Genomic DNA, 115,343 nt, shown 5'->3' on the forward strand with positions numbered 1-115,343 from the left:
GATGGTGGGTTTTCAAATCACAGACGGGCTTTATTTGGGATACGGTTATGATCGTGAAACCACCAACCTGAACAATTACAATTCCGGATCACATGAAATATTCCTGCGTTATGAATTCTTCAAAAACCACGGTAAGATGACAACCCCTCGTTTCTTCTAAAAAAATAAAATGATTATGAAAAATTATACACTTCTCTGTCTAATGCTTCTGCCTGTTTTTTATAGCCATTCCCAACAATCAAAAGTAAACTCAGGTGATAAAAAATACGATGGTTATGCCTATATCGAGGCGATTAAAACCTATGAAAGAGTGGCTGATAAGGGATATAAATCCGAAGACTTGTTTAAAAAGCTGGGGAACTCCTATTATTTCAATTCAGATTTTAAAGATGCCGCCAAATGGTACACCGAACTATTTGCCATGAATCCCTCTCCTGAAGCAGAGTATTACTACCGCTATGCACAATCCCTGAAATCAACCGGACAAACCGATAAGGCCAATAAAATCCTGCAAGAGTTCAATGCCAAATATAAAAACGATTCCAGGGGGCAGCTTTATAAAGAAAACCTCAATTACCTGGATCAGATCAAAGCCAATTCAGGACGCTATAAAATTGAAGAAGCCGGAATTAATTCCAAATATTCAGATTACGGATCTTTTGTTTATGATAACAAAATATACTTTGCCTCTGCAAGGGATACGGGCAATTTTTCTCAGCGCAAACACAAATGGACCGGGGAATATTTTACCAATCTTTATTTTGCCGATGTCGATCCAACCACGCAAACGAGCTCTCAAGTCAATAAAATAAAATCTCAAATAAACACCAAATTTCACGAATCTACCCCGGTTTTTACCAAAGACGGAAAGACCGTTTATTTTACCAGAAACAATTATATAAACGGAAAGAAAGGAAAGAATGAAAATAAAATTACATTATTAAAACTATACAAAGCCACACTTGAAAACGGAAAATGGACTAACATTGCCGAACTTCCTTTTAACAGTGACAATTACAGCACGGCTCATCCGGCGCTTAGTGCTGATGAGAAAACCTTATATTTTGCATCTGATATGCCCGGAACGTTAGGCCAGTCGGATATTTACAAAGCAAGCATTAACACTAACGGAGAATTTGGGACACCCGAAAACTTAGGAAAAACCATTAATACCGAAGGCAAGGAAACCTTTCCGTATGTGACCAGTGAGAATGAAATCTATTTTGCCTCAGACGGTTATCCCGGACTTGGCGGACTGGATGTTTTTGTGGGTCAGCTTGAAGCCAACGGAACCGTGAGCGGTATTCAGAACCTGGGTGCTGATGTGAATTCCCCAAAAGACGATTTTGCTTACAGCATCGATCCGGTTTCCGGACGGGGTTATTTCAGCTCCAATAAAGATGGCGGACAGGGTTCTGATGATATTTATAAATTTCTGGAAACCCGCAAACTAAAGTGCGTTCAGGAATTAGAAGGAATTATTACCGATGTGCAGACAAACGCAATTTTACCAGAAACAAAAGTTACTTTATACGAGAATCAAATCATAAAAAACACTACAGTTTCAGATGCGTCCGGAGTGTATCATTTTGCTGTTGAATGTGGCAAGACTTATGCTGTCAGGGCCGAAAAACAAGATTATGCTACCAAAGAAATGAGTGTAACTATTGGAAAAGTAACCGGAAAAACCAGCCTGCCGATTGGTTTGGATAAATCAATCTGTAAAGTGACCATTGGGGATGATCTGGGAAAATGTTTTGCCATAAAAATGATCTATTTTGATCTGGATAAATCCAACATTCGAAGCGAAGCGGCCCTGGACCTTGAAAAAATACTCGATGTACTAAACAACAATCCGACGATGAAACTCGACATTCGCTCGCATACCGACAGCAGGGCAAGTCATCAGTACAACGAAGCCTTATCCGGCCGAAGAGCCCAATCAACCCTTGACTGGCTGGTTAAAAACGGAATATCCAAAAAACGATTAACCGGCAAAGGATATGGCGAAACCCGTCTGGTCAACAAATGTTCAGACGGAGTACCATGTACCGAAGAAGAACATCAAATGAACAGAAGAAGTGAGTTTATTATTTGGGGATTATAACGATTTGTAAGACTAAAAAGGGGAGTGCTTTATTTAAAAAATAAATAATCCGCTTATAAAATAAATGTCTTAAACTGTTATAATAAAAACTTTTACGGGTAGTTTTATTTAATTAGGTATGAGATCTTTGTAAAGAATATTAAGAACCCTTGTTAGAAGTAAAATTGTTAATTGTTTATTGTTTATTGTTAGTTCTTAATGTTTTTATTTTTAATATTTTGAAGATTTTTAAAAAGAGGACTTTGGTTCTCTTTTTTTTTGTCACATCCTACAATTGCATTTTAAAGAAAATCTAATACTGAAAATAAAAAAAATGTAGCATATTCTCAATAATATATACTACATTTTTTTGTTCATACTGCCATCAGTAACAGTACTATTTCATTTTGTAGATTTCAGAGCCTGCCAATAAAAAGCAGCCTAATCCATAATCTTCAAAATCAGGAGTTTTATCATACGATAAAGGCTGGCCATCTTTGGGTTCTTTTCCTGTAGATTGCAAATACCCTAAGAAACCATTCGTGTGTAAACTTTCGGTGGTAATGGCATTCCATGCTTTTTGAATGATGGGTAAATACGTCTCTTTTTTCAAAATACCACTATTGATTCCGTAAGCCATTCCGTATACAAATAAAGCCGTTCCGGAGGTTTCCTTTTCTCCAAAATGAGTTGGATCATGTAAACTAACATTCCAGAAACCATCGGTTCTTTGTATCGGGACCAAAGCTGCAGCCATAGCCTTTAAATCTTTTACATATTGGGCTCTGTGGGGTGCATTTTCCGGGATAATGGTAAGGACTTTTGCCAGTGCAGCCATTACCCAGCCATTTCCGCGGCTCCAATAACAATCTTCGCCATTAGGCTCTTTGTATGGAGGATCAAAATCAGCATCACGCCACCATAAACCATCTTTTGGGTTAAAAAGCCCATGATCACCGTGTTTATCTCTGGAATACAGGTACATCTGGTACATTTTTTCAAAATAACGATTGTCTTTTTCCAAAACCCCTAATTTGGCAAAAACCGGCATTCCCATTTGTATGGCATCAATCCAGGACCAGTCGTCTAATTGAGGCGTATTCAAAAGCATATTGATAGTGGCTTTTGTGTTTTTTAGTTTTTTAGGTTCCGGTTCTAAAATATACAAATCAATATAGGTTTGTGCTGCACAATAATTATCGGCGTTGCGGGTAGTATTCCCGCTATTAAATCCCCATTTATGGAATTCTGCCCACGAATAAGCATAATCATAATAAGCTTCTTTTGGAAAGATTTCATGCAATGCCATTAGCCCTTCATAATAAACACCACGCGTCCAGATGTTACTGGGACGTTCTTTATTAGTAATGATTGTTTTACCGGTTTCAGGCCATTTTTGCATAAAATAATCGTTAGCAAGAATCATTTGTTTCAGCACCAGTTTTTTGTCAAATGCTTGTTGCGCGTTTGTTGTGTTGGCACAGGAAAGGCATATAGCGAAAAGTAAAAGTAATTTCTTCATTTTTAATATTCGTTATTTAATAATTAGTTTTGTTGTTTTAATGGCGTAATGGTAACAGGGCCCAATAATCCCGAAGGCATAGGATTCCATTTTGTGGCATCGAATTTTTTATAATCCTTATCGACCATATTAATTTCATAGAAAATTTTCCATTCTTCCCCTTTTAATTCCTTGTCGCGAATTCTGTTAGCAGAAAGATTGGTGACCTGAATTTTTAGCCTGTTTTTTCCCGATTTTAATTGGTTCAGATTCAATTGATACGGAACTGACCATGCACTACCAATAAATTGATCGTTGAGCCATACTTTGGCGCTTTCGCGAACATCACCCAGGTTTAAAATCCAGTGTTCTGTTTTAGAATTTGGGTTATCAAAATCTAAAGTATATGTAGCAGTTCCTGAAAAAGCTTCGGCATCAGAATCTAATTTTGTCCAGGATTCCAAACTTGAAACGGTTGCGTTTTTGGGTAATTTTGGCCCGCCTTTGTCAAAAGTGATTTTCCAGTTTCCTTTTAAAGTAAGCGCATCACCAGCCGGTTCATAATAATTCCATTTTTTGTGTGAAGCTTTGTCTTCAGTCTTTAAAAAATAAGATTGTCCGGGTGCTATTTTTATTTTAACCAATGTGGTTGTAGCATTTTTAGTAACCATTGCATTACCGTAAGCGCTGGTTAAAGGATCGAGAATAACGACTTCCTTATTACCAATTTGCAACGGAATGTAAGTATCAATTGTTTTTGGGGTATGATTAACAAGATAATATATTTTTTCACCGTCAATACTTCTTCGGGTATATTTTAAACCTGTATTTACAAGACTTTCGGGGAATAGCTGCACATTTTCTAAAGCTTTAAAAACATCCAAAGCGGGTTGAATCGTCTCTTTATTTTGGGCCAGTATAGCCTGAAGTTTTTGTTCCTGATTTTTATAATCGTTAAAACCGGGAACAGATTCAGGTAATCCTTCAAATATAATAATGGCTCCGTCTTTTTTCAATTCGATTAATTTTTGCAAAGTGGCAACGGGCATTTTTTTGCAGGAAGGAACAATCAACGATTTAAAAGTGCCGCCCGGCAGCACAATATTTCCATTTATAACTTTGGCTTCCGCTATGAAATTATCCGAGATAAAATCGACCCCGTATCCTTTATTCATTAAACTTTTCGTTGTCGTATAAAAAGAGGTTTCATACAACCATTCTGATAAAGAATGAATTTTGAACTGAATAAATAAATTGCCTTTTTGATAGTGATCCCAAACATCATAAATAGGCCAGTACAACAGTATTTCGTTATCCGGTTTCCCTAATTGTAACAAAGACTGACAGTTGGTAATATAGGAAAACAGTGCGGGAGCATCTTCCCAAATACTGTTATTGGTATTGAAATTTACAGAAGCATAAAATTGCCAACCCGGCCAGGCTGCCCGCATTGGAGAATAAGTAGCACCATGAAGAAACACATGATTCACTCCGTTTAGCATTAAATCTTCAACTTCAGGTTTACACTGTGATAACGCTGTTTTAAAATGTTCTCTCAACCACGTAAACGTTTCAGAAGAAACCAGATTTTTACCTGAAATATGAGCTGCAGAAGATGAGAATTTCAGCATTACGGGATCGGCATCTCCTTCTCTAATATCTTCTTTTTCACGTCTGAAACCCGGAATATCAAATGGCATAGACCCAAAAGTCTCGCATTCCGGAATATCTGCAGAAGCGTATAAATCGATCAGGTTTCCCGGTGATCCATGGGCCTGAAGCTTGGTTTTGAAGTTTTTAGAATGTGCCCATTTTGTCCAGTTTTTATCAAATTTGTTCAATAGCAAATCCGCAATAGTTTCACGATAATCACTTCTGATTCGGTTACCCTCTTCGTTGTCAGTTTCATTCAGTAAAACAGGAAGTTGTTTTTTTAAATCATAACCTCGTCTGGCTTTGAATTCTTCAAAGAAATTGGGTGTAAAATCAGTTCCGTATACTTCAAAACTATCATTAAAAATAGCCCTTATTTTTCCTTCCCGACCTTTAAACGCAGTGTTAAACGGAACAACATAAGCATTCAGCGCTTCTTCAGAATAATGATCCAGTGTATACCCTTTTCCTCCCGGAGCAGCTCTTTTTACCTGCTGTCCGGTTTTTCCGCTAAATACGGCATATATTGTATAATCTGTTTTATTCGCTTTCCAGTTAAGTTTATTGGGTTCTGACAGGTTAGGCAATGCAACATGATTTCCTTCAATTCCTTTGTCCTGGGTGTTAATTTTATTCTTTTTTAACTGATCTGTTAAGTTTATATAAGTTCCGTCACTTCCGTAGGCTACCACATACAAAAGATCTGCGGGAGTTTTCTCTTTGCTGCTGTCAGCGATTATATTTTTACTGAAGGTTTCATTTTTTTTGATGCTGTATTTTTCTATAACCAGTTTTGTTGCAGCATAAGGCAAAGTAACATGTGAACCTCCGTAGGGCCATCCGGTTCCTAAGACCATGTCGACCTGCATGTTAAGGCTATCTGCGACATGAAGGGTATAATCTAACATTTCCATCCATTTTGGAGAAAGATAATCGATGAAATTATCTTCTTCGCCCTTTACACCATATATGGGCGTTATTTCAACACCGCCAATTCCGGCATTATGAAAATCCACCAGGCTTTTTTTCAGGTTAGGTTTGTCAACGGCACTTCCCATCCACCACCAACGGGACCAGGGCTGGCTTATGTTGCTGGATTTGGGCCACGGAGAGACTGTTTCCTGTGCAAAAGAACTAAAAATACAGCAAAAGAATAATGTAATAAAGAAGTTTAACGCGTTTCGTTTCATTATTTATTTAAAGGTTTTAGTTTGTACTGCACTACCGATTTTACAACATCACAAATGAGCCTGAGCTACTGTTTATTCTTTTGTAATAAAGTAAAAGTATGGGTAGAACATCAAAATGCTATCCTGTAGCATCCTGTTTTTTGTAATTATATTCAAAAACGAAATAATGATAAAAAACTTGTACTTGCTTATTATTTCGTATTTTTTTATGTAAATAAATATGAAATGCTAAAAAATATTTTATTAAAATTTTTAATATGATATTTATCGTTTTCTCAGTGAATTAAAGATTGTAAATCAGGCAGTTGTGAGGTTTTTGTGTTAAAATAAATATAAAATATTTTATAAGATGTTGAAATCTAGCAGGATACTACAGGATACTGTGAATGTGAGTTTTGGATAAGTTTGGAATAACTATTAAACTAACCAAAATTTAACTTTTATGAAAAACAAGCTTAATCTTTTGCTGATTATGGCCTTCTTTGCATTATTGCATGCATCGGGTTATGCGCAAGAAAAAACGGTTACAGGCACAGTTACTGATCCGTCTAAACTCTCCATTCCGGGAGTTAATGTAATTGTTAAAGGAACAAATCGGGGAGCCAGTACTGATTTTGACGGAAAATTTAGCCTGAAAGCTTCTGAAGGAGAAACATTAGTTTTTTCGTTTGTGGGATTTATAAAAAAAGAAATAAAAATAGGTGCCGCAAACACCTATAGCGTTTCTTTAGATGCAGAAAGTGCTAACTTAAATGAAGTGGTTGTAATTGGTTACGGAACTCAAAAGAAAAAATTAACCACAGGAGCAATATCAGGAATCAAAACAGAAAATTTTACCGAAAGGCCCATTTCCAGAATTGATCAGGGTTTAATTGGACAGGTAGCAGGTGTTCGTGTAAAACAAACTACCGGTTTGCCGGGACAGCCTTTTAGTATTGAAATCAGGGGAGCAGGATCTATTACTGCCGGAAACGAACCTTTGTATGTAGTAGATGGATTTCCTATTTATACAGAAGGGTCTAATAGTAATGGTGGATTTTCAAGCGGAAGCCCGTTAGATAACATGAACCCAAATGATGTTGCCTCTATTGAAGTGTTGAAAGATGCCGCAGCAGCTTCGATTTACGGATCAAGAGCATCAAATGGAGTCGTTTTGATTACCACTAAAAAAGGAAAAAAAGGAAAACCACAATTTACTTTTAATACCTACGGCGGTGTAAACAAAGAAGCCAACAGAGTAGATATGCTATCAGCACAGGGATGGATTGACAGGGCCAAAACGATGATCGATGCACAATGGGTAGGATCGGGTATTGCAGGTGCATCTGCCACTCAGAACAATGCTGAAAGAATTGCAGCTTATAATGCAAAAAATCCAACAGCACCTCTTAATACGGCTAACACCAGATACTATACGTATTTGTATGATGACCGTTGGGATATTCCGGGACATCCGGGATTAGATTATATCGACTGGCAGGATAAAGTTTTCCGTACAGGAGAATTTAACAACTACCAGTTATCTGCCTCCGGAGCAACAGATGTGGTAAATTATTATGTATCTGCCAATTATCAAAAAAATACGGGATACATCATTGGTACTGATTACACCTTGTTTTCTGCAAGGGCAAACGTTGATGTTAAGTTATCAGAAAGCTTTAAAATGGGAATTAACATAGCGCCTTCTTATTCCATCAAAAATGATCCCGGTGTAGAAGGAAAAGACAATACTTTATTTAAAGCCCTGACTGCAACACCGGTTTTTGAAAGCGCTTCTAATGCTGCCGGAGAAAAATATACCACACGATATGCCTGGGGAAGCAGTACAACTAATATGCTGAATGCTTTAGCCAGAACAGGAAAAAATTCCATGTACAGAACTTTAATTTCGACTTATGCCAGTTATCAGTTTGCTAAAGGATTTACCTGGAAGAGTACTATAAATTTTGATAACTCAGATAATACAAATGAGAGCTATACGCCAAATGATGTTCAGGCAAGCATCAGAGGAGCTTACAACACCTACAGAAGGCAGAATTTGGTCAATGAAAACACGCTGAATTACGATAAATCAATAGGCAATCATAATATTAATTTGCTTTTGGGGCAATCGTTTAGTTCTTATGAAATTATGAGATCTACACTTTCTTCGGGGGCACTTTACAACAGTTCGACTGTGGAGACGCTGCCAACAGGATCATTAGGTTCTACCAATGCTGAAAAAAGTACGCTGCTTTCTTATTTTGCCAGGTTACAATACAATTTCAAAGAAAAATATCTGATCTCAGCCAGTATCAGACGTGATGGTTCATCAAAATTTGGATCTGACAGACAGTGGGGTGTTTTTCCTTCCGTTTCATTAGGATGGAGAGTAAAACAGGAAGAGTTTATGAAAAATGCAGAATGGCTTACTGATTTAAAACTAAGAGCAAGCGGCGGTCTTAACGGAAGCAATAATATTGGAAGTTATGCTTCTTATGCCACGCTGGCCACTTACAATTATTCCATTGGCGGAGCAGCTGCAATAGGGCAGGGAGCATCCTCAATAGCAAACCCTTCATTGCACTGGGAAGAATCAAAAAGTGTTGATTTTGGATTGGATTTTGGAATTCTGAAAAACAGACTTTCAGGAACCTTTGAAGTGTACAGAAAAAATAATAGCGAGTTGCTTTTAAGAGTGCCTATCGTTGGGGCTACCGGATTTACAAGTTACCTGACCAATGTAGGGGAAGTGCAAAATCAGGGATGGGAATTTGAATTAAACTCTTTAAACGTTAAAACCCCTAGTTTCGAATGGAGAACATCGGCTAATATCAGTCATAACGAAAACAAGGTTTTGGCATTAGGTCCCGATCAGTCTAAAATTGAAATTAGTAATGCGTATGACGGAGGAGTACCTTTTATAAAATTAGAAGTAGGAAAACCAATGTATACGATCTTCGGGTTGCAACAAAACGGTGTAGTAACACAGGCTGATATTGATGCAGGAGGAACAACAATTGGAGGAAACAAACTGGTTTTAGGAGACCCGAGATACATTGACCAGAACGGAGATAAAAAAATCAATTCAGACGACCGTGTCGATTTGGGCAATCCAACACCAAAATATACCTGGGGAATCACCAATACGTTCAAATACAAAGACATCGATTTAAATATATTGGTTCAGGGACAAAACGGAGGTACAGTTTACGGACTAACCGGAAGAGCTATTGACCGTACCGGAATGGGATCAGTTGAAAATTCATTAAATGTAGATCCTGCCGTAAGAGGAAACTGGAGAACGTCTTTTGGATATCAGGCCAATTCAGATTGGTTGTATAAATCAGATTACGTTAGTGTCAGAAATATTACAATTGGATACAACCTGAGACAAGCCATTAAAGGTTTAAGCAGGATTGATAATATGAGATTGTATGTAACCGGAGAAAACTGGTTCTATTGGAACAAGTACAAAGTAGGTTTCAATCCCGAGGCAGTAAATACATCCGCAAGTTCAAACAGCGATTTTTCTGTACCGGTAGATTATGGAGGAGCTCCTTTGGCCAAATCTTTAGTGATCGGACTTAACATTAATTTTAATTAAAATAAAATGAAAAAATATATTTATTTACTAGCAGTAGTACTGGCCGTTACATCTTGTACAGATGAACTGACTCAGTTGCCATTATCTCAGGGAACAATAGAGAATTTCTATGCTACACCGGGTGATTTTGTTCAGGCGAGAAATGCAACGTATTCTGTAGCTTTTCACGGAATGGGAACCTATGGTTATGCCAACAGGGTTTTAAATTTAAGCGAAGTACGATCAGACAATTTGCTGGCTACCACACAAGCTTCAAGAGACTGGGAAGGAATCAATAGTTTTTACACGTCTATAAGTTCAAATACGTATGTAAAAGAAGCTTATATCAGTAATTATAACGCGATCAACAAAGCCAATCAGTTACTGGAAAAAATAACTGAAAAAGGAGATCAGATTTTTACCAATCCTGCTGATAAAGCCGCAATGACAGCCGAGGCCCGTTTTCTTAGGGCATTTTGTTATTTTGATTTAATCAGATGGTTTGGAAGAGTTCCTTTGATCGAAAAAACAATGACAGCAACCGAAGCCGCTAAAATAAAAAGAACCCCGGTTGCAGATGTTTACAAATTGATTATTTCAGACCTGGAATTAGCAATTCCGGACCTTCTTCCTGCGTATGATGCAGCCAATTACGGAAGGGTTACCAAATACGGGGCAAAAGCATTATTAGGTCTTGTGTACATGACACGTTCCAGCCCAACGTACGGAATCGACGGCGCTACACTTGGCCTAAACGAATGGGACAAAGCCTATCAGCAATTAAATGATATTAAAACCAGCGGATTATACAAGCTTGGAACAGATTACGATGCCATTTTCAAGATTGAAGGTAATGCAAACCTGGAAAATGTATTGACTATCCCGTACACGCAAAGCCTTCCTCTTGCTGTAGGCGGTAATTTTATGGTAGAATTGGGTTACGAGCCTTATTTTGCTTCAGTAAATTTATCAGCTCAGGGAGCTTTAGAAGCCAAACCTATTTCAACCGGTTTTCTAAACTTATTTGCTGCAACAGATAAAAGAAAGATTTTTGGCATTGCAACAAGTTATACAGTAGCTACCGGAACATATAAAGGAAGTTATACATTGCCGGTTTTCAAAAAATATATCGATCCTGCCCGATACGGAAACGGTCGTGAAGACTGGGGAGTAGATTTTATGGTAACACGTTATACCGATGTTTTAATGATGATGGCAGAATGCACGCTTCATGGCGGCGGCGGGTCTCAGGCTGATGTCGATGCCATTGTAAATCAGGTAAGAGCAAGAGCAGGCGTTCCGGAAAATGCGGCAAATATTACTCTTGATCAATTGTTTGAAGAAAGAAGAAAAGAATTCTTCTCAGAAGGAACAAGATGGTTTGACCTGATCAGATCCGGCAAAGCAGTCACCATCATGAATGCCTGGAAAGCAGCAGAAGATACAGAAGGAAAAATCAGAACAATCGAGAATAATTCATTGTTATATCCAATTCCGTTATCAGAGCTTTTAGCAGTTCCCGGACTTTACGAGCAGAATCCGGGTTATGATTAATGAAAATTGCCCCAAGTTGATTTTTGTTTTTTGAAAAGAGCTGTCTTTTTAGACAGCTTTTTTTTCATTTTCCAATCGAAAAAAAACAGGAAGGAACAGGATGCTTTTTCGGTTTAACTGCTTTAAATTTAAAGTTTTAGTGTCTAAAAATAATCTCTATGATTTACTTAAAAAAACATCTTTTATTTTTATTTGTTCTGAGTGTAGCCTGCTCTGTATCTGCACAGGTAAAACTACCGGCTTTAGTAGGCGATAATATGGTCTTGCAGCAAAATGCAAAAGTGAATTTATGGGGATGGGCAGCCCCAAACGAAAAAATAGCAATTCGTTTAGGATGGACAAGCATTCCGGTTGATATCATGGCAGATGCCAATGGAAATTGGAAAACAGCAGTAGAGACACCAAAGGGAAGTGAGAAAGCCTATGACATTACAATTGCTGCTTCTAATACAATCAGCCTGAAAAATATTCTAATAGGCGAAGTCTGGCTTTGTTCCGGTCAGTCGAATATGTTTTTTCCTGTGGGAAGAGAAGATAAAACCTGGAAAACCGGCGTTAAGAATTACGAAGAAGAAGTAAAAAATGCTGCTTACCCCAATATCAGATTGTTTACAGTTGCCCTAAATGCCTCGCCAACACCACTTGAAGATGTTACAGGAAGCTGGAAAATATGTACGCCTGAAAGTATACAGACATTTTCTGCAGTAGCTTATTTCTTTGGCAGGGATTTATACCAAAAACTAAACGTGCCGGTAGGTTTAATTTCAACTTCATGGGGAGGAACCAAAGCGGAAGCATGGACGGCTCAGAATATTCTGGAAGAAGAGGTTGCTTTTTTGCCCATTCTTCAGGAAGATGCAAAAAATGAAAAGTTGTATCAGGAAAAACTCGAAGCGTATTATTTGAACCTGACTAACGAACGAATTGCAAGCGCTGAAAATGCTCCAAAAGGCCAATTGAAAAAGCCTAAAAAAGAACCCAACAAAACGTCGTATGTATTGTATAATGCCATGCTTCATCCAATAGTAAATTATACCATAAAAGGTGTGATTTGGTATCAGGGCGAAAGCAATTCCGGAAAAGCTTATTTATACCGGAGTTTATTTCCGGCCATGGTCAAAAGCTGGAGAACAGAATGGAAACAGGGTGATTTCCCTTTTTATTATGTTCAGATAACACCCCATAAAGGACAAAATGCCGAAATACGGGAGGCGCAACTAATGGCTTTAAAAACAATCCCAAACAGCGGAATGGCGGTAACGACAGATGTTGGTGATGCGCAAAACATTCATCCAATAGACAAACAAACCGTTGGTTACAGATTAGCCTTAATTGCCCGTGCCAAAACTTATGGAGAAAGTAAACTGGTCTATTCAGGTCCCATTTTTAATCACATGAAAATTAAAAAACAAAAAGCACAGTTGTTTTTTGATTATGCTGAATCTGGTTTGAAAAAGAACGGAGAAGAACTGAAAGAATTTGAAATAGCAGGAAACGATCAGATTTTTTATCCGGCCGATGCTAAAATTGAAGGAAAAACAATTGTTGTTTCTGCTGCAAAAGTAAAAGAACCTGTAGCCGTTCGTTTTGCCTGGAAAGCCGTTCCGGAGCCTAATTTATTCAATAATGATAATTTGCCCGCTTCTCCTTTCAGAACAGATGATTGGGAAATTAAAACAGAGAAAAAATAAGTTGCTTTTTTTCTTAAACACATAGAAACATTCAGATTAAAATGAATAGAAGACAATTTATTATCGGAAATTCGCTGGCTGTTGTTGGCTTGTGTCTTCCGTTTTCGGTACAAGCCGGAAATTTTATCGATGATCCGAAGCTTTCTGATTTCGAAAAGAGACTTCGACCAGTTGGACGCGCCTTAGAATTTGAAGATTATTACGTTTGGTGCAACAGTCCAATTGAAGGCCCGGATGGCAAAATTCACGTATTTTTCTCCAGATGGCCCAAAGCAAAAGGAATGAGCGGCTGGATCAACAGTTCTGAAATAGCACATGCCGTTGCCCACCATCCCGAAGGGCCTTATGAATATATCAGTACTATTTTGGCGCCACGTGGTGAAGGATTCTGGGATGCAACAACCTGTCATAACCCGGCTATTCATTTTGTGGATGGTAAATATGCGCTCTTTTTTATGGGAAATTCGAACGGAAAGATGAATACCAAACGTATTGGTTTAGCGACTTCAGATTCTCTTTTTGGGCCATGGGAAAGACCGGCTAAACCTTTATTACTGCCTGGAAAAGAAGGCTCATGGGATGATCTTTTAACTACAAATCCTTCTTTTTTAAAACACCCAAACGGTGAATATTGGCTGTATTACAAATCATTGAATACAGAGAATTATGAACATCCGGAGTTTGCGGTAAAAGGCAACAGAAAATATGGCCTGGCTATATCTAAATCGCTTCAGGGACCTTATGAAAAATATAAACATAATCCGCTAATTGATTTCTCGAAATTAGGAGACAATAAACAATGCGAAGATGCTTTTGTCTGGTACGAAAATAAGAAATTCAAAATGCTGGCAAGGGATATGGGCGTTTTTGGGATAGATTACGGATTGTATATGGATTCTGATGATGGAAAACACTGGAGTGCTCCTCAAATTGCCTATCAGCCTTTAAATAAATACATCAAACAGCCCGAAGCCCCTAAACACCTGAACCGTTATGGTCGTGCAGAACGGCCGCAGTTATTGTTCCAAAACGGAAAAGCGACGTATTTATTTACTGCTTCGCAAGGAGGGAAATATGAAACAGCTTCAGCGTTTATTTTTAAAATAACATGACAACTATATTAAAGGATAAAGTAATTGATATCATTAAAAGATGGAAAATAATGCCACAGTTAGAAATGCTTTTACAATGAAATTAAAACCTGGTTTTGAAACGGAATATAAAGTACGTCACGATAAAATCTGGCCGGAGTTGCAAAAATTACTTTCAGATAGTGGTGTACAGGATTATTCTATTTTTTTAGATAAAGAAACAGGAACTCTTTTTGCGGTTCAGAAATTAAGCAAAGATTTTGACCCTTCCTGTTTACCCAATCATCCCATTGTGAAAAAGTGGTGGCATTATATGGCAGATATTATGGAGACAAATCCTGATCATTCGCCACTGATAAATCCCCTGAAAGAAGTTTTTCACCTGGATTAAATGATGGAATTGTTTTGAAATACTAAAAAAGGAACGTCGTTTTTCCGCGGAATGAGACCCGCGTGATAACCAACAGATGAGGTACATCATGACAGAAGCCTGGCATAGATTGGTGATTCTCTGTATGGAATTTCTATTCCAAAAAATAAAAAAAAAACTAATACCAGACCAAATGAAAAAGATCTTAAAAATCATAGTTTGCATTATTACTTTCACGCAAATTTCATTTTCACAGCAGTACACAAATGATGCATTTCCCGATGGAACAGAAATCACCAATTGGTTTAAGGATTATTCTAAAATCCAACTAAAAGATCTGGGCAAAAAATATACTATTACAGATTTTGGGGTAGGAAAGGACAGTACTAAAATTCAGACCGCTGCTATTCAAAAAGTGATTGATAAAGCTGCGGCAAACGGAGGAGGAGTTATTATAGTCCCAAAAGGGGTTTTCCTGAGTGGTGCTTTATTTTTTAAGCCTAAAACGGCTTTATATATTGCCGAAGGCGGAGTATTGAAAGGTTCTGATACTATTGCCGATTTCCCGATAATGCCATCCAGAATGGAAGGCCAGAACCTGGAGTATTTCCCTGCTTTGGTCAATGCGTACGGAGTCGATCATTTCTCGATCTCAGGAAAAGGAACCATTAACGGAAACGGGAAGAAATATTGGGAAGCCTTTTGGGAACGTCGCGAGGAAAATCCAAAATGTACCAATCTAGAAGTATCAAGACCAAGATTAGTCTTTGTATGGAACTCGAATGACGTTCAGATCCAGGATGTAAAACTGATCAATTCAGGATTTTGGACGAATCATTTTTATAAATGTAATAATGTAAAATTACTTGACCTTTATATTTTTTCACCACATGTTGGCGTGAAAGCACCAAGTACAGATGCTATTGATATCGATATTTGTACTAACTTTTTAGTAAAAGGCTGTTATATGTCCGTCAATGATGATGCTATTGCTTTAAAAGGCGGAAAAGGCCCTTATGCGGATCAGGATAAAAACAATGGACCCAATGCCAATATTATTATCGAAGATTGCACTTTTGGATTCTGTCATTCGGCATTAACAAACGGAAGCGAATCCATTCATAACAAAAATGTGATCATGAGAAATTGTAAAATCGATGGGGCTTCGAGATTGTTATGGCTCAAAATGAGACCCGATACACCACAACGATATGAATATATAAGAGTTGAAGACATCAAAGGAGAAGCCAAAACAGGTTTAGCCGTTTTTGCCTGGAAACAATTTTTTGATTTAAAAGGACGTCCGGATGTTCCCTTATCTTATGGAGACCATATTACCTTAAAAAATATTGAGCTCAAATGTGATACTTTTTATGGAGTAGAGAATGATCCTAATGTTCGTTTATCGAATTTTACTTTTGAGAATTTAAAGATTGAAGCCATTAAAACCAATATTGATAAAAGCTTAATAAAGGGAGTAAATTTTAAAAATGTTTACGTAAATAAGCAATTAGTGGAGTAATTTTTCCCCAAATTCTCAATTTATTTTTGACTTTTTCAGGTTCAAAAGTTAAATTTTAAGACTATTGGTCCTTTTTTTTAAAGAAAATCAGATTTATTTTAGAGAGCTCCTTAATCGCTGTAAAGGTGTTTTTGCGGCTTGATTCCTGAATAAGTAATTGATCTGTAGTTGATTGTGTTTTCTGGGTTCGTTGAGAAATAGCGAAGTAAATTTAATGTTAATTTAAAGTCTAAAAAACAGTGATAATTTTAACGTGAAATATGTTGTAACTATCATTCAAACTTTTATTTTTGCGCCTTAATTTAATACTTATAAGCATGAAAGATCTATTAGGAAAAATCCACGCCGAAATTGAAACATTTAAAACAGAAGCTGAATCTTTAACAGAAAAAGGTGTTAAAGCTGCTGGAGCAAGAGCTCGTAAATCTACTTTAGAAATTGAAAAACTTTTAAAAGAGTTTAGAAAAGTTTCTATCGAAGAATCAAAAAAATAATATTTTTATTCAAAATAAAACCTCGTTTAATTACTTAAACGAGGTTTTTTTATGGGATAAAAATTGAGGGTTAAAAGGTACATGTTAGAAATGAAAAGAGATAATACCTAATCGGCAACTTGCCATTCACGCTTTACAGCTTATAAATAATCCTTAAGGCTACAATTTTTTAATTTCTTAATACTTTCTGAAACCGTTAAAGCATTAAAATTCGCCCCTTTTAAACCGGTATGCGTGTGATCTTTTGGGAAAAATGCCTTTACTTTTTCTTTTCCCAGCGCGTCATATTGAAGCGCTACGATTTCATTTAAATCAATATAAAAGACATTTTCTTTATCTGCAACTTCTTTAGACCATTTACCATACGTATCATTTCTGCGTTCTGCCTTATTATCTGGCCATTCGTTTCTTGGTGTTTGGCTTAAAACAATGGGTATGGCACCTTTTTCTTTGGCTTCCCGAATGAATTTCGTCATATACCACCCAAAAGTATGTACAATTTCTTTGGAACCATCAGGTAAGGTTACTTCCTGAGTTTCGTCACCATTTCCTTTTAAGGAACCTCTGAATTTTTCTTTATCAATTGCTCCTGCATCGTTATGCCCAAACTGAATTAGTATAAAATTTCCGGGTTGCAGTTGGTTTTTTACTTCATCCCAAAGGCCTTCATGATCAAAAGTTCTGGTACTTCTTCCGCCTCTTGCTTTATTGATTACGTCAATACTTGTCGTATCGCAGTAGGCAGGAAATACAACTCCCCAGCCCACAGCATTTGTGTCATTATTATTTGCCATAGTAGAATCTCCAATTAAAAAGACTTTTTTCTTCGGCGGAAGAATGATTTTAGGATCTTTTAAAATATAATTCTTCAGGGAATTTTTACTTTCTTTCAATTGATCGATAATTACCGAAGCCGAGAGCACAGCACCTTTTGCTGAGGTATGCGTATGGTCTTTTTTATAAAAATAAGTTCCCGTTACTTTTTGTTCGCCCAGTTTTTCCATTTCAAGGGCCATTTTATCATTCAGATCGATAAAAGTTACTTTTTCCTTATCGGCAATTTGTTTTGCCCATAATCCGTAAGAAGTGTTGTTACGAGGTACTTTTCCGTCTTTCCAGTCATTTCTGGGAATTGGAGAACAAACAATCGGAATCGCTCCTTTTGATTTGGCTTCACGGACTATTTTTTCAATATACCAGCCGTAACTATGAACCGTTTCGTGTTTTTTAGTCAGGATATTATCAATTTCTTCCGTTTCATTTCCAATGCCTCTTATGGTTCCGCGTGCACGAAGGCTATCGTTTATTGGCCCATCATCATTATGCCCGAACTGAATCAGCACATAATCGCCTTTTTTGAGTTTGTTTAAAACAGCATTCCATAAACCTTTATCCTGAAAAGTACGGCTGCTTGTGCCGCCTAAAGCGTGATTTTCGATCGTAACTTTTGTAGTATCCAAAAACTGCCCTATATAATCTCCCCAACCCCAAAGTCCGCCAGAACCATCACCTTTACCATTTTTTACGGTAGAGTCGCCTACAATGAATACAGTTGGCTTATAGTCTTCTTTTAATGTAAAGTTGAAAAATAGTAAAGCCAGAAATAAGAAAGTGAGTATTCTAATTGATTTCATAATTGAATTGTGAATTTTAAATTGTGAAATGTGAAATGTGAAAACAGAATATCGAGATTTGTCAAAGTTGAAAACTTTGACAAACCTGAAACCTGAAACCTGAAACCTGAAACCTGAAACTAAAAATCCCCCCTAAAATCAAACCACAAATTCATCATAATCCCATCATCACCGCTTTTAATCCTGATATTGGAAGGCTGACTTTGTGGTCCTTGTTGTTCTAAGGGTTTGAAATCTCTCATCGCCGGAATTTCATACATAAAAGAGATATCCCCCTCAGGAAATGCCGGTTGAGGATAACTTCCCGGAAAGGCATTTTTAGGTAAATCGGGTGTGAATAATCTCAAAAATAAGTTATCAGATTCACTAAAAACCTTAAACGATGCAGTTCCGGCTTTTAGATTCGCTCCTAACAAATTGGCATGATATCCTTTAAATTCAGGATAAATAAGATTCTCAAAACTTTCGCCCGTTATGGTGTTATTATAATCCTTCTCCCAAATCCCGTAAGTAGTTCCCTTAATTCGGTTTTTCCAAACATGATATGGGCCTCTTCCAAACCATTTAATACCGATAACTTCTTTTTCAGGAAAACTGAATGTAATTCCGAAAGCGTTGATTTTATCTTCAAAAAAAGCGCCGTCAAAACCTTCTCCGCCAGAAGCATTTTTTAAGGCAAGTAATTCCATTTTAAACCGTCCGTCTGGTTCCATAATCCATTTAATGGCAGATAATCCTCCCGAATAGTGTACTGTCAAAACTGCTTTATCTGCTTCTTGCGAAATTTCAATGTCTTTTAGTTTGGTTTTCATTCCAATAGGACGAGGACCGTTGGTTAACGGAATAATTGAGGTTCCGTTTTTAATTGATGTAATTTCTCCATTTGAAGTGTCAAAAGTTACTGAAACATTATTTCCTTTTAACGTAATTTCATTTCCGGCTTTTACAGCTGAGGCTTTTGCTTTTGTAGTTTGAACGGCTAAGAATTTTTCAGCATAAAATCTGGCTTTATGAATAGGCCAGGTCCAGGTATAAATTTCTATATTGAACTGATCATAAGCTGAAATAGTCAAAATATCACCTTCAGAAAAATTACCCGGCACATCAAATTTAATTTGACGTGTTTCACCCGGATCAATAGCCGGAATTTCAATTTTACCTGCACTTATTTCTTTTAACAGGCCATTTGTATAAAGAACGTTTTTCTCTCCTTTAAGAACTTTAAAATCCATTTTACAGGACTTTAGATTAGTAAAAAGATAATCATTAGAGATTAAAAACGATCCGTCAAAACCTTCGGTAACTTGTTTGGGTTGAAACTGAATTGGCGCCCAAACTTCCTTTACGGTATAATAACTTCCTTCTCTTTCGCGATGAGGTCCCAAAATTCCATCTGCGGCAAGCGAACCTTTTGAATCAAATTTAACATCGCCCGCCCAGTCAGAGCGTTTTACGGCCTCGTCGAGCATTGCCCACATAAATCCACCGGCAAACAAGGGACTTTCTTTATAGCGGTTCCAGAAATCTTCCAGAGCCGCTCCGTGACCGTTATCGTAAGTCCCGTGCATAAATTCAGTGGGGAAAAATACATTTTCACCCGCATTAAAACGATGCATTCCCGTTAAATAAGTCGGATAATGATGCGTGTCCCAACCATTAAAATCGGCCCACGGATGAATTACAATTCTTTTTTGCGGATCATTTTCGGCAAAAACTTTATCGACATTATAATTCCAGCCGCCTTCATTACCATTATCCCAAATAATTACGGAGGGATGATTGACATCGCGCGTTATCATTTCTTTAACCAGTTTAGTTCCGGTTTCAGTATCATATGGGTTTTGCCAGCCTGCCAGTTCATTGAGAACAAAAAGGCCCAATGAATCACAAACTTCTAAAAAGTGATCATCAGGAGGATAATGCCCGCGAACCGCATTCATATTCATGCCTTTGATTAGTTGGACATCCATTTCGCTAATGCGCTTGCTTGTGCTTCGTCCGCCTTCAGGCCAGAACGAATGACGGTTGATTCCCTTCATGATAATTTTGATACCATTGACATAAATTCCGTCCTGTTTTTTAAACTCCAGCGTTCTGAAGCCTATTCGTTTGTTATAGTGATGCAGTACAGTTCCGTTTTGTTTTAAAACCAATTTCAATTCGTATAAATTCGGGGATTCAGGATTCCATGGTTTTATATTTTTCCATTGTGCCGCAATCGTTTCTTTGGTACTTTTGGCTTTAATTGGAAAAATAAAAGTTTCAAATTTTTCGCCCTCTAAACCTTTAAGCGAAGCTTCTAAAATGGCATTTTTAGGAATGTTTTTAAGAGTCAGATCAACCGTAACCGAACCATCCATTTTCGGGTTTACAGCAATATTTTCAATATGTGTTTTAGGGGAAACTTCTAACCAGACCGGACGATAAATACCACCAAACAACCACCAGTCGGCGCGACGTTCTGCTGCATTTACCGATTTATTGGCAGAATGTTTCCAGACATGAACTTCTAAAATATTTTTAGAACCCCAGTTTAATAAAGAAGAAATATCATATTTAAATTCATAAAAACCACCCTGATGGATCGCTCCCGCTAATTTTCCGTTTATTTTCACCTCGGTATCGGTCATCGCACCTCCAAAAGCAATCAACACTTCTTTATTTTTATAAGCTAAAGGAACCTCAAATTCATATTTGTACAAACCTTCTTCCTTGCTGGGTTCTTTTTGGTTGAGTTCTTTGTACCATCTTCCATACGTATATTCACCAAAACCTTCTAATTCCCATTGTGAGGGAACATTTATTTTGGACCATATTTTACTGTTATTTCCATCAGTACAATAAAAATCCCATTGTACAGGATGCTCAAAATCTTTTCCGGAAAGATAAATTTTATCCGTTTGTTGCGCACTGCTTTTACAAATAAATAAAAACAGTAGAACGGCACTATAAATCTGAATTCTTTTTTTTGATTGCATAGTTAATTTGATGTTATTTCAAAACTAGGAGTTCTGTATTTATATAGTATCCTGTACTATGATGTTAAAATGTTGAAAAATTATAAATTACGATTTTATCAAAATCAGGTAGGTACAGGATACTATACCACTAAAAAACAAAGAAATTGCATCTGCATTACGGAATTAATAAAATTAGAACAGAATAATTTTGTTATTCGAATTTATGAATTATTCATTTTTATAGCTTTATGAAAATTAGACAGTACTTTATTCAAACTCTTATCGGCTTATTTTTAGGTTCAATTGTAACGTTTGGACAGGAGAATAAAGCACTGCGTAAAATACATTATGCACCGGAAGGAAATAGTTTTGTTCTAAAAAATGGTACCCGAAAATTCAACAGGGCATTATATGGTTCTAATACAGGATTTAGGGTTGAGGCTGGCGATTTGCCCGAATTTGCTATGTACATGCCGGGAATGGGAGGGAACTTTAAGCTCGGTTTAATAAACGGAACAGAGAGTAAATGGATTACCGAAGCTGCAAAAATAGATACCCGTTACGTTTTAGGCACGATGCAATATACAATTGAAGATCCTGTTTTAGGAACCGGAAAATTGTTTATAGATGTTGTAGCCTTAAAAGAAGACGAAGGGTTTATTGTAAAAGTACACGGTAAAAACGTAGCCAAAAAGACGGGTCTGATATGGGCTTTTGGTGGTGCAACCGGAAAAAAGTTCAGTCGTGACGGAGATATTGGTGCAGATCCCGAATCGGTTTTTTATCTGCAGCCCGAGTACTGCATCAATAATAAATACATCATAAAAAAGCAGTCTTTTCTCTTAGATTATGGCTCCGAAAGTAATAAACAGAAAACCGGAAATACTAAAAAACTGACCGGATTTTTTCCCGAATCAATTACGCATCTCGCTAATGCTAAAATGCAAGATAAGCCACTGGAGCTTTTTGATTCAAATCCCGAAGCCCTGACTCTTATTACGGGAAAAATAAAATCGATTTCAGAAAAAGGAGATTACTGGTTGTTTGTGACGGAGGATTCCAAAACGAATTACAATCTAAAAAGCATTGCAGAACTTTATGAAAAATCAGTTAAGCAAACACAGCTTTTGGCCAACAGAGTAAAAGTTTCTACTCCCGATCCCTACATAAATACTTTAGGATCTGCACTCTCGATAGCAGCTGACGGAATTTGGGAAAGCCCGGCTTATCTTCATGGGGCTATTGCCTGGAGAATGTATTTAAATGCCTGGCGAGGTGCTTATACAGCTGATCCTTTGGGCTGGCACGATCGGGCCAAAACACATTTTACCAGTTACAGCAATTCACAAGTGACAAGTCCTGAGAGTGGCCCGATCGTATTAGATGAAGAAAGAAATTTAGCGCGCCAGAAAGAAGAAATGGGAACTTCCATGTTCAGCAGCGGATATATTAGCAGAAGTCCGAATAAAAATAATGTGGCACATCATTATGATATGAATTTGGTTTTTATAGACCAAATGCTCCGACATTTTAAATGGACAGGCGATACCACATTCATAAAAGAAATGTGGCCCACAATCCAGCGACATTTAAACTGGGAAAAAAGAAATTTCGATCCTGATGGCGACGGATTGTACGATGCATACGCGTCAATCTGGGAGAGTGATGCTTTGCAATACAGTGGTGGCGGGGTCATTCATTCTTCGGCGTATAATTATTATGCCAACAAAACCGTTGCTCAAATTGCAAAGAAAATTCAGCAGGATCAAAACCCGTTTGAAAAAGAAGCTGATAAAATCCTAAAAGCCACAAACAACCAGCTTTGGATTGCCAATAAAGGAATTTTTGCCGAATATAAGGATGCACTAGGGAATAGATTACTGCACGATTCTCCCGGAATCTGGAGCATTTATCACACAATAGATTCAGAATTGTCGAACCCTTTCGAGAGTTATCAAATGTTAGACTATGTTAACAATCAAATTCCCCACATACCGATTTCGGCAAAGGGTTTGGATAAAAAGGATCTTTATGTCATTAGTACGACCAATTGGCAGCCTTATACATGGTCGACAAATAATGTGGCTTTGGCTGAACAATTGCATACGGCATTGGCTTTCTGGCAAGGCGGACAATCGGAAAAAGCTTTTACCATGTGGGAAAGTGCCCTCATAGAAAGCATCTATTTAGGCGCTTCGCCAGGCGGATTTGAGCAGTTGTTGTATCAGGATGCCATGCGTGGCGAATTGTATCGTGATTTTGCCGACCCAATTGGTATGGCGTCCCGGACTTTGGTCGAAGGACTTTTTGGGATCCAGCCCGATGCATTGGCGGGAATCTTAACGATCAAACCGGGTTTCCCTGAAAAATGGGATCAGGCTTCTCTGGAAATACCGGATGTTTCCATTGATTTTAAAAGAGAAAATAAAGAAGAAAAATATGGGATCAAAAATAAGCTTTCAGCTAAAATGAATTTAAAGCTCATTTTGAATTCACCTTATGAAGCTGTAGAAAGTATTTTTGTTAATGGAAATTCCGTTTCATGGAAAACGGTTTCAGAAAACATCGGAAATCCAAAAATAAGTATTGAAGTACCCTATAATGCGGTTTATGATATTACAATTAAATGGAAAGGAGAGGTTCCGGAAGATGTTAAATGGAAAGGAGATTATAGTTTGAATGAAGTTCTGGACCTGAAAACGTCTGAGGCTAAAATTATTTCAATTTATGATCCGCAATCAGTTTTAAGTGAAATTTCAAAAACAGAACATTCGCTTAGGGCAAAAGTAAATTCGGTTGGTGATAAACTCTTTTTTATGGAATTGAAGCAAGGTGAATTATCATGGTGGAAACCTGTTCAGGTAAAGATAAAAGCCGAAAGCCAGTCGGATAAAATAGTTACAAACCGGGATCTTCCGTTGCATACATCAAAAAAGGCAGAAACCATTTCGCTAACATCATTTTTTAATGCAAAAGTGACAGATATTTTCAATTACGAATATCTGTCGCCAAGACCGCAAACAGTGACTTTACAGCTTCCAAAACAAGGTATTGGAAATTGGTGTTACCCGAACATTTCCGTAAAAATAGACGATAAAGGCTTACGTGAAAAAGCAAAAGCCAATGGACAGATTACCATGCCAAACGGAATTCCGTTGCAGACGCCTTCTGATGAGAATCTAAAAAATATTATCTTCACATCCATGTGGGATAACTTTCCAGAAAGCATTACTATTCCTTTAAACGGAAAAGCTTCGCACGCTTATTTTATGCTTGCCGGAACAACAAACCCAATGCAAAGCCGAATCGTAAACGGTCAAATAACAGTTAATTACACTGATGGGACCTGCGAAACTTTACAGCTGAAAAATCCCGAAAACTGGTGGCCAATCGAACAGGATTATTTTATTGATGGTCTGGCATTTACAACAGATGCCCCAAAACCACCAAGGGTTTATTTTAAAACAGGGGAAATTTCAAGAGATTTTGCAGCTTTCAAAACCATAAAAGGATTTACCAGTTACGGGGTGGATGGCGGTGCAGGAACAATTTTAGATTTGCCATTAGATGAAAATAAAACATTAAAAAACCTGACTTTAAGAACCATTGCCAATGATGTTGTGATTGGTTTGATGAGTTTGACTTTAGCGAGGTGATTATAAAACGTAAACATATATTCAAATGAAAAAATATTTATTAATTATTATACAACTATTTTCTGTTTCGCTTTCGGCACAGCAAAGAATAGACAGAAAAGCATTGGTTACAAGGCATAATGTTTCAATTACAGCTATGGATACTTTGGCTTCACTGACTGTCGGAAACGGTGCGTTTGCTTTTACCGTCGATGCTACCGGATTGCAGACATTTCCTAAAAAATACGAAAACGGAATTCCGTTAGGAACACAATCGGAGTGGGGTTGGGACAGTTATAAAAACACGAATAATTATAAATTTTCAGAAACGCTAAGGGATTACAAACAGTATGGAAGAGCGATTTCATATACGGTTCAGATCAAAGAACCAGCTAGAAAAGTTGAAGCCGTAAACTGGTTTCGCCAGAATCCGCATTTGTTGCAATTGGGGAATTTAGGTTTTGAAATTACCAAAAAAGACGGAAGTATTGCAAAACCGGAAGACATTAAAGCGATTGCCCAAAAATTAAATCTCTGGACAGGAGAAATCGAAAGTTATTTTGAAGTTGAAGGAGTTCCGGTTACCGTTTTGACGGTTTCACATCAGGAAAAAGATGCGATTGGAGTAAAAGTCAAATCGGATTTATTACAGCAAAAACGTTTAAAAATCAGTTTAAGAATTCCGTTTCCTACAGGCGATTGGGCAGACATGGGAACAAAATGGGAAGGTAAACAGGATTACAAAAGCACATTGGCAGAAAAATCAAAAACAGATGCTGTCGTAACGCATGTCATGGACAGTATATCATACAATGTCAATTTAAACTGGAAAGGAAATGCACAGATTAAAAAGACTTCAGATCACTATTTTGTGGTCGAAGCGTCCGATACAAATACATTAGAATTGAGTTGTCTTTTTACTTTAACCGATAAAAAAACACCCAATTCTTCTTTCACAGCTATTCAAAACAGCAGTATAAAAGGGTGGGAGGAATTTTGGAAAAGTGGTGCAGCAGTAGATTTTTCCGGAAGTACAGATCCTCGCGCCAAAGAACTGGAACGAAGAGTGATTCTTTCGCAATATTTAACCAAAGTACAATGTACAGGAAAAGTTCCGCCACAAGAAACAGGTTTAACCTATAATAGCTGGTATGGAAAACCGCATTTGGAAATGCACTGGTGGCATGGCGTTCATTTTGCACTTTGGAACCGACCGGAGCTATTAGAAAAAAGCCTTCCGTGGTATCAGAAAGTTTTTGATAAAGCCAAGAATATTGCCAAAAGACAAGGTTTCGAAGGAGCAAGATGGCAAAAAATGACTGATCCGGATGGAAATGAAAGCCCGTCATCTGTAGGATCGTTTTTGCTTTGGCAACAGCCACATTTTATTACCTATGCTGAGTTGATGTATCGCGCCAAACCAACTACAGGCACTTTAAATTTATACAGTGAGCGGGTTTTTGAAACGGCTAATTTTATGGCTTCTTTTGCGGATTACGATGCAAAAAATGACCGTTATGTTTTAGGACCGGGAGTTATTCCGGCACAGGAACGTTTTAAAGCGATGGAAACGTTTAATCCTACCTATGAATTAGCGTACTGGAACTGGGCTTTGAAAACGGCAATTATGTGGAAGAAAAAACTAAACCGGAAAGTACCTGAAAAATGGGAAACGGTTTTAGCGAAACTATCTCCATTGCCAGTAGCAGATCAGGTCTATCTGGCAACAGAAAGCGCAACCGATTCGTATACCAATCCCGAATTCAAAACAGATCATCCATCTGTATTAGGAACTTTCGGAATGCTTCCGGAAACGTCACTTTTAGATAAAAAAATCATGAAAAATACGTTTGACCTGGTTTGGAAAACATGGTCCTGGGATAAAACCTGGGGTTGGGATTTTCCAATGACAGCGATGGCTGCAGCTCGCTTGCAAATGCCTGACAAAGCAATTGATGCCTTGTTTATGAATGTAACCACGAATACGTATTTAAAAAACGGACACAATTATCAGGCAGAAAGATTAACGCTTTATCTTCCCGGAAATGGAGGATTACTAACCGCTGTTGCCATGATGTGTGCGGGTTGGGACGGTAGTACGGAACAAAATCCCGGTTTCCCAAAAGACGGAACCTGGAAAGTACAAAGCGAAGGGTTTAAGAAGATGTTTTGATTTTATGGCGCACGGATACCAGCCAAAACCCGTGTCATCTGTGCCCCATATTTAACCTATAAAAAACACCAATTATGAAGAATAAAATTTTACTATTATTTCTTTTGTCAACGGTGCTTTCATTCGCTCAAAGGCAAATGGAAAACCTGGATCGGGGTGTAATTGCCGTAAAAGATAAAGGACAGTTTTTTATTGGATGGCGGGTTTTAGGCACAGATCCTGATGATCTGTCTTTTAATTTATACCGAAAAAGCGGTACTAAAAAAGCCGTCAGATTAAACAATAATCCTATTACCGGAGCAACTAATTTCGTTGATACCAAAGCCAATAACCAGGAAGAAAATACCTGGTTTGTAAAAACAGTCTTAAAAGGAAAAGAAACGGATACAAAAGGAAGTTTTACCATTCCCGCCCAAAGCCCGGATAAACAGTACCTGTCAATTAAACTAAAACCGGTTGTGGGATATATCCCGAATGATCTTTCGGTGGGGGATTTAGATGGAGACGGAAGATATGACCTGATTGTTCACATGACAGGAAAAAGCCTGGATAATTCTTTTAAAGGAATTACGGATCCTCCAATATTTCAGGCATATACGTTGAACGGAACATTTTTGTGGCAGATCAGTCTCGGGAAAAACATCCGCGAAGGCGCACACTATACCCAATTTATGGTGTATGACTTAGATGGTGACGGAATTTCGGAGTTTGTTTGTAAAACCGCCGACGGTACAACCGATAGTCAGGATAATGTGGTTGGAGATCCTGCGAAAGATTGGGTCGACAGGGACGAAAAATCTCCCACCTATGGTAAAATTTTAAAAGGACCTGAATACCTTTCGGTTTTTGACGGAAGTACCGGCAAACTCATTACAACTACTGAATATATTCCGGAACGAGGTGATCTGGCAGGCTGGGGCGGAAGAGGCGGGAGCGGAGGAAATGATACAAAAGGAAATCGAATCGATCGTTTTACAGCTTGTATTGCATACTTGGACGGCATCCATCCCAGTGTGGTCATGTGTCGCGGTTATTACGGAAGAACGGTTTTGGCTGCCTGGGATTTTAAAAATAATCAACTGACTTCGAGATGGGTCTTTGATAGTAAAGATGCCGAAAACCCCTACTCCGGAATGGGAAATCACGGACTCACGGTTGCAGATGTTGATAATGACGGAAAAGACGAAATTATCTACGGATCGATGTGTGTGGATGATGATGGAAAAGGATTGTATACCACAGGATTCAGGCACGGAGACGCTTTGCATGTTTCCGATTTAGACCTTGATGTTCCGGGCTTGGAAGTTTTTGGAATTCATGAAATAGAAAACGGAACAACTGGCCCGGGCGTAACGCTATTTTCTGCAGCTGACGGAAAAGTTTTATTTACCGGTTCCCTAAATCAGGATGTGGGACGCGGCGTTGCGGATAATATCGACCCAACCAGAAAAGGAGCACAATGCTGGTGGTCAGGATCTCCGTATTTGCATGATATGAAAGGAAATGAAATAGGCAAGGTGCCCACTTCGACTAATTTTTTAATTTATTGGGATGGTGATTCTTCCAGAGAGCTTCTGAATTCTAATTATATCGATAAATACAATGCAGGCCGGTTGTTTACGGCAATAGGTGCAGCATCTAATAACGGTACCAAATCAACGCCGGCACTTTCGGCAGATATTCTGGGAGACTGGCGGGAAGAATTAATCCTGAGATCTGAGGATAATACGGAATTAAGAATGTATTCGACCACAATTCCAACCGAAATCAGGCAATATACTTTAATGCACGATCCGCAATACAGATTGAGTGTGGCCTGGCAGAATGTGGGTTATAATCAACCGCCTCATACGAGTTTTTATATGGGAAAAGACATGAAACCGGCCCCAAAACCAAAGATTGTTTTGGTAAAGGTTCAAAAGCAAAAAGATAAATAGGTCTTCTTGTAAGAAACGCAGTGAGGGAGATTTATATAATTACGAGTTTAAACTTCGTTGTGTTCAGGAAGTTCTAAAAAATAATTATTCAATTCGCTCGGTTGCAAGAGAGAATAATTTTACTGAGAGTAATTTCAGAAAGTGGGTTAACCTTTATACCCCTGGCAGGCCACGTTCGAATAAGACATAAAAAAGGTTAATTCCTAAAATTAAAAAGAGACTTCAGAGTCTCTTTTTGTGTATTAATAGGTCTTATAAATGATTATTTCGGAATTATTTATTGATTATTTTTTCGAGCCTTGCCATCATCTCATCTTTCTCCTTTAACATTCTTTCATACAAGGCAATCTTTTCTTCATGAAGTTTTAATAGTTGGTCAATTGGATGAAAGGTGCAATTATCATTTCTTTGATAACCATACAATACTGAACCATTATCAAACGTATTCGAAATGATATTCACCGCCTGCTCCTCATCAAAATTCTGAAAAGCTTCAACAGGAATTTTCAATGAATTTGAGATTTGCTTAAGTATGACATCTTCAATTATATCTTTTTGCTCGAGCATAGAAATTTTCTTTTGATTCCAGTCATTTCCCAGATCAAAAGCCAATGCTTCTTGTTTAATGCCAAGCATTTCTCTAAAGCGTTTTACATTTCTTCCCTGATGTATTTTCTGTTCCATAATGTGTGTCAAATTTCTGAAGGCTCAAAGATAAAGCCATTCGATTATAAATTCTGATTTTCAAAGATAAAAATTATCCAGTCAAATATTCATTTTATCAGATATTATCTACGTTTTCCGAACTGTTTATTTTTTTTAAAAGATAGAAACTCAGCCTAAAGACTTCTAATAAAATGCAGTCACATTAATATCGCCTTATGACTGGACAGGTAGTGCAGCAAAATCGCAAAGTAAAGTCTTTATATTAATACGGTACAACTTTGCTTTTATATAAAAAAGAAAGAAAACTTTGCGCCTTAGCGTCTTTGTGGCAAAAAAAACTCCTAAATCGAATTCCGGTCAATAAAATTAAACGGCACTTTAACCTGTCCTTTTTCTTTATTCAGAATCATTCGGGCAGCAGTTTCTCCCATTACATTAAAGTCAGTAGACATTACCGTTATGCCTAATAGTTCTTTCAAAGGGGTATCGTTATACGAGATAACACCAATATCTTTGCCTAAAACATATTCTTCATCGCGAATTTGTTTCATTAAATTCACCAGATCCGATTCTTCGATTGTAATAAATAAATCTCCTTTTTTAAGGATCATATCATCGTAGACTTCGCTCAGAATTTCAAAATTAATTTCATGTTCAACACAAAACTTTTTAAAACCATGTAAAATACGTCGCGGATAAGGATAAACTGCCTTTTCCGGATACACCAGAATTAGTTTTTTATACTTGGCTATTTTTGCAAGACCTTCTTTTAAAGCATTGTAAATGTCATTTTCAAAATCCTGATAAATCTTGATGATTTCGCCTTCCATTCCCAATTTAATATTATCCATTAAAACCAGCTTTTCGTCCGGGATTCTCTGGATTGCTTTTGCCACTTCATCTGTAAAACTTAGATGCTTTAATTCATCTGTTTTAAAGTGTGTTGTGATTACATAATAATCATAAGCGCCTTCAAATTTGTCCAGTAAGTTCAAAAACAAAGTTTCATCGCAATGGTAAATATGCAGGTCGGTATGTGCATTGGCTCCAAGGGTGTTAATAAAAGAACTGTATGTTTTCATTTTATAAGCGCTCAGTTTATTAAACAAAAACAAAATATTTACTTTAGATTCAAGTTTTGTGCGGGTAATATAATAGCCTTTTCCTCTGATTGAGGATATTATTTTTCGTTCTTTTAGAATATTATAAGCCTTTTCTACCGTGTCTCTCGACATATAGAATTCTTCGCTAAAGCTATTTATTGAGGGTATTTTTTGATTTATTTTTAAATTTCCGTTGGCGATATTCTGCAAGATAGAGTCTACAATTTGTTTGTATTTAGGAACTCTTGAATCTTCATCTATTTTAATCAGTTTAATCATTTTTGGTAGCTTATAAATTATATGACAACTTGCTGTAAAATCATTTTGACTTATAATTAATACAAAAGTTTAATCCGGAAACGCATGAATTATTTCATTTACCACTTTTCTCACAAAAGGATTGAAATAAAATAAGGCTTATTGTATGTTTCTGTTGATTTGTTTATTCAGGGCAAATTGAGGATATAATAATTACGAAATCGATTGCTAAAATAGAAATTTTAAATTTATATTTCCAATAAAATTGGGTAGTTCTTCTTGATAATCTTCAGTTTTAACATAAATAACAAAAGTATAAAGGATAGTACAGGACAGTTTTCTTTTTTACATTCTATTATTTTACAAAACCAAACTAACTATCGCATTAACCAAAAACAAAATTATTAATGGAATCATTATTAGGAATCATTTTTCACGCTATCGGAGGGTTTTCTTCGGGTAGTTTTTATATGCCTTTTAAGAAAGTAAAAAATTGGGCCTGGGAAAGCTACTGGATCGTTGGAGGTTTTTTTTCCTGGTTAATAGTTCCGCCCATTGCCGCTTATTTAACCATTCCAAATTTTGTTGATATTATCACAACTGCTTCCCCTTCAATAAAAGCTTTCACCTTTACAATGGGATTGATTTGGGGAATTGGAGGATTAACATACGGTCTGGGTGTTCGTTACTTAGGAATGTCACTGGGAAATTCTATCGTACTTGGATTTTGTTCTGCCTTTGGAGCTTTGGTTCCTTCTGTATATTACGATTTATACCCAACAGCCGGAAAAATTTCATTTAGCGATATGCTGGCCAGTTCAGGCGGACGCCTGGTTTTATTAGGTGTAGCCGTTTGTCTTGTAGGTATTGCCATATCAGGAAAAGCCGGAATGCTCAAAGAAAAAGATTTTGCAACAGGTCATGAAAACAAAGACAAGGATTTTAGTCTGGTAAAAGGTTTGATAATAGCCGTTATTTCGGGCGTTTTGAGTTCCTTTTTTAATTACGGAATCGAAGCCGGAAAACCAATGGCAGAAACAGCAGTCGCCTATGGCTGTAACCCCTTATTTCAAAATAATGTTACCTATATCGTTTTGATGTGGGGAGGTCTGACTACTAATTTTATCTGGTGTATGTACCTTAACTTCAGGAATAAAACTTTCTCGGATTATACGAATACAAAATCACCAATTGCCAAAAACGTACTCTTTTCGGCTATTGCAGGAACCATGTGGTTTTTACAATTTTTCTTCTACGGAATGGGGGAAAGCAAATTAGGAAATGGTGCAAGTTCATGGATTTTACACATGGCGACCATCATTCTGACGGCAAATTTATGGGGATTCTATTTAAAAGAATGGTCAGGAGTTTCTAAAAAAACAATAAGAACTTTTGGTTTTGGAATTGGATTAATTATGCTTTCGATTGTTTTAGTCGGAATTGGAAACTCATTATAAATACAGAAAATAAACAGTAAAACAAATATGTCCAATACAACAATGTCGAATATAAACACAAAAAATATGAATTTTAAGCATGTAAGCTATCTATGGGACGAGACTAAGGCAGCAGCATTAGCAGGAGATGAAGTGGCGCTTTTCATTTATCGTTCTAACTTACTGGGAGCTGATTTAAGACTAACAAATTACGGTGGAGGTAACACTTCGGTAAAAATTACAGATAAAGATCCGTTAACAGGAGAAAGCTCTGAAGTAATGTGGATTAAAGGTTCTGGCGGTGATATTGGTACATTGACAAAATCCGGTTGTGCTGCACTTTATTTAGACAGGCTTCGTAATCTGGAAAATGTATACCGCGGAATCGAATTTGAAGATGAAATGGTAGAATTGTTCAATCACTGTATTTTTGATTTGGCTTCAAAAGCACCTTCTATAGATACACCTTTGCATGGTTTTTTACCCTTTAAGCATATTGATCATTTACATCCTGATGCCGCAATTGCCATCGCTGCCGCAAAAGACGGAGCTAAAATTACCGAAGAATTATTCAACGGTGAAATTGGATGGGTGGGATGGCAACGTCCTGGTTTTGACTTAGGACTTCAATTAAGAAGCTGTCTGGAAGAAGCAGCCCAAAAAGGCAAAAAACTACGCGGTATTATGTTAGGTTCTCACGGTTTATTTACCTGGGGAGACACTGCATACGAAAGTTATATCAATACACTTGAAATAATTGAAAAATGCGCCGAGTATTTAGAAAACAACTACGGAAAAAAACGTGCTGTTTTTGGAGGTAAAAAAATCGAAAGTCTTCCGGAAGCTGACCGTAAACTAAAGGCGGCAAAAGTAGCTCCGGTTTTAAGAGGGTTTTGCTCATCAGAACGTCAAATGATTGGACATTATACAGATGATGCAAGAGTTCTGGAATTCATTAATTCTAATGATTTGTCAAAATTAGCACCATTAGGAACGTCTTGTCCGGACCACTTTTTAAGAACAAAAATAAGTCCTTTGGTTTTAACCTTAGATCCAAACGAAGATTTATCTGATATCAATGCCGTTAAAGCAAAATTAGCACCTGCTTTTGAAGCTTACAGAGCCTTATACAAAGATTATTACAATGCTTGCAAAAAATCAAATTCGCCGGCAATGCGTGATCCAAATCCGGTAGTGATTTTATATCCCGGAGTGGGTATGTTTACGTTTGCCAAAGATAAAACGATGGCACGTTTAGCATCAGAATATTATATCAATGCCGTAAATGTAATGAAAGGGGCAGAGGCAGTTTCAGAATATACTTCCTTACCACATCAGGAAGCTTTTGATATTGAATACTGGTTGCTGGAAGAAGCAAAATTACAACGTATGCCAAAACCAAAAGCCTTATCCGGAAGAGTTGCTGTTATTACAGGTTCTGCCGGAGGAATTGGTAAGGCAATTGCGAAAAAATTTGCTCAGGAAGGGGCTTGTGTAGTGATTAATGACATCAATGAAGAGCGTTTAGAACAAGCGACCGCAGAGTTTATTAAATTATTTGGTAAAGATGCTGTTTCAAGCACTTTATTGAATGTAACGGATGAAAAAAGTACAGAAAAAGCATTAGACGAAGCTTGTTTAGCTTTTGGTGGTGCTGATATTATAGTGAATAATGCCGGAATTAGTATTTCTAAATCTATTGCAGAACACACTCTTGAAGAATGGGACAGGCTATATGACATTCTGGTAAAAGGGCAGTTTATTGTGTCTAAAGCCGGAATCGAAGTAATGCGCAAACAAGGATTTGGCGGAGACATCGTAAACATTGTTTCTAAAAATGCTGTCGTAGCAGGTCCAAATAATCCGGGTTACGGTTCGGCAAAAGCAGCTCAGGCACATTTAACACGTTTAATGGCTGCTGAACTTGGAGCAGATAAAATTCGTGTAAATACAGTAAATCCTGATGCAGTAATCTCAGACTCCAATATTTGGTCCGGAGGCTGGGCAGAAGGTCGTGCAAAAGCCTATGGTATCACGGTAGAAGAACTGCCGGCTTACTATGCAAAACGCACGTTATTGAATGAAATTATATTGCCCGATGATATTGCAAACGCTTGTTACGCTTTTGTGGGTGGTTTACTGGGTAAATCAACAGGAAATGCGCTAAACGTAGATGGCGGAGTATCAATGGGCTTTTACAGATAAGTTGTTTAAGTTTTTATAAGTTTGTTTAAAACAAAAGTGGTTTTTTGTGATCTAACGTTCGATAACATTTGAACGTTAGATTTTTTTTAAATATAAAAACACTGAGAAAACCAACAAAATAGCATAAAATAGTAACGTTAAACCAGAGTTCAATTTATATAATTAAGCTGAAAAAGTTATTGAGCACATAGAACATAGATTAGAATTAAGTTAAAGGTATTTGTTGAAAGCCATAATATTGACTCCAGTCAAACGCCTTTTATAAACCAGGAAACCTATATTTCTATGTGGTAAAAAAAAACATATTAAAGCTTTAATTATATATATTGTAATCTCTATTAAAAGATAAAATAATATGTTAATCGAATCAGGCAATATTGAATCTCATAACGAGGATTTATTAAAAAAACATCAGAATAAATTTGCTTTCACCATATCAGAAATTGGTGAAACAGAATCAATTATTAAAAAACTAATCGATTTTCAAATTGCAATTCCATCGTGGGCACTAGGAACCGGAGGAACAAGATTTGGTCGTTTTGCAGGAGGCGGAGAACCACGTTCGATAGAAGAAAAAATTGAAGATGTAGGTTTGCTTCATGCTTTAAACAATGCTTCCGGTGCTATTTCATTACATATTCCGTGGGATATTCCACAGGATTACAAAGCCATAAAAAACCTGGCAGCACAGCACAATTTAAGATTTGATGCCATGAATTCGAATACGTTTCAGGATCAGGCAAATCAGGAACATTCGTATAAATTCGGATCATTACAAAACGTAAACAAAGCAGTTCGTAAACAAGCGATCGCACATAATATCGAAGTCATTAAACACGGAATCGAATTGGGATCAGAATCACTAACAATTTGGTTAGCCGATGGATCCTCTTTTCCGGGACAGTTAAACTTTAGAAAAGCCTACCAGAATACCTTAGAAAGTTTAGAAGAAATCTACGATGCATTGCCTTCAAACTGGAAATTGTTTTTAGAATACAAATGTGCTGAGCCTAACTTTTATTCTACGACTGTAGCAGATTGGGGGCAATCTTATTCGTATGTAAAAAAACTAGGCGATAAAGCACAGACTTTAGTCGATTTAGGACATCATTTGCCCAATGCTAATATCGAACAAATCGTTTCTTTATTATTAATGGACAATAAATTAGGAGGGTTTCATTTTAATGATTCAAAATATGGAGATGACGATTTAACAGCCGGAGCATTAAAACCCTACCAATTGTTCTTGATCTTTAATGAATTAGTTGAAGGAATGGACGCCAGAGGAATGAACCATGCCAAAGATTTAGGCTGGATGATTGATGCTTCTCACAACATAAAAGATCCTTTAGAAGATTTATTACAATCTGTTGAAGCCATTATGATTGCTTATGCGCAGGCACTTTTAGTAGACAGAAAAGCTTTAGAAATTGCTCAGGAAGAAAATGATGTAGTAAAAGCACAGGAAATTTTGCAAAATGCTTTCCGTACAGATGTTCGTGCCCTGGTTGCCGAAGCCCGTTTACGTTCAGGAGCAGCATTAAATCCGGTTGAATTGTACCGCAGTCTTGCCGTAAGAAAAAATCTGGTAGGAGAAAGAGGTTTAAAAACGATGGCTACAGGCTTATAAAAAACAGCATAATGAATGTAGTTGCAATTTTTGATATTGGTAAAACAAACAAAAAGGTATTTTTATTTGATGAAAACTATAAAATTGTTTGGGAAAAATCAGTTAATCTTGACGAAACGGTTGATGAAGACGGTTTTCCCTGCGAAGACATAGAAGTACTCAAAAACTGGATATTCGAAAGATTAGCAGAAATAAAAAACCTATCGGATTATATTCTAAAAGCCATCAATTTTAGTACTTATGGCGCTAGTTTTGTCTACATTGATAAAGAAGGAAATGTTTTAACTCCTCTGTATAACTATTTAAAAGAGTATCCGGAGGAGTTAAAAAACGACTTTTATAAAAAATACAAAGGAAAAGAAGTTTTTGCAGTAAAAACAGCTTCTCCCGTGTTAGGAAGCCTGAATTCAGGAATGCAAATTTACAGACTGAAAGAAGAAAAGCCGGAATTATTCAAGCAGGTAAAGTACTGTTTACATTTACCACAATATTTGAGTTTTCTATTGACCCATGAAGCTTATGCTGACATTACAAGCATTGGATGCCATACCAATCTTTGGAATTTTAAGAAAATGAAGTATCATAAATGGCTCAAAAACGAAAATATTTCGGCTAAAATTCCGCCAATTCATCACGGAAAAGACATCATCAAAAAAGAAAACGGATTAGCTATTGGTGTTGGATTACACGACAGTTCATCAGCCATTATTCCCTATACCATAAACTTTACCGAGCCTTTTGTCTTATTATCAACCGGAACCTGGAGTATTTCACTAAACCCGTTTAATAATAAACGATTAACTTTTGAGGAATTACAAAACGATTGCTTGTGCTACATGCAATATACAGACAAACCGGTAAAAGCTGCCCGTCTTTTCTCAGGCAATGAACACGAAGTGCAAACCAAAAAACTGGCAGAACATTTTAAAGTTCCTGTAGATTCTTATAAAGATATTTACTTTGATAAAAATGTGGTGGCAAATTTAAGAGCTTTGAATTTTCAAATCCTTTATCCTAAAAAATACGATTTTGATATTCTAAAAGAATGTCCGTTTCAAAAAAGAGACTTTTCTTCTTTTAAAAGTTACGAAATTGCGTATCATCAATTGATGTTGGATTTGGTTGAACAACAGGTTTTTTCGACTAATTTAGTGGTGCATAATAGTCCTGTAAAGAAAATTTTTGTAGATGGAGGATTCAGCAAAAATTCAATTTTTATGAATTTACTGGCAGAAGCCTTTCCGGATGTAGAAGTATACGCTGCTTCTATGGCGCAGGCAAGTGCTTTGGGTGCCGCGTTAGCGATTCATCAAAACTGGAATCCTAAACCCATTCAGAACGATTTAATTGATTTGAAATTTTACAAGCACTAGAGAGAGCTTCAATTAAAAATTGAGAATTAAAAATTAAAAATTTCTTTATTTGCGATATTTGTGCAAATAAAAGGGATGGGATAAAATTAATCTCGCAAAGGCGCAAAGTTTTTTACAAAAGTTCCGGAGGAACGACCTATTTTGTAGCAACGGATTTTAATCCGATGCGGTTGAATAGTTAAAAAATGAAAATCTGCAGAAAAATATTTTAATACATAGAAATATAGATTTTAGGTATAAAAAACGTTCTAAAAAGAAATACATTTCTATCACATAGTGCTATGAGTTTTATTTAAAGTGAAACGTTTTTTTACTTTTTCTACAACGATGTTCCTATGTGTTTAAAAATAATAATACATTAATATGAAAATCGGATTATTTATACCGTGCTATGTCGATCAGTTTTACCCGAAAGTAGCTATTGCCACGTATGAGCTTTTGCAAAAATTAGGTTGCGAAGTTCATTTTCCGATGGGACAAACCTGTTGCGGGCAACCGATGGCAAATAGCGGATACCAATATTTAACCAAAGGCTGCGATGCTAATTTTATCGCTAATTTTACGGGATTCGATTATATAGTTTGCCCTTCCGGAAGTTGTGTTTTACATGTTAAAGAGCATTTACATGACGAGAAACAAGAAGAAGTCGCAGCAGAAATGCGAAAGAAAGTATTCGAATTAACCGAGTTTATTACTGATATTTTAAAAGTGGATTCGATAGACGGAAATTTCCCGTACCGAGTAGGAATGCACGTAAGCTGTCATGGTCAGCGCGGATTAAAACTTTCGCAAATGACAGAGCTTAATGCGCCATTTTTCTCAAAACCCGAGCAATTATTACATAATATAAAAGGGTTGGACCTGGTTTCTTTGTCCAGAAAAGATGAATGTTGTGGTTTTGGAGGAACATTTTGTGTGACCGAAGAAGCGGTGTCGGTAAAAATGGGACAAGACCGAATCAAAGATCATGAAAATCATCAGGTTGATTATATTACCGGTGGCGATATGTCGTGTTTAATGCATTTAGAAGGCATTCTGAAAAGACAAAAAAGCCCGATAAAAACCATTCATATTGCCGAAATATTAAATTCACTGGAAAATTAAAAGTAAACGTTGGCTATAATTTTAACCGCAAAGTGCGCTAAGAAAAATACGCAAGGTTCGCTAAGATAAAAAAGTAGCTTTGCGAACCTTGCGTAAAACCTTGCAAACTTTGCGGTTAGATAATAACCATCATAAATATTTTAAAATTGACTTTCAAATAATAAAGATGTCATCAGAAAAAGTTATACCACACAGCGAAGCAGCAACACGTTTTAACAAAGATACAGAACGCGTCAACTGGCACGATGAAACACTTTGGTTTGTTCGCGAAAAACGTGATAAATCAGCACATCAAATCGCTGATTGGGAATTGCTTCGCGAAACCGCTTCACAAATTAAAAATAATGTACTTTCTAATATTCATGATTATTTGATTGAGTTTGAAGCAAACGCCCAGAAAAACGGCATTATTGTACATTGGGCAGCCGATGCCAAAGAACATAACGAAATCGTGCATTCGATCATGGCAAAACATGAGGTGAAGCAAATGGTGAAATCAAAATCAATGCTTACCGAAGAATGTCATTTGAATGATTATCTGGCAGAAAAAGGCATCGAAGTCATCGATTCGGATTTAGGAGAATATATTGTGCAGCTTCGTAAAGAACCTCCAAGTCATATTGTTTTACCTGCCATTCACCTTAAAAAAGAAGATGTAAGCGAAACTTTTCATGAACATTTAGGTACAGAAAAAGGAAACATAGATCCTCAGTATTTAACTGAATCGGCTCGTTTGAGTTTAAGGAATACCTTCTTAACCCGCAAAGTCGCTTTAACCGGAGTAAACTTCGCTATTGCAGAAACGGGCGAAATTGTGGTGTGTACCAACGAAGGAAATGCAGATATGGGAGCTCATCTTGCTGATGTTCATATTGCCTGCATGGGATTCGAAAAACTGATTCCGCAACGCAAACATTTAGGCGTTTTCCTGAGATTATTGGCCAGAAGTGCCACAGGACAGCCTATCACTACTTTTTCAAGTCACTTTAAAAAACCAAGAGAGGGAAAAGAACTTCATATTGTGATTGTCGATAACGGCAGAAGCACACAATTAGGAAGAGAAGATTTTAGAAACTCCCTAAAATGCATTCGCTGTGGTGCGTGTATGAATACATGTCCCGTTTACAGACGCAGTGGCGGACACAGTTATCACAATGCCGTTGCAGGACCAATTGGTTCTATACTGGCACCCAATTTAGACATGAGCAAAAATGCCGACTTACCATTTGCCAGTACACTTTGTGGTTCTTGCACCAATGTTTGTCCGGTAAAAATTGATATACACGACCAATTGTACAAATGGCGTCAGGTTTTGGTAAAAGAAGGACATACGCCAACATCGAAAACCATTGCGATGAAAACGATGGCAACCGTTCTGGCAAATCCGGCTATTTTTAATATTGCCGGAAAATCCGGTCGTTTTGTAATGAAAAATATTCCCGGACTCGTCAATAATAAGATGAATAAATGGTACGATCAGCGCGAGATGCCTGATGTTCCCGAAGAATCTTTTAGAGAATGGTACAAGAAAAATTCAAGAGAAGCAAAAGCAAAAGAAAATGAGTAGCAAAGCGGAAATTTTAAATAAAATAAAGCAAAACCAACCGGCTTTTATTACAGACTTGCCTGATCTGAATCTTTTAAATTCAGACAATCCTGATGTGCTTGCAACGTATAAAACCGTACTGAAAAATATTGGTGGCGATCCTGTAGAAGTTGCCGATTATGCTGAAATCATTCAGTACATAAAAGCAAATTATGCGATCGAAAAACGTATCATAACGACAATTCCGGAACTTTCAGAAATTGCAGTTTTAGACTGGACCCATGATGATCCGCATTCGCTTCAGGACGTAGAATTAAATGTTATAAAAGCTCATTTTGGCGTAGCCGAAAATAGTGCGCTATGGGTTACAGACGATTTATTAGGACAACGTGTTTCGCCTTTTATTGCACAATATCTGGCTATTATAGTACATAAAAAAGATATTCTTGCCACCATGCATCAGGCTTACGAAAGAATCGGTAATCAGGAATATGGTTTCGGGACTTTTATCGCCGGACCGTCTAAAACAGCCGATATCGAACAATCATTGGTTTTAGGAGCCCACGGGGCAAGAGGATTAATCGTTTTTATGTTGGATTAAAAAATCGTTGGGTATAATTTTTCATGCACATAAGGTAGCTTTTATGTGGTAAAAGTAATTATATCCAATGAGTTCATTATAAAAACGACTCAAATTTATTTGGAGTCTACTAAAGCCAGGTATTTTATCTTCTTTAGCCATTTTAATCTGTCACTTTTATTTAATTCATTAAGAGGTCCAATAAAATTACTTGTAATGGGAGCTATCCCGCAGTAACCTAAAATTCCTTCTTTTAATTGTACAAGCCCGCTTGACTTATAGATTTCTTCATACATAGTTAGGGATAAATCGCCTGCCGTTGTAATAATTCGTCCTGTCTTTCCTTTTAATAATCCTTCGGTAACACCTTTTTCATCCTTCTTGAAGGTAATACCTGGAAGAAATGCCCTGTCGAAAAAACCTTTCATAATTGCCGGAATACCCAGCCACCACATAGGATGTATCCATACCGTATGTTCACTCCATTGAATGTCTTCTAAGGCTTTTACCAAGTCAGGTTCCAATTCCATTCTTTGAGAATAACCGAACTGTAAATTAGGATTGAAATCCAGCGCTCCGATAGCGATATAGCGAACTTCTGAACCGGCTTCCCTAGCAGAATTAATATAAGAATCTACAATAGCACTGTTTAAGTTTTCTTTGCCAGGATGCCCATTTATAATTACTATTTTTTTCATTTTTGCGGATCTAAAATTTTATTGTATAATTTAACTTGTTGGGTATAAAAAGTATCGGATAATGAACACGGGAAAAAATCAAAGGCATGTACAGCTCCTCGTATTTCCAATAAATCAACCACAATACCGGCTTGCTGTAATTTTATGGTATATTTTTTCCCTTCGTCTTTCAGTGGGTCCAATTCGCATACTATGATCGTTGCATTTGGTAAATCTTTGAAATTTTCTTCCAATAGTGGGACTGCATATTTTGGTGGCTGGATTATTAGCTGCGGTAAGTAATGTTTCCACATCCATTCTGTTGCTTTTTTGGTTTGCATAGGAGCATTTGCTAAGTCTTGCATTGATTGGGTTTTCAGGCGATGATCCATTGGTGGATAAAGTAAATACTGGTGCTGGATTTCTACTTGCTTTTTATCTCTTGCCAGATGGGTAACAGAAGCTGCAATAGTCGCTCCGGCACTGCTTCCGCCTATCAGAATATTGTTTTTATCCCCTCCGATATTTCCGGCATATTTAGACAACCACAACAGTGTATCATATCCATCTTCCATAGCAGCAGGAAAAGGATGTTCAGGCGCCAATCTGTAATCGACAGACACAATTACTGCATTAATATCAATTGCTAGTCTGAAAAATAAAAAATCATATTGCTCTGGAGTTCCGTAGATAAAAGCTCCTCCATGAAAATAAAGCAATACGGGTAAAATACCTTTATCGGAGGGTTTGTATGTTCTTAATGGTATAGTACGTTTATTTTGGGAAGAAGGAATCTGAATGTTTTCGACATGTAACTGATCGGGCATTTCAAGAGATTGTTCCTTTAATGATAAGGTAAGTTCCTCGGCTCTAATTTGCGCAGGATTACTTTCCAGCAAACTTTCATAATCTATCTGCATATAGTCACTTTTGGTAATGGCTTGCCAAAGGTTGCTGTCTATATTCTTCAAATTGGTATTTTTCATATTCAGTGATTTTTATAATCCCACACAATCTTAATTTATAATGTTTAATTGTGTCTGGCAAAAATAGACTGGTAAAGCGTCTTCTAACAGGTATATTTCAAGTGTATTTGGGTATCTTTGCCACATGGCAAGAGAAAACATTTACCAATCGCTCGAAGTATTTTATGAAAAAATAGATGTATGTCCATTACGTGACAGACAGTTTAACTTCTTTGAAATGGTTTATGTCATATCCGGTAATGGAAGCTATTCTACAAATGGAAATAAAGTCGATTACACATTAGGAGACTTATTTTTGACTACGCCCAATGATTGCCATGAATTTGACCTGTACAGTATTTCTGAGTTTATAGTCGTTCGTTTTGGCGAAAATTATATTAAAGAATATCAATGGAAAAGTATTGACCATATCGAATGCCTCTTGTATTATGCTTCTCATTTGTCAGGTTCAGTTTTGGCGAGCCATCACGATAAGCAAATGGTTCATATCCTTACGCAACAGCTACAACATACTATTGAACATAACAATATTTATAACCAGGACTTGATTCGTCATTTAGTAAATGCGATTATTGTGATAGCTGCAAGGAACATATCAGCGGTAAAACCAAAAAATATTTCTCCCAATGCAGATGTGCGTATTCTGCAAATACTGGATTATATTCAAGAGCATATACGTACTCCGGAACGCTTGAAAATAGCTGTAATGGCAGAAGTATTTGGTTTATCGCCAACTTATCTGGGCAGCTATTTTCGTAAACAATGTGGAGAAACCATTCAGTATTATATTTCTTCTTACAGAATCCGCCTGATAGAGCACAGACTAAAATTTAGCGATAAAAGAGTTCATGAGATAGCAGATGAATTTGGGTTTGCAGATGAAAGTCATGTCAATAAATTTTTTAAAAGACACAAAGGAATGAGCCTTAAAAGTTTTAGAATGAATGGAATAAAAAAAAGCTCTGCAGGTTAGTTAAGGATGCAGAAAGATTGTACTTCTTGTTCGTAGAACAAAGCACATCATTAGCAGTTTACAGTGTTTTTTGAGGATCACTGTTTTTGATTAAGATATTTCAGTCCTAAGTTGCAAACATCAAATAAAAGTTTAATTTTACCCTATTATATTCCCTTCCCGCTTGTCAGTGCAAAATAATCCTTCCTAATTATTTTGACAGGTTGTTGGTCTAAGAAGGTATTTTTTTTGAAAATTCATTTTCATTTACATAAACTTATAATTCATGTATTCACCTGTAAAATATATTTTGCTGCTTTTTTTAGCATCATTAAGTTTAGTTTCCTGTAGTCAAAAACAGGGAGATAAAATAAAGGTAGGTTTCTCGCAAGCCATGACCACAGACGATTGGCGCAAACAAATGACCAGTTCGATAAAAATTGAAGCGTCGTTGAGGCCTGAAGTCGATTTAAAAATTAGCGATGCCAATAATAATATTAGCAAACAAATCGAAGATATAGAACGATTTATAGCCAATAAGGTAGATGTTATTATTGTATCTCCAATCCAGTCGAAACCCTTAACTGCCGTTGTTGAGAAGTCCATTAAAGCCGGAATTCCCGTTCTTGTGGTAGACCGTAAAATAGATGGGGAAAATTACACCGCTTATCTTGGGGCCGATAATATTGAAATTGGAAGAATTGCCGCCCGATATATCATTTCTCACAGTAAAGGTTCAGGCAAAATCGTTGAAATTACAGGGGCAAACGGTTCTTCGCCGGCGTATGAACGCAGCCTTGGATTTGATCAGATCATTAAAGGCAATAAACGTTTTAGTGTTGTGAATACTATTCACGGCAATTGGGAAAAAGAGTCTGTAAATGCACCGTTAAAAAATATTCTTTTACAAAATCCTGATATTGAATACATTTTCGCCCATAACGATCGTATGGCATTAAGCGCATGGGAAACTGCCAAAACGGTTGGATTAGAGAATAAAATCAAATTTTTGGGTGTTGATGGATTAAATTCTGTGAATGGCGGGATCGAATTGGTAAAAAGTGGTGTTCTCAACGGAACTATTTTATATCCAACAGGAGGAAATGAAGCATTGAAACTGGCTCTGAAAATGTATCATAAAGAGCCCATTTCTAAAAATAATATCCTTAATACCATTGTTATCGACCATAACAATGCTGAAATTATCGAAAACCAAATGGACAAGGTAGATCAGCAGCAAGCCGTTATAGAGTCACAGCAAGGGGCAATCAAGGTTCAGGAAAGAGAATATGCTTCGCAAAATAATCTGGTGCGGTTGCTGAGTTTTTTCCTCGTGATTATTTTGAGTCTGACCGTTTACAGTATTTATTCGACCATTTCTATCTCGAAAAAGAAAAAACAGCTGGAAAGCATCAATCAAACCGTAATCAATCAAAATAATGAGATTCAGGAAATGGCAAAGATTGCAGCAAAAAGCAACGAAGCAAAACTGAATTTCTTTACCGGACTTTCGCATGAATTTAAAACACCCATAACTTTGATTATGAGTTATGTGGAGTCCCTGATCGAAAATGAAAAAATCAAAGGAACCGCACTTATTGACGAGGTAAAACTCATTCATAAAAATTCAAACCGATTACTCAGATTAATAAATCAATTGCTGGATTTTAGAAAAATAGAGGAGCAAAAATTTACTTTAAGAGCCTCAAGTACCAATATGTACAATTTTACTAACGAAGTAATGACCAATTTTAAAGGAGAAGCTGCGCGTAGAAATATTGATTTTCAGCTGACTATCAAAAATAAAAATCTGGAGTTATTTATCGATAGGGGATTAATGGACAAAGTGTATTTCAATTTGCTTTCTAACGCTTTTAAATTTACGCCTGATAACGGAAAAATAAACATTTCAATTATCGAAAATCAGGACAATACAGTAAAAATTAGTTTTAAAGATTCCGGAATTGGAATCCCTGAAAATGAATGGTCTAACGTATTTAGTCCGTTTTTTAAAGCTTCAAACAATAATAAAAACAGTTCTGGAATTGGGCTTCACTTATCCAAAGAATTTGTGCTCTTGCATCACGGAACAATTGAGCTTAAATCGAAACAGGGAAGCGAGTTTGTCATTACTTTATTAAAAGGAAGCAGTCATTTGCAGCCTTCAGAAATGGTAAATCAAGCCGAAAACCTAAACATCACTCCAAATTTAATAACAGACAATCTTGATATAGAACCTGATTTTAAAGAAGTACATGCAATTGCTGAATCAGAGAAATATTCGCTTTTGATCATAGAAGATAACATTGATCTGGTTACATTCTTAAAAGCAAAATTATCCGTTGAATATATGGTGTATTCTTCTGACGGAAGCGATGCTATCGAAAAAACAATGGAAATTGTCCCGGATATCATCATTTGCGATATCAATCTGGTTGAGAAAGACGGTTATGAAATCAGTAAAGAATTAAAGAAGGATTTACGCTCTTCACATATTCCAATTATCATTCTGACAGCACAAAGCAATAAAGAATCTGTATTGAAAGGCTTGCAGAGTGGAGTAGATCAATATCTGACCAAACCTTTTAGCCTTTCGATTTTAAAACAATCTATTTCGAGTTTGCTTTTCAACAGAGAAAAACTGCGTTATTATTATACCAATAATATTTATCGTATTGAGCCTGAATCTAAATTTGGAAATCAGGAACAAACTTTTATTACTAAAATGAATGATATTATTAAACTCAATGTTGAAAATCCTAAATTTTCTGTAGAAGATTTAGCAGATAAGTTAAGTGTTTCAAGAGTTCAATTGTACCGCAAGGTAAAAGCAATTATCGGAATCAATATTAGCGATCATATCAATAATGTTAAATTAGAGAAAGCCGCAGAGCTTTTGAAGTCAAATCAGATGAATATTTCTGAGATTGCATACTCTCTTGGGTTCTCTTCTCCAAACTATTTTTCTACTGCTTTTAAGAATAAATTTGGAGTTTCTCCTAAAGAATATAAAAACGATAATTATTAATGCGTTTTTGGTATTGTTTTTTTTGAGTAGAAAGTTCATCTCAATTGTTTTATTGTAAGCTTTTTTTTTAGCCGTATGTGCCCAATAATCAATACAGAGAATACCTAACAGGTTTTTGAAACCTGTTAGGATAACAACAGAAATTTGAAGTTTTTAAAAAATTTGTGACTTTGGAGATTTGCTCGCCATAATAAATAGGATAGCAATATCTGAATTGCCTCCAACTTCAGCTCAATGTCATTAAGTTAAGGAAAAAACAATAAATGATTTAATATTTTTGATTAACGATTTTTGATTTCAGATGTGTGAAACAGCATAAAATCGACAATCCTGTTATTTATACCCATAAAGATTTGAAAGCCTACAATTTGTGTCGTTAGGCACTAAATATAGGTAGTAATAAGGAATCGGAATAAATCTAGCGTGCCGTAGGTACGCAATAGTTATGATTTTGTGGCGTACCTGCGGCACGCCAACGTATTTCTAATCTTTAATAACTGCCAATATTTAGTGCCTGGCGGCACATTTCAACTCTTAGTTCGCATTATTCACAATTATCAAAATAGCTTAACTTAATGACATTGAGCTTCAAATGGAGGTTAGAGAATTGATATTAAATAGGCTTTAGCCAAAATGTTCCGCTATATGGGCTAGATTCATTCTTGCTTTTATTTTATAACTTCAGCTTAAACCGGAACCGATTCAAAATGTAAAATTTATAATAAAATGTAAATTTTTTTGTACTTATAGTTTTTAACAACTTAGAACCTCAGAACCTTTGTTACTTTATGCCTTTTTTTAAATAATTTCATGTATCAATTTTGTACAAGATGTAACAAAATCGAAACTACACGGTTTTCGTAAATAAAATTTAATATATGTAAAGGCTTGTAAATAAATGTCTTGAGTTAAATATGTCAAACTATCAATAATTATAGAATTAAATTGTAACATCATTAAAAACAAGTTGTTTTTTTTGCGGATATCTTAGCAATAAGTTTTTAATACATCTACAATGAATAAGATATTGATTTGGTCTGTTACTGCTGCACTGGCAGGTTTTCTATTCGGTTTTGATACCGTAGTTATTTCTGGAGCTGATAAACAATTACAGCTTTTATGGCATTCATCTGATGCTTTTCACGGTTCTGTTGTTATGGCAATGGCACTTTGGGGAACTGTTATAGGAGCCATTTTTGGCGGAATTCCAACCAATAAAATAGGTCGTAAAAAAACATTGTTCTGGATCGGAATTTTGTATTTCATTTCAGCCATTGGCGCTGCTTTTGCAAACGATCCTTATGTATTTGCCGCTTTCAGGTTTATAGGCGGTTTAGGAGTTGGTGCTTCAACCATTGCCGCTCCGGCTTATGTGTCAGAAATCGCTCCGGCAGACAAACGCGGACGATTGGTAGCGCTGTATCAGTTCAATATTGTGTTAGGTATTTTAATTGCCTTTATATCCAATTACTTTTTAAAAGATATTGGAGAAAATGCATGGCGCTGGATGGTGGGAGTTCAGGCGATTCCATCTCTTATTTATATTCTTTTCATCCTTACAATTCCGGAAAGTCCAAGATGGTTATTGTCTAAAAACCGTGATGAGGAAGCCCGTAAAGTTTTGTTTCAAATTGATCCCACTGCAGATCTTGCCGCTATTATGGATGATTCCCGAGAAAACGGAGTTACCAAACATGAAAATATCTTCATGAAAAAATACCGTTTTCCGTTAATGCTGGCTTTTTTAATTGCCTTTTTCAATCAGTTTTCAGGAATCAATGCCTTTTTATATTATGCCCCAAGAATTTTTGAAGAAGCAGGTTTAGGACAAAATACCGCTTTACTAAGCAGCATCGGAATAGGGATTACGAATCTTATATTTACCTTAATCGGAGTAGCATTAATTGACAAATTAGGAAGAAAGTTGTTAATGTACATTGGCTCTGTGGGATATATTATTTCCCTTGGATTAGTCTCTGCTTCGTTTTACTACAATTGGGGGGGATTATCAGTACCTGTTTTCCTTTTCTTATTTATCGCTTCGCATGCCATTGGTCAGGGAGCTGTGATATGGGTTTTTATTTCAGAAATTTTTCCAAACCATATTCGTGCCTCAGGACAAGCTTTCGGGAGTTCTGTACACTGGGTTTTGGCGGCCATTATTCCATCTTTAATTCCGATGCTTTTTTCAGAAATCGGACCTGAAGTCGTATTCTTAATTTTTACGCTCATGATGGTGCTGCAATTAGTGTTTGTAGCGTTTATGATGCCGGAAACTAAAGGAATCTCCTTAGAAGTATTAAGTGAAAATCTAACCAGAAAAAATATCAAAAAACATGACATCAAAGAAACATCTGCCGCTGGCATTTTATAGTGCTGTATTATTATCGATAGGAGGCTGTAAACCGTATACGGCTGTTGCACAAACCACTGCTGTTTCAACAAGCAATGCTACAGAAGAAAAAATGTACCGTCCTAATTTTCATTTTACTCCAAAAAAAGGCTGGATGAATGATCCTAACGGAATGTTTTATGCCGATGGATATTATCATTTGTATTACCAGCATTATCCGGAGAAAAGTGTTTGGGGCCCGATGCATTGGGGACATGCGATTAGTAAGGATTTAATTAAATGGGAGGAACAGCCCATTGCTATTTATCCGGACAAAGACAAATATATCTTTTCAGGTAGCGCTGTTGTAGATATCCATAATACATCAGGTTTAGGTACCGGAAAAAAGGCTCCAATTGTAGCGATTTATACGCTGCACGATATGACCAAAGAAAAAGAAGAAAAGATTGATGTTGAACAGCAGGATATTGCATATTCGAATGACAATGGTTTTACATGGCAGAAATTTGAGGAAGGAAATCCTGTCATTAAAAACCCCGGAATTCGTGATTTTCGTGATCCAAAAGTAAATTGGGATGAGACCCATCAACAATGGATCATGGCTTTGGCAGCACAAGACCGTACACAGTTTTATGCCTCTAAAGATCTTAAAAACTGGAAGTATTTATCTGAGTTTGGAAAAAATATTGGAGCGCACGGAGGGGTTTGGGAATGTCCTGATTTCTTTGAGATCAAAGTAGAAGGCACTAATGAAACCAAATGGGTTTTAATTCAGAATCTGAATCCGGGAGGAGCAAACGGCGGTTCAGGAACGCAATACTTTATTGGTGATTTTGACGGAACAACTTTCACATTAGAATCTAATTTTGCTAAAAAAGTACAACAGGAAAAAACGGTCTGGCTCGATTACGGAAAAGATAATTATGCGGGAGTTACCTGGAATAATGTTCCTGCTGCAGACGGTCGCCGCTTATTTATCGGCTGGATGTCAAATTGGGATTATGCACAACAAGTTCCAACACAATCCTGGAGAAGCAGTACAACAATTGCGCGTGAACTTCAGATAATAAAAAAAGGAAACGATTATACTTTGATTAATAATCCTGTAAAAGAAATCAACAAATACATTGCTAAAACAATCACAGTAAAAAGCCTGAAAGGAAAAGGAAAATTAGCTGTTACCGAAGCAGGAAAAATTGATTTAACTAAGGCAATAATTAATTTCAGTATAAAAAATCTAAAACAGGATACATACACTTTTACACTTTCAAATGCAAGCGGAGAAGCGGTGACTTTTGGAATCAATACTACAGATCACTATTTATTCGTGGATCGTTCGAAATCAGGAAAAATTGATTTCTCAGAAAAATTTGCTTCAACAATTACCAAAGCAGCCTTAGACGGAAATCAAAAAGAAGGTGTTTTTAAAATCATTCTGGATAAAACGTCTATGGAGCTATTTTACAATAATGGAGAAAAAGTAATCACCGAAATCTTTTTCCCAAACCAGCCTTATACATCACTTTCTGTTTCTTCAAAGAGTGGGGTCGAGCTGAGCAACTTAGAAATTAACCAATTAAATATAAACTAACCTTAAAACCAAAACCACTAACTATGAAAACCAAACTCATTTATTTTCTATTCTTCTTTTTTCCCGTGCTGGTAATGACTGCACAGGAAACAGGAATAAAAGGAACCGTAATTTCGTCAGATGACGGAATGCCGCTTCCGGGAGCGACAGTACTTATTTCCGGAACCAATACAAGTACAGTAACAGATTTTGATGGAAATTTCTCTTTTCAGAATGTAGCCTCAGAGGCAAAGATTGTTGTTTCTTTTATCGGATACAGCCCGCAATCGATAGAAGTTAAGGGACAAAAAACATTCAATATCACTTTAAAAGTAGACAACAATCAGCTTAATGAAGTTGTTGTAACGGGATATTCCAAACAAAAGAAAACCGATATTACAGGAGCCGTTGCCGTTGTAAACATGAAAGAAGTGATGAAACAACCGGAACCGAACCCCATTAAAGCGCTGCAAGGAAGGGTGGCGGGGGTAAAAGTATCGTCTGATGGTTCTCCGAGTGGGGCCAATACAAAAGTAGTGATTCGTGGAGTAGGAACACTAAACAATACAGATCCTCTTTACGTAATTGACGGAATGCCAACAAAATCCGGAATGCACGAATTAAATCCAAATGACATTGAAACTATTCAGGTTTTAAAAGATGCTTCTTCGGCAAGTATTTATGGTTCCCGCGCGTCAAACGGAGTGATTATCATCACGACCAAAAAAGGAAAAGAAGGAAAAATGAGAATCAATTTTAGTACTTATAGTTCTTTTTCTAATTATTCAAAAAAGCTGGACGTACTCAATGCCAACCAATTTGGGCAGGCTTTGTGGCAGGCGAATATCAACGACGGATTAAATCCAAACAATAATAATTTACGGTATCAATTTGACTGGTCGGTAAATAACAACAAACCACAATTGAACCAGGTTTTGATTCCTGAATATCTGGATGCTGCTAAAACACTAAAATCTTCAGATACCAATTGGTACGATGCAGTTTCGCAAACGGGAGTAGCAAATTCGTATGATTTATCCGTTTCAAATGCATCAGATAAAGGAAATTACGTTTTTTCGTTGGGTTATTATGGAAATGATGGGGTTGTAAAAACGACTGACTTTGAAAGAATTTCTGCCAGAATGAACGGTTCTTATAAATATTTTGAAGGAAAATTGGTGATTGGAGAAAATTTCTCGATGACCCGTACCAGCGAAGTCACAGATCCGGGAGTTTTAGATCCTGCGCTTCGTGCTTTGCCAATAATTCCGGTACATACCGTTGACGGAAAAGGCTGGGGAGGACCAGTTGGCGGAATGAACGACAGGCAAAATCCGGTTAGGCTTCTGGAATATAACAAAGACAATAAATACGACTATTTGCGCCTTTTTGGAAATATGTATGCTGATCTAGAGATTATCAAAAACCTGCACATCAAAAGTAGTTTTGGTATCGATTACGGATCTTATAAAAAAAGAACCCTTCAAAGAAGTTACCAATCCGGTTATTTGCAAAACGATCAGTCATCCGTTACAATTGACCAGTCGGTAAGCGATAAATGGACCTGGACGAATACGGCTATTTACAGCTTGAATTTCGGAAAAAGTAATCTGAATATAATGGCAGGAACAGAGATGTATAAAGATGTCTATGATACCACAACCTTACGTAAAAATGACTTTTTAATTGAAACTCCTGATTATATGTATCCGGATGCAGGAACAGGGGAGTCTTTTACAAGCGGAACCTCGACAGTATATTCATTGCTTTCGTACTTTGGAAAAGTAGATTATGAATTTGATAATCGTTATTTACTTTCGGCTACCATTCGTCGTGACGGTTCGTCCCGTTTTGGTAAAAACAATCAATTCGGAACTTTTCCTGCAATTTCGGCAGGATGGAGAATCAGCAATGAAAACTTCATTAAAAATAATGCCCCTGTTTTCTCTGATTTAAAATTAAGAGCAGGATGGGGACAAACCGGAAATCAGGAAATCAGTAATACAGCTGTTTACAGTTTGTATCTGGCCAGTTATGCAGGCGGAAGCCCAACATGGGCCACTTCGTACGGTACGGCTTATGATCTTGCAGGAAATGGTAATGGGTTGCTTCCGTCCGGATTTATTGCCACGCAGTCCGGAAATGATGATTTGAAATGGGAAACCACTACACAAACCAACATAGGTTTGGATTTTGGATTATTCAAACAAAAATTAAGTGGTTCTGTAGATTATTATATCAAGAAAACAGATGATATTCTGGTTTTACCAGCTTATTTAGGTGTAATTGGCGAAGGTGGAAATCGCTGGGTAAATGGTGCTTCGATGCAAAACGAAGGATGGGAAGTTAGTTTAGGCTACCACGATGAAACCTCATTTGGACTAAAGTATGATATCTCGGCAAATGTTTCAGCCAACAAAAACAAGATTACAAAATTACCGGATGAAGTACGTAACAATTACGGAGGAGACGGATTAAACGACAATATTTTGGGTCGACCAATTAATTCTATGTATGGCTATGTTGCTGACGGATTGTTTCAAAACCAGAACGAAGTCGATAACTCGGCCATTCAGGAAGGAAAAGGCCCTGGAAGAATTCGCTACAAAGATTTAAACGGTGACGGAGTGATTACAGACAAAGACCGTACCTGGATCGGAAATCCAAATCCGGGATTGACTTATGGGTTTAATTTAGGATTAGGGTATAAAAACTGGGATTTCACCACTTTCTGGGAAGGAGCAAGTGATGTTGATGTCATTAATAATACCAAATACCAAACGGATTTCTGGAGTGTAGATGATGTAGGTTCCAATAAAGGGACACGTTTATTAAATGCGTGGTCTGTCGATAATCCTAATTCGACTATTCCGGCTCTTACGACTGTAGACAGAAATGCAGAATCCCGATTTTCGACTTATTATGTAGAAAACGGAAACTATCTTAAACTTCGTGTTTTGCAGGTAGGATACAGTTTGCCAAAAGAGGTATTGAAAAAAATGAATTTCGACAGCTTTAGATTGTACATCAGCGGTCAAAATTTACTGATCATTGATGCCAAAAGTTTCACTGGTGTAGATCCTGAAAATGCAGGATTTGGTTATCCGCAGCCAACGACTTTTACGGCTGGTCTTAATTTTACATTATAATAAAAGTTTAAATCGAAAAAAAATGAAAAAAATACTATATATAACAGCTTTTTTAGTGGTTGGGATGTTAGGTTCCTGTTCTGATTTTCTGGAAAATAATCCTCGTGGCGTCCTCTCAGAAGAAGATATTGTGACACCGCAATCAGTAGAAGGATTTATGAATGCGGCCTATGCACAATTAGGGAACGATCATTATGATTCACCTTACAGTTTATGGCCTTTTGGAAATGTGCGTTCTGATGATGCTTACAAGGGCGGAAGCGGAACTAATGACATTCAGGATTTCCATTTCTTCGAAGTTTCTAATAATATCCGATCTGATTTTGGCGAATTAGACAATTTCTGGTACATCAGTTATGTGGGGGTTTCGAGAGCGAATAAAGCCTTAAAAGCCTTAGAGCAAATTTCTGAAGCTGATTTTCCGTTGAAAAAAACGCGTATCGCTGAAATGCGTTTTTTAAGAGGTCATTTTTACTTTATGCTAAAAATTATGTTCAGAAATGTCCCTTATATCACAGAAGATATTCCGGTTGAGAATTACAAAACGATTTCAAACAAAGCTCTTTCAAACGAAGAACTCTGGAACAAAATTGCAGAAGATTTTCAGGCTGCAGCCGATGCTTTACCGGAAACACAGCCGCAAGTGGGGCGTGCAACCCAAAAAGCAGCTTATGCTTATTTGGCCAAAACACGCTTGTACCAGGCTTATACGCAAGATGAAACCTATAAGGTTACCGGAATCAACCAGCAGCATTTGCAGGAAGTAATTGCCGCTACGGATAAAGTAATTGGGAAAGCAAGTCTGGAACCTGATTTTGCCAATAACTTTTTGCCCGGTAATTTTGAAAATGGAGCAGAATCGATCTTCTCAATTCAGTTTTCAGACAACGACGGAACGTTATACGGAAGATTAAATTTCTCTGATGTACTTTCGACTCCGCAAGGCTTAGGATGTTGTGATTTTCATAAACCAAGTCAAAATTTAGTAAATGCTTTTAAAACAGGTGCAAATGGTTTACCGGAATTTGATACGTATAACAATCAGGATTTTGATTATAAAAATATAAATGCGACTACGGTCGATCCAAGATTGTATCATACCGTTGCAATGCCAGGCTTGCCTTACAAATATGATCCTGAATTTCTGTATGTAGAGGCATGGGTACGATCTCCGGGAACATACGGTTATTTTGCTTCATTAAAAGAAAATGTAGCACCAAGTTGCAGTTGCGTAGTCAATATTGACCCCTTTTACGGAAACTCAAAAAACAGAATCCAGATTCGTTATGCCGATGTGATTTTGATGCGTGCCGAAGCCCTGATTGAATTAGGAAGACAATCAGAAGCTTTGCCATTAATCAATCAGATAAGGGAACGTGCGGCGCAAAGTACAGGAAGATTAACGTATGTGAAAAACTTTAAAATCAATACGTATGTAGACGGAAGCAATTGCAACTGGACACAGGATTTTGCCCGTAAAGCACTGCGTTGGGAACGTCGTTTAGAATTGGCTATGGAAGGAAATCGTTTCTTCGATTTAGTGCGTTGGGGGGTTACTGATGAAGTACTGAATAAATTTTATAATGAAGAAAAAACAAAGCGTACCTATTATCAGGATGCTTTTTTTGATGCCCATAAAGAAGAGTATTGTCCAATTCCGTTAAAGCAAATTAATTTCAGCCAGGGAGTGTACAAACAAAATCCGGGTTATTAATTTTTTGTGAAACAATAAAGACGATGAAAAGTATTGTTGTATCTTACCGTAACGTAAAAATGAATTTACGAAATCCTATTTGCGAAAGAGACAAAAATAAAGGGTAGTGAACAGAAGGTGAAGGTTTTGCTGTCTTTAACCTTCTGATTAGACAACCGGAATAACATTAATATAAAAATAATTTTTAGCATGAATAACGGAAAAAACCTAAAAGCTGTAGCGTACGGAGAAGTACTTTGGGATGTTTTTGCCAATGAAAAAAAAATTGGTGGTGCACCATTAAATGTAGCTTTACGCATGAAAACACTAGGTTGCGACGTAGCGATGATTAGCTGTGTAGGAAATGACGACGACGGAAAGGCTATTATCAGTCAGGTAAAAAGTATGGGACTTGAAACAAATGCCATTATGCAATCAGAAAATTTCCCAACCGGATTGGTAAATGTTACCTTAAATGAGCGTGGTTCGGCTACTTACGAAATTACGTATCCGTCAGCCTGGGATAAAATAGTACTGAATGATTTGGCTAAAAAATTAGTAGCCGATGCCGATGTTTTGATCTACGGCAGTTTAGTTTGCAGAGACGAGATATCAAGAAAATCGCTGGAAGAATTGTTGCAAACCAAAGTTTATAAGGTTTTTGATGTCAATTTAAGAAAGCCACATTACTCTTATGAAATCCTGGAGCAACTCCTGCATTCCGCTAATTTTATCAAGTTTAATGACGAAGAATTGTTAGAAATTGCAGCAGCAATGCAGTCTCCTTTCACAGACTTAGAAGAGAATATGCATTTTATCGCAGAAAAAACAAAAGCAACTGCTATGTGTGTAACCAAAGGCAAACACGGCGCTTCGCTAATGTGGAAAGGACAACTCTATCATAACGATGGTTATCCTGTCGAAGTAGCCGATACAGTAGGAGCAGGGGACTCTTTTTTGGCAGCGCTAATCACTTCATTGCTAACCGGAAAAGACCCACAAACTGCAATTGATTTTGCTTGCGCGGTCGGTGCTTTGGTGGCTCAATCTCCAGGAGCAAATCCGATAATTTCAGCAGCTAAAATTGAAGAATTAATGCTAAAAGTCTAATTAAAATAATCCTGTTAAACAGTAGACCAAATAATGCCTGTAAATATTGATTACAGGCATTATTTTTATCAGGAAGAAATTAAATCACAATGCTTTTTACCGCTAGGGCTGTTAAAAATCTTAGTTTTTTACCGTTTTTGTGGTCTGGTTTTTAGTAAAAAAAAGGTTCGTAAGAATTGGTTTATTAAAAACAGATCATAACGATAAAATCCTATAAACATTGGGCTAAAGTAATTTTTGTCAGGGTAGTTTTGCTGAAAATCTATAAAATTAGTTTATAATTGTGCAACTTACCAAAAATCAAAAACACATTTACTTTGAAAGCTTTTGTTTTACATCTTATTCTACTATTTGGTTTTTCTACATTAAGTTTTTCACAAGATAACCCCGTGAAATTTCTTGATATTTCTGACGGTTTGTCTAACAATTCCGTTACGACAATTTTTCAGGACAGTGAGGGCTATATGTGGTTTGGAACCTACGATGGATTAAACCGATATGATGGCTATAATTTTAAAGTATTCCGAAACCGAATCAACGACAAAAAATCATTGCCTTTCAATACGATTTACAATATTGAGGGAGATTCCAAAAAAAACATTTGGGTGGGAGGTTCAAACGGAGTCTGTGTTTACAATAAAATAAATGGCACATTTCTTCCGGTAGAATATGCTTTTTCAAATGAAACCCCAAAACCCTTAAAAGATATTATCCATCAGATGCGCTCTGTTTCTGATAATCTCCTGTTAATTGCTTCTCAAAATCTAGGTTTAATCATTTTTGAAAATGGCTCTTTTACCGGAAAGCATATTCCGCTCAAAGTACCGGGAAACAGAATCACGGTTAATAATTATGACGCTATCGCCATTCAGGATAATAAAAAAAAGGGCAATTGCTGGGTTTTTGTTCGAAATGCCGGAATTTGCAGTTATAATTATAAAGCAAAAAGCCTAAAAGTTGTTTTCCCGCTTTTTCAGGAAGTAAAAGCGATGAAACTGGATCCTGACGGCAATCTTTTACTGGGAACAGATGAAGGGCTTTTTCTTTTTAATACCAAATCAGCTGCGCTATCCGAAAATTATTTTTCAACTAAATTAAGTGTTACCGACCTTCTTTTAGACAAGAAAAACGAAATCTGGATCACAACAGATGGCTCCGGAATCTATAAAGTCAGCGGTGTAAGCAAAAAAGCGATTCCGGCTAATGCGATACAGGACAATCAGCTTGCCAAAAGTAATTCGGTTTGGAGTTTGTACGAAGACAGATCCGGAAACAAATGGTTTGGTTCTTTGCGTGGCGGAATAAGCATGCTGAGCAACACGCCTAAATATTTTAAAAGCATAAAATACAATTCAAAAGATCTTGTCGAAAATTTTATTTTATCTTTTTGTGAAGATGAAAAAAACAATGTCTGGGTGGGTACAGACGGTGCGGGTTTAAAATATTGGGATAGAAAAAATAATACCTATACCAGTTACAACAACAAACTTTCGAGTAAATTTATTACCGGAATTGTACGGGATGATCATAACGAAATCTGGCTTTCGACCTGGGCTGGCGGTGTAAATAGAATCAATCCAAAAAATAATGTAGTAACGCAATATTCCTGTTACAATCCTTTTACGAAACAAATCGAGAAAAACATCTGGTTTGTGTACAAAGATTCAAAAGCAAATATCTGGGCAAGTGCTACAAACGAAGGGTCTTTGTATCTTTTTGATCGCCCGAAAAATAACTTTACCCTTTTTGACCGATCTATCAATAACTTACAATGTCTTACAGAAACCAGTGATGGAAAACTTTGGGGAGGAAATTACACGTCATTATTTTCTATTGAAAAGGCAACCAAAAAAAGCACAAAAACAAACATCGGAAATCCTGTTCGTTGCATTCATGAAGACAAGGATAAAAACCTTTGGTTAGGAACTCAGGAAGGTGGTTTGTTGTTGTTTGACCGAAAAACAAATACTTTCAAAAGACTTACAACAGACGATGGTTTGCCTTCGAATACCATTTTACGATTACTGGAAGACAAAGAAGGAAATCTCTGGATGAGTACTTACAACGGTATTTGCAGATACGATAAAAAGAGAAAAACATTCCGTAATTTCTCTGTAAATGATGGTTTGCAAAGCAATCAGTTTAGCTTTAATGCCGGATTGAAATTGTCTTCGGGGGCATTTTTGTTTGGAGGAATAAATGGTTTTAATGCCTTTTTTCCAGAAGCCATAAAGGGATTCAATCAGAAAAATAATGTATTGTTATCTGATTTTTACGTCAACAACCAGCCGATTGAAGAAAGCAAAACCGACTTAGAATGGGAGTCAGGGACAATTAAAGAAGTAAACCTGCCTTATGATCAAACTACTTTATCGCTCGAGTTTGTGGCTTTGGATTATAATAATGCCGACAAAATCAATTATGCCTATTATCTGGAAGGCTGGGACGAACAATGGAATTATGTGGGTCAGGCACGAAAAGCCAATTATGCCCGACTAACAGAAGGGAAATATGTTTTTAAGGTCAAAACTACCAATTTTAAAGGAGGCTGGAACAAAGAAGTAAGTCTTATTTCGATAGAAGTTTTACCGCCATGGTACAGAACATGGTGGGCGTATGCCTTGTATTTGTTAGCAGGTATTGGAGCTATTTTTGCCTATCTGGAATACCATAAAAACAAAGAAAAATTAAAATATAAAGTCAAGATTGCCGAATTAGAAAGTAAGAAGGAAAAGGAAATTGCCGAAAAACAATCGTCGATGTTTACCTATATTTCGCATGAGTTTAGAACACCGCTTTCGCTAATTATAAATCCCTTAAAAAAAGCGGTTCAGAAAGAAAGTGTTCAAAACGGATCTTCGGGCAGTGATCTCGCCATTGCACATCGAAATGCCCGACGATTGTTGAGTCTGGTGGATCAGTTATTACTTTTTAGAAAAGCAGAAAATGATGCCGATTCATTGCGACTGTCTCCTATAAACGTCAATACACTTTGCAATGAAGTCTATCAGTGTTTTGTCAATCAGGCAAAAGATAAAAATATTCAGTACAATTTTGAGATTCCGGACCATGAAATTGTGATCATTGGCGATTATGAGAAAATTGAAATCTCCCTGTTTAATTTAATGTCAAATGCCTTTAAATATACGCCAATTGGAGGAATAATTAATCTTAAACTAGCAGAAAATGATCATGAAGTCCAATTAGAAATTTCAGATAGTGGTGACGGGATTGATAAAAAAGATATTGAGGTAATTTTTGAAAAATTCAGGCAGGTAAAATCAAAAGTATCCATTGGGACCGGTTTCGGAATCGGCCTTTACATTGTGAAGTATTTTGTGGATAAACACAAAGGAAGCGTAACCTGTACAAGTGAAATTGGCAAGGGAAGTACTTTTAAACTGACTTTCCTTAAAGGAAACAGTCATTTTGATCCTGTTGAAATTTTAAATGAAATCCCGCAAAGAAGTCAGTTGTTTGATGAATTGATTATAGATGATTCCGAAGAAAATAATCCGGTTTCCAATCCTTCCATTTCTGAAAATGATTTCCAGAAAATCATGCTTACAGATAAACGAACAGTTTTAATAATTGATGATAATGTAGAAATAAGAGCCTATCTGATCAAACTATTCTCCGACAATTATATAGTGTATAGCGCAGAAAATGGTCAGGAAGGTTTGAAACTGACTAAAAAACACATGCCGGATCTGGTCATTAGTGACATTACCATGGAAGAAATGGATGGCTTGGAATTGTGCCGAAAAATAAAAGAAAACAACGCCTTATCTCACATTCCGGTTATACTATTAACAGCATCTAAGAATCCCGAAACCCATCTTCAGGGAATCAATGACGGAGCTGATGACTATATCACCAAACCTTTTGATGATGATATATTGGTCGCACGTGTAGATTCATTGCTAAGAAACCGCAATAATTTACGTACTTATTTTCTGGATAGTATTACACTTAAAGAGAATACCCAAAAAGTACCTCAGGAATATCAGGAAATCTTAAAGAAATGCATTGATATTGTCGAAGCCAATATTCACAAAAGAGATTTTACGATTAAAAACTTTGCCCTCGAAATGGGGATGAGCCACAGAACGTTGTATACCAAAATTAAAATCATTTCCGGGCAGACCTTAAATGCTTTTATACGTTCAGTAAGAATCAGAAGAGCCGCGATGCTCATGCTTACTGAAGATATCAATATCGCACAGGCCAGTGCCGAAGTTGGTTTTGAAGATCCTAAATATTTCAGACAACAGTTTGTAAAACTTTTCGGGATGACGCCTTCAGAATACATCAAAAAGTACAAGAGTTCTTTCAACTCAGATTTGAATATCATCAAATAACCACTACTGTATCCTAACAGGTTTCTAAAACCTGTTAGGTATAAATTCAAATCTAATGAAGTAGTTGAAACTATTCAAAAGGTATCTGCCCCCAAAAAGCTCTTCTAACTCAGACCTAAATGTTATTGAAATAAGGACAATTAATTTTTTATTCCCAAAAGCGCAAGTGTTTAAATCCTGAAAATTTGTTTAAAATAATAATTGCGTATAATATAAAAATAAGCCGTTATTTTTTCGTACTCTTTAATTTTAAGTCTAAAATAATAGTTAATTACAATTTTGACCTCCTTTTTTTTCCATTTTACCCCTCCTTAAACTTTTAAACTAGACATTACTTTGCACTTATAGTAATACGTTGGTTGTATGACAATCCTGTTAGTAATGTGTATTTTATGATAAGTTTTTATCTGATTAAAAGAATTGAGCCTTCTTTTAAATGAAGAACATAAGAGTTGGTTTTATGTACTGCTTATCAAACCCGCAGCAATAAAAACTGCGGGTTTAAATACAATACAAGAGAATGTTTCAACAATCAAATAGGGCAATTTTGAAATGATTCAATTAGATAATTATTTCAGCTGCTCAATTAGCAAATTGACACATTATTTCATTACCAGAGTATAGCCGGCAAGAAGTAGATAAAAAAAGAAAAAAATAACTAACTATTAACCAAACCCAATAATATGAAAACGATCAGATAATCCATTTTTGTTTTTCTGTTTTTCCCCTCAAAAGCAGCAATAACAAAACCTCAAAAGTTAACCTACGGCATTTATTTCAACTATCATTTTTAGAATAACCTAACTAACCTAACCTTAAAATCAAAAAAATGAAAAAAAATATATTTTTATTTTTTCTAACTCTTTTTGTTGTCCTTTTTACGGGATGTCAAAATAACGAATCTGGTTTTCCAGGTTCTGATAACCCTACGGTTGTTGTATCCACAAAGGAAATTTACGGAGCACCAAACAGAAAATTTGAAATCAAAGCCGCCCTGGCTGATGATCTGGGATTAAAGAGTGTACGAATTCAAATTCCAGAATTGTCTCTCGATAAAGTCATCGCATTTACTACAGACCCTTTACTAAAAACGTATGATTTAAGCTATTTCTTCGAAGTTCCGGCTAGCAGAGGAACCTCTGAAACTTTCAAAATAAAACTAACGATTACAGACGTTTCGGGCAATGCAATTGACGAAGATATTAATTTACGTCTGGACGGAGAATTTGCTGCGCCGGCGATCACTATGATTACGCCAAAAGAAGGTGCTGTTATTTTATTGTCAACCAGCAATCAAATGCCTGTGAATTTTGTTGTAAATGACGATTCAGGAATTGATTATATTCAGATTCAGTGTGCCGCACTTGGTATTGACGAAAAAATTCAACTTACTGATGCACCTCAATCGTACACTTTTAATAAAACTTACACATTACCGGTAACGGCTGATAATTATGTATTGACCATTACGGCGAAAGACAAATTTGCGATTCCCAATACAGGAACTTTAAACGTAAATGTTGTCGCTACAAATGAATATCCGGCAATTTATCTGTGCGATCAGCCCAAAGGTGCCAACCTAACAACCGATGCGGTTGGAGTTCCTATGTATTTCCACAATAAAACCGGACAGGATTTCGAATTTAAATATTATGCAGACAAAGACAATAAAGAAGTTTATTTCTTAGGTCAGGAATCCGATTTTGCCCCGCATTGTTTTGGATTAAATGCTTCCGGAGAATTGGTTGACGATGTTGCTTCGACGCCTGTCATTTTGCCTTCTAAAGGATATTACGTGATCAAAGTAAATCCGAATACCTTAAAATATACTGCAACCAAATACACACCATCAAGTAAAGTCTGGGCTGATGTAGCCAACGGATTATGGCATGATGAAGAAGCCAAAAGAAAACCTTTTGTAAGTGTTTGCGGCAGCGGCATTCAGGGTGCTGACTGGGATACCTGGACAGCATGGGTTCAAACCGGTTTACACCTGGCAAATAACCCAAATAATCCTTATCAGTTAGTAGGAGAATATACGTTGACAGGACAAATGGAAGCGACTTTTACAGGTCAATGGTGGAGTCCGTCCTGGAGATTAATCAAAAACGGTATTGCTACAATGTCACCGGGAGAAAACGGAAATGCTAAATATCCGGCAGCTCCGGGAGTGTACAAAGTAGTTCTGGATACCGAATTGGAAAGAGTTTTTATCACTAAAAAATAGTTGTTATAACCTCATTTATAACATTAAATTAAAAAAAGCTTACTATGAAATATAGATTTATATGGTTATGTATGGTCCTGTTGTGTAGTGCCGCAACATTTGGACAGATAACAGTAAAAGGTACTGTTAAGGACAAAGGCAATGTACCAATTCCCGGAGTAAATTTACTTGTAAAAGGAACGACAACAACAGGCGCTACCGATTTTGATGGAAATTTTACGATTTCAGTTCCCAATAAAAATGCCCAGATCGAATTTTCGTTCATTGGCTTTGCCAATAAAACAGTTCCGGTTGGAGATAAGACCGTTTTTGATATTACTATGCAAGAATCCAGTCAGGTATTAGACGAGATAGTGGTAGTAGGTTACGCCGCTGTAAAAAAGAGCGACGTAACAAGTTCGATTTCTTCTATAAAAGGAAAAGAACTGCAAACCATGACCGTTGGTAACGTTGCTGAATCTTTGCAGGGTAAAGTTGCCGGAGTTCAGGTTACAGGACAAGGAGGCCCGGGGGCTCAGCCCAGAGTACTGATTCGGGGTATTTCGACTGTAAACCTAACTACAGACCCGCTTTATGTGATTGATGGAATCCCAATGGGAACCAGTATTAACTTTTTAAGCAATAACGAAATAGAATCTATGGAGGTTTTAAAAGATGCCTCTGCGAGTGCTATTTATGGTTCTCGTGCTTCTAACGGAGTTATTTTGATTACGACTAAAAAAGGTAAAGCAGGAAAAACCAGATTCAATTTTGATATGAGTTCCGGTATCCAAATGATGAATAACCCTTATAATATGGCCAATGCCGAAAGCTACGCTACAATTATGAACAAGGCGTATAACAATTCAGGTTATGCTGATTATTTGCCAAACCCGTCTCAGTACAACGGAAAAACAACAGATTGGTGGAAAGCAGGAATAAAGTCCGGTGCCCCTGTAACCAATGCTTCTCTTGGAGTTAGCGGAGGTTCTGACACACATACGTATTCGATAAGTTTAAACTACTATAACTCAGAATCTATTTATGAAGTTGGCGGATGGGAAAGAATCACCATGAGAATCAATAATGATTTTAAATTCTCAGATAAATTCTCTGCCGGAATTACCTTAAATCCTCGTTATGAGACTTGGGGTACTCCTAACAACTGGGCTGATTTTGATAAAATAGATCCAATTACGCCAATTTATAAACCGGCAGATCAATTGACAGGATTAGAAAATGAATATAGTATTTATGCACGTTCTCCGTCTTATGTGTGGAATCCGGTTGCAGCTGTAAAACGTTATGATGATTTTACAGATCAGTACAACCTAAACACAAATGGATATTTGCAATATCAGCCCATCAAAGGATTGGTAATTCGTACGCAAGCTTCTATTGAAGTGGGGGATAAAACACAAAGTATTTTCAGACCTGATTTTATAATTGATGCAGCGCATGAAAAAGCGGAAATTAATAGTGTCGAAAGAACAAACACTACAAATGTAGATTGGACATGGCAAAATACAGCCACTTATACCAGAACATTTGCAAAGAAGCACAATGTCTCTTTGATGATTGGTAATACCATGGAAGAGTACAATGGTAATGATGTTTGGGGATACGGAGAAGGTGTTCCTAATAATTCAGATGAGATGCGAGAAGTAAACGCTGCTACCAAAAATCGCAATAGTAAAGGTAATAGCTGGTCCAATTCATTGATGTCTTATATTTCTCGTTTTTCTTATAATTACGACAATAAATATTATTTCACCGGGACTTTCAGACGTGATGGTTCTTCAAAATTCATGACCAATAACAAATGGGCAAATTTCCCTTCGGCTTCTGTTTCCTGGAGAATTTTAAACGAAGGATTTATGGAGCCTGCAAAAGAGGTACTAAGCGATTTAAGATTTAGAGCAGGTTGGGGGAAAGTAGGGAATCAAAATTTACCAGCGGCAGTTTACCAGTCAAATATTGGACAAAATTTTTATCCAATAGGAGGTGTTATTGTAGATACAGCGTATCCGGATACTATGGCAAACAAAGACATTAAATGGGAAACTGTTGAAGATATCAGTTTTGGAATTGATTTTGGATTATGGAAAAATAAACTTTCAGGATCTTTAGAATACTATCAAAAGAAAACAAATGATATGTTGTTCAAAAAACAATTTCCAACATACAGTGGTTTTCCCGGTTATTCGACAATCTGGACAAACGTAGGTTCAATGCAATCCAGTGGTATTGATTTGTTGGTTTCATACAAAGACAAAAAAGGAGATTTCACTTATGGAGTAGATGTAACTTTTACTACCGTAAATGTAGAAATGCTGTCATTGTCCTCTGAAGGAGAAAGACTTTACGGAGCAGGAAACAGAACACTAACCGTAAAAGGGGAAGAGCCCGGATATTTTTACGGATATGTAGCGGACGGATTATTTCAAAATCAAACACAATTGAATGCGCATACAGACGAGCACGGAACAAAATTACAGCCGTATGCTCAGGTTGGCGATATTCGTTTTAAAGATGTAAACGGAGATGGAAAAATAGACGATAAAGACCGTGCAAAAATTGGTTCTCCATGGGCAGATTATAATGTTGGTTTGAACTTGACTTTTGCTTACAGACAATTTGATTTGGTGGCGAATTTCTATTCAAGCATTGGAAATGATATCGTAAACGAAAACATTAAAGATTTATACAACGGAGCAAGCCTAACAAACAAAGTAAGCGGATTAGAGCAAATGGCATGGCATGGCGAAGGAACTTCTAATTATGTGCCGCGTTTGTCTAAAGATGATAATAATGAAAATTTTACAAAATTCTCTTCTTTTTATGTTGAAGATGGATCTTTCGTTCGCATGAAAAACCTTCAGGTTGGATTTTCATTCTACAATAAATTTGGCTTGGATAAATTGAGAATCTCATTGTCCGGACAAAATTTATGGACCTGGACAAAGTATACAGGAGTTGATCCGGAAGTTGCAGGTGGTGATGAGAAAAAAGATGACAGGGTGAAAGGATCAGGTTTTGGAGGATGGAATTATCCGGTTCAGCCAACCATTTTGATGGGACTTAATGTAGCATTTTAATAAAAAACAACATGAAAAAAACGATATTATCAATACTAGCTTTTTCTCTAATTGCAGTTTCATGCAGTGATTTTATTGAAAAAGACCAAAGAGGAACTCAAACTTTAGAGAACTACTTTAAGACGGCACAGGAATGTGAGAATTATGCCAATGAATTAACACAAAGATTATTACTGGCAAAGGATTGGTATGCTTTGGTTGCACCAAGAGTCACCAACGAAATGTCTACTGATGATGCCTGGATGGGAAACACAGGGCAGGATAACAGTGCGCACAGACCAGCTTCGCAATACTTGATTACACCTGATAATATGGGTGATATGAACAGTATTTATACGGCACATTACTACACGATTCAATCGGCAAATATTGGTTTAGAGAAAATGGCGGTTTCACCAATTTCTGATGCTCAGAAAAATCAATATATGGGGGAATCCCTATTTGTTCGTGCCTATTGTTATTATGAATTGGTAAACCTTTTTGGAGCGATTCCGTTGTATACAAAATCACTTGGGACAGCGGATCTAAAACTCCAACGCAGTCCTGCTGTAGAAGTTTATGCTCAAATTGAAGCAGATCTTAAAGAATCTGCTGCAAAATTAGAAAATACTCCTGTAGCAAAAAACGGAAGAATCAACAAATGGGCGGCTTATGCTTTATTGGCACGTGTATCCTTGTTTCAGGAAAAATGGGCCGAAGCTAAATTGTATTCTAATAAGGTAATTACAGAAGGACCTTTTGCTTTAGAAACAGATTTCCTGAACATCTGGAATGTGAACAATCATAACGGTGTTGAATCTATTTTGGAAGCCCAGTCTTCATCTGTACAAGACAAAGATTTGGGAGCTGCTTTACCAACTTTGGCAGGAGCCAGAGGAGAAGACAAGAAAAATTTTCCAAGTAATGATACCAAGGATGTACTTGACGGCTGGGGATGGTGTATGCCAACCAGCGATCTGGAAAATGCCTACCTTTCTGAAAATGATGTAATTCGTCGCAGAAGTACCATTACAAAATGGGGAGAAGCCGCTTACGGAGATGAGGTTTTAAATCCAACTCATAAATTCAGTTTAAACGATAATAAATCAGGACGTATTTGCCGTAAATATTATATTCCGGTAGCAACACGTCGTGCATTAGACAAAAAAGACGGACACTTACCATTAAATATTCCGTTGATTCGTCTGGCTGAAATGTATTTAACCAGAGCAGAAGCCAACTATCATACTGGCGGAGATGCTTTAGGAGATATCAACATCATCAGGGCACGTGTAAAATTAGACCCTAAAACAGGCTTATCAGGGCCTACGCTTTTAAGACAAATCTACAAGGAACGTCGTTTAGAACTGGCTTTCGAAGGATTGCGTTTGTTTGATATTCGTCGTGAAAAAGATCCTAATACAGGAAGACCGGTTATCGAATCGTTAATGGGACCAAACGGAACTTTTGTGCAATACAACCTGAACTCTGCAGATCCGTACGAAACGACCAATTTGAGAGAACCTCAGGATAAAGGAATCAATTTTAATCCTGCTAAACACTTATTGTGGCCAATACCTCAAATCGAAATTGATTTAAGTGGCGGATTAATCACTCAAAATCCTAATTACTAAAATGAGATTGATAAATAACAACAAAGTAAGTCTGCTGTGTGCAGGCTTACTTTTGGCGAACTCATTTTTAGTAAGCTGCGATTCTGAAAACAATGGAAATTCAGATGCCGGGAATACCACAGCTGAATTGAGTATTAATCTGGATGCCAATCTTCAAACGATGGAAAGCTTTGGAGCTTCTGATGCCTGGCAATGTAATTTTATAGGCAGAAATTGGCCCTCGGATAAAAAAAATAAAATAGCCGATTTACTTTTCAGTAAAGAAGTCGATACAGACGGAAATCCAAAAGGAATCGGATTATCATTATGGCGTTTCAACCTTGGCGCAGGAAGTACAGAACAAGGAGATGCCAGTGATATCACTGATGAATGGCGACGTACCGAATGTTTTACTAACGATGGAGTTACCTATAACATGAACAAACAAGCGGGTCAGGTCTGGTTTATGAAAGCAGCCAGAGAACGTGGTTTAGAAAAATTACTGGCGTTTGCAAACAGTGCTCCGGTGTATTTGACCCAAAACGGAAAAGCACATGCATCAATCAAAGAATTTTATAATCTAAAAGACGGAAAATGGTCAGAACTGGCTGACTTCTGGGCAACCTCTTTAGATAAACTAAAAACAGAACAAGGTCTGACAATCGATTATGTTTCTCCGTTTAACGAACCACAATACGAGTGGGACGGTTCAGGACAAGAAGGTTCTCCCGCAACCAATGCTAATATTTACAGTTTTGTAAATATCCTTTCTCCAAAACTACTATCAAAAGCACCTAATGCTAAAATTATAATAGGAGAAGGCGGATCTTACGAACCTTTGTACAAAACCATTTCAGGTAAAGAAAGCAGATCCAATCAGGTTGATTATTTCTTTGGAGTGAATTCAGCTAAAAATATTGCAGGATTAAGTAATGTAAAGAAAACCATTTCAGCTCACAGCTACTGGCAGGCATGGCCATTGACAGAGTTGGTATATTCCAGACAATCTGCGGCCGCACGAACGCAATCAGTAGCGGGACTAAGCCTCTGGTCATCGGAATATTGTGTTTTAGAAAGTCCGGGAACAGCCGAATTACCGGGTGGGGCAGGTGCAGGAAGAGATTTAGGGATTCAGCTGGCACTTTGGACAGCCCGTATTATCAGTACTGATATTGCCGTTGGAGGTGTTTCGTCCTGGCAGTGGTGGACTGCCATTAGCCGTGGAGATTACAAAGACGGATTGATTCATGTAGACGATGGTTCAGGCAACGGAGCAGGAAATGCTGATTATTGCAAAAACGATGGTTATATTAGGGATTCCAAAACGCTTTGGGCTTTAGGAAACTTCTCTTTTTTCGTAAAACCGGGTATGGTAAGAGTTCAGATTCCGGGTGTAGATAATGCCACTTCCGTGAATGATGTCATGGTAACGGCATACAAAGATGCTACAGCAAAAAAGTTAGTAGTCGTTGCAGTTAACATCAGTAAAGCTGCGAAAGCCTACAAACTGAATCTTTCAGGAGGCGCTTTAACAGACAATAAATTAACGCCATACACAACTTCTGAAACTTTAAGTCTGAAAAAAGGAACCGTTGTTGAAGCTTCCGGTTTTGAAATTCCGGCAAAGTCTATTGTGACTTATGTGGGAACATATAAATAAGAGTAAAAAAATTAACCGCAAGGCACACAAAGAAAGACCGCAAAAGTTCGCAAAGCTGATAGTAAACTTTGCGAGCCTTGCAAAAACTTAGCGCCCTTGTGGTTGAAAAATAAAAAGAATAAATGAAAAAAGTATACATCTCGTTTTTATTGGTCATGAGTTCGCTGTCATTTGCACAGCGAACCGTAACCATTAGCACAGATCATGTAGTACAAACGATGGACGGTTTTGGGGGCTCTGATGCCTGGAGATGCCAGTTTGTGGGTAAAAATTGGCCGGAACAAAAAAAGAATGCGATTGCTGATTTGCTGTTTAGTAAAGAAATCGATGCGCAGGGAAACCCGAAAGGAATCGGGCTTTCGATCTGGAGGTTTAATCTGGGTGCAGGAAGTATGGAACAAGGCGAAAAAAGTAAAGTTTCGGACGAATGGAGAAGAAGCGAATCCTTTTTGAACCAAGACGGAACTTATGATTTTTCCAAACAGGAAGGGCAAAGATGGTTCCTGCAGGCAGCGAAAAAACGCGGTGTCGAAAAATTCCTGATCTTCACCAATAGTCCGCCGGTTTACATGACCAAAAACGGATTATCCTTTGCATCTGAAAAGAATAAACTGAATCTAAGAGAGGGTGCAATTCCAAAATTTGCCGATTTTCTAGTTCAAAGTATTCAGGGGTTACAGAAACAAGAAGGAATAAAATTCGATTATGTAAGCCCGATAAATGAACCACAATGGGAATGGATGCCAAAACACGGTGACACCAACAGTCAGGAAGGAACTCCGGCAACCAATCAGGAAATTTATGATTTGACCAAATCACTTTCGGAAAAGCTCAAGGCAAATAAAATGAGCACGGAAATTGTAATTGCCGAAGCCGCTCAAATTGATTATTTATACGAAAACGTAAATAATGAAAATCGGGATAAACAAATTGATTACTTCTTTGGAAAAACAAAAACAAACGTTTCAAAATTCCCAAATGTAAAAAACGTAATTTTAGGACACAGTTATTTTACCACCTGGCCAATTGAACGACAAGTTTTAAGCCGAAAATTAATCGCAGCCAGCATCAGACAAAACCCGGGATTGAAATACTGGCAATCGGAATATTGTATTTTAGAAAATCCGGGAGAAGCAGAGATTCCGGGTGGTTCAGGCGGAGGAAGGGATTTAGGTATCCAGACTGCTTTATTCGTGGCACGTTTGATTCACAATGATATTGCCGTTGCCAATGCCGCTTCATGGCAATGGTGGACCTCAATTACGCGGGTAGATTACAAAGATGGTCTTATTTACCTCGATGACGGAAAAAGCACCGGAGGAACAGCACCAGATTATGTGAAGAATGATGGTGAATTTCACGATTCAAAATTGCTTTGGGCTTTAGGAAACTATTCTTTGTTTGTACGACCGGGAATGCTGAGAGTCGATGTTCTCAACCAAAATGATCTGGAAGCAGCAAACGATGTGATGTTAACCGCTTACAAAGATGCCGAAAACAAAAAATTAATTATAGTTGCCGTAAATTGCGGAAAATCAGCCCAAAAATATAAATTTGATTTATCGAAAGGAACCATAAAAAACAATGATTTCATACCTTACATAACTTCAGATTCTTCAAATTTAAAAAGAGAAAATAGTCAGAAAATCGACAATCTCGAAATCCCTGCAAAATCAATAGTGACGTTTGTGGGAGAATTACAGTTTTAAAAGTTTCAGGTTTTCAGTCGCAGCCCAAACCTGAAACCCGAAACAACAAACTCAGAGACTTAGAATCTTAGCAACTTACAACCTAAAAAAAAATGTTTACAAAAAAGATCGTACTACCCGTATTACTCTTCTCGTGTTTATCTGCATTCAGTCAGATATCATTTGGAGATTCAAAAAGAATCAATGACAACTGGAAATTCAATCTTCAGGATACTCCGGAAGCTCAAAAAACAACTTACGACGATAGCAAATGGCAATCTGTAAATGTCCCACACGACTGGAGCGTAAAAGGACAATTGAGCCCAACATTAGCAAGTTGTACCGGATTCCTGCCGGGCGGAATTGGCTGGTATCGTAAATCAGTTATCATTCCGCAAAATAAAACAGGCGAAAAAGTCTATTTGTATTTTGAAGGCGTGTACAACAGAAGCGAAGTTTTTATCAACGGGCATTCCTTAGGGAAACGCCCAAATGGTTATATTTCTTTTGCTTATGATGCCACGCCCTATGTAAAATATGGTGGCGAAAATACCATTTCGGTTCGTGTAGACCACAGTCAGAGTGCCGATTCAAGATGGTACACCGGATCGGGAATTTACAGAGATGTCTGGTTGGTATATGCCAATCCGGTTCATATCGCCCAATGGGGTGTTTATGCCAATCCGGAAGTAAAAAAAGGAACAGGAACGCTAAATGTTGAGGTTGAGGTTGAAAATGGCTCTTCAGTAAAATCAAACCTTACCGTTGTAAATGAACTGATCTCAAAAGACGGAAAATCTGTTGGAAAATCCTCGATTAAGGTTGAAGTTGCAGCCAACAAAAGCGGCAAAATCACCACTAAAATAAACGTGAAAAATCCTCAATTATGGGATTTGGACAATCCGAATTTGTATCAGCTTAAAACAACTGTTTTCAAAGACAGTGCACCAGTTGATGAAACAGTAACCAAAACGGGTTTCAGAAATTTCACATTTGATCCTAATAATGGTTTCGCCCTGAATGGAAAATGGATGAAAGTAAAAGGCGTTTGTCTGCATCATGATGCGGGAGTTTTGGGTTCTGCAGTACCAAGAGAAGTTTGGGAAACCAGATTAAAAACATTAAAAGAAATAGGTGTAAATGCTATTCGTACCAGTCATAATCCACAGGCTCCTGTTTTTTACGAACTTTGTGATGAGTTAGGATTATTGGTTCTAAACGAAGCGTATGACGAATGGGAATTTCCAAAGCGTAAATGGCTGGAAGGCTGGAATTACGGAACTCCGGGATTCGAAGGTACGTTTGATATTTTTGCAGATTATGCCGAGAAAGATTTAGAAGATTTTGTACGACGTGACCGTAATCACCTTTCCGTTTTTGCGTGGAGTATTGGTAACGAAGTAGATTATCCAAATGATCCGTATTCTCACCCGGTGCTGGATAAAGGAAAAGATGGTTTCGGACAAGCTGCTTATGGTGGTTATAAGAAAGATGCACCAGATGCCATGCGTCTTGGAGCCATTGCAAAACGTTTGGTGGCAGCCGTAAAAAAGTACGACAAATCACGTCCAACAACCGCTGGTTTGGCAGGAGTTGCCATGTCTAACGAAACCGAATATCCAGGGGCTTTAGACATTACAGGATACAACTATACCGAAAGCAAATACCAGTCAGATCACGAGAAATACCCAAACAGAGTTATTTTTGGCAGTGAAAATGTTCATGACATGGAACCCTGGTTAGCGGTAAAAAACAACAAACATATTTTCGGGCAATTCTTATGGACCGGAATTGATTATTTAGGAGAATCAGGAAGATGGCCATCAAGAGGTTTTTATTCCGGATTGGTTGATTTTGCGGGAGTAATCAAACCAAGAGGCTATTTCCGTCAGTCATTGTGGTCAGATAAACCCATGACTTATATGGGAACTTATCCGTTGAAAAATGAAAAAGACGTTTCTAAAGATGCATGGGCAATCTGGAATTACACTCAGGCTGAAAAAATTCGCGTAGTAGTGTATACCAATGCGACAAAAGCGCGTTTAGAATTAAACGGAAAAGTAGTAGGCGAAACAAAAGCATACGACGAAAAAACCGGAATTATCTATTGGGATATCCCGTTTACTGCAGGAAAACTGGAAGCTATTGGTTTAAGCAAAGACGACAAAGAAGTAAGCAGATATAGTATTACAACTACAGGACAACCTGTCGAACTGACAATTGCAGACAAAGATATTACCATTACAAAAGACAAAGGTGTTGCCAAAATCATGGTTCAGGTTAAAGATCAAAATGGTTTACCGGTTATGCTTTCAGACAATGAAGTAACCTGTACCATTAGCGGTCCCGGAATTTTATTAGGATTAGAAGCCGGAAACAACAGCGACATGACGGATTATACAGACAATGTTCAAAGAGTTTATCACGGTCACATTGCGGCGTACATTCAGGCAGCAGGTGAAGCAAAACCCATAAAGGTTACGTTTACAAGTCAGTGGTTAAAACCGGTAGAAGTAACGATTACTGTAAAATAATATAAGATATAAAAAATCGTCAGCAGGGACCTGACAGGTTTTAAAAACCTGTCAGGTCCAATAAAGGTGATGTTATAAATAATTGACCTGTTGGCCTTTTTGTGAAGCGGACAGGTTAATTGTATATAGCATTCAAAAGTTTATTATATTTAAAATGTAGTATTCACATTTATTCAGGATTGAAATGAAAATAAAAAATAAAATTGCTTTGGCAATAGTCGCTGTTTTGGCAGCGGTTTCTTCGAATGCTCAAAGCACAACCTTCAAAAAAGAAGCATTCAAACAATGGGCACAAACCCCGCCAATGGGCTGGAACAGCTGGGATTGTTATGGTTCTACAGTTGAAGAACACGAAGTAAAGGCCAATGCCGATTATATGGTTAAAAACCTGAAAAAATTGGGTTGGGAATATATTGTGGTCGATATCAGATGGTTTGTCGAAAATGACAAAGCAGGAGGCTACAACCAGAAAGATCCACGTTATGTAATCGATCAATATGGACGATATTTGCCGGCCCTAAACCGTTTTCCATCGGCGAAAGACGGACAAGGGTTTAAACCTCTGGCAGATTATATCCATAAAAAAGGATTGAAATTCGGAATCCATATCATGCGCGGAATTCCTAAAAAAGCGGTGGAAGACAAATTGCCCATTAAAGGAACAAACGGAATCACAGCCGATCAAATTTACACCACAGCATTGCAATGCGAATGGTTAAAAGACAATTATACGATTGTTGCTGATAAACCCGGAGCTCAGGAATACTACAATTCTATATTTGAACTGTATGCACAATGGGGCGTGGATTTTATCAAAATTGATGATTTATCAAGACCGTATCATGAGGGCGAAATCAACTTAATCAGAAACGCAATCGACAAATGCGGACGTAAAATTGTATTGAGTACTTCGCCGGGAGAAACGCCTATAGACGCAGCGCCGCACGTAAGCACTCATGCCAATATGTGGCGTATGGTAGATGACGTCTGGGATACGTGGCCGCACATCACCCATTTGATGAATGTCGCTCAAAAATGGTATCCGTATATTGCACCGGGAACCTGGCCGGACTGTGATATGATTCCGTTAGGACGTATTTCGTTAAGAGGAGAACGTGGAGAAGACAGAATGTCCCGCCTGACAAAAGACGAGCAATATACCCTGATTACGTTCTTTAATATTTTTAAATCACCGTTGTTTTTTGGTGGAGATTTACCAAGTAACGATGCTTTCACCTTATCATTATTAACAAATAAAGAAGTGGTAAAAATGCATAATGAAAGTACCGATGTAAAACAGCTTTTCCAGAAAGAAGGTAAAATTGCCGTAACCTCAAAAAATTCAAAAGACGGAAGTGTTTATTTGGCGTTATTTAATATTTCAGATCATGAAACAGAAAAAATTTCAGTAAATGGATCTGATCTTGGACTTACGGGAAATATTGATGTATTAAACATGTGGACAGCTGAAAAATCTAAAATTACATCTCCGGAAATTTCAGCAGAATTAAAACCGCATAGTTCCGTTTTGTATCAGTTAAAAAGTAAAAAATAATGAGAAAAAAATATTTTAGCCTGGTATTCTTTTTGGTTTTTTTTAATTTTTCAAAGGCCCAGAATACTCCAAAAGGAACTCCGCCTGTTATTGCTGATAAAGACTTAACAGCTTATTTGTTTGTATACTTTACAGGAAATAAAGTAGAACAGGAAGCTGTGCATTACGCCATAAGTGCCGATGGGTATCACTATTATCATCTTAATAACAATAAACCTGTATTGGATAGCAAAACGATCAGTTCAACAGGAGGAGTTCGTGATCCGCATATTTTGCGTGGCGATGATGGCAAAACATTTTATATGGTTTTGACCGATATGACTTCCTCAAAAGGCTGGGACAGTAATCGCGCTATGGTTTTACTGAAAAGTACTGATCTGGTAAAGTGGGAGAGCAGCGTTGTAAACATTCAGACCACTTTTCCGGGCAATGAAAACTTAAAACGTGTTTGGGCACCGCAGACCATTTACGATGCAAAAGCAGGAAAATATCTGATTTACTTTAGCTTGCAGCATACAGGAGGCCCTGATAAAATTTATTACGCTTATGCGAATAAAGATTTCACGGCTCTGGAAAGTGCTCCAAAACTATTGTTTGTACCAAAATCAGAGCGGGCCTGTATCGACGGGGATATTATTGAGAAAGATGGCGTGTATCATCTTTTCTACAAAACCGAAACAGAAAAGGCAGGTATAAAAGTGGCTACTACCACAGATTTAACTTCAGGAAAATGGACTGAAAACGATCATTACCTGCAACAAACCCAGGATGGGGTGGAAGGCTCAGGGGTTTTCAAATTAAACAATTCGGATGACTATATTTTAATGTACGATGTGTACACCAAAGGAAGATATCAGTTTACGAAAACCAAAGATCTGGAAAATTTCACAGTAATTGATAACGATATTTCCATGGATTTTAATCCGCGTCACGGAACTGTTTTACCCATAACCAGATCCGAATTAAAACGGCTTATTGCCAAATGGGGAATGCCGGAGAAATTCCCGAAAATAAATAACAATCCGGTTTTGGAAGGGTATTATGCTGATCCTGAAATTTTATATTCTAATAAAACAAAGAAATATTATATTTATCCAACAAGTGACGGATTCGACGGCTGGTCAGGAAACTATTTTAAAACGTTTTCATCAGATAATTTGACTGACTGGAAAGACGAAGGAATTATTGTAGATCTTAGAAAAGAGGTAAGCTGGGCGAATCGAAATGCATGGGCACCTTGTATTGTCGAGAAAAAGATCAAAGGAAAATACCAGTATTTTTATTATTTCACGGCAGCACAAAAAATAGGCGTTGCGGTTTCTGATAATCCTGCAGGACCTTTTAAAGATAGCGGAAAAGCTCTGGTAGACAAGAAACCCGAAGGCATAAAAGGAGGTCAGGAAATCGATCCGGATGTTTTTACAGATCCTAAAACAGGAAAAAGCTATTTGTACTGGGGCAATATGTATATGGCAGTAGCCGAATTGAATCCCGATATGGTTTCGATTAAAAAAGGCACAGTAAAAGTCCTTAAAGTTGATGATACCTTTCGTGAAGGAACGTATGTAATGTACAGAAATGGACAATATTATTTTTTATGGAGTGAAGATGATACCAGAAGCCCAAATTACAAAGTAAGGTACGGAATTTCTAAATCGCCTTTGGGGCCAATCGAAATTCCTAAAAACAATATTGTCATCCAGGGAATCCCGGATCAGGGAATTTATGCGACAGGACATAATTCAGTATTGCAAATTCCCAATAAGGACGAGTGGTATATTGTTTATCACCGATTTTCGTATCCAACCGGAATAAAAATGGGCGATGCCGCGGGTTTTCATCGTGAAGTTTGCATAGACAAATTAGAGTTTAATAAGGATGGTACTATTAAACAGGTTATGCCAACCCATGTTGGCATCAATGCCGTTAAATAATTTATTAAATTAGCTTTCATCAGTAAGGACTGTTTCTTTTAAAAAGGGGCAGTCCTTATTTTTTTTTATCCATCTAAAAAACAGCTTTCCTCAGGGAAAAAGTCATAAGTAAAATCGTTAGGCATAAATGTTAAAAATAAGTAAAAATTGACGTTTTAGATTTAATTACAACTTTTAGTTATATTCTATAAGGGGGTTTGCAGAAAGAAAAAAGCAGATTATGCGTAATATTGTGGGCATAGAAATATTGTTTTTTAGCAATTATCTGAGATAGTCTCTCTCTGTTTTATTTGATTCTGATCACAATAAATTCAAGTTTTTTTTAAATAACCCCCAATTATTATGTTTTTTACCCTTACTCATGAACAGATCCGTTTTCAGTATGGATCAAATCGATGGCAATACAATTTTAATGAGATTGCTGAACTTGGTTTACTCAAAAAAAAGAAGACCTACCTTCTTGAAAATTCCGTTTTTATTTCGGTAACAGCTTTGGCCTATTATTGTATGGTCTTTTCAAATTTATCCGAGTTGTATTACATAGGGCCTACCCTGTTAGCCTATACAGTTCTTATTATTTTGAGATTTCATAACGATATAGAATTTGAATATTATGTCATTGTGAGAGACATTTATAAAAAAGAAACCAAAGTTAAAATTAATAGCCAGGATCGTCCCGTAATAGGAAAACAGATTGATCAGTACCTGAACCTCAATTTTGACCGGCTTTTGCAACAAACAAACCATAACCTATAAAATTAAGACATGCTATTATTCGGAATTTCCGTTTATGATTTAGTTTTAATGGCAGTAGCTATTTTATATGGTTTTGTTATTACTACTAAAAAAAAATGAACGCATACTATATCATTAACCTACCATTGAAATAGTATGATAAACACACTAAACGTATAGCTTAAATACTAAAAGTTTACTAGCGGTCAGTTTTTAGCTATACAAAATACCCCCAAAATTATGACTTCTTCAATAAAAAATAAAATAAAAAGCATCAGAGAATTGAAAAATTACACGCAGGAATATATGGCAGATCAATTAGGAGTTACACAAGCAGGATATAGTAAGATTGAAAAAGGAAAAACAATTCTTTCTTATGTTAAATTGGTCGAAATTGCCCGCATTTTAGAAGTTAGCGTAGAAGACGTTATCAGTTTTGACAGTCAACGATATTTCAATAGTTTCAATAAAGTGAGAGGAAACAACAACGGAAGTATCCAGATTAACTCTGATAATAGTGCTACTCTAAAGGTTTTGTATGAAGACAAAATTATTCTTTTAGAAAAACTATTAAAAAAAACAGAAGAAGAATTATGCCGTTACAAAGACAAATTTGGACAGATTTAAAATGTCTTAAAAAAAGTCGGGACTTTTAAGATCCCGACTTTTTTATGCTTAAAGTTTGACTCTTTCACTTCTGTTTTAGTAATATTAGCCAATACTTCCTTGACAAGATTTCGTATATTATGGATTCATCCATAGAATAATATTCCAAAGCGCATTCATTGTGGATTTGTTATACAACCAAACGGGACTTTCTTTGTCTTTTATAGCTATAAATTCAAAGATTCCTTCTTTACCTTTTTTTAATGCATTATGGTGTAAAATATCAGAAAAGTCATTTAATGGTATTTCTCCAATCGTGCCTAAAACAGTAGAATAATAAACATCTTTCCTGCCAATGATGGTGTAAATTCCATCTTCTTTTTGTATTCCAAATAATGCGCACTTGCCTTCTGCATTCAAAGAATTAATAATTTGCGAGGTATCATCTCTAAAATAAGCACCTGCATATTCTTCTAAATTATTACGCTTAATTTTTGATTTTAAAATACTTGTTTTCATTTAATATTGCAATAGCTTTCTCCGGGTTAAATTTTTTACCGTCGTAACCAGGATTATTTTTAAAAGTGTAAAGGTCATTTTTTGCCATAATAATTTTTGTATTTTAATCGAAAGTTGATTCAGGCTAAACAGGCTTTATAGGAGTAATATTATTTTAATAAGGAGGCATAAAAAAATCGGAACTTTTTAAAATCCCGATTTTTAATATTATAATTTTACTTAAACGGTCTGATCATCAACAGTAGCATCGGGAGCATTTTTCTTTACTGATTCGATTCCGTTTTCTCTTGCTGATACACTTTCGTACATTTCGCTTGAGCCAATAATCTGACCATTAGTGGCTTTTAAATTAAAATACGGTTTTCCGTTGCTGGATTCTTTTCTGTCAAAACGGTTATCATCCTGTGAATTTGTCTTTACAGATTCGATTCCGTTAGTGCAGGCTGCTTTTGTGGTATATCCTTCACTCGTTAGAATGGTCTGACCGTTACCTGCTTTTAAATTAAATTGGAATTCACCATTGGTTCTTTTAGTAATTACAAATTTTCCCATGTAGTTTTATTTAAATTAGATATAAATTTATTTTGCTACAGATAAAAATACAAAATTGCATCCTATAAATCATACAAATGCAAAAAATAATAATTGATGATCAGAAAGAACAAGAAAAGGATCAGAAAGCATAAAATAAATCAATATAGTTCTTTATTTTATGATGATGCGTTTTTAATTTTTTAAGAAAAATATTTAAACTAAAAATATTATTAAAAGAATATTCTTATATTTATAGAATTAAAACTATAATGTCATGAAAAAGTTAGTATTATTATTTATTGTTATTTTTCAGTTGTTATCTTGTAATTCTAATAAAAAAGGAGAAACTGTTCAAGCGCCCTTAGAAACATTAGACAATGAAAATACAGAAAGTATTTTGGGAAAAGTAACGGTGTACGAAGGTGTATTGCCATGCGCAGATTGTGAAGGAAGTGAAACGGTATTAAAAATTTATCAGGGTGATGGCACAATAGAGAGTCATAAATTTGAACTTACGAGTATCTATAAAGGCAAAAAACCTGAGAAAAAGTTCGTAGAGAAAGGAAATTATAATCTGGAAAGAGGATTAGAAAAAGATCCGGATGGAACAATCTATGTGCTGAATTATGATAAATCCCAAGCCGGTCAGATTTATTATGGCTACACAGCCAAAACTCCTGATAAGATATTTCTACTGGACAATAACCGCGAAAAGATCAAATCTAAATTGAATTATTTTTTAACACTGAAGGAATAAGAAAATAGTATTTCTATAGCATATAATAGAGTTAAAGGTTTAGCATATACCTTTAACTCTTTTTTTTTCTAATTTCCCATTCGAAAATCGGTAACACTATGCTGATCCAGGCTAATTTCCTCAAAAATACTTTGAGTGCCTTTGTCTACAGGACATTGTGTACTAATTCCCATCCAGATTGTTTTAGGATAATTGTTTTGATACAAACGAACCATTTGCCAGTTCTTTTTATCTAAAGAATAATAACTCGCCACTGTTCGGGTATCAGAGGATATTTTCATATAAATCGCCGGGCTTTTTACTACATCGTGATTATTATCGTCAGAGGTACCAATAGTACGTACCGTTACCACACGATGATTACCGCGTTCGTCCTGTTCAAAGCAAAATTTCTGATAAAAGTTATCATTCACATAGATATATAAAACACCTGCATTATACAACCCTTTTGGGGTAAATTGGGGTGTTACTTTTGAAATCAGTGTAAAAGGTTTTGTGTTATCTACTTTTGATAAAAGAATAGGAGCAGTATTGTTGGATAATTCGCCATTTGGGTCAGCAAAATAATCTTTCTTTTTTCCTGCACGAAAAATTACTTTACCGTTCTCACCGGCTTTCGCCAAAGTATCGGCACCGTTAACCGATTTTGTAAAATGAATTCCTGAGATTTTAAGATCGCAAGGGGTGCCGTTTACAAAGGCTGAATCGGCAGTGGTTTTACTTTTTGAAGTTTCCAATGGTGTTTCTTTCTGATTATTGTTTCCACAGGCTGATAATAAGGCTATTCCCGATAAAATCCCGAAAACATAAATTTTTGATTTCATAAAATGCTTTTTTTTAATAGAAAAATGATATTTTAGTTTATCAAAAATACCGCTGCTTTCCAGAAGCCACAATACTTAAAATTAACCATTTTTAATCCTGTTTATGTCAAATGTCTCCGTCGGGAACCAATTATCGGCCACTTTATTAGAACAAACATTTTCGATTGGCGAATGCCATGACATAGAAACCTTCAAACAATGGGTTGCCGGTTATGTGAGCCTTGATCAGTGTGTCGCTGTGTTATCTGATTTTCAGGCCGATTGCAGTTATATTTTTGCAGGTAATTTCGGAAAGGTATTTGGCTTGCCTTCTGAAAACTCCGTGATCGATTCGGCTTTCGAAGAATGTATTTTTACCAAAATTCATCCCGATGATCTAATCGAGCGCCATATATTAGAATTGAATTATTTTCAGTATCTCAAAAGTTTGCCCTGTCAGGAATACCATAAATATAGTACTTCCAGTAGAATTCGCACTCAAAATACCATTGAAGATTGTGCTTACATTCATCACCGGACGATTTACCTGAAAAGTTTTAGCAACGGAAGCGTCTGGCTGGCATTATGCCTTTATGCGCCTTCGGCAGATACGCAGCCACGTTTGGGAATTGATGGAAAAATAGTAAATATTGAAACCGGTGAAGTTATTGCGGTCGAAAAATACAAACATTACGAACAAACATTACTTTCCAAACGGGAACTCGAAATCCTTACTCTTGTTGCAAAGGGAAGTAATAGTTCACAAATTGCGGTACAACTCCATATTTCCGTATACACCGTTCGTCGTCACAGGCAAAATATTATTGAGAAAATGAAAGTCGCCAATACAACAGAAGCCGTAAAAACCGCTATGGTAATGGGAATCATTTCGATTTGAAAGAAGTTAATTCAAAAAAAGGCATAAAAAAAAGACACTAATTTTATTTTAGTGTCTTTTTTATTTCGTTTTAATGGTAAACCTTATTTAATTGTAATAGGCAATTCAACGGTTGTTTTGTCCCATCCAATGACCAAATTTGCTACAGCACCTTGTGCGGTAAAAGCAATTGATAAAGCTTCGATTGGAGTAGAAACCGGTTTAGCAGGCACTGAAACTCTTACGATGTCTTTGCTTTCGTCGTAAGCATAATTCCCCCACATATCAAGTTCTTTATTGATAATGATCGTCCATTTGTCTTTTTCAGGAATAGCAAATAAACTGTAAGTACCAGCCGGAATATTTTTACCGTCGATGGTTACCGGTTTGTAGAATTTGATTTCTGTATTTTCGTTAGCACCAACTCTCCAAACTTCTCCAAACTTAATTAACTCTCCAAAAATGTTACGCCCTTTAGCCGAAGGTCTTGAATAAATGACCTTAATGGATGGTGAAGGGTTGTCTGTTTTTTTGAATTTTACTGCTTTATTTGGAAAATAAGCAATATCAACCGGACTTGCATCAAGCGGAGCAAATTTTACTACATCTTGTGCCTGAACTGTAAAGGCAGCAAATAAAGTAACTGCCAGTAAACTTAATTTTTTCATAGGATTACAATTTTTAGAATAACTACAAAGTAAGTTAATAATGAAGAAAAATCATATAATTACAGTTTGTTTTTTGTTAATGAATTGATAACAGTTTTGCATTTAATTTAGAAAGGCACAGAAAGCTTTCCTTTTTTCTTATTTTATAGCACAATACTTTTGATTATTCTTTTTTCTTTTTGGCATACCAATCCTGCATGATATAAAAGGCTTTCTTTTTATTACCATCGTTTGAGATCAGTCCTTTACGGTTGTATTCGTCCTGAATTTCCGGCAAAAGCCTTCTTGGTGATCTGAAATCTACCAGAATCCAGGGGCTTAAGCCACTAAGATGAGGTATTTTTTCGATCATCTTTAAATTCTGAATGTATAAATATTCCTGGAATTCTTCTGTCCAGCGTTCATTTTTTGCGCCGTGCAAACCTTGTTTCGCATCTCCGCCAAATTCAGAAACGATTACAGGTTTGTTGTATTTGGTTTTCCAGAAGATTTTTTCAGCATTTTCAAGATTTCCGCCATACCAGCCTAAATATTGATTGAATGAAATAATATCCAAATATTCGCCAATAGCGTCATTAATGGTACCAAATCCGGCGCTGTCGCTTTGCGTCAATAACGCCGCACTGATTAATCGGGTATTGTCTAAAGATTTGGTATGATCGACTAAATTTTTGATGAAAGCATTTCTGGCATCAGATACAGGAGTTTCATTTGCCATCGACCAGATAATAATACAAGCTCTGTTTTTATCTCTGGTAATAGCGGCTGTCAATTGATCTTCAGCATTTTTATAGGTATTTTTATTGGTAAATTCCACTGTCCAGTATACCGGAATTTCTTCCCAAACCATTAATCCCATTTTGTCCGCCGTTCTGATAATGTTTTCGTTATGCGGATAATGAGCCAGACGAACATAGTTACAACCCAGTTCTTTGGCCCAGTTTAGCAAGCGCAAAGCATCTTCTTCAGAGTTGGCACGTCCGCCTTTTGCATTTTCTTCATGAATAGAAATACCACGTAAAAAGATTTCTTTTCCGTTTAAAAGAATTTTATCTTCTTTTGTTTCGATCGTTCTGAAACCAATATTGTCTTTTAGTTTTTCTCCGTTGAAATCAATTGTGACGTCGTACAATTTTGGGTTTTCAGGTGACCAGTACGAGATTTTTTTTGCCGGAATTTCAAAATTTACCATTCCATCAGCGCTAATTTTTCCTTTGTAATTTATTTTTAATTCCGGAATAGAAATGGTTACATCGTTTTGTGCCGAATTGAAGTTGTTGATTTTTACAAAACCGGAGATCAAAGCGGCATTGCCCTTTTTAAGCTGAATGTTGTAATCTTCCACAAACGATTCATTCTCTTCGATTAAAGTCACGTCGCGCGTGATTCCGCCATAATTCCACCAATCTGTATTAATCGTTGGTACATCTTCTTTATGACGGGTATTGTCTGCTTTAACCACCAAATAGTTGTCTTTTGGTTTTACTATTGAAGTTATTTCATAATTAAAAGGCGTAAAACCACCTTCATGTCTTCCTAGTTTTTTCCCGTTCAGATAAACATCTGCCTTGTAATTAATGGCTCCGAAATACACAAAAAGGCGTTTTTTATCCTTTACATCATAATCGAAAGATTTCTTAAACCATACGTTTCCTTCGTAATATTTAAGTTCCGGAACCTGCGAAGTCCAATCGCCCGGAATGTTTATTTTGGGCGATTTATCAAAATCGTATTCTACTAATTCCTGTTTGTTGACGGCATGATAATTATTGAAAAAAGCAGCATTTGAAGGTTTTTCCTGTGTGTCGTATTCGTCGTGATGAAAACTGTAATAGCCAGTTTCGTAAGGATCAACGATGTAATTCCAAACGCCGTTTAAAGAAGTTGTATTTCTATTGGCAACATTTGAAATCAGGTTTTGCGCCTGCCCGATAAAGGCCGAAGTAAAAAGTAGAAGGGTAATTAATTTTTTCATGGGTAAAATTTATTTTTTAATCATTTTGATGCCTTTCGACAAGGTGTTTTCTTTTCTGAATTTAACAATATAAAGTCCCGATTTTAAAGACGATACATTCACACTTTCAGAAATGGTATCGTGAGCAATAAGCTGTTTTCCGTTATTGTCATAGATTCTTATTCCTGTGTATTGATTCAAAATAGCTTCAGAAAGCTGGAGTTTATCTGTAACAGGATTTAGAAATTGTATATCAGCCTTAGCGGCCGAATGTCCTTTTGCAGATAAAGATGTTAATTCATCGATACTAAAATCCGAAAAGCGCATGTCTTCATCTCTCATATTGGCTATATCAGCCAAACTGCGATAAATTCCCCATTTAGGGCGAATAAAAGAATTTGCAGCATAAACAACACCAGTAGGCGAGGTATAGGCAGGACGAATCGTTTGAATATTGGGGTTATTATAATCCATTAACACCGTTCCGTCACTTACCTTTTTTATCGTAATTGCGTATGTTCCCTGTAAGCCTACTTTAATGGTTTCTGTAGCTTCAACCCAAACATCTTCAAACAAAGCCAGGTTTGGGGTTTGGTATTTTACGGTTGCGGCGGCTGCATCTTTATCGTAAATTAGTTCTAATCGGGTTCCGCCATTGGATAATTTCCTCAATGTCAAAGTAAAAAGCGGATCATCGTCGTCGCCATCAACGGCTTTAACCTGATGAATGTGCGTAAAACTGGTCGTAGGTTTAAATCCGGCAGGGACTTTAAAACGCCATTTGTATTGTACCGTTTCGCCAATAATCCCTTTTAAATTATCGGGAGAAGGGGCATACGATTTTATTTCAACACGCTGTCGGTCTGTTTTTCCCGCGACAGGTTCATTATCCGGAGGTGTGTTGCTCACGTGCGAATGAAATTCAAAAACATATTTGTTTAGCTCTGTATCAAAAATTTCTGTGATATGCGGACCAAAACCGGGATGAATTGCATCTGGTGCTTCGACAGCTCCGTTTGCAGTGCCGGGTGCCAATACGTTTGTAATTAATTCATAAGTTCCAACTCCGGCAGGGCCGTCTGCATTTAGGGTTACTTGTGCGTGGGTTGCAAAACCTGAGAGTACTAAAGCAATTCCGTAAAAAATTATATTTTTCATAATTGAGTTTTTAGTTTATACACAATTTTTTGATCTTATGGTAGGTAGGATCGTATAAAAAGCTCCGCACTGCAATTCACCAATCTTTGTCGGGTTACGTGTGATCCTTCTTTTCTCAGGATGACATTCGCTCTCGGAAATTCTTTGTGGGGTTACGTGTGTGATCCTTCGTTCCTCAGGATGACATTTGCTATCGGAAAATCTTTGTCGACTTACGTGTGTGATCTTTGGTTCCTCAGGATGACATTCGTTATCGGAAATTCTTTGTCGGGTTACGTGTGTGATCCTTCGTTCCTCAGAATGACATTCGTTATCGGAAAATCTTTGTCGGGTTACGTGTGTGATCCTTCGTTCCTCAGGATGACATTTGCTATCGGAAAATCTTTATCGACTTACGTGTGTGATCCTTCGTTCCTCAGGATGACATTCGCTCTCGGAAAATCTTTGTCCGGCTACGGGTGTGATCTTTGGTTCCTGAGGAACTGTTGTAAAAAAACTTTGCTTTTTTACTACTTTGACAGCGTAACTCCAGCCAGCTAAATCCAGGTTGCAATCAATTCGTAATCTTCAAATATTCGCCTTTAAAACTCTGGTTCAATGCCGTCATTTCAATCGGAATTCCTGAACCATCGGGAACAACTTCGATTGATGCTTTTCCGTTTGCCATTTTTATGGATTCACTTCCGGTTGGAGTTCCCTGGCTTTTCATTGTTTTTCCACCTTTCAGACATTGAAAATAAACACTTTCTTCATAATCTAAACAACGTAAATTATTGTTATCAATTGCAATAGCTGTCACTAAATAATGGCCATTTTTTAATTTTTCTGCTGACAATTGTAAAGATGTTGCCGTGTCGTTTTTATTGAAACGGTAATTGACTTTGATCGTATCGGAAACTTTTTTTCCGTCTTTTGCTTCTCCAATAGCAATCAGGATGTTTTCACCTTTAAGGAAATTAACATCCCAAGTTAAGCCATTTGCGGGATAAAGCGAAAGGTTTCTTTGTTTTTGTCCCAATGATTTTCCCTGATGAAATAAAGTAACTTTCTGGCAATTGCTAAAAACGCTCAAAGTTCTGGGTGTATTTTCAGGGCCCTGTCGTTCTGTCCAGGTATGCGATTCGATGTAGGTAAAAGGCTCGTCGCTCCAGTAACTTTTAAAAACATAATACGCATCTTTTGGATTTCCGTTGCGGTCAACCAGTCCTTTTTGATTCATGTACGGGATATCATCTTCCGGACGTAACGGCGTTGCAAAATCCTTAAATGCCCATTGAACATTACCCACAAACGTTGGGTCATTCTCGGATATATGCAAGTGCCAGTCAAATAAATCGACAATATAATTCTCACTCCAATCGCCAATTTGTGCAATATTGGCCACTTTGGTTTGCACAATAGCTTCTTCCCATCCTTCGGCTTTGATGATGTTTTCGCCGGTAATTGGATTTTCGCTATGACGCCCCACATGACTGTCTCCGCCATATTCAGCGTGAATAAAATGCTTGTATTCTTTTTTGTAAACTTCAATTGCTTTTTGGTAGCTTTTGTAGCTTCCCGAATACCAGCCGGACCAGATCGAAGGGGAGAAGACATCGACAATTTGAGAACCTTCATAATACTTTCTAATCGCCGTTTTTCGGGTTGGATCAAGTTTGTGGGCGATGTCGTTCAATTCGGTTAAAAAGATATTCGTTCTTTCAGTATTATCTCCGTCAGGAAAATCAGGCAGCCAATTCATTTCATTACCCAAAGACCAGATAATAATACTGGGATGATTGTAATTTTGACTTATGATTTCTTCGAGCATGTTTTTGGTATTGGTCTGCCACAGTTTATCGCCAATCCCGCCACGACACCAGGGCAATTCATCCCAAACCAATAATCCGAGTTCATCGCAGGCTTTATAAATTTCAGGATCTTGCGGATAATGTGCAAGACGAACAAAATTAGCGCCCATTTTTTTGATCGATTCCATATCGGCACGATGTTGTGCATTACTCATCGCAGCGCCAACCCCCGCTTGTTCTTCATGACGATGTGTGCCACGAATCAATAATCGTTTTCCGTTTAAATAAAACGGACCGTGATCTTTAAATTCAAACCATCTAAAACCTACTTTTTCGTTTACGCTGTCCCTGATTTGGTTTTTCTCTGATAAAAAGGCGGTAACTTGATATAAATTTGGTTTTTGGGTATCCCATAATTCAGGATTTTTCAGGTTTTCAAATGTAATGGTCGTTGTTTTATCCAAAACCGGAATTGTTTTACGGGCAATCTTTTTCCCTTTTGGATCTTTAAGAATTACCGTTAACGATAAGGCTGCCGTATTTTCAGGATTAACAGTTGACGCCACAATATTTAAAGAAGCTTTTTTAGCCGAAACTTCAGGAGTTGTAATTTTTAGATTGTCGATATGATTTTTGTATTTAGACAAGAACCAGACATCGCGGGTTATGCCGCCATAAATAAAGAAATCGCTTTTTTGGGACGGAATAACGTCAATATCATAACTATTATCCACCCGAACAAAAATTTCGTTGTTTCCTTCTTTAATAAAATGGGTAATATCAATAGTAAAACCAATGTATCCCCCAATATGTCCTCCGGCTTCTTTACCGTTTACATATACTTTTGTGGTTACATTCGATCCTTCGAAATACAAGTAATAGCGTTGGTTTTGGTCAATTTTGGCAATGTTCAGCTTTTTTTGATACCAGCTTGCATCACGTCTGTAACCCGGATTTAGATCGGTTGCATCTTCGGCATTCCAGGTATGGGGTAAATTTAAGGAAATCCAATTGGTCGCTTTTTGTGCTTCGCTAAGATTGGGAGTATGATTTTCCAGATATTGCCAATTGTCATTGATATTCATTTTTGTCTGGGCAAAACAGCTGCCCGGACCAATCTGAAAAAAAACAAAAAGGGCAAAAATAAAAAATGTATTATAGTGGTACAGTCGGTTCTTCATAAATTATAAATGAGGTTCAAAGGGGCAAAGGTTCAGGGGCTCAAAGGTTCAGAGGTACAAAGGCTCAAAGGTTCATTCAAAGGCTAAAAACCTTTGTCGCTTTGTACCTCTGAACCTCTGTACCTTATTAATTACTTTCTTCTTAACAATGCTTCCAGAAAATAATAGTCGGCATAGATAATAGGTTCGTCGATTTCGTCATGTTTTGGCCAGTTTCCGGTACTGTGGCCGAATATAAAAGGTGCATTTATTTTTGGATCTAAAATGTATTTATCAGATTCTAAAGTTGCGATTACCTTATCGGCGAAAGCCAGATACGTTTTATTTTTAGTATAACCATATAATTCATATAAAGCAGAAGCCATAACGGTTGCAGCAGAAACATCACGTGCCGAATTTGGAATAGCAGGATCCCTAAAATCCCAATACGGAATTCCGTCTTCGGGCAGGTTTTTATCGGTCATGAAAAATTGTGCTGTTGCTTCGGCTTGTTTTAAATAGGCAGGATCTTTGGTATACCGGTACGACATGGTAAATCCATACACCGCCCAGCCTTGTCCGCGTGCCCAAACGGAATCGTCATTATACCCCTGAAGTGTCGTTTTTTTTCTAACAGCCCCCGAAGCCGGATTATAATCAATAACATGATAACAACTATTGTCTGCCCTAAATTGATTTTTTAAAGTGGTATTGGCATGTTGAACCGCAATATCCTGATACTTTTTATTACCGGATAATTTGGTGGCTTCAAAAAGCAATTCGAGATTCATCATGTTGTCGATAATCACAGGATAATCCCAAATTTCCTTGTTGAAGTCCCAAGAGCGGATGGCGCCCACTTTTGGATCAAAACGGGTGCATAAAGTTTCGGCACCTTTTATAATTACATCCTTGTATTCTTGTTTGTTTTCGGCTTTTAAAGCTTCGCCATAAGGGCAATACACTTTAAATCCAACATCGTGAGAGCCTCGGTTTACACTTTCTTTTTTGCTGAAAGGCGTCCATTTTTCGGCTTGTTTCTTATATTCCGCATTGCCTGTCAGTTGGTATAATTGCCAAAGATTTCCGGCAAAGAATCCGCTTGTCCAGTCTCTTGAAGGAACTTTTTTGATTTGATTGGTTTTGAGGGTCATACTTCTGGGCATTGACATCGAATCAACAGGATAATCGAGCAACATTTTGTATCGCGTTTCCAGAAGTTTTTCTGCTGTTACAGAAGTATTTTTTGTTGTAGAATTAATCCCGGATTTGCACGCTGTTACCAGCAATGCAACCCCAAGGACTAAAGCAAAATTACTAACTTTATTCATACTTATTATTGTTTTTAACGGAATCTAAATTTCGCAGGGCATAATTTTAAACACAGAGAAACATAGTTTTCAGGAGTATTTAAAAAGGCGTTTCACTTGCACAAACACACATAGCTCTGTGTGAGAAAGTAGTTTCTTTTTATTCTCTTTTTTTAATTTCTAAATATGAAATCTATGTTTCTATGTGTTTAAATTTTTTCACGGTGATTGAGCAGATTTTTGAGTCTAATAATCCAACAATCTAAAAATCTATTTTAATACCCGGGATTGTTCGGTTTTAAGTTAGGATTGATTGCTAACTCTGTTCCTGGTAACGGAAATAAATAATCCTTATTTGGATCAAAATTGGCGTGTGGCTCCAGACCATTCGGACCAAATACCTCCGGACCATTTTTCAGCCTTTTGATGTCGTACCATCTTACATATTCAAAAGCCAGTTCTAATCTTCTTTCGTCAATAACCATTTTTCTAAAATCAGCTTTCGATAATCCAGGCGTAACATTCGCAGGAAAAGAAACGAGTTTTCCGGCTTTATTTCTGGCTCTGGCACGAACCCTGTTAACATATCCGTCAGCTTCTGTAGTTCCCGGAGTAATTTCGTTTAAGGCTTCGGCGGCTGTTAGCAATACTTCGGCAAAACGCATGGTGATATAATTGTGCTGAGATGTTCTTCCGTTAGCACCTGCTTTTCCCGGAAAACGGAAATATTTAGCAATATGCGGACGTGGGGCTTTTTCATTATCGCTCGAAGGAAAAATTTGTAAAGCACCGCCCGGACCTGTCTTCTTTCTGATAATCGTATCAAAACTTACTGCTCTTCTGTAATCTCTCTGATCCCAGGTATTGAACACTTTTAATGACGGAACCGCCACTGAGAATCCTTGCCCGTAACTGTAACTGTCATCTTTTAAAGATCCTGTAAAAAATGCGGTATAATCCTGACCGTAATTTCCTGAAACCAGGTTGTTAAAATCGATAGTAAACAAAGGTTCTTTTAAGGCAGCCGTTTTGGTAGCGTTAAACAAATCCTGAAAATCAGCATCTAAGCCTAAACCAAATTTGGCTTCGTTTGTAATGACATATTTTGATTCGTCATACGCTTTTTGGTAATTTCCTAAAGTCAGATAAACCGATGCCAGATACCCCGCTGCTGTACCTTTTCCGGGAACTGCTTTTACTTTTGGTTTATCTTCTAGCCATTGTTTTGCAAATTCTAAGTCGGCAATGATTTTTGGGTATACATCAGCTTCTTTCATTCTGCTTAAAGAATTGACTTGTGAAACATCGTTTACCACAAAATCAACATACGGAATATCTCCAAATATCCGAACCAAATGGTAGTAAGCAAAAGCTCTTGCAAAGTAGGCCTGAGCTACGATAGCGTTTATTTTGGCAGGATCTCCCGGTGTTTTTTTTGCTCCGGCAATGGCCTGATTGGCTGCTGTAATGATGATATACGATTGTGGCCAGAAGTTCGCAACAAGTGCATTGGTATCGTTCATACTCATGTCATTCACATCGATACGGGCTGCCTGAGTGGTCCGGTCACCAATATCGGCCATATCATCGCGTAACATAAGTGCGATTGTAAATTCTCTTCCCCAATAATTATTATGGGCAATGTTGGCAAAAGCTCCATTTACAGCGGCCTGCAGGTCATCTGTATTGTTGAAGAAGTTTTCAGGGCGAATAACGCCTACCGGATGTTCTTCTAAATCGGAACATCCAAAAGCAAATATTCCCAGGAACAGAAAAGCTATATATTTTTTCATGTGTAGTTACTATTTAATTTTTATTAGAACATGGAATCGCCATTTTTAATTCTGTTTTAAATCTGGAATCCTGGCGGTTTCATAACTTTATTTTTTTTAAACTAGAATTTTAAATTGAAACCAAAAGTAAAAGTTCTCACATTGGGGTAACTTCCGTAATCCAAACCTAAATTGGTATTACTTCTGGCATTGGTATCGTTTAAGTAATTTACCTCAGGATCAGATCCCGGATAGTGGGTAATGGTCCATAAGTTTTGTGCACTGATGTAGAAACGAACCTTGCTCAATCCCATTTTTGAAACCACTTTATCGTCTAAACTATACCCGATAGCCACGTTTTTTAAACGAATGTAACTCGCATCATAAACAAACCTTGACGTCACTCTTTTTGTTCTTGCTGCATTTACAGGCACATTGGTATCTGTATGAGTTGGTGTCCAGGCATCCAGAACTTCTGTTGTGGCATTGTTGTTTCCTGAAGCCAGTTCCATTAAAGTATAATTTAAGATCTGATTGCCTTCTGAACCCTGAAAGAAGATATTGAAATCCAGATTTTTATAAGTGAAATCATTGTTTAATCCGAAGATGAAATCGGGATTCGGGTTTCCGATGATTGTTTTGTCATTCGAATCTAATTTCCCGTCACCGTTGACATCTTTGAATTTTTCTCCACCTGCAATCGTTTCAAAATTTCCTGGCAAAACGGCTTCTCCCTGCTGAATTACACCATCGTAAACAAACCCGAAGAAAGAACCCACCGGCTGACCCACTCTTAAAATCTGAGAATCTGTGGCAAGGAAATGGCCAGGCGTAGAGTTAATTAAGAGATCTTTGTTGTCAGCCAGTTTCAACACCTTGTTCTTGTTTGAAGAAATATTAAAACTTGTTGACCAGGTAAAATCTGAACCACTAAAGTTTTTCGAATTAATACCCAATTCCCAGCCTTTATTTTCTAATTCCCCAACATTTTGAAGCTGTGAAGCAATTCCGGAAACTCCCGGTAGAGGCCTGTTGAACAACAGATCTTTGGTAATGGTTTTGTAATAATCTGCCGTAAGACTGATTCTGTTATCAAACAAACCTAAATCAATTCCATAGTCCTGTTGGTATGAGGTTTCCCATTTTAAATTGGGATTATCCAATGAAGTCAACTGAACCGCATTTACAATTACATCCCCACTGACGTCATAAACTTCGGAAAATCGGGATAAAGTAGAGTAGGCATCAATTGATGGGTTTCCGGTTGCTCCATAACTGGCCCTTAATTTAAGATTAGAAATGGTTTTGTTCTCTTTTAAGAAGTTTTCTTTACTGATATTCCATCCAACTGCACCGGAAGGGAAAGTTCCGTATTTGTAGTTTTTACTAAAGCTTGACGAACCGTCGCGACGTGCTGTAAACGTAAATAAATATTTATCATCGTAATCAAAATTTAACCTTCCGAAAGCAGAAATTAATTCAGTTTCTGATAAGCTCGATTCTGGTTTTAGGTAAACGGTTCCGGCACCCAGATTATGAAACGAATTGGTATTGGTCAAAAAGCCTCTTGAAGCGGCATAAGCACGTTCGTTTCTGTTTTTTTGATAGGAGTACCCTCCCAAAACGGTTAAAATTCCCTTTTCGATAATCTCACGTTTAAAAGTCAAATAATTCTCTGAAAGGATAGAAGAAAATCGGGTATTGGTTACAGAAGCTTCTCCTTTAATATTTTTTCCTGCAATTAAAGTAGACGGGATATACCTTCCGGTTTGGGAATTATTTTCAGTTAACCCTAAAGTTGTTTTAAAGTTTAGATCTTTAGTGAATTGATAGGAGGCAAAGAAATTGCTTCGGTTTACGATTGAAATTGTTTCCAGAATGTTTTCCATCGCTGTTGCATAGGGATTATCGATATCGTCTCCAATTGGAGCGGTTGTCGTATAAGATCCGTCGGCATTGTAAATTCCTTTATCCGGCATAAAACGGTACGCAGCTGCAATTACACCTGCAGCACCAGTTCCTCCGGCGCCAGTCTGGCTGATAATTCCCTGTTTGTTTTGTTTGCTTTGAAATAAATTCAGCCCCACTTTAAACTTGTCTGATAGATCAGCTTCAAGGTTGCTTACAATAGTGTATTTGTCTATTCCCGAATTGATTACCACTCCGTTTTGATTGAAATAGTTTCCCGATACATAATATCTGATTTTATCAGAACCTCCTGAAAAGGATAATTGTGAATTCGAAATCATTCCTTCACGATAAATTACATCCTGCCAGTCTGTGTTAGCTCCGCCCGAAGTATGCGTAGTAAAACTTTTTCGGTAGGCGACAAACTGATCCCCGTCTAATAAATCCAGTTTGTTGTTTACGGATTGTACAGAGGTTGAGTTACTGAATTCAATCACCGGCTTTCCTGGTTTTCCTTTTTTGGTGGTTACCATAATAACCCCGTTTGAACCTCTTGAACCATAGATAGCTGTTGCCGAAGCATCTTTTAAAACTTCGATAGAAGCAATATCCTGAGGTGCCGGCATGGAGGCCCCTGCAAAACCATCGACTACAATAAGCGCATCTCCGCTGGCGTTGATTGAGGTTCCTCCACGAACTCTGATTTTTACGGGGGCACCCGGTTCACCACCATTGTTGGATTGTACCGAAACCCCTGCTGCACGACCTTGTAAAGCCTGTTCTGCACTTAAGGTAGGATAAGCGGTTAATTCTTTTGCGGTTACAGATGATACTGATCCTGTGATGTCGCTCTTTTTGCGGGTTCCGTAACCTACCACAATTACTTCGTCCAGGTTTTTGGTATCCGGTTTCAGGCTCACATTTACGACAGTTTTATTTCCTAACGGAATTTCGACAGTTTGATAGCCTACATAATTGAAAACCAAGACAGCATTTTTTTCTGAAACGATTACACTATAGTTTCCATCCATGTCTGCAGATCCTCCAACCGAAGAGCCCTTGATATAAACATTGGCACCGGGGAGCCCCATTAAGTCTTCGCTGGAAGTGACCCTTCCGGTGACTTTTCTCTCCTGTGCATTTACAACAATATTTACCAGTAAAAAGGTTATCAGCAAACACCATTTAAGCGATTTAAAATTTTGGTTTGTAAACATTCATTTTGGTTTTAGGTTAATGTTAGATAAAATAAAAAAGCAATAAACTCATTCCTATTATGAGCAGCATGAATAGAATTTGCAGTAGTATGAATTTTGTTTTCTTGCTTTTCATAATGACAAATGTATGCGGGACGAAGGATATAGAAATACAAAAAAGGGTATCTAAAAATACAGATACCCTTTTTTTAAGCGTTTAAAATCACGAATTCCTTAAAATGCAACAGAAGATTTAAAAAATTTATCTGCAAACTGCGTGGGCGTTTCCCCGTATTTTTTTTGGAAGCATTTGCTAAAGTATTTCGGATTATTGAAACCTACTTTATAACTGATTTCGGAAACGTTTAATTTGTTTTGTTCTAATAATTGAGCGGCACGTTTTAATCGTATTTCATGAATGAATTCGTTTGGCGTATAATTCGTCCATGCTTTTATTTTTAAAAATAACATGGTACGGCTGACACCCAATTCAGTACAGAAAAACGGAATATCAAATTGTTCGTTTGAAATATTTTCTTCTACAATTTTGAAGGCTTTTTTTAATAGTTCTTCGTCTAAAGAAGATACTGTTATTTCTGATGGATTGAAACTGTCTTCACTTGAAAATTTGTTTTTTAAACGTTCAGTTGAATTCAGCAGGTTTTTAACCCGGAGTTTAAATTCGATTAAATTAAAAGGTTTGCTGATATAATCATCGGCACCACTTTCCAGCCCTTCGAATTTATACACTAACGAACTTCTGGAGGTTAACAGGATAACCGGAATATGACTTGTTTTTAAATTTTCTTTAATTTTAGAACAAAGTTCTGTTCCTACCATTTCCGGCATGATTACGTCGCTGATAATCAGATTTGGCATGTGCTGCAATGCTTTTTCAAAAGCTACTTTTCCGTTTTCAGCTTCAATAATATTGTAATCTTCCCTGAGAAGGTTTTTCATGAATGATCGCAGTACTTTGTGATCTTCGACGATCAGAATGGTTTGTTTTTCTTCGTTTACTACAAAATCACCAATATCGTCCGGTTCTGTTATTTCGGCTGTTTCCAGTTGAGCTGTGTACTGGCCGATATCGTCACTAATTTTAAAATCAGTAATAATTTCATGGTCCAGAAGATGGGCTCTGCCTAACGGAAGCGTCACTTTAAAAACAACGCCCTGAGTTTCTTTATTGGTTACCTCAATGTTTCCTTTGTGGAGTTTTACAATATTTTTTACAATCGAAAGCCCAATTCCGGTTCCTTTATTATAGTTTTTCTGAACGTTGTTGTGCATTGGGACTTCAAAAAACAAATCGAAAATTTTGTCAATATGCTCAGGGGCAATTCCAACACCTGAATCTTCCACTGCTATAAAAAGATTCTCGTTGTCATGCGATATTTTAAGATGGATGTTTCCTCCTTTTGGGGTGTATCGAAATGCATTTGAAATTAAATTATAAAATACACGCTCTAATTTATAACGATCAAAATATACCGGAATTTCTTCTTCAGTAGATTCAAAAGTATAATTGTAACCGCCGTCTTTGGCATATTCGATAAAAGATAAAAAGATCTCTCTGGTAAATTTCACGATGTTTCCTTCGGCAGATTCCAGCGTAACCTGATGATTTTCGAGTTTTCTGAAATCCATTAAACGGTTAATCAGGCTCAAAAGATGATTGGCACTTCCTTCTATTACCAATAACTTTTTGTACATTTCGTTTGTTCCGTTATAATTGGCTAATATTTGTTGCAAAGGCCCTAAAATCAAGGTTAAAGGTGTTCTGAATTCGTGCGAAATATTGGTAAAGAAATCCAGTTTGGCCAGATTGTTTTCTTCAATTCGTTTAGATTCCAGATATTCCAGTTCCAGTTTTTGTTTCAGTCTCGCTTTCGATTTCATGATCCAGATCAAACCATATACTCCCAGACCAATTACGATTCCGTACAATAAAAATGCCCAGATACTGCGCCACGGAGCAGGTTTTACGATAACAATAAGCGTAGTGGGAACTTTATTCCAGATACCGTCATTATTCGACCCTTTTACTTCAAAGGTGTAGGTTCCCGGATTTTGGATGGCAAAAATAGCTTCGGTACTTTTGGTTGTTGTCCAGTTGTTTTCCAGCCCGACCAGACGGTAACTGTATTCATTGTTTTTAGATCTAATATAATTTGGGATTGCAAAATCTATAGAGAAATTGGCTTTGTCATAATCCAGTGTAATGGTTTTGGTATAACCGATACCTTTTTCTAAAATGCCAATAGAATCATTAGGATGAATGGTTTCATTTTTGATTTTTAAGTTGGTAATTAAAACTTGCGGGGCATATCGGTTTAAAGAGATTTTCTTCGCATCGAAGAAAGTAACTCCGGACGGACTTCCGAAATAGAATTTATTGGAATCCAGTTTCAAAGCCGAATTATCATTGAATTCATTACTCGTTAAACCGTCTTTTTGATCGTAAATAACAACGGTTTGTAATGTGGTACTGTATTTTATAATACCCTGATTGGTGCTAATCCATAAATTCTTGTTATCATCTTCTAAAATAGAATGTATCGAAGTGATCACCGTGTTTCCTGTTTTTAACTTGATTTTATTGAATTTTTTTCCATCAAAATAATGCAAACCCTTTGCTTTTGTGCCTACCCAGATTTTATGCTCACTGTCCTGGAACAAAGTCAGAATATCATCTCCTGATACTGATGCTGAATCAAAAAAGTAGTGTTTTATAGAATAATTATGAGGTGTAAAATGGTATAACGGAATATAATTCAGTCCGTTTTGAGTACCTACCCAAACGCCTTTTTTTTGATCGACTAAAATTGTTCTGACTATATTATTAGTGAGATAATTGGGTTTGTCGATGTTATTTCCGATCACTTCAAAAGTTTTGGAAATGGTATTGTATCGTATTAAACCTTTACCAAAAGTACCAATCCATAAAATATCATTTCCTTCTGCTTTGATCGAATACACACCGGATTCTTTTAGTAGTGTGTTTAATTCGGCTGATATTCTATCATCTTCAATCTTTTTCGAATTGATATTGTAAGCCGATAATCCTTTGGAGAAAGTTCCAATCCATAAAATAGTATTGGAAAGGCACATCGATTTAATATCGTTTTTGACAGTCTGTCCGTTTTTACTGTTGATGTAGCTTGTTGTCCCTGTATTTTTATTGTAAGTCGTAATTCCGCCGCCTTCAGTTCCAAAATAGATAGTATTGTTTTTATCAGCAATAATCGAACTTACGACATCAAAACTCATCGGAATTTTTTTAGAATTCTGATTGTAATTGGAGAAATTCACATTTGAAATATCCCAAATATTAACGCCTTTATAATAACAGCCAATCCAGACAGAGCCTTTTCGATCCATAAAAACCGACTTTACTTTGTCGATTCCGTTGCTGTTGTTGTTATTATTTATTTTCTGAATGCTTTTATCTTTTCCTAAAATGTAAATTCCATCATAAGCCCCGATCCATAAAGAACCCTGTTTGTCAATGGCCAGAGAACGAATATCAGTATTGATTTCGCGGTAGCTGGCATCAGGTAAAAAAGAAACGAAGGCATTTGATGTTTTATCGAATTTCAAAAGTCCTTTGTTTTTTGTTCCCACCCATAAATTGCCCAAATCATCTTCGGTAATGACCTGAACATTTAACTGATCAACAGGATTTAACAGGTAATTTTTAAAGGTATATTTCCCGTTTTTTCGGCTCGTAAGCAGGCACAAGCCTTTTGTCGTTCCTATCCAGATTTCTCCTTTTCTGGTTTTTAAAATAGTAATAATATTATTGCTCGGCACCGTTGTTGGATCAGTATCCGAATGAAAAAACGATGTAAATTGACCTGTTTTTTTATTGTAAACCGTCAATCCTTTTGATGTTCCAAACCACATTTCCGGGCCAATTTCTTTAATTGACCAAATGGCATTGCTGCTTATCGTATGATTGGTTTTGGTATGCAAATATCGGGTAAAAGTGTTTTTTACCGGATCATAACAATTAAGTCCGTTGTACGTTCCAACCCAGATTTTACCTGTATTATCTTCTTCAATCGATAAAATGTCATTGTTGCTAATCGAATGTTTGTTGGTAACGTCATTTCTGAAAATCGTGAATTTACTTCCGTCATATTTGTTAAGTCCGTCGCGCGTACCAAACCACATCTGCCCAAACTTATCCTGATGAATGGCAATGACAGAACTCTGTGAAAGCCCGTCTGTAGTCGAGATATTTTTTAGGCGGTATTTATTTTGGGAAAATATATTTCCGGAAATAAACAATAAAATGAAAAGAGCTATTTTGTATTTCATAGCGGTTTTTTTTAAGGGGCAAAGTGACAAAGGTTCAAAGGAACAAAGTTTATTTTAGCCACGGATTCACGAATTTTTTCTAATATATGGAGCGCAATCATTCGTGAAATTGTGGCTTTTTTTGACACATAGAAACATAGATTTTTCTTTGTTACGTTCCAAAAAGCTATGTTGCGAGGTGTTTAAATAGTATTTCTTCAAGTGCTTTAATCCGTTGGAAAATGATTTCGACAAAAGAGCAGACATAAAGATTGCAACTTAAAAAAATTACGACTTCGCGCCTTTACGAGATTATTTCTTCAAACGTTTCTTTAATTGATAATCATAAAGCGATGGCACTTTGTCCATTGGTGTATTTAAGAATTCAATATAAGCATCAGGTTCGTACTTTACTTCGAATTTGGTATTACCGTTTACACCAATAATCCTGGCAAAAGGCCCGTCTTTCATGCCGAATAATAAAACCGGTTTAGCATCCGGATTCTCAACCTGAACATTCAGATTCCAAAACGTACTGAATGGTCCGTGTGACGGTTTCCAATACTCAGCGCCGCCACCGCCAAATAACAAATAATTGTTGTTTTTATCCGGAGATATATGAACCGTAATACGATCAAATAAATTTTGATGATTGGCTCCTGAATGCTGGTCTAAAAGAGGATCTGCAAAAATTTCACAATCCTGATATACATTTTTAGTCGCAAAGGTGTTGAAACTTAAAGGATGCACTGTTTTGTTGTAGATTTTAAGGTTCTTAACCAATACGTTATGTACGCCGCCCAAAGTCACCGTGTAATGTGCCATGTGTGTGCCATCGGTTACGATGTCCTGAACGGTTACATTAGAAATTTCTTCGGCTAAAATGCCGCTATCAGCATTGGTGATTTTGACATCTTTGACCCAACTATTAAAAAGACGTGTTAAAAAAATGCCATTATTGCCGGGTTCAACGTGATGTGCAACTCTTGGAATATCCGGAAATGTAAAACGTAAATGTTCGATTCCAACTTCATCTAAATGTTTCCATTCGACCAATTGTGCCTGATAACCAGGTTTGATCGAAATAGTCAAAGGTGTTTTGATTGTTATTTTAGAGCCTGAAATTTTAGTGATTTCAACTTGTTGTCGTACGATAGGAAGTTTTGGGAATTTCCAGTGATGCGAACCCGGTCTTACATTCGCGCCTTTATATAAGTCTTTAATGATTTCGCCATTTTCACCGTCTTTATTGAACAACTCCAATTCGACAATATCACCTGCTTTTAATCCTTTTACCTCTGAAACCGTTAAGATATGTTCGCCCATGTTTCCGAAACTCACTTTGGCCAAAGGATTTGGACTAGGTTCGTATTTGTCCAGATAGGACTTTACCCGTTCATTAGGAACTTGCGTCCAGATAAACCCGCCGGACCACGCATATTGCGAAAAAGGTAAATCGATGTTGTTTTCGGGTTCGCGTTGTCTTTTATCAAACGTGGTTAAATATTCCCTGAGCTCTGCCAAAGATTCAGGATCTTTGAGGTACATCATGGGCCTTGGAAAATAAATTTCGGTACCATTTTCATCGGTACCTGTACCACGAAGTACAAAATTGCTTCTTTCGATGTATACAATTTCACTTAGAATTACACGTCCGGCAGGCAATTGTAAAATGACATTTCCTTCAACTGCATTTGCTGCTTTTACTGCTTTTAATAGTGCTTTAGAATCGTCTACACCATCATTGGCTTTTACGCCGTAATCTGTTGCGTTAATAATTTTTCCCTGAACTTCCGGAATATTGGTTTCTCCAAAGTGATACCCGGCATAACTAAAATCAGGCAGATAATTTGCTCTTGAGTCCGTGAGTATTTTAGGTGTTTGCTGCCCCATAACAATACTACTTGCAAAAAGGCTGCAACAAATCAGGATGGTTTGGGTATTCATAGCTGTGGTTATTTGGTTCGTTAGTTTTGGTTTGCCGCAAAGGCGCAAAAGCGTGAAGTTTTTGTTTCACGCATTTTTTTATTTTCATTTCTGTCATCCTGACGAAGGAAGGATCACACAAGAATCTCCGCAAAGAATCTTGTTAGTCTTTTCGTCGGGATGACAAAATTGTGTTTCAATCTTTTTGTTTCTGCTATCTCGCGGGAGCCAAACAGAATAAAAAAACTTTGCACCTCGCAACTTTGCGGGAGTATCTTATAAAGATTTTTTTATTCCCATTTCAAGCCCTCTTAATTCAGCCAAGCCTCTTAAACGCCCAATGGCTGAATATCCGGGATTGGTCTTTTTATTCAGATCGTCCAGCATTTGGTGCCCATGGTCCGGGCGCATTGGCAATTCACTGTTATTTCTTTTTTCGACTTCGATAATCGCTTTTACCACTTCGTACATATCAACATCACCTTCGAGATGATTGGCTTCGTAAAAACTTCCTTCTTCGTCTCTTTGCGTACTTCTTAAGTGAATAAAATTCATTTTGTCTCCATGGCGTCTTACGATTCCGGCCAGATCATTATCGGCTCTCACGCCGTATGAACCGGTACACATCGTGAATCCGTTTGATTTGGATTCGGCTGCCGCCATTAATTCCACTAAATCTTCCTCAGTGCTGACCACTCGGGGCAATCCTAAAATAGGGTAGGGCGGATCGTCAGGATGAATCGCCATCAAAACCCCTTTACTTTCCGCAACGGGAATAATTTCCTTTAAAAAGAAGAACAAATTTTGTTTTAATGCCGTTCTGTCAATGTGGTTGTAACCGCTTAAAGTAACCATAAAATCTTCTACAGAATAGGCTTCTTCAGCTCCCGGAAGCCCTGCCAGAATATTTTGCTGTAGTTTGACCTTATCAGCGTCTGTCATGGCTTCAAAGTATGTTTTTGCTTTCTGAATTTGTGCTGCTGAATATTCATTTTCTGCTCCCGGTCTTTTTAAGATATACAATTCAAAAGCCGCAAAAGCATTGATATCAAAGCGTAAGGCTTTAGAGCCGTCAGTTACTTCATACGATAAATCAGTTCTGGACCAGTCTAAAACCGGCATGAAATTATAGCAAATGCATTTGATGCCGCATAAGGCTAAATTTCGAATACTTTCTTTATAATTTTCAATGTACTGAAGATAATTTCCGGTTTGTTTTTTAATGTCTTCATGAACCGGAATACTTTCAACTACGGACCATGTTAAACCGGAAGCCCCTTTTTTAGGATCGCCGTCTTCGTGTTCAATTTCAACTTTTCGTTTGATAATCTCTTCAATTTCCCATACTTGCCCGTTTGGGATATGGTGTAATGCTGTAACAATTCCGGTAGCGCCGGTTTGTTTGATATTTTGTAAAGAAACCGGATCATTTGGTCCGAACCATCTTAACGTTTGTTCCATTTTTGATTTATTTTATTGATGATGATTGTTTTAGATACTTGTTGCGGCAAATCCTCCGTCTACCTTTAAAATGGTGCCTGTAACAAATTTTGACATGTCGCTGCATAAAAATAAAAGGGCTCCGTCAATATCTTCAGGTTTTCCAAATCTTCCCATGGGGGTGTGTTCGATGATTTTTTCACCTCTTGGGGTTAATTTTCCTTCCGGAGTCAGCAATAGTGCTTTATTTTGTTCTCCGATAAAAAATCCGGGGGAAATAGCATTGACACGAATTCCTTCGCCATATTTTGAAGCGAGTTCAACTGACATCCATTTTGTGAAATTATCGATTGCTGCTTTTGAAGCCGAATACCCCACAACTCTTGTTAAAGGCCTTTGTGCAGATGCGGATGAGATATTGATGATGTTTCCTTGTTTTTGTTTGGCAAAAAGTGCCGAAAATACTTGTGTAGGCAACATCGTACCAATGATATTAAGATCGACTACTTTTTGTAAATCGTCTACTTTCATATCATAAATGGCCTGATCGGGCTGAATCGTTGCACCCGGCATGTTTCCGCCCGCTGCATTGATTAGGATATCAAGGCGACCGTATTTTTCTACGATAAAATCCTTCGCTTTTTCGAGTTCTTCCTGGTTTAAAACATTCGCCTGAATGGCAAAAGCCTGTCCGCCATTGCTTTTTATAGTTTCTACTGTTTTATTGGCTTTTTCAATCGATTGAGAAACGATTCCCGTGATAACGCCTTGTTTCGCCAAAACGTTTGCAAAGTTACTTCCCAATACACCGGCACCACCCGTAATTAAAGCAATTTTTCCTTTTAGGTTAAATATTGAATCCATATAAAATTTTATGATTTTTATGATTTGTTTCGAATACACAGAAAAGTGTTTTAAAGAATCAGGGAATACTTTGCTGTGTATCTGAAAGAATGTTGAGGCAGAATTTAGGGCCTTCTTAAAGTTTCTATTATTTCCAGCGTTTTTCTGGTTTCATTTTCTATTACGTCATAATCTTGTTCATCCATGCGTTTTTTGCTAATCAGTTTGCTTCCCAGTCCAACGGCAGAAGCGCCGGCAGAAAACCAGCTTTGAATACTGGCATGTGTCGCTTCAACACCCCCGGTTGTCATGAAAACCAATGCAGGAAAAATATCTTTGATGCTGCTTAAAAATTCCGTACCTAATATGTTTCCCGGAAAAAGTTTTACCAGTTTGATTCCCGCATTTTCAGCTGCTATAATTTCGGTTGGAGTCATGCAGCCCGGTGCATACAGGACATCTTTGCTTTTTAAGAACGCAGCTACTTCAGGAACAAAACCCGGACTGATCATAAAATCGGCACCGGCAATTTGAAAATCTTTTGCCTGTTCTAAGTTTTTAATAGTTCCGATACCTAACAGCATTTCAGGTAATTCTGTATTTCGAACCGCAACCATTTTAGAAAAGTTTGACAAGGCTTCCGGACCTCTGTTAGTGTATTCTACTGCTCTGATCCCTGCTTTGTACAATGCTCTCAGAACATCTAAACTAACCGTTTCTTCTGATGCGAAATACAGCGGAAGGATTCCTTGTTCTGAAATAACCTCAATGGTGTTTTGAATCGTACTCCTTTGTTGAATTGTGCTCATGTTTTAAATCTTTACTTTAATAACAATTTTTTTAAGTGTTCCTTCGCCAATCATTGCCGCGTGAACATCTTCGGGAAACAAAATCGCAAATTGTTTTTCCTGTAATTCAAAAAACATATCTGGTTTGTCGTAATAGAAACGAACATCTCTTTCGTCGCTATATTCTCCATTTGGGCTAATGCATTTTTCTCTGGGTTTCCACGCAAAAGTTTCCGGCCCTTTTATCGAAACTTGTATGTCAATGTTTTTATCATGACATTCAAAACCCTTAATACTTTCTTCCCTTGTTGCACCTTCGCCAATAATTACAATTACTTTTAGTCCTTCGGCAATTTCAAATGCCCCTTCTTCCAGAGTACTAATGTCATTTTGACTGACATAGTCAAATGCTTTTTTAAAATTGGGATGAAGGCTGAAGTATTTTGCAGCGTTATGTAATGAATCTACAATCATTTGATTTGGTTTTATATTTTGTCTTTATTTCTTTTCAATTTTAGTTTTTAAAACTCATGGACATGTTTGTATAAAGTTTATCTTATGTCATGTTTTTAAGGAGTCAAAAGTTAAGTGTTACTTCATATCTTATAGTGTAACTAACTGGTGTTTAATTTGTTTGTGTTGTTTGGTAATTATGGTGTCAGTTATATTAAAAATCTTTTTTTATCTCTTCAAAATAAAAACAGCAGTTCTTTTGTGCGATGTAAATTGTTCTCATTTCTTTTATATACTAAAGCAAATGATTTGAAGAACAATTTTTCAGAAACTACTTTTTTATCTCTTTTTTCGGGTTCCGAATTCATGGCTTAATGGATTAGAAGCTAAAATCGTAATCTTTTTTTTACTTCAAATTATGTTTGTATGCAACACATGTGTATATTTGCGTGTACGCACACGGGCTTTTACAAATGTATATAAAAAGTTAAGTATAACAACTTAAATTTAATAAAAAAAGAATAATTATTCGTGTGTTTTGGAAATCTTTTAACTTAAAAATCATCAATATCATAACAATTAAAAAAATTGCCGAATTAGCCAATGTTTCTCCGGGAACTGTGGACAGAATTATCCATAATCGTGGGCAGGTTGCTCAGGAAAATGTAGATAAGGTAAATGCTATTATAGAGGAATATGGTTATAAGCGAAATATTCTGGCCAGTAATCTTGCGTTGAATAAGAAATTTCATTTGGCCGTATTTTTACCTCAGTATGAAAATCTGGAGTATTGGAAAAGCCAGATCGCAGGAATCGAAAAAGCAGCGGTAGAATTCAGCAAATTCGGAATTGTACTGGATTACTTTTTTTATGATTTTAATGTCATTTCCTTTAAAGAAGCAGTCAGAAAGGTATTGAAATTTGATTGCGACGGATTGTTGTTTGCGCCTATTTTTTACGAAGAATCTGTTCGTTTTTTAAGTGAATATGAAAAGAAAAATATTCCTGTTGTTATGATTGATTCTAATATTTCAACTCATGAAGAACATGCTTATGTGGGACAGGATGCTTTTCAGAGCGGCTATCTCGCCGGAAGACTAATTAGTTTTGCGGTAAAGAACGAAAGACAAATCCTTATTTTTAAAATTACGAGAGAAATAGAAAGTACATCGGTTTATTTACAGCGTATTGACGGCTTTTATTCATTCTTTAAAGATCATGAAGAACTCCAAAATTTTAAATTCTCAGAAGTTACCATAAAAGATTCCGGAATTGATCAGCTGAATCTGGAGATGTTCTCCGGAATCAACAGTGTTTTCGTACCTAATTCCAGAGCCTATATAGTCGCGCGGTTTTTAGAACAAAACCATATAAAAGGCGTCCGGATTATTGGTTACGATTTATTGACAGAGAATATCGAATACCTCAATAAAGGGGTAATCGATTTTTTGATCAATCAAAGACCGGAAGAACAGGGATATATGGGGATCAATCATTTGTATAAAAAATTGGTCTTACAGGAAGCCGTTACCAACACACATTATATTCCGCTGGAAATTATTTTAAAAGAGAATTATTTCCCTGCCCGTAAGTGATTTTTCATGCAGCGTTATTTAATTAATCTCGTAAAGGCGCTAAGTTGCCAGGTTTTTATTGTGATCAAATTAGAATCGTAGCAACTTAGTGTCTTTGCGGGAAGCTATTTCTTGACCTTAACAACCAATGGATTATTGATCTTTTTAGCAAAAGAACTCAAATACGTTTCCCAATCTTGTTTGGTTTGAAACGGACTTCCTTTTTTCCATCCAAAACCAACATAATAAATCGCTTTATTGTTTTTTACTTCGATATTGCCATAGAGATTGCTTAAGTCTTTATCGTTGGTTATATGGTTGTCAAAACTGGCTAAAGTGTTTTTTGGCGCCACAATTCCGGTTCCAATTTCAGAATCGTCAATGGGTTCCCAATGGCTTAACCAGCCTTCTTTTACGTTCGTTCCAATAGTTCCTTTTTTGTCATGAAGCGTTAATCCGGCAGCAATTGATTTTGTTCCCGTAATGGCGATTTCAAAACGCGAAAGATAGCTTCCGTAATCCAGGCTAATCAATTTTGACTCTGTTATTGTATTGCCTTTTGCATCCCAATTAGCATACGTCAGGATAAAACTCGTTCTGATAGGACCTGTGGTAATGGTTTTCCAGCTGGTAAAATTTTTCGAGAAATAATACGTGTCTTCGACTTTAACGGCAATTCCGCCTACACCGCGGCTGTCACCCACATGAAAATTATCCAACCCTTCGCCTGTATCTTTATGATACGTTCCGGTTCCGTTAGTGGCTTTTTCGTACCATTTATTGATTATAGGATACTCGACTTTTTTGAGCCAGGCATCGATTCCGCTGGTTAAGGTTCCGCCTTCAATTTTGTCTTCTGCCATTTTTTGCGCTACAGGACCGTATGTTCTAAAGGCGACTTTATTATTTTCCCAGGCATAATCATCAGTTCGTTCGGGAACAAATCTCGAATAGCAACTAATCGTTTTGGATCCCGATGGATTTTCGGCAACTAAAACTTCAAAATCCTGATGCGATGATGCTTTTATTTTGGGTTGAAACAATAAAACATCTATAGTTCCGTCTCCATCATTATCGACAGCCTGGCTTTCTAAAAACGTATTGGTGCCCGCTTCTTTTACAGCATAGGTTTCGAGTTTAACCGAAGTGGGTAATCCGAGCGATTTTTTGCTTAACTCAATAGTTTCAAATTCACGGTTTATGGGTAGAGAATTGCTTACCGTAATGATTTTGTTTTGAGAATGAACAGCAAAACTACCAGCCAGAATTGCGGTGAATAAAATATGTTTTTTCAAAGCTTTACAGGTATTAATTGATCTAAAATTGGATTGTTTTTTTTTGAATCATAAAGATACAAATCAAATCTAACTTTTGAATCCGGAATTGGGGTAAAAAAGTACAAAGAGTTATTTTTGAATATGTTAACTCTTTTTTTTTAATAAAAAAGTGGCGTTAAAAACCTTTTTTTGAGAGATAAAGGAGTATCTTTTTTATATGATTTAATTAGTATTCAGGTACTTATACGTGGTTTTAATCAATAATTTATTTGTTGCTTTGTCAGTATTATTAACCCCTAAAAACAATTAAAATGGAATCAGAAAGCAAACAAGTTACAGGTACAAAGAAAGAAACCATAGATATCCAGTCCGGTACTGGAAGAGGTGTGGATCTGGGAACCAACACACCTTCTTTGGAAATTAAAATTATGAATGAAGGACCTTCTAACAATGTCATAGTTTCCGGAAGCCATTACGAATTAAGAACTGGTCAGCAAGGTACCTTTAGATTGGGTGATTTGACAAGTGGAAGTGTTATAACGCTTCAAAATAATGGGTTTGAACATGCGCGAGTTCAAATTTCCTGGTAAACGTATTCCTTCAGAAAGAAATCCATGCTCTGTTTTGTATGGATTTCTTTAAAATTTTATATCACCTTAATGGTTGGTCTTTCAATCCATATTCCTTTTTTCATTTCCATCAATAGCATCGGGCTTTTGCGTTGTAAATACTTCACAGTTTTCGAAGCCAATATTTTCAGGTACTTGTTTTCTTAGATAAGCACACAGGTTTAAAAAGCATTATTTTGATGATGTTGTAGCTTCTTATTTTATTTTTTGTAATTTACATAATGGGTAACTTCTATCAGGTTATGGTATAATTAAATGTAAATCAACAGTATGATTAAATGTATTATTTTCGATTGTGATGGTGTGCTTGTCGATACAGAAAAAATTGGTAACGGAATTATGCTTTCAATGGCTGCCGAATATGGTTTTAAGATGAAACTGGAAGAGGCTTACCGCGATTTTAACGGACGTAATTTAAAAGAATGTTTTCTGCATATTGAAAATGCTATTGGAAAAAAGCTTCCGGATAATTTTGAATCTGAGTACCGCAAAAAAAGCTTTGAAGCCTTCAGGACACAGGTTAAACCTATGGAAGGCATAGTTGAATTTCTTAATAAATTAAAAATTCCGTATGGAGTAGCGTCCAGTGGGCCTGTTGATAAGATCAGACTGAATCTTGAAGTGTCTGGTTTACTCGATAAATTCGAAAATAAAATATTCAGTTCGTACCAGATTAAGAGTTGGAAACCCGATCCCGGCATTTTTCTGCACGCCGCAAAAGAAATGGGATTTGAAGTAAAAGACTGCATTGTTATAGAAGACAGTAAAGCCGGAGTAATCGCCGGAATCCAGGGCGGGTTTAAAGTCTATGGTTTTGCGAATGGTTTCAATAATGATGATTTAGAAAAAGAAGGAGCGATCCTTTTTCATTCTTATGAAGAGTTGAGTGTTTTGCTTCAGGTTTAAAAAGTTTCAGGTTAGTTGCGAAAAAAATAAACCATTCCTGTAAAATCTTGTAAAATCGTTCCGTAGGAAGAAACCATATTGTAAGGGATGGGTTTTAATCCGTCCTTTGTTAGCCATGACAGCAGTGAAGCTAAATTTTAAAAATATGGACTGTTCAGGTTCGCTCATTATCTCACTATTCCGGATCTAATTTTCTCATTATCAAAATGTCTAATTTAAATGTAATTTGTTACATTAAAATAAATTTTTATATATTTGATTATAAAGATTCGTTTTTTTTAGTGCTTCAAATTATCAAATTGTAAATTTAGAGCAGGAGTTAAACCGTTTCTTTTTGCTTAAAAAAAACTTTTCCCAAAGAGGTAATTTTTAAGATTGTAGTGCTCAAAAGCTACAAACTAACCTACAGACAGAAACAAATGACGAAATTAACCACTAGAATTTTAGTTCTTTTATTCTCCTTTTTGTGTCCAATTGTAAATGCCCAAATTAAGAAAATTGGAATTCCGTTTATTACCAACTACAACCCGAAAACGTATAAAGCAGCTTCTGAGAACTGGGATGTCTTACAGGATTCTAAAGGCATGATGTTTTTTGCCAATCATTTTGGAATCATGCAGTTTGATGGCGTAAGATGGAGCATTGTTACGCAGCCGGAAAACAAAAGCATGGTTCGTTCGCTGGCGATTGACAAAAAGGACAAAATATATGTGGGTGCCCAGGGCGAATTCGGATATACCGTTCAGTTGCCGAACGGCCAATATCAATATACTTCTTTAGTGCAATTGATTCCTGCTGCGGTCAGAAATTTTGGCGATGTTTTGCATACGGTAATTCGTAATAATGAAGTAATTTTTTTCTCGAATGAAGGAATCTTTATTTATAAGAATAATAAAATCAAAGTAATACGGTCCCAATCGAATTTTGATGATTTTTTTGAAGTCAAGAACGAAATCTATGTATTAGATAATGGCAAAGGTTTGCTGAAGCTTAAAGATGGTGCTTTATTCGAAATTCCGGATAGTAAACAATTTGTTGGAATGAAAATTCGAAAAATCTTCGCAACTAGAAACGGTTTGACAATACTCACACAAAAGAACGGACTTTTTAATTATAAAAACAATCAGTTACAGCCTTTTGTGACCAAAGTTGATTATCTGCTGATGCAAAATCAAATCTCAACGGGAATTTTACTTTCAGATGGATATTTCGGAATTGGAACACGGCAAACAGGGTTGATAGTTATTGATGGTGAAGGAAATTTGATTCAGCATATCAATAAACAAATGGGGTTGCAAAACGAGTACGTAACAAATCTTAAAGTAGATGCGACAGGTAATTTATGGGTAACTTTAAAAGAAGGTATTTCGCTCATTCAGATCTCGTCTCCATTATCAAAAATATTAGATGTTTCGAATGCTGAAACCAAAATATATTGCAGTCAGATTTATCAAAACAAACTATACATCGCTACAGATAATGGTGTTTTCTGGCTGGATTGGGAAGGCTATAAAAACGGTCAGCATGAAAAGGATCACTTTCAGCATATATCGGGAATGTCTGAGAATGTATGGAATATTGGTATTTTTGGAAATTCACTTTTGGCTTTTGAAAAAAACGGAATCTTTGAGATAAAAGGCAATTCGGCTCAATTACTGGCTAAAACCGATGGAGCCTGGAAAGGCATAATAATCCCTAATCATCCTGATTTATTACTGGTTGGCGGTTATACGGGATTGTATCTAGTGAAAAAAATCAATAACTCATGGGTATATCAGCATAAAATAAAAGGTTTTGAAGAAAGTAGCCGCGTAATTGAAACGGATGCAGCCGGAAATATCTGGATTGCCCACGGATACAAAGGCATCTTCAAAATTAAACTGAATAAAACATTCGATACCGTTTCTGATCTTCAGTTTTACAATCAGAAGAATGGCTTTCCTTCAAGCTTGTTTTTGAATACTTTTAAGATCAGCAATCAGATTCTTTTTGGAACAACCAAGGGCGTTTACAAACAGGATTTGCATTCAGATAAAATGATTCCCGATGGTACATTTCGGAAATACCTCGGAATGGGCAGTCACATTCGTCTGCTTAAAGAAGATCCCCAAAACAATATCTGGTACATTTCGGGAGAAAATACCGGAAAAATGAGTCAAAATGCGGATGGTAAATTTGGTATAGAAGAATTGTCTTTTAGAAAGCTAAGGTATTTGTATGTTCCGGGTTTTGAAAACATTCAAACCACTGCAAACGGAGATGTGTTTTTTGGTACTCAGGATGGCTTGATTCATTATAATACGACTAAAACCAAAAAGTATCAATCTCAATATAAGGCAATTATTTCAGAAGTAAAATGCATTTTTCCAAAGGACAGTTTATTGTTTTCAAGCCGATATGACGTGCTGCCAACTACTACGGCATCAGCCCAAAATAAAGTCGCTCCGGTTCTGTCTTATTCGAATAACGCTTTACATTTTTCGTTTGCCTCCCTTTTTTATGATGAAGCCGATGCTACTAAATACGAATATTGGCTAGAGGGATTTGAACCCAAATGGTCAGAATACAGTCTGCAAACGGAAAAAGAATATACCAATTTGCCTGAAAATGAATATGTTTTTCATGTAAGGGCAAAAAATATTTATGATGTAGTAAGTGCAGAGGCCGTTTTTAAATTTGAAGTTTTACCGCCCTGGTACAGGACAACCTGGGCTTATATCTTGTATTGCATGCTTTTTGGTGTTTTAATTTATTCGATTATCAAATACCAAAAAAATCTGGCAGAACGTGATCGCGAACAATTGATATTGAATCAGGAAAAGGAATTGCTGCGAAATCGTGCCGAATTAAACGAGCAGAAATTAGTATTAGAACAACAAAACATGGCTATAATGAAGGAGAACCTGGAAACTACAATTAATCTCAAAAATGCCAAAGTAGCTTCAAGTACTGTAAATCTTATTCATTTAAATGAAATTTTACTTTCTATAAAGGAACTAATTGGTCAGATAGACAAGAAGAATGATTTTAATACCAACTTTGGTTTACTGACTAAAATTAACCGGATTATTGATCACGAATTGCAGGGCGATCAGCATTGGAATGAATTTGAAGAAATTTTTAATCAGCTTCATGATAATTTTATGCAACGCTTAAAAACGAGTTTTCCGGAATTAACACCCCGTGATATGCGTTTGTGTGCTTACTTGCGAATGAATTTCAATACCAAAGAGATTGCACCACTTTTAGGAATTTCTGTTCGTGGTGTTGAAGACACGAGATATCGCATTCGTAAAAAATTACAACTTCCATCAGATGCGAATATTACGGAGTTTATTCTTAATTTTTAAAAGTCTTTACTATTTCGAACAGCTTTCCCTTAGTTTTTTCATCCTGACGAAGGAAGGATCACACTACTAGCTCCGTATCGAAATTGGTCTTCGGTCTGTTGAAAGCCGCTTCTAATCGAATCTTTTATAATCAGTAAAATCCCAGGTAGTTTTACGGGTTTTGACTTCTAATTACTACATTTTTTTATGAACACCGTAGTCAAACCGTAGCCCAAAATATAAGTCTTGCCTGATTTATTTGTTAATATTGTTCCATTATTACTAGAATAATAATCTATTTTTTACAAAGTACATTTTTTATTGCAGTAATAGCTTTACTAACAAAAAACTAAAAAAATGAATCAAAAAGACTCTTTTTTCGGCCGACCACCGAAAGACAATTACAATGTATTAAAAAGGTGTTTACTGTTATTTATTCTGGCATTATCCCCACTTTTAAAAGTCCACTCACAATGCAACACCTTAATTTGGTCCGATGAGTTTAACGGGACCACCGTAGACGCGGCCAAGTGGCAAAGTATTTCAGGAAACGGCTGTCCGTCGCTTTGCGGATTTGGAAATGCCGAAGCACAACGTTATGATCCTGCTCAGGCAACAATCGTTAAAGAAGGAACAAACAGTTATTTGAACATCGAGGCAAAATATCAGCCGAATGCATCGTTTCCGCAACAACCGTACGCTTCTGCAAAACTGACAACTGAAGGCAAATATGCTATTAAATACGGAAGAATCGAAGCCCGTATGAAACTGTCTAACGGAATGGGAGCGTGGCCTGCCTTCTGGATGTTACCCGCAGGTACTTCAAACTGGCCTTTTACGGGAGAAATAGACATCATGGAAGCCAAACACAGAAATCCAAAATCAATAGACGGAACCATTCATTACGATGGCGGTGGCTATCATTATACGGGTAGAAGTTATAGCTCTCCAACAGATTTATCGACAGAATTTCACGTGTATGCGGTAGAATGGGGACCTAATAGTATTAAATGGTTTATTGACGGCAATTTATTTCACACCGCAACGCCTAATACGACTGTAAATGGCGGATGGCCTTTTAACGATCAACAGTTTTATATTATTCTAAATCTGGCGGTTGGTAGTCTGGGAACGCCATATACAAGTGTAAACGGGGCAGGTGTAGAACCAATTCCGGCTGACTTTCCTGCAAAATTGCAGGTGGATTATGTTCGTGTTTACAGCGGTAGTTTTACGTATGGTGTTTTGGGAGATGCAAAAGTGTATCACAATGAAACGGGTAAAACGTATTCTATAAACGCCATTGCGGGAGCTACTTACAACTGGACAGTTCCTGCGGGAGCCACCATTACTTCAGGACAAGGAACAAACACCATTACGGTAAACTGGGCAACTACAGGAGGAGATGTTGCTGTAGCTACTACAGTTTCAGGCTGTGCTGCCAATACCTACAAACTGGCTGTAACGACCGAAGTACCTTTACCGGTAGAAAGAATCTATGAGGATTTTCAAGCTAATCGAAATGTGGTGTACGGGCTTAAAACAGGAGTTTTGACAGAAGCCGTTGCAAATCCGTCGGCTACAGGAATTAATACCTCAGCTTTGGTGGGGAAATATGTTCGTAATGCTTCTGAATTATACGATGTTCTGAATATTAAAAATGTAGTCATTAGCAATGCCAATGATTATGTGTACGGAAGAAAAAAGCTTTCTTTTGATATTTATACCTCGGCACCGGTTGGAACGAAAATTTCGATGCAACTCGAAAACAGTCTGGTTACCACAGCAACGAATTTCCCATCAGGAAGGCATAGCGGTTACAAAGCCACTACAACAGTTCAGAACAAATGGGAAACGATTGAGTTCGAATTTGAAAAAGTCATCGATCCCAATACAAGTGCTTTAACGATTAACAATGTAGTATTCCTTTTTGAATCCAATTCGAATGCGGGAACGACTTACTATTTTGATAATCTGTTGACAAAAGCAGCACCCGAAAAGCCAATTATTGCTACCGATGTGTTACAAAACTATGACGGCATCAATAAAATCATCAAAGGAACAACAACCGGAGTATATTCTGTGGTGGCAAACCCGGGGGCAAATTCAGTGAACTCGTCTGCAAATGTGGCAAAGTATGTTCGAAATGTAACCGAGCAGTATGATGTTCTTTTCTTTAATACACAAGACAATATCGAAGATGCGGGTTTACTAAAAAATCAGACCAAAAAGATCCTGATCGATGTTTATACCTCAGCACCTATAGGAACGGTTGTAAGTCTGAATTTAGAAAATAGTGCCACATCGCTACCGGCTAATTTTCCAATAGGAAGAAATAGTAATTATGTGGCGATCACTACCAAACAAAATCAGTGGGAGACCCTGACTTTCTATTACAATTCAAGTCCGGACGAGGGAACTTCGAATCTGGCCGTAAACCAAATGGTAATATTAGCCAATTCAGGTTCTTATACAAACGACACCTATTATTTTGATAATATCAGAATTGGTTCGACCAAATTACCGGATACATTCACGCCGGGCGTAGTGTATGAAGATTATCAAACCGTTCATAACATTACTTTTAGGGATGCGATTGGAACATATACGCCTAACACGCCAAATCCCAGTGCAGGCGGCATCAATACGTCTTCAAACGTTGGGAAGTATGTTAGAAAATCGACAGAGTTGTATGATAATTTTTCATTCAGTACAACTTTGACCAACATTGGAGATTTCAAAGGAGGTACTAAAAAGTTTGCAATGGATGTGTATACTTCGGCACCGGTGGGATCTGTAATTTCATGGCAGGCCGAGAGCAGTGCTTCAGTTCCGTCCAATTATCCTGTTGGAAGACACAGTATTTATCAGGCTGTCGTAAAACAAACGAATACCTGGCACACACTGGTATTTACGTATGCAAGTGCACCGGATGCCTCAACATTAGACAGCGAAGTCAATCGTTTTGTTTTCTTGTTAGAACCGGGAACGAGTTCCGGAAATACGTATTATTTTGATAATAT

General features: G+C 36.9%; 70 protein-coding genes (1 of these 70 running past the window's edge). 45 read left to right on the plus strand and 25 right to left on the minus strand.

Annotated features, from left to right (window positions below; all coding sequences use genetic code 11):
* Both ACHRWY_RS15110 and ACHRWY_RS15115 read left to right on the plus strand, forming a co-directional pair.
* Positions 1 to 160 (plus strand): type IX secretion system membrane protein PorP/SprF (locus tag ACHRWY_RS15110; RefSeq protein WP_395355995.1); only part of this gene is annotated, 160 nt, incomplete at its 5' end.
* Between the two features lie 15 nt (positions 161 to 175).
* Entirely contained in the window at positions 176 to 2,107 is a 1,932-nt protein-coding gene (locus ACHRWY_RS15115; protein WP_395355755.1) for an OmpA family protein, read from the plus strand.
* Positions 2,108 to 2,483: 376 nt separating this feature from the next.
* On the opposite strand, the gene ACHRWY_RS15120 is transcribed toward ACHRWY_RS15115, so the two are convergent.
* Together ACHRWY_RS15120 and ACHRWY_RS15125 are read right to left on the minus strand one after the other, a co-directional pair.
* The gene (locus ACHRWY_RS15120; protein ID WP_395355756.1) at positions 2,484 to 3,608 is read right to left on the minus strand and encodes a glycoside hydrolase family 88 protein; all 1,125 of its coding nucleotides are present in this window, start codon (positions 3,606 to 3,608) and stop codon (positions 2,484 to 2,486) included.
* Positions 3,609 to 3,631: 23 nt separating this feature from the next.
* The gene (locus tag ACHRWY_RS15125; RefSeq protein ID WP_395355757.1) at positions 3,632 to 6,430 is read right to left on the minus strand and encodes a glycosyl hydrolase; all 2,799 of its coding nucleotides are present in this window, start codon (positions 6,428 to 6,430) and stop codon (positions 3,632 to 3,634) included.
* A 442-nt stretch (positions 6,431 to 6,872) separates the two neighbouring features.
* Here ACHRWY_RS15125 and ACHRWY_RS15130 point away from each other — a divergent pair, with 442 nt between their 5' ends.
* The 7 genes from ACHRWY_RS15130 to ACHRWY_RS15160 all read left to right on the plus strand — a co-directional run bounded on the left by ACHRWY_RS15130 (position 6,873) and on the right by ACHRWY_RS15160 (position 16,717).
* Positions 6,873 to 10,016 (plus strand): SusC/RagA family TonB-linked outer membrane protein, encoded by a 3,144-nt coding sequence (locus tag ACHRWY_RS15130; RefSeq protein ID WP_395355758.1) that lies wholly within the window; start codon positions 6,873 to 6,875, stop codon positions 10,014 to 10,016.
* Positions 10,017 to 10,022: 6 nt separating this feature from the next.
* A complete protein-coding gene (locus ACHRWY_RS15135; protein WP_395355759.1) occupies positions 10,023 to 11,549 on the plus strand; it encodes a RagB/SusD family nutrient uptake outer membrane protein in 1,527 nt (508 codons plus the stop codon).
* Between the two features lie 158 nt (positions 11,550 to 11,707).
* On the plus strand, positions 11,708 to 13,240 hold the full coding sequence (locus ACHRWY_RS15140) for a sialate O-acetylesterase (RefSeq protein ID WP_395355760.1): 1,533 nt from the start codon (positions 11,708 to 11,710) through the stop codon (positions 13,238 to 13,240).
* Positions 13,241 to 13,281: 41 nt separating this feature from the next.
* Positions 13,282 to 14,352 carry a glycoside hydrolase family protein gene (locus ACHRWY_RS15145; RefSeq protein WP_395355761.1) on the plus strand — a complete coding sequence of 357 codons (1,071 nt, stop codon included), beginning with the start codon at positions 13,282 to 13,284 and terminating at the stop codon, positions 14,350 to 14,352.
* 40 nt (positions 14,353 to 14,392) lie between these two features.
* The gene (gene rhaM, locus ACHRWY_RS15150; RefSeq protein WP_395355763.1) at positions 14,393 to 14,722 is read left to right on the plus strand and encodes an L-rhamnose mutarotase; all 330 of its coding nucleotides are present in this window, start codon (positions 14,393 to 14,395) and stop codon (positions 14,720 to 14,722) included.
* A gap of 172 nt (positions 14,723 to 14,894) precedes the next feature.
* The gene (locus tag ACHRWY_RS15155) at positions 14,895 to 16,223 is read left to right on the plus strand and encodes a glycoside hydrolase family 28 protein (RefSeq protein WP_395355765.1); all 1,329 of its coding nucleotides are present in this window, start codon (positions 14,895 to 14,897) and stop codon (positions 16,221 to 16,223) included.
* Positions 16,224 to 16,540: 317 nt separating this feature from the next.
* Positions 16,541 to 16,717, plus strand: coding sequence for a histone H1 (locus ACHRWY_RS15160; RefSeq protein ID WP_072962226.1), 177 nt, complete (start codon positions 16,541 to 16,543; stop codon positions 16,715 to 16,717).
* A gap of 140 nt (positions 16,718 to 16,857) precedes the next feature.
* On the opposite strand, the gene ACHRWY_RS15165 is transcribed toward ACHRWY_RS15160, so the two are convergent.
* On the minus strand, positions 16,858 to 18,351 hold the full coding sequence (locus ACHRWY_RS15165; protein WP_395355766.1) for a rhamnogalacturonan acetylesterase: 1,494 nt from the start codon (positions 18,349 to 18,351) through the stop codon (positions 16,858 to 16,860).
* Between the two features lie 119 nt (positions 18,352 to 18,470).
* Positions 18,471 to 21,329: a glycoside hydrolase family 2 TIM barrel-domain containing protein gene (locus tag ACHRWY_RS15170; protein WP_395355768.1), complete on the minus strand. Its 2,859-nt coding sequence runs from the start codon at positions 21,327 to 21,329 to the stop codon at positions 18,471 to 18,473.
* A gap of 230 nt (positions 21,330 to 21,559) precedes the next feature.
* Here ACHRWY_RS15170 and ACHRWY_RS15175 point away from each other — a divergent pair, with 230 nt between their 5' ends.
* The 4 genes from ACHRWY_RS15175 (at position 21,560) to ACHRWY_RS15190 (ending at position 29,246) form a co-directional block, all read left to right on the plus strand.
* Positions 21,560 to 24,967 carry a DUF4450 domain-containing protein gene (locus ACHRWY_RS15175; RefSeq protein ID WP_395355769.1) on the plus strand — a complete coding sequence of 1,136 codons (3,408 nt, stop codon included), beginning with the start codon at positions 21,560 to 21,562 and terminating at the stop codon, positions 24,965 to 24,967.
* A 25-nt stretch (positions 24,968 to 24,992) separates the two neighbouring features.
* Positions 24,993 to 27,119: a hypothetical protein gene (locus ACHRWY_RS15180; RefSeq protein ID WP_395355771.1), complete on the plus strand. Its 2,127-nt coding sequence runs from the start codon at positions 24,993 to 24,995 to the stop codon at positions 27,117 to 27,119.
* A 74-nt stretch (positions 27,120 to 27,193) separates the two neighbouring features.
* Positions 27,194 to 29,056 carry a rhamnogalacturonan lyase gene (locus ACHRWY_RS15185; protein ID WP_395355773.1) on the plus strand — a complete coding sequence of 621 codons (1,863 nt, stop codon included), beginning with the start codon at positions 27,194 to 27,196 and terminating at the stop codon, positions 29,054 to 29,056.
* On the plus strand, positions 29,049 to 29,246 hold the full coding sequence (locus tag ACHRWY_RS15190; protein ID WP_395355997.1) for a transposase: 198 nt from the start codon (positions 29,049 to 29,051) through the stop codon (positions 29,244 to 29,246). Before ACHRWY_RS15185 ends, ACHRWY_RS15190 begins: the two co-directional genes overlap by 8 nt.
* Positions 29,247 to 29,329: 83 nt before the next feature.
* Here ACHRWY_RS15190 and ACHRWY_RS15195 read toward each other — a convergent pair whose 3' ends face one another.
* Together ACHRWY_RS15195 and ACHRWY_RS15200 are read right to left on the minus strand one after the other, a co-directional pair.
* Positions 29,330 to 29,740 (minus strand): XRE family transcriptional regulator, encoded by a 411-nt coding sequence (locus ACHRWY_RS15195; protein ID WP_395355774.1) that lies wholly within the window; start codon positions 29,738 to 29,740, stop codon positions 29,330 to 29,332.
* 323 nt (positions 29,741 to 30,063) lie between these two features.
* Complete coding sequence (locus ACHRWY_RS15200) at positions 30,064 to 31,104, minus strand: GntR family transcriptional regulator (protein WP_395355775.1); 1,041 nt, start codon at positions 31,102 to 31,104, stop codon at positions 30,064 to 30,066.
* Positions 31,105 to 31,490: 386 nt separating this feature from the next.
* Between ACHRWY_RS15200 and rhaT the strand changes: the two genes are divergently transcribed.
* The 7 genes from rhaT to ACHRWY_RS15235 all read left to right on the plus strand — a co-directional run bounded on the left by rhaT (position 31,491) and on the right by ACHRWY_RS15235 (position 40,978).
* The gene (rhaT, locus tag ACHRWY_RS15205; protein WP_395355777.1) at positions 31,491 to 32,540 is read left to right on the plus strand and encodes an L-rhamnose/proton symporter RhaT; all 1,050 of its coding nucleotides are present in this window, start codon (positions 31,491 to 31,493) and stop codon (positions 32,538 to 32,540) included.
* A gap of 42 nt (positions 32,541 to 32,582) precedes the next feature.
* Positions 32,583 to 34,724 carry a bifunctional aldolase/short-chain dehydrogenase gene (locus ACHRWY_RS15210; RefSeq protein ID WP_395355999.1) on the plus strand — a complete coding sequence of 714 codons (2,142 nt, stop codon included), beginning with the start codon at positions 32,583 to 32,585 and terminating at the stop codon, positions 34,722 to 34,724.
* A 355-nt stretch (positions 34,725 to 35,079) separates the two neighbouring features.
* Complete coding sequence (locus ACHRWY_RS15215) at positions 35,080 to 36,354, plus strand: TIM barrel protein (protein WP_395355779.1); 1,275 nt, start codon at positions 35,080 to 35,082, stop codon at positions 36,352 to 36,354.
* An 11-nt stretch (positions 36,355 to 36,365) separates the two neighbouring features.
* Positions 36,366 to 37,727 (plus strand): FGGY-family carbohydrate kinase, encoded by a 1,362-nt coding sequence (locus ACHRWY_RS15220; RefSeq protein WP_395355781.1) that lies wholly within the window; start codon positions 36,366 to 36,368, stop codon positions 37,725 to 37,727.
* A gap of 363 nt (positions 37,728 to 38,090) precedes the next feature.
* Positions 38,091 to 38,831, plus strand: a complete 741-nt coding sequence (locus tag ACHRWY_RS15225) for a (Fe-S)-binding protein (RefSeq protein WP_395355782.1) — start codon at positions 38,091 to 38,093, stop codon at positions 38,829 to 38,831.
* A 166-nt stretch (positions 38,832 to 38,997) separates the two neighbouring features.
* Complete coding sequence (locus tag ACHRWY_RS15230) at positions 38,998 to 40,398, plus strand: lactate utilization protein B (RefSeq protein ID WP_395355783.1); 1,401 nt, start codon at positions 38,998 to 39,000, stop codon at positions 40,396 to 40,398.
* Positions 40,391 to 40,978 (plus strand): lactate utilization protein C, encoded by a 588-nt coding sequence (locus tag ACHRWY_RS15235; RefSeq protein ID WP_395355784.1) that lies wholly within the window; start codon positions 40,391 to 40,393, stop codon positions 40,976 to 40,978. Before ACHRWY_RS15230 ends, ACHRWY_RS15235 begins: the two co-directional genes overlap by 8 nt.
* Before the next feature lie 95 nt (positions 40,979 to 41,073).
* On the opposite strand, the gene ACHRWY_RS15240 is transcribed toward ACHRWY_RS15235, so the two are convergent.
* Entirely contained in the window at positions 41,074 to 41,655 is a 582-nt protein-coding gene (locus tag ACHRWY_RS15240) for an NAD(P)H-dependent oxidoreductase (RefSeq protein WP_395355785.1), read from the minus strand.
* Positions 41,652 to 42,620 (minus strand): alpha/beta hydrolase, encoded by a 969-nt coding sequence (locus ACHRWY_RS15245; protein WP_395355787.1) that lies wholly within the window; start codon positions 42,618 to 42,620, stop codon positions 41,652 to 41,654. Before ACHRWY_RS15245 ends, ACHRWY_RS15240 begins: the two co-directional genes overlap by 4 nt.
* A gap of 124 nt (positions 42,621 to 42,744) precedes the next feature.
* On the opposite strand from ACHRWY_RS15245, the gene ACHRWY_RS15250 reads away from it, so the two are divergent.
* The 18 genes from ACHRWY_RS15250 (at position 42,745) to ACHRWY_RS15335 (ending at position 78,465) form a co-directional block, all read left to right on the plus strand.
* Positions 42,745 to 43,593 carry an AraC family transcriptional regulator gene (locus tag ACHRWY_RS15250; protein ID WP_395355788.1) on the plus strand — a complete coding sequence of 283 codons (849 nt, stop codon included), beginning with the start codon at positions 42,745 to 42,747 and terminating at the stop codon, positions 43,591 to 43,593.
* Between the two features lie 265 nt (positions 43,594 to 43,858).
* On the plus strand, positions 43,859 to 46,600 hold the full coding sequence (locus ACHRWY_RS15255; protein ID WP_395355790.1) for a substrate-binding domain-containing protein: 2,742 nt from the start codon (positions 43,859 to 43,861) through the stop codon (positions 46,598 to 46,600).
* A gap of 1,015 nt (positions 46,601 to 47,615) precedes the next feature.
* Positions 47,616 to 48,974, plus strand: a complete 1,359-nt coding sequence (locus tag ACHRWY_RS15260) for a sugar porter family MFS transporter (RefSeq protein ID WP_395355791.1) — start codon at positions 47,616 to 47,618, stop codon at positions 48,972 to 48,974.
* Positions 48,937 to 50,544 carry a glycoside hydrolase family 32 protein gene (locus ACHRWY_RS15265; RefSeq protein WP_395355792.1) on the plus strand — a complete coding sequence of 536 codons (1,608 nt, stop codon included), beginning with the start codon at positions 48,937 to 48,939 and terminating at the stop codon, positions 50,542 to 50,544. The genes ACHRWY_RS15260 and ACHRWY_RS15265 overlap by 38 nt, the downstream gene beginning before the upstream one ends.
* A gap of 23 nt (positions 50,545 to 50,567) precedes the next feature.
* Positions 50,568 to 53,672 (plus strand): SusC/RagA family TonB-linked outer membrane protein, encoded by a 3,105-nt coding sequence (locus ACHRWY_RS15270; protein WP_395355793.1) that lies wholly within the window; start codon positions 50,568 to 50,570, stop codon positions 53,670 to 53,672.
* A 22-nt stretch (positions 53,673 to 53,694) separates the two neighbouring features.
* Positions 53,695 to 55,386 carry a RagB/SusD family nutrient uptake outer membrane protein gene (locus ACHRWY_RS15275; protein WP_395355794.1) on the plus strand — a complete coding sequence of 564 codons (1,692 nt, stop codon included), beginning with the start codon at positions 53,695 to 53,697 and terminating at the stop codon, positions 55,384 to 55,386.
* Positions 55,387 to 55,575: 189 nt separating this feature from the next.
* A complete protein-coding gene (locus ACHRWY_RS15280; protein WP_395355795.1) occupies positions 55,576 to 56,475 on the plus strand; it encodes a carbohydrate kinase family protein in 900 nt (299 codons plus the stop codon).
* Between the two features lie 389 nt (positions 56,476 to 56,864).
* The gene (locus ACHRWY_RS15285) at positions 56,865 to 60,836 is read left to right on the plus strand and encodes a two-component regulator propeller domain-containing protein (protein WP_395355796.1); all 3,972 of its coding nucleotides are present in this window, start codon (positions 56,865 to 56,867) and stop codon (positions 60,834 to 60,836) included.
* Positions 60,837 to 61,665: 829 nt separating this feature from the next.
* Positions 61,666 to 63,063, plus strand: a complete 1,398-nt coding sequence (locus ACHRWY_RS15290; RefSeq protein ID WP_395355797.1) for a hypothetical protein — start codon at positions 61,666 to 61,668, stop codon at positions 63,061 to 63,063.
* 44 nt (positions 63,064 to 63,107) lie between these two features.
* Positions 63,108 to 66,140, plus strand: a complete 3,033-nt coding sequence (locus ACHRWY_RS15295) for a SusC/RagA family TonB-linked outer membrane protein (protein WP_395355798.1) — start codon at positions 63,108 to 63,110, stop codon at positions 66,138 to 66,140.
* A gap of 11 nt (positions 66,141 to 66,151) precedes the next feature.
* The gene (locus ACHRWY_RS15300) at positions 66,152 to 67,753 is read left to right on the plus strand and encodes a RagB/SusD family nutrient uptake outer membrane protein (RefSeq protein ID WP_395355799.1); all 1,602 of its coding nucleotides are present in this window, start codon (positions 66,152 to 66,154) and stop codon (positions 67,751 to 67,753) included.
* 1 nt (position 67,754) lies between these two features.
* Entirely contained in the window at positions 67,755 to 69,392 is a 1,638-nt protein-coding gene (locus ACHRWY_RS15305) for a glycoside hydrolase (RefSeq protein ID WP_395355801.1), read from the plus strand.
* A 122-nt stretch (positions 69,393 to 69,514) separates the two neighbouring features.
* Complete coding sequence (locus ACHRWY_RS15310) at positions 69,515 to 71,101, plus strand: glycoside hydrolase (RefSeq protein ID WP_395355803.1); 1,587 nt, start codon at positions 69,515 to 69,517, stop codon at positions 71,099 to 71,101.
* Between the two features lie 92 nt (positions 71,102 to 71,193).
* Positions 71,194 to 73,614 (plus strand): sugar-binding domain-containing protein, encoded by a 2,421-nt coding sequence (locus tag ACHRWY_RS15315; protein WP_395355805.1) that lies wholly within the window; start codon positions 71,194 to 71,196, stop codon positions 73,612 to 73,614.
* 184 nt (positions 73,615 to 73,798) lie between these two features.
* Positions 73,799 to 75,169, plus strand: a complete 1,371-nt coding sequence (locus ACHRWY_RS15320; RefSeq protein WP_395355807.1) for a glycoside hydrolase family 27 protein — start codon at positions 73,799 to 73,801, stop codon at positions 75,167 to 75,169.
* Positions 75,169 to 77,103, plus strand: coding sequence for a family 43 glycosylhydrolase (locus ACHRWY_RS15325; protein WP_395355809.1), 1,935 nt, complete (start codon positions 75,169 to 75,171; stop codon positions 77,101 to 77,103). The genes ACHRWY_RS15320 and ACHRWY_RS15325 overlap by 1 nt, the downstream gene beginning before the upstream one ends.
* Positions 77,104 to 77,445: 342 nt before the next feature.
* The gene (locus ACHRWY_RS15330; protein WP_395355811.1) at positions 77,446 to 77,859 is read left to right on the plus strand and encodes a hypothetical protein; all 414 of its coding nucleotides are present in this window, start codon (positions 77,446 to 77,448) and stop codon (positions 77,857 to 77,859) included.
* Positions 77,860 to 78,078: 219 nt separating this feature from the next.
* Positions 78,079 to 78,465, plus strand: a complete 387-nt coding sequence (locus ACHRWY_RS15335) for a helix-turn-helix transcriptional regulator (protein WP_395355813.1) — start codon at positions 78,079 to 78,081, stop codon at positions 78,463 to 78,465.
* Positions 78,466 to 78,582: 117 nt separating this feature from the next.
* Here the strand turns inward: ACHRWY_RS15335 and ACHRWY_RS15340 are convergent, their stop codons facing one another.
* Both ACHRWY_RS15340 and ACHRWY_RS15345 read right to left on the minus strand, forming a co-directional pair.
* Entirely contained in the window at positions 78,583 to 78,963 is a 381-nt protein-coding gene (locus ACHRWY_RS15340; RefSeq protein WP_395355814.1) for a hypothetical protein, read from the minus strand.
* A gap of 219 nt (positions 78,964 to 79,182) precedes the next feature.
* Positions 79,183 to 79,515 carry a YegP family protein gene (locus ACHRWY_RS15345; protein ID WP_395355815.1) on the minus strand — a complete coding sequence of 111 codons (333 nt, stop codon included), beginning with the start codon at positions 79,513 to 79,515 and terminating at the stop codon, positions 79,183 to 79,185.
* A 256-nt stretch (positions 79,516 to 79,771) separates the two neighbouring features.
* Between ACHRWY_RS15345 and ACHRWY_RS15350 the strand changes: the two genes are divergently transcribed.
* Positions 79,772 to 80,254 (plus strand): copper resistance protein NlpE N-terminal domain-containing protein, encoded by a 483-nt coding sequence (locus ACHRWY_RS15350; protein ID WP_395355817.1) that lies wholly within the window; start codon positions 79,772 to 79,774, stop codon positions 80,252 to 80,254.
* 68 nt (positions 80,255 to 80,322) lie between these two features.
* On the opposite strand, the gene ACHRWY_RS15355 is transcribed toward ACHRWY_RS15350, so the two are convergent.
* A complete protein-coding gene (locus ACHRWY_RS15355; RefSeq protein WP_395355818.1) occupies positions 80,323 to 81,078 on the minus strand; it encodes a DUF1349 domain-containing protein in 756 nt (251 codons plus the stop codon).
* Positions 81,079 to 81,181: 103 nt separating this feature from the next.
* On the opposite strand from ACHRWY_RS15355, the gene ACHRWY_RS15360 reads away from it, so the two are divergent.
* On the plus strand, positions 81,182 to 81,955 hold the full coding sequence (locus tag ACHRWY_RS15360) for a response regulator transcription factor (RefSeq protein WP_395355820.1): 774 nt from the start codon (positions 81,182 to 81,184) through the stop codon (positions 81,953 to 81,955).
* An 83-nt stretch (positions 81,956 to 82,038) separates the two neighbouring features.
* Here the strand turns inward: ACHRWY_RS15360 and ACHRWY_RS15365 are convergent, their stop codons facing one another.
* The 13 genes from ACHRWY_RS15365 to ACHRWY_RS15425 form a co-directional block, all read right to left on the minus strand.
* Entirely contained in the window at positions 82,039 to 82,602 is a 564-nt protein-coding gene (locus ACHRWY_RS15365; RefSeq protein WP_395355822.1) for a DUF2911 domain-containing protein, read from the minus strand.
* Positions 82,603 to 82,765: 163 nt separating this feature from the next.
* Positions 82,766 to 84,577 (minus strand): glycoside hydrolase family 2 protein, encoded by a 1,812-nt coding sequence (locus ACHRWY_RS15370; RefSeq protein WP_395355824.1) that lies wholly within the window; start codon positions 84,575 to 84,577, stop codon positions 82,766 to 82,768.
* 9 nt (positions 84,578 to 84,586) lie between these two features.
* Positions 84,587 to 85,714 (minus strand): T9SS type A sorting domain-containing protein, encoded by a 1,128-nt coding sequence (locus tag ACHRWY_RS15375; RefSeq protein ID WP_395355825.1) that lies wholly within the window; start codon positions 85,712 to 85,714, stop codon positions 84,587 to 84,589.
* A gap of 553 nt (positions 85,715 to 86,267) precedes the next feature.
* The gene (locus ACHRWY_RS15380; protein ID WP_395355826.1) at positions 86,268 to 88,685 is read right to left on the minus strand and encodes a glycoside hydrolase family 2 TIM barrel-domain containing protein; all 2,418 of its coding nucleotides are present in this window, start codon (positions 88,683 to 88,685) and stop codon (positions 86,268 to 86,270) included.
* 131 nt (positions 88,686 to 88,816) lie between these two features.
* Positions 88,817 to 89,995 carry a glycoside hydrolase family 88 protein gene (locus tag ACHRWY_RS15385; protein ID WP_395355827.1) on the minus strand — a complete coding sequence of 393 codons (1,179 nt, stop codon included), beginning with the start codon at positions 89,993 to 89,995 and terminating at the stop codon, positions 88,817 to 88,819.
* 254 nt (positions 89,996 to 90,249) lie between these two features.
* Positions 90,250 to 91,767, minus strand: a complete 1,518-nt coding sequence (locus ACHRWY_RS15390) for a RagB/SusD family nutrient uptake outer membrane protein (RefSeq protein WP_395355829.1) — start codon at positions 91,765 to 91,767, stop codon at positions 90,250 to 90,252.
* Positions 91,768 to 91,868: 101 nt separating this feature from the next.
* A complete protein-coding gene (locus ACHRWY_RS15395) occupies positions 91,869 to 94,871 on the minus strand; it encodes a SusC/RagA family TonB-linked outer membrane protein (RefSeq protein ID WP_395355830.1) in 3,003 nt (1,000 codons plus the stop codon).
* 213 nt (positions 94,872 to 95,084) lie between these two features.
* The gene (locus ACHRWY_RS15400; RefSeq protein WP_395355831.1) at positions 95,085 to 99,176 is read right to left on the minus strand and encodes a two-component regulator propeller domain-containing protein; all 4,092 of its coding nucleotides are present in this window, start codon (positions 99,174 to 99,176) and stop codon (positions 95,085 to 95,087) included.
* A 291-nt stretch (positions 99,177 to 99,467) separates the two neighbouring features.
* Positions 99,468 to 101,102 (minus strand): hypothetical protein, encoded by a 1,635-nt coding sequence (locus tag ACHRWY_RS15405; RefSeq protein ID WP_395355832.1) that lies wholly within the window; start codon positions 101,100 to 101,102, stop codon positions 99,468 to 99,470.
* A gap of 255 nt (positions 101,103 to 101,357) precedes the next feature.
* The gene (uxuA, locus tag ACHRWY_RS15410; RefSeq protein WP_395355833.1) at positions 101,358 to 102,542 is read right to left on the minus strand and encodes a mannonate dehydratase; all 1,185 of its coding nucleotides are present in this window, start codon (positions 102,540 to 102,542) and stop codon (positions 101,358 to 101,360) included.
* A gap of 30 nt (positions 102,543 to 102,572) precedes the next feature.
* Positions 102,573 to 103,385: an SDR family oxidoreductase gene (locus ACHRWY_RS15415; protein ID WP_395355835.1), complete on the minus strand. Its 813-nt coding sequence runs from the start codon at positions 103,383 to 103,385 to the stop codon at positions 102,573 to 102,575.
* Between the two features lie 104 nt (positions 103,386 to 103,489).
* A complete protein-coding gene (locus tag ACHRWY_RS15420) occupies positions 103,490 to 104,173 on the minus strand; it encodes a bifunctional 4-hydroxy-2-oxoglutarate aldolase/2-dehydro-3-deoxy-phosphogluconate aldolase (RefSeq protein WP_395355836.1) in 684 nt (227 codons plus the stop codon).
* 3 nt (positions 104,174 to 104,176) lie between these two features.
* On the minus strand, positions 104,177 to 104,626 hold the full coding sequence (locus ACHRWY_RS15425; RefSeq protein WP_395355838.1) for a YhcH/YjgK/YiaL family protein: 450 nt from the start codon (positions 104,624 to 104,626) through the stop codon (positions 104,177 to 104,179).
* Positions 104,627 to 105,138: 512 nt separating this feature from the next.
* Here ACHRWY_RS15425 and ACHRWY_RS15430 point away from each other — a divergent pair.
* Positions 105,139 to 106,200, plus strand: coding sequence for a LacI family DNA-binding transcriptional regulator (locus tag ACHRWY_RS15430; protein ID WP_395355840.1), 1,062 nt, complete (start codon positions 105,139 to 105,141; stop codon positions 106,198 to 106,200).
* Positions 106,201 to 106,304: 104 nt separating this feature from the next.
* Here the strand turns inward: ACHRWY_RS15430 and ACHRWY_RS15435 are convergent, their stop codons facing one another.
* The gene (locus ACHRWY_RS15435; protein WP_395355841.1) at positions 106,305 to 107,474 is read right to left on the minus strand and encodes a DUF4861 family protein; all 1,170 of its coding nucleotides are present in this window, start codon (positions 107,472 to 107,474) and stop codon (positions 106,305 to 106,307) included.
* A gap of 293 nt (positions 107,475 to 107,767) precedes the next feature.
* Here ACHRWY_RS15435 and ACHRWY_RS15440 point away from each other — a divergent pair, with 293 nt between their 5' ends.
* From ACHRWY_RS15440 to ACHRWY_RS15455, 4 genes are all read left to right on the plus strand, one after another.
* Positions 107,768 to 108,046: a hypothetical protein gene (locus ACHRWY_RS15440; protein ID WP_395355843.1), complete on the plus strand. Its 279-nt coding sequence runs from the start codon at positions 107,768 to 107,770 to the stop codon at positions 108,044 to 108,046.
* Between the two features lie 309 nt (positions 108,047 to 108,355).
* Positions 108,356 to 108,991 (plus strand): HAD family hydrolase, encoded by a 636-nt coding sequence (locus tag ACHRWY_RS15445; protein ID WP_395355845.1) that lies wholly within the window; start codon positions 108,356 to 108,358, stop codon positions 108,989 to 108,991.
* Between the two features lie 419 nt (positions 108,992 to 109,410).
* Positions 109,411 to 112,341, plus strand: a complete 2,931-nt coding sequence (locus ACHRWY_RS15450) for a triple tyrosine motif-containing protein (protein ID WP_395355846.1) — start codon at positions 109,411 to 109,413, stop codon at positions 112,339 to 112,341.
* Positions 112,342 to 112,677: 336 nt separating this feature from the next.
* Positions 112,678 to 115,343: the 5' portion of a family 16 glycosylhydrolase gene (locus tag ACHRWY_RS15455; RefSeq protein ID WP_395355847.1), read on the plus strand. The gene runs 1,297 nt beyond the window's last position; only the first 2,666 of its 3,963 coding nucleotides appear in the window; it begins with the start codon at positions 112,678 to 112,680; its stop codon lies beyond the right edge, outside the window.

The sequence above is a fragment of the Flavobacterium sp. FlaQc-48 genome (genome assembly GCF_044007335.1).
Classification (GTDB): domain Bacteria; phylum Bacteroidota; class Bacteroidia; order Flavobacteriales; family Flavobacteriaceae; genus Flavobacterium.

What these genes read in the sequence shown, in the direction of transcription:
- ACHRWY_RS15155 (WP_395355765.1), top strand. Translation starts at nt 14,895, where the DNA reads ATGAAAAAGATCTTAAAAATCATAGTTTGCATTATTACTTTCACGCAA.
- ACHRWY_RS15425 (WP_395355838.1), bottom strand. Translation starts at nt 104,626, where the DNA reads ATGATTGTAGATTCATTACATAACGCTGCAAAATACTTCAGCCTTCAT.
- uxuA (WP_395355833.1), bottom strand. Translation starts at nt 102,542, where the DNA reads ATGGAACAAACGTTAAGATGGTTCGGACCAAATGATCCGGTTTCTTTA.
- ACHRWY_RS15165 (WP_395355766.1), bottom strand. Translation starts at nt 18,351, where the DNA reads ATGAAATCAATTAGAATACTCACTTTCTTATTTCTGGCTTTACTATTT.
- rhaT (WP_395355777.1), top strand. Translation starts at nt 31,491, where the DNA reads ATGGAATCATTATTAGGAATCATTTTTCACGCTATCGGAGGGTTTTCT.
- ACHRWY_RS15290 (WP_395355797.1), top strand. Translation starts at nt 61,666, where the DNA reads ATGAAAAAAAATATATTTTTATTTTTTCTAACTCTTTTTGTTGTCCTT.
- ACHRWY_RS15250 (WP_395355788.1), top strand. Translation starts at nt 42,745, where the DNA reads ATGGCAAGAGAAAACATTTACCAATCGCTCGAAGTATTTTATGAAAAA.
- ACHRWY_RS15200 (WP_395355775.1), bottom strand. Translation starts at nt 31,104, where the DNA reads ATGATTAAACTGATTAAAATAGATGAAGATTCAAGAGTTCCTAAATAC.
- ACHRWY_RS15185 (WP_395355773.1), top strand. Translation starts at nt 27,194, where the DNA reads ATGAAGAATAAAATTTTACTATTATTTCTTTTGTCAACGGTGCTTTCA.
- ACHRWY_RS15270 (WP_395355793.1), top strand. Translation starts at nt 50,568, where the DNA reads ATGAAAACCAAACTCATTTATTTTCTATTCTTCTTTTTTCCCGTGCTG.
- ACHRWY_RS15195 (WP_395355774.1), bottom strand. Translation starts at nt 29,740, where the DNA reads ATGGAACAGAAAATACATCAGGGAAGAAATGTAAAACGCTTTAGAGAA.
- ACHRWY_RS15325 (WP_395355809.1), top strand. Translation starts at nt 75,169, where the DNA reads ATGAGAAAAAAATATTTTAGCCTGGTATTCTTTTTGGTTTTTTTTAAT.
- ACHRWY_RS15300 (WP_395355799.1), top strand. Translation starts at nt 66,152, where the DNA reads ATGAAAAAAACGATATTATCAATACTAGCTTTTTCTCTAATTGCAGTT.
- ACHRWY_RS15405 (WP_395355832.1), bottom strand. Translation starts at nt 101,102, where the DNA reads ATGAATACCCAAACCATCCTGATTTGTTGCAGCCTTTTTGCAAGTAGT.
- ACHRWY_RS15280 (WP_395355795.1), top strand. Translation starts at nt 55,576, where the DNA reads ATGAATAACGGAAAAAACCTAAAAGCTGTAGCGTACGGAGAAGTACTT.
- ACHRWY_RS15265 (WP_395355792.1), top strand. Translation starts at nt 48,937, where the DNA reads ATGACATCAAAGAAACATCTGCCGCTGGCATTTTATAGTGCTGTATTA.
- ACHRWY_RS15350 (WP_395355817.1), top strand. Translation starts at nt 79,772, where the DNA reads ATGAAAAAGTTAGTATTATTATTTATTGTTATTTTTCAGTTGTTATCT.
- ACHRWY_RS15340 (WP_395355814.1), bottom strand. Translation starts at nt 78,963, where the DNA reads ATGAAAACAAGTATTTTAAAATCAAAAATTAAGCGTAATAATTTAGAA.
- ACHRWY_RS15210 (WP_395355999.1), top strand. Translation starts at nt 32,583, where the DNA reads ATGTCGAATATAAACACAAAAAATATGAATTTTAAGCATGTAAGCTAT.
- ACHRWY_RS15440 (WP_395355843.1), top strand. Translation starts at nt 107,768, where the DNA reads ATGGAATCAGAAAGCAAACAAGTTACAGGTACAAAGAAAGAAACCATA.
- ACHRWY_RS15130 (WP_395355758.1), top strand. Translation starts at nt 6,873, where the DNA reads ATGAAAAACAAGCTTAATCTTTTGCTGATTATGGCCTTCTTTGCATTA.
- ACHRWY_RS15415 (WP_395355835.1), bottom strand. Translation starts at nt 103,385, where the DNA reads ATGGATTCAATATTTAACCTAAAAGGAAAAATTGCTTTAATTACGGGT.
- ACHRWY_RS15365 (WP_395355822.1), bottom strand. Translation starts at nt 82,602, where the DNA reads ATGAAAAAATTAAGTTTACTGGCAGTTACTTTATTTGCTGCCTTTACA.
- ACHRWY_RS15275 (WP_395355794.1), top strand. Translation starts at nt 53,695, where the DNA reads ATGAAAAAAATACTATATATAACAGCTTTTTTAGTGGTTGGGATGTTA.
- ACHRWY_RS15240 (WP_395355785.1), bottom strand. Translation starts at nt 41,655, where the DNA reads ATGAAAAAAATAGTAATTATAAATGGGCATCCTGGCAAAGAAAACTTA.
- ACHRWY_RS15360 (WP_395355820.1), top strand. Translation starts at nt 81,182, where the DNA reads ATGTCAAATGTCTCCGTCGGGAACCAATTATCGGCCACTTTATTAGAA.
- ACHRWY_RS15115 (WP_395355755.1), top strand. Translation starts at nt 176, where the DNA reads ATGAAAAATTATACACTTCTCTGTCTAATGCTTCTGCCTGTTTTTTAT.
- ACHRWY_RS15145 (WP_395355761.1), top strand. Translation starts at nt 13,282, where the DNA reads ATGAATAGAAGACAATTTATTATCGGAAATTCGCTGGCTGTTGTTGGC.
- ACHRWY_RS15120 (WP_395355756.1), bottom strand. Translation starts at nt 3,608, where the DNA reads ATGAAGAAATTACTTTTACTTTTCGCTATATGCCTTTCCTGTGCCAAC.
- ACHRWY_RS15220 (WP_395355781.1), top strand. Translation starts at nt 36,366, where the DNA reads ATGAATGTAGTTGCAATTTTTGATATTGGTAAAACAAACAAAAAGGTA.
- ACHRWY_RS15305 (WP_395355801.1), top strand. Translation starts at nt 67,755, where the DNA reads ATGAGATTGATAAATAACAACAAAGTAAGTCTGCTGTGTGCAGGCTTA.
- ACHRWY_RS15355 (WP_395355818.1), bottom strand. Translation starts at nt 81,078, where the DNA reads ATGAAATCAAAAATTTATGTTTTCGGGATTTTATCGGGAATAGCCTTA.
- ACHRWY_RS15160 (WP_072962226.1), top strand. Translation starts at nt 16,541, where the DNA reads ATGAAAGATCTATTAGGAAAAATCCACGCCGAAATTGAAACATTTAAA.
- ACHRWY_RS15215 (WP_395355779.1), top strand. Translation starts at nt 35,080, where the DNA reads ATGTTAATCGAATCAGGCAATATTGAATCTCATAACGAGGATTTATTA.
- ACHRWY_RS15125 (WP_395355757.1), bottom strand. Translation starts at nt 6,430, where the DNA reads ATGAAACGAAACGCGTTAAACTTCTTTATTACATTATTCTTTTGCTGT.
- ACHRWY_RS15450 (WP_395355846.1), top strand. Translation starts at nt 109,411, where the DNA reads ATGACGAAATTAACCACTAGAATTTTAGTTCTTTTATTCTCCTTTTTG.
- ACHRWY_RS15335 (WP_395355813.1), top strand. Translation starts at nt 78,079, where the DNA reads ATGACTTCTTCAATAAAAAATAAAATAAAAAGCATCAGAGAATTGAAA.
- ACHRWY_RS15135 (WP_395355759.1), top strand. Translation starts at nt 10,023, where the DNA reads ATGAAAAAATATATTTATTTACTAGCAGTAGTACTGGCCGTTACATCT.
- ACHRWY_RS15260 (WP_395355791.1), top strand. Translation starts at nt 47,616, where the DNA reads ATGAATAAGATATTGATTTGGTCTGTTACTGCTGCACTGGCAGGTTTT.
- ACHRWY_RS15180 (WP_395355771.1), top strand. Translation starts at nt 24,993, where the DNA reads ATGAAAAAATATTTATTAATTATTATACAACTATTTTCTGTTTCGCTT.
- ACHRWY_RS15310 (WP_395355803.1), top strand. Translation starts at nt 69,515, where the DNA reads ATGAAAAAAGTATACATCTCGTTTTTATTGGTCATGAGTTCGCTGTCA.
- ACHRWY_RS15375 (WP_395355825.1), bottom strand. Translation starts at nt 85,714, where the DNA reads ATGAAAAATATAATTTTTTACGGAATTGCTTTAGTACTCTCAGGTTTT.
- rhaM (WP_395355763.1), top strand. Translation starts at nt 14,393, where the DNA reads ATGGAAAATAATGCCACAGTTAGAAATGCTTTTACAATGAAATTAAAA.
- ACHRWY_RS15380 (WP_395355826.1), bottom strand. Translation starts at nt 88,685, where the DNA reads ATGAAGAACCGACTGTACCACTATAATACATTTTTTATTTTTGCCCTT.
- ACHRWY_RS15390 (WP_395355829.1), bottom strand. Translation starts at nt 91,767, where the DNA reads ATGAAAAAATATATAGCTTTTCTGTTCCTGGGAATATTTGCTTTTGGA.
- ACHRWY_RS15420 (WP_395355836.1), bottom strand. Translation starts at nt 104,173, where the DNA reads ATGAGCACAATTCAACAAAGGAGTACGATTCAAAACACCATTGAGGTT.
- ACHRWY_RS15445 (WP_395355845.1), top strand. Translation starts at nt 108,356, where the DNA reads ATGATTAAATGTATTATTTTCGATTGTGATGGTGTGCTTGTCGATACA.
- ACHRWY_RS15315 (WP_395355805.1), top strand. Translation starts at nt 71,194, where the DNA reads ATGTTTACAAAAAAGATCGTACTACCCGTATTACTCTTCTCGTGTTTA.
- ACHRWY_RS15295 (WP_395355798.1), top strand. Translation starts at nt 63,108, where the DNA reads ATGAAATATAGATTTATATGGTTATGTATGGTCCTGTTGTGTAGTGCC.
- ACHRWY_RS15400 (WP_395355831.1), bottom strand. Translation starts at nt 99,176, where the DNA reads ATGAAATACAAAATAGCTCTTTTCATTTTATTGTTTATTTCCGGAAAT.
- ACHRWY_RS15255 (WP_395355790.1), top strand. Translation starts at nt 43,859, where the DNA reads ATGTATTCACCTGTAAAATATATTTTGCTGCTTTTTTTAGCATCATTA.
- ACHRWY_RS15225 (WP_395355782.1), top strand. Translation starts at nt 38,091, where the DNA reads ATGAAAATCGGATTATTTATACCGTGCTATGTCGATCAGTTTTACCCG.
- ACHRWY_RS15140 (WP_395355760.1), top strand. Translation starts at nt 11,708, where the DNA reads ATGATTTACTTAAAAAAACATCTTTTATTTTTATTTGTTCTGAGTGTA.
- ACHRWY_RS15175 (WP_395355769.1), top strand. Translation starts at nt 21,560, where the DNA reads ATGAAAATTAGACAGTACTTTATTCAAACTCTTATCGGCTTATTTTTA.
- ACHRWY_RS15345 (WP_395355815.1), bottom strand. Translation starts at nt 79,515, where the DNA reads ATGGGAAAATTTGTAATTACTAAAAGAACCAATGGTGAATTCCAATTT.
- ACHRWY_RS15320 (WP_395355807.1), top strand. Translation starts at nt 73,799, where the DNA reads ATGAAAATAAAAAATAAAATTGCTTTGGCAATAGTCGCTGTTTTGGCA.
- ACHRWY_RS15385 (WP_395355827.1), bottom strand. Translation starts at nt 89,995, where the DNA reads ATGAATAAAGTTAGTAATTTTGCTTTAGTCCTTGGGGTTGCATTGCTG.
- ACHRWY_RS15235 (WP_395355784.1), top strand. Translation starts at nt 40,391, where the DNA reads ATGAGTAGCAAAGCGGAAATTTTAAATAAAATAAAGCAAAACCAACCG.
- ACHRWY_RS15395 (WP_395355830.1), bottom strand. Translation starts at nt 94,871, where the DNA reads ATGTTTACAAACCAAAATTTTAAATCGCTTAAATGGTGTTTGCTGATA.
- ACHRWY_RS15245 (WP_395355787.1), bottom strand. Translation starts at nt 42,620, where the DNA reads ATGAAAAATACCAATTTGAAGAATATAGACAGCAACCTTTGGCAAGCC.
- ACHRWY_RS15230 (WP_395355783.1), top strand. Translation starts at nt 38,998, where the DNA reads ATGTCATCAGAAAAAGTTATACCACACAGCGAAGCAGCAACACGTTTT.
- ACHRWY_RS15370 (WP_395355824.1), bottom strand. Translation starts at nt 84,577, where the DNA reads ATGAAAAAATTAATTACCCTTCTACTTTTTACTTCGGCCTTTATCGGG.
- ACHRWY_RS15170 (WP_395355768.1), bottom strand. Translation starts at nt 21,329, where the DNA reads ATGCAATCAAAAAAAAGAATTCAGATTTATAGTGCCGTTCTACTGTTT.
- ACHRWY_RS15330 (WP_395355811.1), top strand. Translation starts at nt 77,446, where the DNA reads ATGTTTTTTACCCTTACTCATGAACAGATCCGTTTTCAGTATGGATCA.